Here is a 112,187-nt window from a genome sequence, read left to right on the forward strand (position 1 = left end):
TCAACGTCGCCTTCGACGGCGGCGGCGTGATGCCGGTGCTGGAGGAGACCAACGACATCGGCTTCCAGGCCGTGCGGGTGCTGGAGGGGGCGAGCGTCGCCCCGGGCGTCTGGATGCGCCTCGTGCTCGGCGGGATCTCGGGCCACCGGGATCTCGCCCGCGACACCGGCGTGATCCTCAAGCCCGAGGATTGCAACAAGGTGGCGGATGCGATCCTGCGGGTCTTCATCCGGAACGGCGACCGCACGAACCGGAACAAGAGCCGGATGAAGTACGTCCTCGACGCCTGGGGCTTCGACAAGTACCTCGCCGCCGTCGAGGACGAGCTCGGCACCAAGCTCGACCGGGTCGACCCGGCCCATGTCGCCCCGCGCGGGGGCATGGACCGCTTCGCCCATGTGGGTGTCCACAGACAGGTGCAGGCGGGCCTGAACTGGGTCGGCGTGGTCCTCCCCGTCGGCAAGATGACCACCGACCAGATGCGGGCGCTGGCCAAGATCGCCGCCGAGTGCGGCGACGGCGCCATCCGCATGACGGTCTGGCAGAATTTCCTGTTCTCCGGTGTCCCGGATGCGAAGATCGGGGAGGTGCAGGCGCGGGTCGCCGCGCTCGGGCTCACCACCGAGGCCTCCAGCATCCGCGCCGGCCTCGTCGCCTGCACGGGAAGCCGGGGCTGCAAGTTCGCCGCCTCCGACACCAAGGGCCACGCCCTCGTCATCGCCGACACCATCGAGGCGAACCTGAAGGAGCTCGACGTTCCGGTGAACGTCCATCTCACCGGCTGCCATCACTCGTGCGCCCAGCACTACATCGGCGACATCGGGCTCATCGGCGCCAAGGTGGTGGTCTCGGAGGAGGGCGACACCGTCGAGGGCTACGACATCGTGGTCGGCGGCGGGTTCGGCGAAGCGCCGAAGATCGGCACCGAGATCTGGAAGGCCGTCAAAGCCGAGGATTGCCCGGCCCGCATCGAGGCGCTGCTGCGCAGCTACCTCGCCCGGCGCACCGGCCCGGAGGAAAGCTTCCAGGCCTTCACCACGCGCACCGGCGCCGAATCCCTGCGCAACATCGCCGAAGAGCAACCCGTCCTGAAGGCCGCCGCATGAGCGAGCACGTCACGCCCCCCCTGGTCCTCATCCCCGAGACCGCCCCCTTCGACCCGGACCAGCGCGCCTGGCTCTCGGGCTACTTCGCGGCCCTCCTCGGCCCCGCCGTGGACGGCGCCACCGCCCTGGCACCCGGCGACGCCCCGGCCGGCGGCCCCAAGCTCGCCGACAACGACGACGCGCCCTGGCACGACCCGTCGATGCCGCTGCCCGAGCGGATGGAGATGGCGAAGGAGCGACCCGAGGCGCAGAAGCTGATGGCCGCCATGGCCCAGCAGGATTGCGGCCAGTGCGGCTACAACTGCGCCGACTACGCCAACGCGATCTTCCTCAAGAACGAGGAGCGCCTGAACCTGTGCCAGCCCGGCGGCAAGGACACGCTCCGGATGCTGAAGAAGCTGGAGGAGGAGTTCGGCGGCACCGGCGGCGCCGCGCCGAAGAAGGCGGACGACAGCGCGCCCAAGGCCGCGCCGGAACTCGGCCCCCTCGGCTTCTGCCGCGAGAATCCCGTGGAGGCGACCTTCGTTTCGCGCACGCGCCTCAACGCGCCGGGCGGCGAGAAGGAGACCTGGCACGTCGAGATCGACCTCACCGGCACGCCCATCGACTACGTGGTCGGCGATTCCCTCGGGCTGTTCCCCGCCAACGCCCCGGCCCTGGTCGATGCGGTCATCGCCGAACTCGGCGCGCGGCCCGAGCGCAAGATCGGCCGCAAGACCCTGCGGGACTGCCTGCTGACCGATTATGCCCTCGGCGGCGCGCCGGACGGGCTCTACCAGCTGCTCTCGCTCCTGACCTCGGGCGAGGCCCGCAAGAAGGCGCAGGCGCTCGCCGCCGGTGAGGATCCGGACGGCGACGCCGCCCATCTCGACGTGCTCGGCGCGCTCCACAAGTTCCCCGGCGCGCGGCCCGACGCGGAGGTCTTCCTCGAGGCCCTCGACGAGCTTCAGCCCCGGCTCTACTCGATCTCGTCGAGCCCCAAGGCCGATCCGGGCCGGGTCTCGCTCACGGTGGATGCGGTCCGCTACAGCCACCGCTCGCGCCTGCGCCTCGGCGTGGCCTCGACCCATCTCGGCGAGCGCATCCCCGAGGGGATGAAGGTCAAGGTCTACCTGCAGAAGGCGCACGGCTTCGCCCTGCCGGAGGACCTGTCGCGGGACGTCATCATGGTCGGCCCCGGCACCGGCATCGCGCCGTTCCGCGCCTTCCTGCGCGAGCGCGACGCCACGCAGGCGCCGGGCCGCAACTGGCTGTTCTACGGCCATCAGAAGCAGGCGAGCGACTTCTTCTACAAGGACGAGCTCAACGGGCTGAAGGACCGCAAGGTGCTCACCCGCCTGTCGCTCGCCTGGTCCCGCGACGGCACGGAGAAGACCTACGTGCAGGACCGCATGCGCGAGAACGGCGCCGAACTCTGGAAGTGGCTGGAGAGCGGCGCCCACTTCTACGTCTGCGGCGACGCCAAGCGCATGGCCAAGGACGTGGAGCGGGCGATCATCGATGTCGCCGGCCAGTTCGGGGGGAAGAACCCCGACGAGGCCGTGGCGTACCTCGCCCACCTGAAGAAGACCGGGCGGTACCAGGCCGACGTGTACTAGCCGTCTCCCGACTGCGGGTATCGGATTCGAACATCCGAGCTTGCCCGCAGAGCCTGTCCCTCGCCCCCTCGCGGGGAGAGGTCAGGAGTGGGGGGTGGCTCCGCTGGCCTCGATCGGTGGGGTCGGGTGCCCGCACCCCCACCTCCAACGCCTCCCTGAAGGGGGAGGCGGGCCGCGTCGGCGCTCCAGGCCCGACTCTTGCTGCCTCTCGAACACGCGAACCCGCCGAGGATCCCGCCATGAACGCGCACGTCCAGGCACCGGCCGCCCCCGTCAAGACCACCTGCCCGTATTGCGGCGTCGGCTGCGGCGTGCTCGCCACGCCGGACGGGCAGGGGGGCGCGGCCATCGCGGGCGACACCGCGCACCCGGCCAATTTCGGCCGGCTCTGCTCGAAGGGCTCGGCCCTCGGAGAGACGCTCTCCCTCGACAACCGCCTGCTCCATCCGCAGGTGGACGGCGCCCGCGTCAGCTGGGAATCGGCGCTGGGCACCGTGGCGGGATCCCTGCGCCGGATCGCCGAGGAGCACGGGCCGGATTCGGTCGCGTTCTACCTCTCGGGCCAGTTGCTCACGGAGGATTACTACGTCGCCAACAAGCTCGCGAAGGGCTTCCTTGGCACGCCGCACGTCGACACCAACTCGCGCCTGTGCATGTCGAGCGCGGTCGCAGCCCACCGGCGTGCCTTCGGCGCGGACACCGTGCCGGGCTGCTACGAGGACCTCGACGAGGCGGACGTCATCGTGCTGGTGGGCTCGAACACCGCCTGGTGCCACCCGATCCTGTTCCGCCGCATGGTGGATGCCCGCGCCAAGCGCGGCACCCAGCTGGTGGTGATCGATCCGCGCCGCACCCAGACGGGGGAGGAGGCCGACCTCTTCCTCGGCCTGGAGCCCGGCACCGACACGGCCCTGTTCTCCGGCCTGCTCGTCCATCTGGCCAGCACCGGTGCCCTCGACGATCGTTTCGTCCGCGACCACACCACGGGTCTGGAGGGCGCCCTGGAGCGGGCCCGCAGCATCGCGCCGACGACGGCCGCCACGGCCGCGGCCACGGGGCTGGCGGAGGCCGACGTGGCGCGCTTCTTCGAACTGTTCGCGAGGACGAAGCGGGTCGTCACCGCCTTCTCGCAGGGGGTGAACCAGTCGGCGCAGGGCACCGACAAGGGCAACGCCATCATCAACTGCCACCTCGCCACCGGCCGCATCGGCCAGCCCGGCGCGGGGCCGTTCTCGCTGACCGGCCAGCCCAACGCCATGGGCGGGCGCGAGGTCGGGGGGCTCGCCAACATGCTGGCCGCCCACATGCACTTCGCGCCCGAGGAGGTGGACCGGGTGCGCCGCTTCTGGTCGGCGCCCAACATCATCACCGGCGAGGGCATGAAGGCGGTCGCCCTGTTCGAGGCGATCGAGCGCGGCAAGATCAAGGCCCTGTGGGTGATGGGCACCAACCCCATCGTGTCGATGCCCCGCGCCGACCGGATTCGCGAGAGCCTGAGATCCCTCGAGCTCTACGTGGTCTCGGAGGCGGTGGCCGACAGCGACAGCGCCCGCGCGACGGGAAAGAAGACCGTGCTGCTGCCCGCCCTGGCCTGGGGTGAAAAGGACGGCACGGTGACGAATTCCGAGCGCCGGATCTCGCGCCAGCGCGGCTTCCTGAAAGCACCCGGCGAGGCCCGCGCCGACTGGCAGATCATCTGCGACGTGGCCAAGCGCCTCGGACACGGCGCGGCCTTCGCCTATTCGGGCACCGCCGCGATCTTCCGCGAGCATGCCAGCCTCTCGGCCTTCGAGAACAACGGCAGCCGCGACTTCGACCTCGGCGGCGTCGGCGACATGGCCGATGCGGCCTACGCGGCCACAGGGCCCCTGCAATGGCCGCTGCCGAAGCGCGGCAAGCCCCGCGCGCGCCTCTTCGCCGACGGGCAGTTCTACACCTTCGACAAGCGCGCCCGCTTCGTGGCCGTGCAGCCCCCGGCCCTGGCCCAGGCGGTGAGCGAGACCTATCCCCTCGTCCTCAACACCGGCCGGGTGCGCGACCACTGGCACACGATGACGCGGACCGGAAAGAGCCAGCGCCTCTCGGCGCACCGGGCCGTGCCCTTCGTGGAGATCCACCCGGACGACGCAGGCCCCCTCGGCCTGAAGGAGGGCGACCTCGCCCGGGTCGCGACTCCCCACGGCAGCGCGACCCTGGAGACCATGGTCACGGAGGCGGTGCGGCCGGGCAACCTGTTCGCCGCCTTCCACTGGAGCGCGGCCACCGCCTCCGATGCCCGCGTCGGCGCCCTGGTGCGGGGGATTCCCGACCCGGTCTCGGGCCAGCCCGAACTCAAGGCGACGCCGGCCGGCATCGCGCCGGTGCCCTACCGCAATCGCGGCTTCCTGCTGACGCGCACCGACCACGCCTTGCCGGAGGGCTGGTGGTGGGCCCGCGCCACGATCGCGGGCGGCTCGGGGCTGCAATTCGCCACCCAGGAGAGTTCCCGCGCCGTGGCGCTGATGATGCGCGGCCTGTTCCAGGGCCACGACCTCGCCGAATACGCCGACCACGCCCGGGGCCGCTACCGCTGCGCCGTCTACGAGGCCGGGCGCCTCGTCGCCTGCCTCGCCCTCGGCCCCGCCGAGGCCCGCCCGGGCTGGGACGAGGCCAAGGCCCTGTTCGCGGAGCCGGAGCCGGAGCCCGCGGCGCGGCGCGCCCTCCTGTCGGGCCGCGCCGAGACCGCCTCGGCCGGGCCCACGATCTGCGCCTGCCACGGGGTGGGTCTCGACGTCATCACGGGCGTCATCGCGGGCGGAGCCGGCACCGTCGAAGCGGTGGGCGCCGCCTGCAAGGCCGGCACGAATTGCGGCTCGTGCATCCCCGAGATCCGCAAGCTGCTGCCCGAGGTGCTTGCGCGCAACGCCGCATAGGCTCACTTTCGGCCGAATCGACACCCATTTCCGAGCCTCATGAGCACGCCCCGCACCCCCCGCGAAACCCGGCCCGCCGGCACCGAATCGACGCGCGGCGCCGGCCCGGCCGGCCTTGAACCCCTGGCCGTCCTGCCCGTCTTCGTGCCCCTGCAGGGCAAGCGGGCGGTGCTCGCCGGCTCCAACGGGGGCGCCCCCTGGAAGGTGAAGCTCCTCGCCGCCGCCGGGGCGCACGTGGACGTCTACGCGCCGGAGCCCAGCGAGGAACTCCGCGCCGTGCCGGGCGAGATCGTCGCCGGCTCGGTCACCCTGCACGAGCGCCAGTGGCACGCCGACGACCTGACGGGGGCCGCCTTCTGCATCGGCGCCATGGAGGACGAGGACGACTGCATCGCGTTCGTCTCTGCCGCGCGGATGACCGGCGCCATCGTCAACGCGGTCGACCGGCCGCATCTCTGCGACGTGAAGTTCGGCGCCATCGTCAACCGCTCGCCGATGGTGGTGGGCATCTCGACGGAGGGCGCCGCCCCGGTCTTCGGGCAGACCGTGCGGGCGCGCATCGAGGGCATGCTGCCGCGCGGCTTCAAGGCCTGGATCGGCGCCGCCCGCGACTGGCGGGAAGAGGTCACGGGCCGCTTCCATGGCTTCTCGGACCGCCGCGCCTTCTGGGAACGGTTCACGGATCGCGCCTTCGCCGAACCCGACCGGGCGCCCACCGCGCGGGATCTGGCCGAACTGCTCGGCGAGACCGAGGCCGCGCCGAAGGGCGGGGCGGTCACCCTGGTCGGCGCCGGGCCGGGCGATGCCGAACTCCTCACCCTCAAGGCCCTGCGGGCCCTCCGCAACGCCGACGTGATCCTCTACGACGACCTCGTGGCGCCCGAGATCCTCGACTACGCCCGTCGCGAGGCCCGCACCATGCTGGTGGGCAAAACCGGGCACGGCCCGTCCTGCCGCCAGGACGACATCAATGCGCTGATGGTGCAGCTCGCCAGGTCCGGCAAGCAGGTGGTGCGCCTGAAGTCCGGCGACCCGCTGGTGTTCGGCCGGGCCGGCGAGGAGATCGACGCCTGCCGCGCGGCCGGCATCCCCGTCAGCGTGGTGCCGGGCATCTCGGCGGCGCAGGGTGCTGCCGCCTCGCTCGGCGTCTCCCTGACCAACCGCGATGCGGCGCGGCGCCTGCAATTCGTCACCGGCCACGATCGACGCGGAGCTTTGCCCGAGGACCTGAACTGGGGGGCGCTGGCCGATCCGAGCGTCACCACCGTGGTCTACATGCCCAAGAAGACGCTCCGGGTCCTCCTGGAGCGGGCACTGGCGGAAGGCCTCGCGCCGACGACCCCGGCGCTCCTCGTGTTCAACGCGACAAGGCCCAACCAGCAGGTGGTGGAAGCGAGCGCCGCCGACCTCGCCGACCGCGTCGAGGCCGCGGGCCACGAGGGGCCAGCCCTGCTCATGGTGGGCGAGGCCCTGCGCCGCATGAGCGCCGAGGCCGCCATCGCGGCGATCGAGCCCGGCAAGCTGGCGATCTGAGGGCAGGGCGCCTGCACGATCCTGTTCTCCGCCGGTGCGAGCCGTCGAAGCCCCGCGCGCGGCTTCAGGTCGGCCGGTTGCCTGAGGTCCCAGACGAGGCCCAGGCGCTCCAGCCCCCGCAGGAGCCGCCAGCCCGCATCGGCCTGGCCCGGCTCGGTTCCGAGGCGCGCCGAGTCCGGCCAGGCATGGTGGGTCGAATGCCAGGCCTCCCCGAAGGTGAGCCAGGCCGCGGCCGGCAGGTCGTGCCCCTGGACCGACTCGCTGTCGACGACCCAGCCCTGCGGGCCGTTGCGGTGCGTGAGATGCACGACGAGCCAGTGCCCGGTCAGCGACACCGCGATGCGGACGGGAATGCCCCAGATCACCCACGGCCATCCGCCGATCGCGTAGAACAGCACGGCCCAGGGCAGTGGCTGCAACATCCACGTCGCCTCCAGCCACCGGAGCACCCGGTCCTCCGCGACTCGTGGCTCCAGTCGGAAGCGGGGCGGGTGCTTCAGGACCAGGCGCGCGTGCATCTGGAGGAGGGCGTCGCGCAGCATCGGCAGCCGGTTGGCATGCAAGTCGTGGCAGGCCGCCTGCCGCTGCGCCCAGTCCCGCATGTCGTGGAGGCGGATCATTCCCACCGGCCCGGCCATGCCGACGAGGGTTCCGAGGTAGATCAGGAGGTACTCGACCCAAGGCTTGGCCGAGAAGCTGCGATGGACCAGCAGCCGGTGCATCCCGACCGAATGTCCGGCGCACAGGGTGGCGATCGTCGTGGCCGCGAACAGCGCGACGGCGCTGGGGGTGACGAAGATGGGCCCGAGGAGCAGGGCCGCACCGACCATCCCGGTGATCCAGAGCGACTTGGCGGGGGCCCATTCCAGATGTCCGTCCATGGCGGAGGTCTCCGCATCGGCGATCATCCGGTCGGTCGAGGTGCAGGGAAGGGCGGCGGTCATGACGAAGCCTGCTTCGTTAATTAGGCAATAAACTAATCGACCTGCGTGGGACGCTTGTCAATGGTTAGCTCATCGCCTAAATGCCTGTCATGCAGCGCGTCTTCGAAGCCCTGTCCTCCTCCGTCCGGCGGCAGATCCTGGCCTATCTCGCCCATGCCGAGCTCAGCGCGGGGGAGATCGCCGGGCGCTTCGCGATGTCGAAGCCCTCGATCTCGCAGCACCTCTCGGTGCTCGAATCGGCCGGGCTGATCGTGGGCGAGAAGCGCGGGCAGTACGTGTTCTACCGGCAGGTGGAGGACAGCCTCCTCAACACCCTCAACGGCTTCGTGCAGGAAGCCTGTCCGATCGGTCGGCCGCTCCGGCGCGAGAGCGCCGCCCTGGCCGAGAGCCGCCGCGGGGCGGAGCCCGGCACGGACGAGCCGCCGCGCGGCTGAAGAACGGCGACGGTTTGGTGGATTGCCCGGGGGCGGCGCCTGTGGTCTGAAGCCGGCACATCCCTCGACCGCAAGGCCCTCTCCATGCGTCGCACGCTCCTGCCCATCGTCGCCTTCGTGATCGGCCTCGTGGGGCTCTGCATCGCCGCCTTCGTGGTGCTGGTGCCGAAGACCCAGGAGGCGGGCACGAGCAGCGTCGGCGGGCCCTTCGCCCTGACGAACCAGGACGGGCAGCGCGTCACCGAGCGGGACTATGCGGGGCGCACGCACCTCGTGTTCTTCGGCTTCACCCATTGCCCCGACGTCTGCCCGACGACGCTCCAGCAGATCGGCGACGTGCTCCAGGCGCTCGGCCCCAAGGGCAAGGACGTCCGCGCGCTGTTCATCGCCGTCGACCCCGAGCGCGACACGCCGGAGGCCCTGAAGACCTACCTGGCGAGCTTCGACCCGCGCATCGTCGGCCTGACCGGATCGCCGGACGAGGTGAACGCGGCGGTGAAGGCCTACCGGGCCTATGTCCGCAAGGTGCCCACGAAGGAGGGCGACTACACGATGGAGCACACGGCGCTGGTCTACGTGATGAGCGGCCAGAACCGCTTCCTCAACGCCCTGAACCTCGCCCGCCCGTCCGGGGAGGCGGCGGCCGAACTCGCCAAGATGCTCTGAGTCTCGAGACAGCCCCCCGAATCCGTCTGCTCCGGAGCGACCATGACCGTCCTGTCGGCCTTCCCGATCACCCCCGCCGACGCCGATGGCGTGGTGGATACCGGCGCCCTGCGCGCCCTCCTGAACCCCCTGGTCGAGGCCGGCGTCGGGTCGATCGGCCTCCTCGGCAGCACCGGCACCTACCCGTTCCTGGCGCGCGACCAGCGCCGCCGGGCCGTGGAGGCGGCCGTCGCGGCGGTGGGGGACCGCGTGCCGCTGCTGGTCGGGGTCGGGGCGCTGCGCACCGATGAGGCGGTGCGGCTGGCTCAGGACGCGAAGGGGGCGGGCGCCGCGGCCGGGCTCCTCGCCGCGATGTCCTACACGCCGCTCACCGAGGACGAGGTCTTCGCGCATTGCGAGGCGGTGGCGCGGGAATCCGGCCTGCCGCTCCACCTCTACGACAATCCGGGCACCACGCATTTCCGGTTCACCCCGGCCCTCGTCGGGCGCCTCGCCCGGGTTCCGGGCATCGTCGCCATGAAGAGCCCGGCCGCCGAGCCCGAGGCGGTGGCGGGTCAGCACGAAGCCCTGCGCGCCGCCGTGCCGGCCGGGTTCGCCCTCGGCTACAGCGGTGACTGGAACGCGGTCGCGGCGCTGCTGGCGGGCGGCGAGACCTGGTACAGCGTCGTGGCGGGCCTGTTCCCGGGACCCGCCCTGGCGATGACCCGCGCGGTCGAGGCCGGGGACGCCGCCGAGGCGCAGCGGCTGAACGCCCGGCTGGAACCGCTCTGGGACCTGTTCCGGACCTATTCCAGCCTGCGGGTGATCTATGCCTGCGCCGACCTCCTCGGCCTCTGCCGCGCGGCGCCCCCGCGCCCGATCCTGCCGCTCGCCGGCGAGGCCCGCCAGCGGGTCGCCGACACGCTCGACGCCCTCGACCTGCGTTAGCTCACCCGCATGCGGCCGCTGCGCGAGGTGCGCGACAGGCCATGCTCGGTCTTGTTCCAGCGATTGGGCGCACGGATCAGCTCGATGAGGCCGCACCAGGCGGCCAGGCTCACCAGCAGGAAATAGAGGGGCATCAGCGGAACGTAGATCAGGCAATCGAACCAGCCCCGCCGCACGCAGCCCAGGGCCGCCGGCAGCAGCATCGCCAGAAGCCCCGAGACGAACAGGGTGATCGCCGAGCCGGTGGGCAGGCTCGCCCAGAAGTCACCGTGCGCCGGGAACCCGCTCGCGACGAACAGGGTAAAGTCGAAGGCCGCCCGCCCCATCAGGAACGGGTAGAGGAGGGCGGAGATCACCGTGCCGGGCACGAGGGCCACGGCGCAGAGCGTGCCGAGGGCCCCGAGCTGACCGGCCGTCGCGCGCGGCGCCCGACCATGGGTCAGGCTCGTCTGCAGGAACCCCTTCATCCAGCGGGTGCGCTGGTGCAGCCAGGGCCGGAAGCGCCGCGGCGCCTCCTCCAGGGTGTCGCTGGGCAGGTCGCCCACATGGTAGCCCGCCCGCGCCAGGCGGATGCCGAGATCGGCATCCTCGGTCACGTTCCAGGCATCCCATCCGTGGAGGGCGCGCAGCACGGCCGTGCGGAAATGCGTCGTGGTGCCCCCGAGCGGGATCGGCAGGCGCCAGGAGGCCAGCGCCGGGATCAGCACGTCGAACAGGGCCGCGTACTCGATGGCGAAGCACCGGGTGAGGTGGCCATCCTCCAGGTTGTCGATGACGAGGCGCCCCTGCAGGCAGGCCGTCTCGGGGCCGGTGTTCGCAAAGTGCGTCGCCGCCGTGTAGCGCGCAAAATCGAATGGCACTCCGCGCAGGTTCAAATGTCATCACTGCGCGAATTGCCGAACGGTTCTAATACCCCTTGAAACCGCGCGCCCCGAAATCGATGGGCGCGCGGCAAGCGGATCAGCAAGGAGCGCCGCGCCTCAGCGCGTCGAGAGGTAGGCGTTGATGATGTCGCGGTTGGCTTTGTCGTTGCCGAGCGGGGCGTTCACGAACCCGCAGGCGTAGATCAGGCCGGTGAAGCGGTAGGCTGGCACGTTGTTCGTGCCGAGCGCCGCACCGAGCGCGAGGCGCGCGGCTCCGGCGGCGCTGCCGATGTCCGGCACGGTCTGGGTGCCTTCCGGATCGATCGCACCGTTGCGCCAAAGCCGGGCGGTGCCGGACTGCGCGTCGTGCGTGACGATTGCACTGTGGACCGCCGAAAGGCGCAGGTCGGTGCTGCCGGAGACGCCCTGGCCACTGTCGCTGGTCGCGGCGATCAGTGTGCCATTGCCGAGCGAGGTTCCGAGGTAGCCGATCTGTGCATCCGCTCCGATCCGATTGCCGAAGATCGCGCCGCCCGTGTTGGCGCCCCACGTCACCCCGTGCGAAGTGGAGCCCCGCGTGGGGATGAACGCCTTCCACCATGCCGTGAAGCCGGTGTTCGGGGTCCAGATCGACTTGGCTGTCGCTTCGGTCTGGACGAGGCAGCCGTTGGCGTCCTGCGTCAGCGCGTTCGGCCCCGAGCCGCCGGCGCCGAACATATAGGCTGGCCGCCCGGTGCGGGGATCGATGATCCGGGACGGATGGCGGGCGCGCACAGCCTCCGGCACCCAGACCGAATTGCAGGCCCGATCAAACAGGCGGAACAGCGCGGGGTCGTCGTTGCCGCCGCCGTATTCCACCAGCGTTTCGCGGCTGGCGTCGATCACGACGACGGTTCCGGTGCGGGAGGCCGGCAGCAGCAGGGCGGCCAGGGCCGCTTCTTGCGGGCTTTGTCGTTCCGAAGTCGCGCTCACGAACGCCGAGGTGCCGCCCTCGTCGATTTCATCGATCATTGGTCATCTCCAAACGTGGATGGTCAGGGCGCGAGCGCCTCGATGAGCAGGCCGCCGAACAGGCGGAATTCCTTCACCCCGTCGTGATTGCGGGTGCTGGCCTCGCCGATCTCAAACTCCGACAGCCCGGCCGCCGACATGGTCTCGGGGTCGAAGACGCGCTGGGTATCGGCGTAGGCGACCTCGTGGCCGTAGCGGTTGACGGTCCGGCGAACCGCGTCGCAGGTGTCCCGAAACAGGGTCACCCCGTCCGATTTCCAGAGACTGTTCGGCCGCCCCGTGAGCAGGAATAGGCAGTCGCAGCCGACGCCCTCGAAGGCGTTCACCAGGGTTTCGATCTGCCCGGGCGCCTGAGCGAAGTCGGACTGATTGGCCCCGTAGGCGATGACGGCGAGGTGGGGCCGGGAGGCGGTCTGCGCGCTCAGGCGTGCCGGGTTCGTGCCGTTGAGGCGCCCGTCCGCGAACGCATCGGCCGCGAACGTGGTGCCATTGATGCCGAAGTTGAGATAGCCGCCCGTAGCCAGGTCGCCCTGGCTCGCATAGGCGTTGGTGACACCGTAGACCCGCGCGAGGTAGTCGAGCAGAACCCAGTTCCACCCGACCTTGACGTTGTCGTTCGCATTGGCACCGTTGTTGAAGGTGTAGCGCGGGATCTTCGACTTCGCGTCGGCGCTGTAGGTCTCGAAAAACCCGATCGTGTCGCGGTTGACGTTGGCGTAGAAGTTCTGGTTCGTCGGATCGGCGGTGTTGGTCGGGTGAACCGTTTGCGCGCCGCCGACCTGGGTCCGGCTGTCGCCCGTACCGACGAGCCGGAAGCGCGCCGGGTCGATCATCGCCTTGCGCCGCGCGCGGGAAAGCAGCCCGCGATTGCGCAGGATCGTAGCGCGCGTGACGGCCGCCTCGTCGCGCTTCACCAAGCCATCGTAGAGGTAGATCCACGACATCTCGGTCTGGGCCGCTCCGGACGCGTCGACATACTGGAAGGTGCGCGCGATCCCGGTGTGCCCGGCCGGCAGTGTGGGCTCGTACATCGAACAGGTGCGGCCCACCGCCTGCCCCTCGGTGAGAACCGGCACGCCGTTATAGCCGCACGACACGAAGCCGGCCCGCTGCGGATAGCCCTGGTAGGCGAACTTGACCGGCACGTAGCTGGACGAGAACCCTGCCGCGAACACGACGTAGCCCATCTGCCGATTGACGGTGAAATGCGTGCCCTCGGTGACGGCCTGACCGTTGTCCTGGCGCACGCCCGTAACAGGCGCGGCGCCGAGGAACTGATAGGCCAGGAACTCGGTCTCGCCATCGCGGCACTGCACGAGCTCGTCGGCGACCGCGACCGCCGCCGGCACGCTGCGGGTGACGGAGCCGCCCCGTGTCGTGAAGGACCGGAACGGCAGCGCGAGGGTGACGGCCGGGATGAGCAGGGTCGATCCGGACTGGATCGTGTTCCCGCCCGAGAGGCCGGTGATCGCCCCACCCGCTCCGACCTCCTGCCGGATCAGACCGGCCGGCGTGGCGACGTAGGTCACCGCGATCGCGCCGCGACCTGCGGTAGCGTAGGCGACGGGGCGTCCGCCTGCATCAAGGCGGGCCGCCGTGACGAGGTCGCCGCCGAGTGCGCCGATGCCGAGCGCGGGACGGCGGGAAGCCTCGCCGTCATAGCGGCCCGCCGCCGTCCTGACCTGGGCGCGCCCGCCGGCCCGGCCGGACATGACGATGCTGCGGCCGTCCAAGCGGATCTCGTCCGCTGCGGGTGCCCCGAGCACGAGCGCGCCCACTCCCAGGGCGGGACGGTGAGACAGGCCGGCGAGATAACGCCCGTCCGGCTGGCGCCCGTAGCGCACGCCACCCGCCCGCACACCGCCGACGACGTTGGCGTCGGTCAGGTATGCCGCCTCGACGGGCGGCGCGCCGAGGGTCACCGCACCCACCCCCAGGGCAGGGATGCCCTCCAGGTGGTCGGCCCGATCGTCCAGCGCGGTGGCCGCAGCGGTGAGGAAGCCGAAGCGTTCGGCGAGGTTGGCAAAACCGACCGCATCGGTGGCTTCTGTGACCTCCGTACGGAGGGCGTCGGCCTTCGCGTCGATCGTGTCCGCATAACGCCCCAGGCTCGCCTCTGCCGCCGTGGCGCGCCTCTCCTCCTCGGCCAGAGCAGCAGCCAACGCTGGCGCGCTGTCCGGGGGAATGAGGTCGAGCAAGACCTGCAGCGCGTCGGTGATCTCGACCGCGCCGAGATCGGTCACCGTCGTGCGCTGCTCGAGGCCGTAGGCGCGGATGCCGATGCGGAAGTAGGCCGCGCCGGGCGGAGGCTCCAGCGCGCCTTCGATGGCCAGATTGGAGCCGATGATCTGCGAGAAGGCACGCGAGCCGCTGGCGATGACCGGGGCTTCCGAACCGACCTCGGTCGCGCTTAGAGGGCTCCGGTCGGGACCGTACCAGAACACGAAGCGCTGAACGCTATCGTTCGAAGGGTCGGAGGAGTTGGCCCGGCGCTGGTAGCTCCAGCGGGCGCGCCAGAGTTCACCGCCACCCACCGGATGAAGGGCGCGCTCCCAGATGTCGCGCGTGGCGAACAGGTCACGGCCGAGCCCATCGTCCACCACCTGGAGCGGGTAGTCTGCATCGGAGAGTGGGGCCAGATCGTCCGGGTTGCCCTTGTCGAACGACCCGCTGAAGGCGCTTGGGTTGTCGCCGGGCCGCAGCGCCGGGTAGAGGCCCGCGTTGATGCGTCGGATGCGCTGCAGGAGGTCGGCGACGGCTGTCTGTCGGGCCTGCGCCTCGCCGGCATCCCCAAGCCCACGTCGCATGACCTCATCAGCCAGGGCCGCCTGGCTGGCGAGACCTAGAGCGGCCAGCGCCGTTCCGAATTCAATGGTCCGAGACATCAGCTCAATCTCCGGCCATAGCCTGAGGCAATGAAATCGATGGTCCGCGCGACGCTGTTACCGTCGCGATTGCGAACCGTGAGGGTGAAACCGGTCCCGTCCGTGGCACCCCAGTCGAGGACATCGCCGGTCGCGAAGTCTCGCCCGGTGACCGCGATGGCGGGCCGGCTTTGGAAGGCGGGCCGGAACTCGACCCGGCGACCACTGGTCGGGATCGCCAGGGCCGCAACCGCATCGGTGCGGGCTTCGATGTCAGCGCGCAGGTGGATCAGCTCCACCACGGGGGTAATGCCCTGGCTGTCGCTGCTCAGTCGCGCCCGGACCGCGAAACCGCGCGCTGTGACGTCGCCGGCCGAGAACGTCGACCATTCCGTCCAGGTCGCAGCCGGCGAGGCGGGATCGTCGCGGGTGCTGCGCAGCTCCAGGACGGCGCCCCACGCAAACTCGTCGACCCCGTAGATATCGGGGGCACCGGACGAGCCATCGCGGGTGTCGAGGCCATGGGCGATGAGGTCGCCCGAGATCCGGGAGACGTAGATCGCGCCGAGATCGATGACGTCGGCCGGGGTATAGGTGCCATCGCCCACCACCCCGCCCGCGTCCGGAGCGAGACGCACACCACCATCGGCCTCGATCGTGCCGACATGCACGCCCGTGAAGGGCTCCATGTCGAAGATCTCGCCCCCGACGCGGGCGTCCGCCGCGCTGGCTGCCGTGACCACCAGCGTGGTCGGCGCCTGCGAGTAGGTGCCGCCGCCGTTGAGGAACTTCGCCAGGTAGGTGCCAGCCGCGAAGGGCACACTCATCGTGGTGCCGTTGGCGCGCGAGCCGACCGGGGTCGCGCTTTCCCAGGTCACGCCGCTGGTGGCGGGCGAGTAGCGCAGTTCGAGCTGCGCCACGACGCGTCGCGGACCATCCCACGAGAAGATCGCGAGGCCGCCGACCACGGTGACGCGCAGGCCGGTCACGGCCGGCGGCGCGGCCGACCAGGACACCACCGCCTGGCTCGTAGTGGCGAACCCTGAATAGCTGCCGTCCTCGAAGAGGCTGCGGACCTGGAAGCTCGTCTCGCCCGGCGGCAGCGACTGCCAGGTGTAGGAGCGGAGCGTCGGCGTCACCTCGATCGGCGCGCCGTAGGCGCTGTCCGAAGGCCCCTTCAACGCCACTTCAAAGCGGCGGATCGGCGACACGCCGGAGGGCGTATCCCAGAGGAGCGTAACGGTCGGTGCGTAGCCGGCATCGGCGCCGGCGTTGCCCTCGACGACGCGAAGGTTGATCGGCCGCAGAGTCTGTGAGGTGTCGCCGTTGCCGCCTCCGACCGGGTCCGGCACCACGCCCTGATCGGCAAGGGCGATCTCCGGCGCGTCGTCCACCAGCGTCAGCTCCGCCGAGAGATCCTCGCCGGGGACGATCTCCTTGACGCGGAGCACCACCGTCTCCTGTCCGACCTCGCCGAACATGCAGAGGTCGCCGGCGGCCGGGACGATATCGCCCCCGGTCAGGGTCACGGCGTCGACCTCGCCCGCGACGGTCTGGATCAGGCGCACGCCGGACGATCCATCCGCCAGGCGGAACCGGACGCAGTAGCTGCGCCCGGCCGCCATCGGGACGCGCTCGTCGACGTGCACGAGGTTGCCTGACACCGCGACCACCCGCGCGGCCACGATCCCCCACTTCGGGACGTCGTGGAGCACGCGGACGCGATCCCCGCGCGTCGAGATGAGTTGCTCGATGTCGGCCGAGAGCCGGTATTCCTCCGGCCGGAGGAGGAGCTGGGCGTAGTGGTAGCGCCCGAGCCGCCAGACGTTCTTGTGGTTCGTCTGTCCGGGGAACTCGACTTCCTCGAACAGGGTCGCGTTGCTGGCGTCATAGCCATCGGCGAAGACGAGGATCTCGTCCTCTCGGTAGCCCCGCGCCTCGTTGCGGAACTTGACCCGGAAGGCGTGCGGCAGGCGCTTGTACGTGCGCTTGCCCGAGAAGCCCCAGGAGTTGCGCGGCGTGAAGTGCTGGACGATGAGCGCATCCGGCTCATCGAAGGCCACCGACCACTTTCCGTCGTGGAACACCACGACGCCGCGCCCGGCCGAGAGGATGTCCTGACAGGTCGCCAGGATGCTCTTCTGCTCTTCGTGCACCAAGTCGTAGGTGTAGCCCTTGACCCGGCAGTTCTCGCGGAAGCGCTGGATCGCGGGCCAGTCGATCTTGGCATCCACACGCGGCTTGGCGTTGGCGGGTCCTTGCAGCACCCACGGGTAGAGATCACCCGGGTTGCGGCTGGGCACGTCCGCCACCCACGAGGTCCCATCGAAGGCCTTTACCCGGCTCGTCACGATGCCGTTGAGGTTGTCGACGATGCCGCTCAACTGCGAGGTGGCACGGATGCGCAGGGCCGTGATCGCCAGCGGCTTCCGGAAGGTCAGCGGGTCGCCGGGGCGGTAGCTGCGCAGGGCCGTGACGGTGCTGGTGGCGTTGACCTGTGCGTCCCCGTCGAAGTCGCGCGTCACGCGGCGCCAGCGGATGTCATAGGTGCCAACCGCCTCTGGACGGCGCACCGTGCGACGGATCGGCTTCGTGGAGTTCGCGGTCATCGTCAGCGTCTCGACGGCCACGAAGTCGTTGGCGTAGGCGACGCTGCGCTGGATCTCGATCGAGACGGTCTGTTCGGTGGTCTTGCCGGAGTTACGGGTCGCGCTGAGACCGTTCGGGCAGACGATGTCGAGCGCCCATTCCGTCACGTCCTCGGACGTGGTGCGCGTGGTCCAGCCGTCGACGTTCTTGATCTCGATGTTGAGATCCTGCTGCACCACCGTGGTGGCGTAGAGCGTCGGCTTCGGATCGGTCGGATAGCCGTAGTACGTCTGGATCTGGACGTCGTGGTAGGCCGAGATCGGCGTCTCGGCGATCTTCAAGTCCGCGATGTCGAGGGCCCCGTAGCCCCAGACGTAGAGCAGCCGGACGTACTGATCGTCGCCGTCGAATTCGGTGTAGGCTGACCCGCCGTAGCGTGGATACGTCCGCATCCGCCCGAGAACCGAGGGGAACGGCTGGTACTTCGTGGCGAGGTTCTGGTTTCCGCCGATCGAGTAGACGTTGCCGCCGTTCTTCTTGGTGTTGACCGGGAAAAGGGCATTGAGCAGCAGGCCCGCGCCGACCGTGATGGCGGCAGTCACCACCGCCGTTCCGAAGGTGCCGAGGATCGGCGTGAGGTAGGGGGCGACGAAGGCGGTCAGCACCGCCACCGCGAGCATGGCCAGCGACTTGAACAGTCCGCCGCCGCCGCCGCGTGGCACGGCGCGCAGCACCACCGTCGCCCCGGCCTTCACCCGGACGCGGGGCCATAGATCGGCAGGCACCTGGTCGGCGCCAAGCGAGACGCGCAGGCTCCCGTGGCGGTAGCGACCGCCGGCGGTGGCGATCGCGACGATCTCGGTCAGGCTGAGACCGGCCGGCAGGTGGCGGATTTCCCGCGAGGGGCTGAGGGGATGCAGGGCCGCGATCACCGCGACCGTGTCGCCGGGGCCGAGCAGCTCGCCATGCAGGGGGCCGGGGATCAGCGCCGTCATGCCAGCGCCTCGTGCCGGTAGATGCCCTCGACCAGCCGGCCGAAGCGCCCGCTGGTGAAGGGCTCGATGACGCTGGCGCGGCCCTCTGGCACGTGGAGCATGCGGCCGGGCCGCACCACGGTGCCGACGTGCCAGGGGCGATCGTGCATCAGGACGGTGTCGAAGGCGCGCGCCTCGGACGCCGGCACCTGATGCCAGTCCCCGCGCGAGCCGGCGATCAGGCCGGCGATCACGCGACGGTCGGCGACGCCGGCATAGGCCTCGGCGTAGCTCGGCAGCTCGATCGCAGCGCCGTCCAGGAGGATCAGACGATGCAGCCCCCAGCAGTCGCAGCCGCAGAGGTCGCGGCCACGATCGAGCCAGGGGATGCCCACGTAGTGATCGAAGGCGAAGGCCATCAGAACAGCCCCGGCGAGTTCGAGGGCGTGAAGCAGTCGGCCGGGTAGGGCTCGCTCGACATGTCATCGAGGGCGAGGCCGAGCGTGACGGTCTCCTCATCGTGCTCGGCCGAGACCAGGTCGAAGTCCGCGAACTCGACCTCGACGAGGTCCGGCCGATCGACAGCGATGATCTCGACGGTGACCAGGGCGGGCGTCCCGGTCGACCGCAGGAGAGCCACGGTCTCGCGCGCCACGTTGTCCATGCGGATCTCGAAGGCCGGCTCCTGGTCCTCGCGATCCTCCGGGGGCGTGAAGGCGAACTCGACGTAGAGGAAGGTCTGGCCGCGCGAGACCACGCCCAACAGGTACGGGTCGATCGAGACGCATGTGCCGGGATAGGACGAGGCCCGCAGCGGACCACCGGCCAGCTCGGGATGCGAGATGGTCACGAGGGCGGCCACTGCCTCATCCGTGTTCTCGGCCAGGAGCGCCGCACGAAAGGCCTGGGAGAAGGCGCGGCTCATGCCGCCACCCGCACGATGATGGGCACGCGATCGACAAGCACGTAGGCGCCATCCTGGACGAGGAAGGCGTAGCCCGCCGGTAGCTCGGGCAGGCCGGGCTCGAACGATCCGACCGGGAGGCGATCGAGCGACAGCGACAGCTCCCAGCGATCGCCGGCGGTGTTGCTCTCCTCCGGCATCTCGTCGCCGATCATCACCAGGATGGGCAAGCCGCCGTGCGGATCGGGGAACAGGAAGGGGATGCTGCCCCCTCGGATGTCGTTTTCGAACCAGGCCCAGAAGAGGTCGAGCTGGGCGCCGCTCATCTCCAGCCGGCCGGACATGGGTTTCAGCACGGCGCGTGAGCGCAGACGCGACTTGCCTGGGCCGGTCGAGGTCTTGGTGCGCAGCCGCCCGTCATTCGGCTTGGCGCGGAAGCGGTCGCGGAGGTAGCGCTGCGGAAGGGTCTCGGGCCAGACGATCATCCGCGCCTCGTGAGGGTTCGATCGATGCCCCAGCTTCCCTTCAGAGCGCGACCGGTACGCGAGCCCGGCCGGCTCACGGCATCGGCGAACATCCGATCCAGCGTTACGTCCATGCGGGGCTGGCCGCGCTCGTTGGTGGTCTGCTTTTGCGAGACCTGGACCCCGGCGTTGTCGTGGAGGTGAAACTCCATCCCGCCGCCGCCTGCCGCGCCACGCGCCGGTGCGCGGTCCTCGCCGGCGGACGCGTCCTGGCGCGCGGTTGGCGGGACGGCCATGCCGACCAGGCCGCCCTCTGCGAAGGCCGGCATGCGGTTGTCGTTCAGGGCATGCAGGAGCGGCAGGTTCCGCTTGGTGGCGGCCGCGTTCACGACGAACTCGCCGTTGGAGAGCCAAGCCGCGATGCTGTCCGAGGTCGCGGTGCCCGGGCCGGTGACGTGCCCGCCGCCGGCGGCCGCGACGGTGGCCGGCGCGGAGCCATTGCCGCCGAACAGGCTGGCGATGGCGCCGAGGATGCCGCCGCCCCCGCCCGAGCCGAGCGAGCTGCCGACCTGGGTCAGACCCTGGCTGGTCTGGGCCAGCGGCGCCGGCAGCGCCGTGAGGTTGCTGGTCAGCCCGGACAGACCTTGCGTGGCCGTCGTCGTGGAGGTGTTGAACGACTGCAAGGAGGCGTCGAGGTTCTGGAGCTGCGGCATCGCGGCGGTGGCCGCCGGTGCTGCTGCCGGAGCGCCAGGCAGGGCCTTGTTGAACTTGTCGACGTAGCTGCTGCCGGACGTCCCGAGCACATCCTTCAGCCCGGCGGCTTGGGCAAGCGGCTTTCCGCTGAACCACACGGATGCCGCGTCGTTCGAGTTGCCGTATTTCGAAAGGGACTTGCCGAACTGGCTGTTGAACACCGCGTCCTGGGCGCCCTTGTCGCCCAGGAACTCTTCCTTGGTCAGGCTCTTGCCGAGCGCTTCCTTGGTCCAGGACGGGATGTTGTTGCCCATGACCTGGTAGGCGCCATAGGCCCGGTCCCCTGACTTCGTGAGCGGGCCGAGCGCGCCATAGTTGCCCGCCGGGCTTCCGCTCTCGATCGTGCGGATCGCAGCTGCCGCGCGCTCCAGGTCGCTGCCGGACTTGCCCGTCAGCCCAGCCGCGACGCTGGCCGCGCTCGGCACGTTGCTGTTCGCGGCGGAGGCGGCGAGCGCACCCACACCGGAAACCGGACCGCTGAGGTTGACGATGCCGGCGGAGATGTCGGCCGTGGTCAGGCCCTGCGCCTTGCCGAAGATGCCGCCGAGGGCATCGCCGAACATCCCACCGCCGGCCTTGCCCTCCTGCCCGAAGAGCCCGTTGGCCAGAGGCGTCGATACCTGACGGTCGAAGACGCGCGATGCCATCGAGCTGATCGAGGACGTGATACCGGCGAGCGGGTTCTTGCCCTGGCTGACGTCGGAGAAGATCCCCGTGACGCCCGAGCGCGTCCCCGAGCGCATATCGTCGAGGCCGCCGACCAGCTCGCGCTGCCGACGGTAGAGATCCTCCTGGCGGGCCGCGACCTTGCCGGCCGCAGCGGCATACTCGTCGATCCCGCGCTTCAGGTCGGCCGTGATCGGCACGCCGGCGGCGGTGTACTGATTGATGAGCTGCTGGGCCGCCGCCATCCGGGCGGCCGCTTCGGTCGAAGCACCGAAGGCAACCTGCTGGAGGCGTAGCGCCGCGACCTGTTCGGTCAGGCCCCGGTTCGCGTCCCGCAACGGCCCGCCCACGGCCTCGGCATCCAGAGCCTGTTGCTCCGCCGCCTTGGCCTTCTGGTCGTTGGCGATCGCCGGCAGGTTGCCCTGATCGTCGAGGAAGATCTTGCGGTACTTCGCCTCCAGTTCCGCGCGCTGGCGCTGGTAGGGCAGCAGGCCGGCGGTGGCGGCGTTGTCGTTGGCGCCGCGCAGCCGGTCCTGGCTATCGCGGGTGGACTGCGCCAACACGGCTTGCTTGGCCGCCTCGACCCGCTGCCGGCGATCGTCCTCGCTGACAGCCTGACCGACCAGCGCCAAGCGCTCGCGCTCGGCGGCGATCGCCGCCTTCTCGGCCACCGTCCGCGCTTCGATCGAGCGGATTGTCAGAGCTTCTGAGGCGCGGGCCTTGTCCTGCGCCGACATGAAGGTTTCGACCGCACCACGGGCGAGGTCCAGGGCGCTCTGAACCTGCTGCGCGCTGGCGCTGAGCCCCTTCTGCGCCTGGCTGTCACCCTGGAGCTTTTGCAGCAGCAGGATCCTGGCGTTCAGCTTTTCGAGCTGGTCGATCTCCGGCTGGAGTGCGCGAACCGCGTCGTCAGCCTGCCTTGAGAGTTCGGCGGCCGCCTTCTTTCCGGGCGCAGCCGCTTCCTCGGCGGCCTTGCCCGTCAGCTCCGCAATTTCTTTCCGCAGGCGCGTGATGGTCGGGACCATGTCGCCGCCGGTGCCCTCTTCGCGGGCGTACTCCGCACTGTCGAGTTCGGCCTGTGCCTTCGCCAGACGCTCCTTGGTCGGGTCGTCCGTGAAGGGCCGGGCGACGAACCTTCCGGCTGCCTCGGCCGCGCTGCTGACCAAGCCCCAGGCCTTGGCCCACCGCGACGTCTTCTCGGAGGCGGCGTCGAGGTCAGGAGAGAAGGCCCGCACGATCTGGCGGATCGCCTCCTGGCGGTTGCCCTGTTCGACGAGCGTGCGGATGTAGACCTGCGTCTTGGCGTCAAGCCCGCCGATCCGCGCGTCCAGCTCGGCCGCGCCCTTCACCGGATCGGCGAAGATGCGAGCAAGGTCAGAGCCGGCTTCCTTCAGATCCTTGCCGAAGAGCTTGGCGTAGCCGGGCGCCAAGTTGACGATGTCGGGCACGTTCGCGACGTCGACCTTGCCCGTGGCGGCAACCGCGGTCGCGACGCCACGCGCGTCCGAGCGGCCGATCCTGCCACCGGCGGCCGCCGTCTCGGCGATCCGCTCGATGTCGCCGACGGTGGCCCGGGACATCGTGCCGATGCCGGCGAGCCCTTCGCGGATCTCCGCCTGTGTCTTGGCCCAGGTCGTGCCGAGATAGACGACGCCGGCGGCGGCCCCGAGGAAGCCGGCTGCCATGAGGCGCACCGGCGTCAGGATCTCCATGGCGCGACCGGCCACGATCTTCAGGCCGCCTGCGATCCCGCCGGGGGTTTCGCCCAGCACCTGGACAACCTGGCCACCCTGCTGAGCCAGCACCTGCATCGGTGAGATGCCGGAGGCGAGCGAGGTGACGATGTCGTTGCCCTGGTAGGCGAGGTTCGTCCACTGATCGCGCCGCAGGTTCTGATTGGCCGGTGCGGGCGACGGGGCCGCCGGAGCGGGAGCTGGAGCCGGGGCGGGTGAGCGCGGGGGCGCCGGCGCAGCCGGGGCGACAGGCTGCCCAGCCGGAGTGAGCGGAGCGCGGGGCGCGATCCCGGCGGCCATGAACTCGGCGACGTTGCGCTGGCTGCCCTGAACCGTCCGGCCAAGGGCGGCCGCCTCTGCGTTCACCTTGGCGATCGCGGCCGCCTGGCCCAACGCCGCCGCTGTCGCCGAGGCCTGCGCTTGGCCCGCCGCACCGGTCGCGCGTGCCACAGCGTCCATCGCCGCCGCCGCGCCGGTCGCGGCCGCCGCCTGTTCCCGCTGGGCGGTGGTGATCCCGGTGGTCGCCTGTGCCACCCGGTCCAGGCCACCGGCGGCGGCCGACGCCTGCGCACTGGCACCGGTGGCAGCTGCGCCGACACCCTTGACCGCCGAGGTGGCTTCCAGGGCGCTCTGGGTCAGGGACGAGGCGTCGCCCGTGATGCGAACGGCGAGCTGCAGCGTCATGCGGCATCCCCGTTCAAGACAACCAGGGCTTCGGCCTCCATCGCCATGACGTCGGCGAACACGGCCCGGTCATCGATCTCGGGCGGCAACAAGCGACGCATCACGACGTCCACGCCGGGATAGTCGAGCCCGAGATGCAGGAGAGCAGTTCGCGTCGCGAGGACACGCCATTGCGTGCCGCAGGCGCGGAAGATGCAGAAGGCTGTCCAGTGATCATCCCAGACCTCGACCGTCGTGGTCGCGGAGACCTCTCCGCCGGGCATCGCGTCGGCGGGTACGCCGAGCCGTTCGAACTGAGCCCGCGTCCCGGCATCGAGCCCGGCAACCGCCTCCGGATCGGCGCGGCCGGTCCAGAGGAAGGCGAGCGCGCGGGCCGCCGCCCTTAGTTTCCCAGGCGGGCCGCTTGGCCGGTGATCGCCTGTTCGTAGGCGGCGAGCACGCCGGTGCGGAACCATGCAAAGCCGAGCTGGGCTTCCAGGTTCTCGCGCGTGAACGGAACGGCCTCGCCATCCGCGTCGACGATGTCGCGCCAGCCCTTCGTCAGCTCGAAGATGTAGTCGAAGTTGAAGGCGTCCCGCTTGTCTGCCGGTAGGGCGTTGCGCGCGGCGTCGATTTCGCGGCCGCGCTCCAGGGACATCGCCTCGAACTGCATTTCGAAGGTGTGCTCCTGGAACTCCCCGGCCTTCTCGGGGTGCGGAACCTTGACCTCGACGGGCCACCAGAACAGGCGCTTCGCGGCAACGACGAACATGGGCGTGAGCCTCGGGTTGAGAGCGGTTTGAAGGGGCGTTGAAGACGGCCTAAGCGGCGCGCTCAGAGCACGCGGATGATCAGCTCGTCGTCGCCGGCGACCGGACAGAGCATCAGCGGCAGCGAGGTGTTCAGCACGCCCTGCGTGTTGCCGTGGGTGGGCGGGCCGACCTGGACGGCTGGAGCCTGGATCTCGACGATGTTGCCAGCGACGAGGCCGTGGCGCGACAGCATCGGCCCCACGACCGAGTTCTTGGCGGCCGCGTACCAGTCCTTCGTCGCGAGCGAGACGGCCTCGATCACGGCGGTGCCCTTGGCTTTCCGGTCGACGATCTCGATGCTCTCGGAGCCGACGAGCATCCGCGCCTCAACCTGATTGCCGAGATCCAGGGTGAAGCTCTCCATCGGAGCCACCAGCCCGTGGAGCGAGAACGTCGTGTTCTCCGCCGACACGACCAGCGGCTTCTGGAAGCCCGTGAGAACCTGCGTCGGCAGGGGCGTGTCGGCGATCGGCCCGAGAAGGCCGGTCATGGTGAAGCGGAACCTCGGGATCTGCTTGGGGGTCTCGGACAGGGTTACGGTGCCCCGCGCGCCGAGGAGCACGTGGTTCACCCCGTCGAGGTTCATGAAGATGGTGGCGGCTTCCTGCCCACCGCTGACGGGCTGGTACTCGACCTTTACCCCCGCCGTGACGGTCTCGGAGAGGCCGCAGGCCCGGAGCATCACGCCGTAACCCGGCACGGCGCCGGCGGCGCCCGCGCCTGCGATCTCGATGGAGCCTTCGACCCGGACGTTAATACCGGCCAGCACCGATCCCTGGTCGCCGAAGTACGGGAGCATCAGGTCACGCGAGACCTGATCACCCTGGAGCGGCGTGACCGACACGTCCGACATCACCAGGGCGTTGGCCGCACCAGTCGGCGCGGCATTGACCCCATAGGTCGCCTCGATCTTCGCGAGGGCAGCCAGCTTGCGATAGTAGCGTCTCGCCACGGGTCACTCCTTGGGGCTGGATTTGGCGGGCGTCGGCGCGGCCGGCTCGCGCGTGGCCGGATCGACCGGCGGCGCCGGCGCGGTGGGCACGTCGACCGGCGGACCGGGGTCCTTGATGACGTGCAGCTCGGGCGCCTTCGTGCGCTCCTGGAGCTTGGGGTCGCCGGATTTCCCGGCGAGGTAGCTTCCGCCCTCGCGAGCACCCATCACGCTGTTCCTTCCAGGTAGGTGGCGGCGGCAAACATCAGCTCCCACCACACGAGCCCGTCCTTCGCCCGCACGAGGCGGCCGCCGACGATGGTGATGACGTCGTCGGCCGCCGGCGGCTGCCAGCCGAGCAAGGCCGCGCGTGCAAAGCTCTTGACCGCCTCGACGTCGGCTGCCGCCGCCGCGCCCTGGCCGTCCGAGACGTTCTCCACGACCAGCAGGACCGTGACGTCGATCTCCATCCGCTGAAGCGGGGGGCCGTTCATCCGCTCGTTCTCGGACGCCGCTTCCTCGGTGACGTAGACGTAGGCCGCCGGTGTCGCGTTGGGCGCGCCGGTTCCAAGCGAGGCGAGCTGTGCCGCCCCCTCGACCAGGGCGAAGGGCGAGCTGGGCGCCCCCTGGAGGCGCTGGATGATCTGCGCGACCATCATGGCGCGCCATCCGCCGGGCTGGTGTCGGCGACGTGATCAGCCAGGATCGCGAGGATCTCGACTTTGTCGGCGTCGCTGATGCCGAGATAGGGGCGCGCCGGGATGCGGATGGAGTGCGCCGGAACGGTGAAGGCCTTGGTGTGCTTCGACTTGGCCCGCGTGCTGGCCCGAGCGAAGCGCAGGCGCGACCCGACGCGCCGGCCATCCTTGGCGGTCGCCGCGCCCTGGCTCGCCACGATGAAGGTGGCGCTTGCCTGGCGCTCGGGCCGAACGATATCGCCGCCGAACTGATGGATGCCGGCATAGACCACGTTGGTGCCGACCTCGACGGCGCCGCTGTCGGCGGCGAAGGTCAGGCTGGCATAGAGGCGCCCGCGATCGCGCAGCAGCACGCCTGGTCGCCGGCTCTCCGGCATGCGCTTGCGGGTCGACGGGGCGAAGGGCGCCCACGCCTGCCCGTCCGGCCCGGACTGAGCCTGGAACCGGTTCTGCGTCGAGAACAGCAGGGCCCCGCCGATGTCCTCGAACGCGGGACGCATGTCGCGGCCGGTGTCGGCCAGGCGCTGGATGCCGGCTGCGATCTCGGCGTCCGAGACCTCGATGCGGATGCTGGTGCCCGACATCAGAAGCCCCGCAGGCTGTCGCGGGTGAAGACGGGCCGGGAGCCAGTAACGCGACCGGCCGAGCCCTCGGCCGCCGGCGGCGTCACGCCGCCATCATCGAGCTTCACGCGTCCGAGAGCGACGTCCTTCAGCCAGGTCACCGCCTCGCTGTAGGCGCGTGTCACGGGGCTATCCTTGTCGGCCGCCTTGCCGTGCAGATAGTACCGGGCGACGTCGGCCGTCAGCTTCACCAGGTGCTCCGGCACGCTGGCGAGCGGCAGGGCATAGACCTTCGACACGTAGCCATCGATCATGCTGGTGGCGTCGCCGAGCGCCCGCGCCACGGTGACGTCGTTGATGACGCTGGCGGGCTTGTTCGTGCGATCCGTGAGCTGCACCAGCTCGGTTTCGCCGAAGCGCTCGATGAGGTCGGACTTCTGGGCGTAGGTCATCGCGGGGTCTGGGCGAGCGGCTGGAAGTTGAGCGGCCAGCACCAGGTGTTGGCTGTCGTGCCTTGGCGGATGGCCTCGGGCAGGGGGCGGGGCGGCTGCCCCGGCTCGAACACGGTCAGGGTGACCATGTCGCCGCCGTCACCGGCCTCGAACACGCCGGTGACGATGCCGGCGATCGGCGCGGCGGTGGCCGGGCTGATCCAGTGGACTGTGCGCCCGACAGTCGGGCGCGGCCCGATCACGGGAAGGCCCGGATGATTAGCATCGGCTCCGCCGACAGCGCCTCCATCTCGGCGGGTGAGAAATCCCGGGTGCGCCGGAGCGTCGGCACGGCCGGGTGCGCCACACCGGCCCGGCGGAACCCGTCCTGGCGGGAGACCACCACGAGATCGAAGCCCTCCGCCAGGAGCGCGTCCGTGCCCTCGGCCGTGCCCGGCAGGGGCGCGGCCAGCTTTGCGCCGGTGATGGCGACCATGGCGAGATCGCGGGCGGTGTCGCGCTGGGCCGCGATGTCGTGGCGCAGCAGCTCGGGATCGGCCCGGAGCAGTAGCTTGGGATCGACGACGCGGCCGACGTCTTCCCGGCGGTGGCGACCCTCGGCTGAGCCGAACGACCCATCACGGGTCATGATGTTCGGCGGGATGCCGGCGGCTAGGCCTACCTCGGTCTCGACATCGCCGGCGGGCGCGTCGCCGAGCTGCTGCCGGTTTGCAGCAAGCTCCGAGAACACGACACGATCGGCAACGTCTCCGGTGCGCATCGCATCGGCCAAGGGCTCGGAGGCGGGGCCGCTGCCCACGCCGGGCGCGCGGAGCGCCGAGCCCGCGACGTCCTCGGCCGCACGCGCGGCCGCCTCGGGGCGACCGGCCAGCAGTTCGGCGGCGGCGGCCTCGGACGCATCGTGGTTGAGGGCCGGCATAGCGCCACCCTGCGCGGCCGCGATAGCAGCGGCCGAAACTTCGGAGGCGGCACCGCCGGCCGCCTCCCCGGAGACGGACGACGCGGCGCCCGCCGTCCCCGTATCCGCCACCGACCTGGCGGCGCCGGGCTTCGGGGCGGTTTCCGTGATCTGTCTGCTGGCCTTCGCCATGGTGCTTCCTCGGGATCAGGGGCTGGGCAGCGTCGGAGCCGACGCGCCGGTTTCAGGCGGGGGTCAGGCGAGCCAGGGAACGACCAGCAGCTCGGCGGTGCCCTTCCACTGGTTGGTCTCGCCGCCGGGCCCGTACTCGCTGTTCAGGAGCTTGCGGGCGGCGCCTTCCTGGGCTGGCCCGCAGATCAGCAGGTTGCCGGAGATCCCCAGGGGTCGGCCGTAGTCCGCCTTCATCGTCGCGAGGCCGACGCGGGCCGCTTCATAGTGGGCAGCGTCCAGAGCCTGCCTGGAGCCCCAGGCGAGCTGCCAGAACCCGAAGCCGACGTTGCACCGCCCATCCGTGCCGTACCGGTATTCCTTCCGGTTGAAGACGACTTCGTCGGTCGGCGCATCCATGCGGGTCAGCGTGAAGGGCCGGCGGCTCTGGAAGATGATCGGCTTGATCGCCCGCGATGCGTCGATCAGGAACCACGGCGCGCCCGTGCCGCCATCGGTGTTCGCGACCGACACCGGCACGCCGTTGGCATCGAGCACGGGATGATCGATGTCGAAGAAGAACTGACCGTCGAAGCACAGGGTGGTGAAGCCCGCTGCCAGGAGCGCCCAGACCAGCTCGTCGGGGAAGGTCGCGGACTGGCGGCCGAACTCGGAGAAGATCGGCCCGTAGATCCCGAGGTTGTCGTCATCGAGGTCATCGCGGCTGACGCCGATCGTGCTCTCGAAGGACCGGTTGCGGATCGTGTAGCCGTGGGTCTCCAGGTTCTGGACGACGCGATCGCCGATCCACTCCCGGATGCGCGGGAACTGCCCGAGCCAGCCGTACTCGTTCGAGCGGGTCGAGGACGGCACCGTCAGGGCCGCTCGGGTATAGAGCGGCCGCACCCCGTCGAAGGCGTTTTGAAACGCCGTTGAAAAGCCGGTGTAGAGCGTGCGCAGGTTCGCGTTGTTGATGATCATGGTGCGGCGGACCTCAGGAGAACTTCACCCAGACGCCGAGCTGATCGACGTCGAAGATCGTCCCGGCCACGGGCCGGGCGGCGGATGCGGAGGTCAGCGCCACGGTCTGATCGTCGACCACGTAGCAGGGCTGCCCGATGTCCTTCAGGCCGATGAGGTCGGCGCCGGCGGAGTTGCCGTATTGGAAGATGCCGGTCTGCACCCGCGCGAGGACGGCGCCGTTGGCGCCGGCCGCGTTGTTCACGCGCTGCTCGGCGCGGCCGAGGACGCGGTGCGCGGCGACGGCCGCCGCCGGGACCGCGAAGCCCGACGCGTCGACCGCGACCATGCTGCCGCCATGGATGGTGGCGCCGGCCTTCACCGGCGGCTCGCGCGTGTCGCCCGAGCGGGCGACAGTGCTGCGGTTGGTGGTGAGCGCGACCATGTCAGAGAGCCCCTTCGCCAAGGCCCTGGGCGGCCTTGTTCTTCTTGAATGCCTCGGGATCGACACCCATCAGCGCGACCAGGCGCGCCTCCTCTTCGTCGAGGCCGGGCGTGCCATCCTTCGCGAGGCCGGGCGGCGTAACCCGCGCGCCGCTGACGCCGTGGAGCGAGATCATCGCTCCCAGCTCTTTGTCGACGGCGACGGGGTCGGCCATGTGCCGGGCGATGTAGTGGTCGCGCATGACCTGAGGCGCGGCGATCTTGCCGGCCTTGATCGCGGCGTCCACGGCCGACACCGCCTTCTCGCGGGCGATGCCGCCGACGACGGTTGCCAGCTCGGACTGGAGCGCGACAAGCGCGGTCGCCGGGACCATCTTCGACGGGTCGGAGAGACCCTGGACGGCCAGCAGGATCGCGCCGCCGTCCGCGTCATCCTTCAGGCCGACCGCCTTGGCGATCGGTGCGAGCTGCGCCGCGTGTGTCGCGGTGCTGGTCATCGCCGCGTCGAGGGCGGCCATCACGGCACCGTCGTCTGCATCGTCCTTGAGCCCGAGCTTCGCCCGGAGCTTCGCCAAGAGATCCATCTGCTGTTCCTGCTGGTGGAGCGCGACCAGGCCGCGCAGGTTCGGGCGGTTCACGAGGGAAGCTCGCAGCACGCCGACGACGGTCCCGTCCGGCCGGTAGGCGATGGCGGGCGAAATGTTGCGGTAGGCCTTGGTGGCAACGAGGCGCCGCCCGTGGGGCGTCCACTCCACCTCTCCCCAGATCCCATCGTCCCGGGCCTGGAGCCCAACGATCCAGCCACGCGCCGGCGCGGTCTCGCCGCGCGGCGCGGCCAGATCCGTCGAGTGGTTCTCGTCGAGGGGGAGGCGGGCGCCGTCCGCCATGCTCGCGGCGATCAGTGCGGTGGCATCCGCAACCCGGTAGGGGCCGCGACCGTCGACCGTGCGGATTTCGCCGGCCGGCAGGAGATGGATGTGCGTCGGAACCGACGTGCCATCCATGGCCGGGATCGGCATGGTGGCGCAGAGCGCGGTTGAGACGGCGGCGGGCTTCGACATGCCCGGACCATGGCGGGTCCATGGGTGCCGCGTGCCCCGGACACCTGTCCGGGTCCGGCAAAGCAGGGGCAACGCGCCGGATCGCCGGACACCCTACACGACTGGAGCCCCGTTCAACGGGGTATTCAACGCCAGGACGGCAGGGAAGGGTTTGTCAGCAGTGAAGGGGCCTCGAAACCCGGCGAGGCCCTTCCTGGGCCTTCTACGCGCCAATCGAGGATCGCTGGGTCTCAGACATCTGAGCCGGAGGGCTCTCGCCATCCAGTTCGTTGGTCAAGCCTGCGGGCCGAACAGCTCGCGGTAGCGAACGGCGCCCTTCGGGAACAGCGTCGGCGTGGGCGTCCAGCCCCCATTGCCGTCCGAGAGCGACTTGCCAGCAGACAGAGACGAGAGCTGATCGGAGCGCTCGAAGTAGCACTGGAACGCCAGTCGATCTCCGAGCGCGTCGAACTGTGCCGCCATTTGCTCGATGAAGTAGGGATTGTCGCCGCCGGACGCGTAGTCCTTCGGTGGGAACAGGTTGCGTAGGCCCCACTCCGTAAATGCTCGCGGCTTGCTGTGCTTGGCCGCGAAGTCGGCGAAGGCGGTCAGGCCGAACTTGCCGTTCAGGAACTTGTCCTTCCATCTCAGCGCCACGTCGGTGCGGTGCTGGACATCCCAGGCCTCATCGTAGACGTCGGTGCAGATCACATCGACCACGTCATCGCCCGGGTAGGCGGCGAACGTGTCCATGTGCATCTGCCCGAGCGTCGAGCACCACACGAACTGGAACCGGGGGTCGACCTCCCGGAAGATGCCGACGAAGCGGCGCCAGTACGCGATGAAGTCGGCGGGGTTGCTCGCGAACCACGGCATCCAGTTGCCGTTGAACTCCCAGCCCGGCCGGATGTAGATCGTGTAGACCGTGCCGCCCACCGTGCGATCGAGCATGGGCTTGGCCGCCTCCGCCATCTTGCGCAGGTTGGCGTCGAAGGCTCCAGCGTTGGCTTGCTTGAACTGGCCCGCGTTGTTGCGCGGCAGGATCGGCAGGCCGAGCACGATGGTCGCCGGCGTTGCCCCGTACTTCCAGATCAAGTCCTGCCAGCTCGACATGGCGTTGAGCCAGTCGTTCGTTTCGTTGGCGTTGTCGGAGATGAAGCCGGGACTACGGCCGAGCCACTGCACGTAGGCCGGAAGCCGCCCTGGCCCGGCCTGGAACGGCGCGAACACACCAAAGCGACGGAGACGGGCGGGGACGGCGGGAGCGGCGACCACGGGCGGCGGCGCGGTCAGAGCGGCAAGGCGAGCGCCGAGTTGCGCCGCCAGCGCCTCGGCTTCCGCCTTCCGTTCGGTCAGAAATGCGATCTCATCGAACATGATTACAGCGTCCCGTAGTAGGTGTGAGCCCAGGCGGCGAGTTCCCGCTTTTCGGTCAGCGTGAGCAGACGGTTGTAGACGAGGCCACGGGAGAGGTAGGCATCCGCGTGGGCATCGTAGGCACCGGCACCGCGTCGAGCGCCGAGGGTCGTTGTGGTCGCGCCGACCGGAGCGCCGACAGTCGCCGCCGAGATGATGCCGCTGCCGCCGTCGACCCGCAGGGTGGCGCGGCTGGTGCCGGCGATCACGTCCTCGATGATGATGTGCCGACCGGCGACATGGGGGACGCTGGCGTCCACCGGACTGCCAGCCGCAGAGCGGCGGGCCCGTAGCGTCGTATCGGCCGAGACGAAGAGCTGCTCCGCGCGGTTCGTGGTGGTCGAGCCGGCAGGGTCAGCGGTACTCACGAGGCACATCGTGGCCGCCACCGTGGCAAGCTCCACGATGAGCACACGGGTGAACGAAGTGTCCGCTGCGGGGTGGCCCGGCATGTCCATGCGCTGGGAGTTCGCCGCCGTGAAGCGGAGCGTCTGACGGCCGTTCCGAGCCACCAGCGTGGGCCGGTTCGGAGCCGTGGCCAGAGCCACTGCCGTGGTCCCGTCCGACCCGCCCATGGCGTCCACATCGGAGCCCGTCACCGTGCGCTTGGCGGCGTCCCCGGGGTCAATCGAGTAGACCAGGCCATCCACCACAGGCGGTGCGATGTTGGAGACGGGCTTGACCGTCTTGGTGAATGTGACGCTCTGGTCCACCGCGTTGGTCACGGTGATGGACGCCTGGGTCGGGACGATGGTGGTTGTGCCGTCCCACGTGAGGAGGAAGGTCGCCGGGTTGTAGGTCACGCCGGCCGGGAGGTTGGATACCGCAACGCGCTTCGGCAGGAGGTCGCCGACATCTGCCATTGGGTAGAGATCAATCTGTGTGACCCCCGTCGTGAAGTTCAGCTCGGGCCCACCGCGCAGGTTCGGGCCGACGTCGCATACCCATCGCGCCGGTTGGCAGGTCTCGCCAGCCTTGGCACCGACGCGGGCAAAGTAGAGCCGGCCCGGCTTGTCGGGATTGGCGATGGTGACAGTGTCGCCGACGCGGGTGACGAACGAAGGCAGGCCGGTCCAACCGCCATCCGTGTTGCCGCCGGGGCCGAGCACGTCGTGCACCAGGGCCTCGAAGGTCTCCGCGACGGTGGCGTCGCCGAACTGATCCGCGAGGGACGGCATCGTGCGCGAGGCGGTGGTGCCGAACGCCATCTTGAGGTCAGCGGTCTCGACGAGCGGCTTGCGGTGGGTGGTGCCGGTCTGGCGCCACATGCGCAGCCACTCGATCGAGGAGCGGGCGCCCGTCGCACCTGCCGACTGCCATGACGACAGAGAATACTGCCCGGCAAAGTCAGCGACGTGGTTCGTCAGCATGAGGTAGGCGGCGCGGTCACCCTTGGACCGCATGTTGAACACCTTGGAGACGATGACGACGCCATCGATCAGGTAGTCGAAGCCATCCTCGCGCAGGCGGAAGCCGACGTTGTACCAGCCGCCATCCATAAGACCGGGGCGGACGTTCTCGGCGTTCGAGCCGATGGAGGTGGATAGGCCGCTCGTCCAGTTCTGGGCGTTGGGAGAGAGGGACTGCGGGAAGGCGTCGTTCGCCTCCCAATCGATTTCAATGTTTAACTGCGAGTTGGCCGCGCCCATGAGCTGCAGCCACAGCGTCGGGTGCCATGCCTTGTTCATCAAGGCACCGGCTTCCAGGCGCATGCGTGCCTCGAGGATGCACGGGGGCCGGCAGACGAGGCGCCCGCCCGTATGGATCATGGCCGACAAGATGTCCTTGCCATCCGTCAGCGCCTTCTCCTGGACCGAAGCCGCGCGAGACTTGAGGACGAGAGCGCTACCTTCGGTGGCGATGAGGTCCTGCCAAGAGGCGACCGGCTGGCCCCGATTGGCATCGAGATAGCCTTGATGGGTCGGGCCGACGTCGTAGCCCTTGAGCGTGAGACCGCCGGCGCCGGCCGAGCGCGGCGTCTGGGCAGCGGCCGGAAGCAGATAACCACGCGTATCGAACAGGTCGCCCTTGGGGGCCGCAGACGAGACGAACGACGGCATCGAGGCGAAGGTCATGCCGTCCGAGAGGCTATAGCCCTCGTATGCGGTCCCAGCCGCGCCGGCTGCGTTGATCGCGACGCCGCCGATGATGCTAGCGCCGGGGACCGGGGTGGGGGCCGGCGGCGTCACGACACCACCGCCGGTGGGAAGCCCGGTCGATAGATCGACGCCTACGAGACCGGAAGCACGAGCACGGGGATCGGCCAGGTTCACTGCTGGCACGCGATCAGCCGATGCCGGCCCCGTATAGAAGTCCGTCAGGGGCCCCCGTCTTATGGAAGCGTTCTTCCGCCTGAATGGCGTACCGAAGCGCACATAGACCCTATGGCCCTGCGTACTCAGAAAGATCTGTTCACCTGGCGCCAGGATGCGAGAGTTCACCCGCGTATTGGCAGGCGGCGTTGCTGATGTGAGGTAGGCAACCGCCTGTTCGCCGGCCAGTTCGATGACCAGGGGCGTCGGACCAAGATCGGTCCACCCGTCGTCCGTGAACGTGACCACACCGCCGGTGGGTAGCCCGGTCGACAGATCGACGCCTACGAGGCCGGTAGCACGGGCGCGGGGATCGGCCAGGTTCACTGCTGCCACGCGATCAGCCGATGCTGGCCCCGTGTAGAAGTCCGTCAGGGGCCCTCGTCTCACAGCGGCGTTCTTCCGCCTGAATGGCGTACCGAAGCGCACGTAGACCCTAAGGCCCGGCGTGCTCAGAAAGATCTGTTCACCTGGCGCCAGGATGCGGGAGTTCACCCGCGTATTGGCAGGCGGCGTTGCTGATGTGAGGAAGGTAACCGCCTGTTCGCCGGCCAGCTCGATGACCAGGGGCGTCGGACCAAGATCGGTCCACCCGTCATCCGTGAAAGATACTACGTCGGCCAAGATCAAAACCCTCCTGATAGCAGGACGAATAGTGCGGAGCCCGCGAGGGCGGCCGTTTCGATGAGCTGAGCGGAGCGGACCAGGTTCGGCCGGAGGCGAGTGGCGGACACCGTGTTGGGCGCCCAGCGCGATCCGAGGGCGACACGGACCACGAGCTGGCGGGCGCGATCCTCGCCGGGCACGTCGAACACGTAGGCCAGCTCGGCGGCCGTCTCGTCCCAGAGGACGGCCTTCGCAGTGCCGATCGTCTCCGGCAGACGGCGCACCAGGCGCGCGACCTCCGGGGTGCTCGACACCGCCGGGCTCAGGATCTCGGGCGCCGTGGCGGCATCCACCGCGATCGCGCCGCTCCCGAGCCGCACGCCATTCCGATCGAGCGCGTCGAGGACCGGACGTGATACCGCCCCGACCGACCAAGGCGATTGGTCGACCGGCTGCCTCCGCGAGGCGCGATCAAGCCAGGGTTCGAACTCATCGGCGAGGCGGCGCGCCGGCCATTCCGGCGCCGCGATCGCGGAGGCCGACAGGACCGGGGGCGCGTCGGAGAGCTTCTGAGCCACCACCGAGGCGCGCCAGCCAGCCTTGCCGGGGTTATAGGCCCAACCCGGATCGATGCCGTCCGGCACCCGCGTGATCTGTCCGGTGCGGTGGTTGACGAAGGTCCGGCTGGTCTCGGGGGGCGGCGTGAACTTGAGCTGGGGCCGCAGGCGCTCGACATCGCGCAGTGACAGGCTCTGAAGGGTGCACTGGCACCCGAAACCGTTCTGCGGCCCCCAGACGTCCCAGTAGGGATCGTCGACCGGCAGACAGAGGTTGTGGCGGTCGAGGTGCGCCTTGCGCCGATCCTTGCCGACCAGGAGCGAGACGTAGCGCAGGACCGGGCGGGCCCTCTTGTTCCGCTCGAACTGTTCCCAGTGTCCCGAGGCGTAGGACACCCGCATGTTGGTCTCGAAGATCGTGCGCAGGCGCCGCGTCGAGCCCAGCGTGCGCTCCTGGATCTCGCCGCTGGTCGGGTCGACCACTTCCTTGCGGCCCCACCACCCCTTGGCTTCCAGGACCGGCCGAAGATCCTGGGCGAAGTCCTGGAAGGTCCGACCTTGCGCCAGCGCGTCGACCAGGGCGCCGTGGATGTCCTTCAGGATGTCGAACCCGGCCGACTTCGCCACGGTGAACATGGCGGCATGCTCAGCCTGCCAGGCGTCCTGCCAGGAGAACGTGGGATCGAAGCGCTGACCTCGACGCTGAAGCGCGGCGATCGCCTCGGCCGGCGGGAGCGGGGTCAGCGTCGGCTGCGCCATGGTCAGGCCCCGTCCGACAGGGGCTGATTGATCTCGCCGGCGAGCCGAGCAGAGAAGGCGGCTCGCGCCAGCATCTCGCCAAGCACACTCGGGTCCATGCTGGCGAAGTGCAGGGCCAGCATCGCCTCCGCTTCGGCGAGAGAGGCGCAGGCCGCGATCTTGGGGCCGAGCCCGTCGACCATCGGTGCCACCATCCGCTCCCAGCCTTCATCGGAGAGGATCTGGTCGATCGACGCGTCCACCGCGTCGGACCTCTGCGCGAGGGCGTCGTTGAAGGCGGCTTGAAGGGCGACAGGAAGCGCGCCTGGCGCGGGCTGTGCGCCAGGTAGTCCCGGCATCACCGGCGCAGCGGCCGGGGCGATCAGGACAGCCGCGCCGGCGTCCGGATCGGGGAAGCCCATCATGTCGGCGACATCCGACACCTGGACCCGCAGGCCCATGGGCACGAGTTCCTTCAACCCGTCGATCGTCGTCTTGAGATCCTTGCGGTCCTCGCGGCCGATGCGGATGCGGGGGTAGGCCTTGGTGGTCCCGGCCCCGTAGGCGAGGTCGATCCAGGGCCAGACCAAGTCGCGGTTGAGGGTGGCGGACAGCGCCTTCGCGTCGGCGCGCTCGATGTCTTCCTGGACCTGACGATGCTCCTGGCCGACCGCGTGGCCGCCGGCGATCGCGTCGGTGGTCGCGGTCTGGCCGAGCACGCCCTTCGAGATCTGCTGGTCCAGCCAGTCCGCGCGGGCCTTGTAGATGTCGGCGTTCGAGGCGGCCGCCTTCAGCTCCACGAACTCGATCGTCATGCTCTGCGGGATGATCGCCGCACAGTCGCCAGCGATGTTCGCCACCGCGTCGAAGAGGATGTCCTTCTCCGGGCCGGTGGCGTTGCTCTCGTACTTCCCGACCCGGATCGGCTGACCATAGGTCTGGGTGAAGATCGCCCAGTCCCGCAGGGTGAAGCTCTTGAACATCCAGCTCCAGCACGCGAGGCGCGCGATGCCGGAGCGGATCGGCAGGCCGGACTTGGCCGCGATCCGGGTATGGATGAACTTGCTGGCCGGCAGCGGCACGTCGCCGGTCTCGGTGCGCAGGAGCGGCGTGCGCCCATCCACCAGGTCGAAGGTGAACCATCGCGGATCGCGCCATTCGAGCCGGGTCGGCTCCCACTGGCCCATGGACGTGTCCCAGATGATCTCGGTGTAGGACACGCCCTTGCCGATGGCGTCGAGGATGTCGAACAGCTCGTCGTGCAGCTCGTCGCGCAGGAGCCACGTGCGGATCATGTCCGCCTTCTCGACGTCGACCGGATCGTCCGAGGCTGCGTCGACCTGGATCTTGAGCTGGGCGACGGACCGCTTCCGGGTGCCGAGCACGCCGACGTAGTGGAGGTCTCGCTCCTCCACGATCTCGGCCAGCTCCAGGTAGCGCAGCGGCAAGCCCTGGTCGGCCTCACGCATGATCATGGCGACGCGCTGAGGCGTCAGGCCATCGGCATGGGAGCCGGACAGGACGCTGCGCACGCCGCTGAGCGTGGGCCCGGCGATCGCCTTGGTCAGCACCTCGCGGCGCGCGGGACGGCCATCAGGGCCGAGGATGACAACGGGGGCGTCGGCCATGGTCAGAGGCCTCCTCTGAGGCGGGCGCCGAGCGGCTGACGAGAGAGCGGATCGGGAAGATCATCCGCCTCGTAGTCGTCCGACCGCATGCGTGAGTTGTGGCCCAGCAGGGCGGAGCGCGGCGCGGCGCGGTAGCCGTACTCCACGGTAGGGCCGCCGGCGGCATGGATGCCGAGGAAGGCAGCCCAGGTGCGATCGGCGTGATCGTCATCGCGCTCGGCCACGAAGCGCGGCGCGCCGGTGGCGGATGCCACCCGGCGGAGCTTGTGCAGATCCGCCCGGAGCGCCGGGTCACCTTCCCGGATCCGGACGGTGCGATCCTCGAACCGTTCCTTACCGGCCGTCGCCATGATGAGCTTCGAGGGGCCGGTGAACAGCACGCCTTCGATCCGGCTGCCGTAGCGGCGCTGGGCATCCTCGACCACCTTCTCGCCCATGCCAGTCTGATCGATGCAGGCTCGGGCGACGCGGTAGCGCTCCATCACGCCGTCGAAGGCTTCGTCCATCTCCGCGAAGGTGGCGCGCTTCTGTTCGATCCGCTCGCGCTCCCAGAGCACGTCGCCGATCTGCTCCCAGACCCAGATCACGTGGAGATCGTTGCGCCGGCCGATGTCGCGGCCGACGAAGCATACGCCGCCCTGGTAGCCTTCAGGGTCGCCGGCGGTCGGATCTTCGCAGGACGTGATGAGATCGTAGGACAGCCAAGCGCTGGCCTCATCGAGCCACTTCAGCTCGAATTCCTGGGCCCAGGCATCGTCGTCGCCGATGCCCTCGCGCAGGGCGTCGATGTCACGAGGCAGCCCGTCCCGGACGGCCTGGTAGATGTCCACGATGTGCCGGGACCAGCGCTCATCCTTGCCGGTGGCCAGCTCGTAGAACTTGTTGCCCTTGCCGTTGGGCGTCGAGGTGACCCGGAGCTTCCAGCCGGCGGAAATGACCGGGAACAGCGCCTTCCAGATCGCACCGCTATCCTTGTGGAAGGCGAACTCGTCGAGGAAGACGTTGGCCGAGAAGCCGCGCGCCGTGTCCGGGTTGGCCGGCAGCGCCGTGATCTTCGAGCCGCCCGGCAAGGTGACTTCCAGGGCCTTGTAGCTCCCGGCCTCGCCCTTCCAGTCGAAGTCGACGGCGTCGAAAGCCATGTTGAAGGCTGCCGCGTGGCGCTTCACGCCTTCGTTCATGGCCTCGGCCGCCTGGCGTTCGCCGCGCGAGAGGATGACCCAGCGCGCACGCCGGCCCTCGACGGCGGCCGCGAAGCAATCGTCCACGATCTCCAGTGTGGTGGTGAACGTCTTGCCGGTCTGACGGGCGAACATGCCCAGCTTGAACCGGGCCGGATCGCGCATCCATCTCTGCTGGTAGGCGTGGAGCGGGACGGCGATCATCAGTCGAAGATCCCGTAGACGTCCTGACGGATCTTCTTCAGCACCGCCGCCGCGTCGACCGGATGCCCGGCCTCGGTCACCTGGCCGACAGCTGCCTCTGCCGCCTTCATCACGCGGGCCTTCGTCTCGGCCTCGACCTTCTGCCGGCGATCCGTGCTGATCTTCTGAGCCGACACGGTCGCCTGGAAGGCGCGCGCCAGTTCCATGGCTTCCTTCGGCCCCTTGATCCCGGAGCCGTCGCCGGCCAGCTCGATGATGAGCGTCTTGATGAATTCGCCGAGGATCACGGTGTTCTCGTCGACGTCGGCCGCCGTGAACTGGCTCGACACGCCGTCGAACATCGCCCGCGCTTCCTGCATCCGGCGCACGGCGGCCGCCCGGTTCACGCTGTGCCGGCTGAAGGCGGATTTCGAGATGCCCTCGATCCCCTTGGCCTCCAGACGGTCGTTCAGCTCGAACAGGATGTCCGCCTGGGTCCGCTTGCGCTGGGCCAGCTCCTGGGTCGCCCAGACGATGTCGTCGGCTGCCTCTTCCGGCAGCATGTCGATCGCGGAGAGGCGACGGCGCTCGGCCATGCTCAGACCCCGAGGGAGGGTTGCTTGATCCCCTCGATCTTCGAGCGGCGCAGCACGTGGTCGACGCCGGCGCGCGTAATCTGCGCGACCACAACGCTGCCGGCCTCCGTCGTCGCCACGGCGCCCAGCTCGGCCATCTTATGGATCTGGGTCCGGACCCACTCGCGCGAGCGATTGTGCCCGAAGCTCTCCAGCACGTGGCAGAGAACGCCGTCGTTGAGACGGCCATCCGACTGGACGTGCAGCTCGCGCAGGATGATCAGCCGGGCATCTTCCTCGACATGCCGGGAGAAGGTGGTGCTCATTTCGGGGCCTCGTGGCCTTTGCCTGCGACGGTGGGGAGGGCGGCGGCGATCAGGAAGTCTTCGATCCGCCGGAGCGAATGGCCGTTCGTAGCGAGCGTGTCGTGCATCCCGTCGACCTTGCCCGAGATCGTCGAGACCTGGACAAGCACTTCGTTCAGCCGGTCTTTCGTCGGCACGGACTGCATCGCCATGCGGATGTTGCGAACGTCGTGGTCATTCTGGGTTTGCTTGCCCTCCAGCGTGGTCAGGCGAGCGTTGATCGCGTCCAGCTTGGCGTCCGTCGCCGGGGCCCGCACCGTGCGGGGCCGGCGAGGCACCGCCAGAGCCGCCAGGAACAGGACAATGACGAACGCCGCGACGGCTACGGCAATCCACGGGTCCGTCACTTCAGCAACTCCGCCAGCTCAGGCGCGACGTCGGCGGGTTGAAGGCGGCCGTCGCGGACGGCAGCCAGGAGGTCGATTGCCCGGCGGAGCTGCATGCGCAGCAGCTCCACGCTCGTCTGAAGCTCCCGTTGGCGGTCCTTCAGGCTGTCGTTCTCGGCCTCGATCCGCTCCGCTTCCTTGCGAAGCTGATCCTCGACCAGGACGAGCTTGTCGTACTGGGCGATGACGCGATCGAGGAACCCAGTTTTCTGCTGGTCCGACCGGACCCCGTCGAAGAGGCCGGCCGTCCTCGCGAACACGATGATGGCCAGGGCGAGCCCAACGATCCCGGCAGCGATGTAGGCGCCGATCGGGCCAGTGCCCTCGATGATGCGGAGGGTGCTCTCGACCGTCTTGTCCACGCTAGACGGCCTTCCGGGGCTGACCGGAAAGGTAGAGCGCGCCGCAGAGCGCAGCCCCCCCGATGATCGCGTAGGTGAGGACGCCGGTGGTGACCTCGATCTTGGCGAAGCTGACCGCGACCGAGATCCAGATCCAGGCCGACAGCAGGCAGGCCGTCACCCTGATCCAGCGCAGGTAGCAGCAGAAGACGCCAAGCCCATGCAACACGGTCAGGATGGCGAAGAACGCGATCCAGGTGACGTCCGGCAGCCAACCCATCCCGACGAACGCCCCGCGATCGAAGATTTGGGGTCTCGCGATCATGAGCGAGCCCCAGGACGCGGCGAACAGGCAGAGGATCAGGTCGATCCCCGGTGCGAGGGGGCCGAACAGCCATTCCACGAACCGGACGAGCGGGGTGACGGTGACGGTGACAGCGTGTTTCATGGGGCGTCAGACCTTCGCCTTCCCGATGGCCTTCTCAGCCTTGAAGCGCCCGACGATGGCCAGCACGGTGCCGCCCAACATCGAGGTGGCGATGATCCAGGTTGTCACCTGATCGGCGAGCACTCGCTGTGTCTCGGCATCGAGCGTGAGCCCGAAAGCGAGACCGCCGAGCACCGACCCACCCATGATCCCGGCCCCGATTATCGTGCGGGATTGATACCAAGGCTTCACGCCTTGATCGGCCAGCAGCGGCGCGGCCGCGCCCGGGGCGTCATTGTCCTGAACCATGTCGGTCTCCTGAGGGTGCCGCGATCAGGCGGCGAAGGGTACGTCCAGCGCCTGGCCGGGCAGCGGGTACATCGCGACGGCGATCGGCCTCTTCGCCTTGACCAGCGCGGCCGCCATGGCGGCGCGCGTGGCGGGCCCGGCCCGGCCGTCGATGGTGAGGGCATGGGTGCGCTGGAACTGGCGAACCGCCGTATCCGTGAGGGGGCCGAAGTCGCCGTCCGGATCGGGCTTCGCAGGCAACAGGTTGAGCGAGATCAGGTCGGCCTGGAGTGCACGCACCGCCTCGGGATGGGCCGAGCCGCGCGCCAGCACCACGCCCTGGGTCACGGGCACATCGTCGTTCGCGGCGATGGCGATGCCGTAGTTCCCGGTTTCGAACATGGTCCGCTCGGCCGCGCGGCGACGGATCAGCCCGGACATGACCTTGCCGTCCGCCTTGTTCCAGAGGGTGAAGGCGGCCGCCGCGTCCAGGCGCTTGCCAGCATTGAAGAGCCGCACCACGCTGGAGCCGGTGAAGTTGCCGGGGCCGATGTTGAAGCAGAGCGACACCATGGCGTCGAACTGCGCCTGGGTCAGCGGCACCTTGATGAGCTTGATGACCCAGGCCTCGAAGGTGGCGAGGTCGCGCGCCAGGATCTCGAAAGCCTGGTCCCGCGAAATGGTCATCCCCTTGGACACGACCGGCGCGCCTGCGGCCGCCGTGTGTCCGATGCCGATGGTCCAGGGTTTCCCGCCGGTAGCCGGATCGGGGTAGGCCTTTAGGACTACTCCCTCGAAGCCGGCCAGGAACTGCCTACCGCTTTCGGATGTCTTGAGGTGGGCGTTGACGGCCATAAGCTCGGTCCCGGTTGATGTCGGGACGATGCGACAGCGCTGGGGAGATGGTGCCCCGGACACCCTGTCCGGGTGGGCCTAGAAGAGGTTGCCCTGGCCGCCCTCGATGTCGTCGCGGAGCTTGGCGCGGGCGCGGCGCACGGTGCGGCCATGCACCTGCATCTCCTGCGCGATTTGGGCTTCGGTCAAGCCTGGTGTTGCCGCAAGCTCTAGGAGGCGACGGCGGTATTCAGCCATGAAGTTCGATGGCCCGCGCGGGATCTCGACGGCCAGACCTCCAATGCCGGTGGCGATGTGCTTCGCCAGGGTGGTCGCCGCGTCCATGCCGATCGCGGCGGCGATGGGGCTGTCCTCGCGGATGTGCTCACGAACATAGAACCGGGTGCCGCCCAGCGCCGCGACGAGCCGGAGCGCGGCGATGTCGCCGATCACCTCCGCCAGCTCGTCGAGGCGCATGTAGTAGGCGGCACCCGTCATCAGCCGCCTCGCAGCGACGGGAAGGCAACCGTGGGAGCATTCTCCCGCTCCCAGACCTCGCGGCCGTCGTGATCAGCACACAGGAAGGCGCGCATCTGCGGGATGCGATACCAGCCGGGCATCTCCATGCAGAGGAAGCATAGACGCATTTCTGGCACCTGATCCGCGCCGACACGCGTGATCTCTCGGCCGCACTCGCAACAGGTGAATTCAGCGGTCATCCTTGACCTCCGAAGCTACGGGCTTGCCTGCGGGCTGGCTGGCCTGGTCAGGCCGGTGCTGGCGACAGAAGTGCCGACCGAAGGACCGCCGGGAAACGCCGTAGCCGAAGGGTGCAGGATCGGCGCACCCAGGGAAGAAGCAGGTTGGCAGGCCTTGAACCTGCGGGGGCGGGGCTGCGAACTTTGCTGCCATCACGCCACCTGCCCGGTCATGACTGCATCGAGGGCAGCAAGCACGATGGCCCGGCTGTCGCGCGGCATGTTCAAGCCGACATAACGTTCGGTCAGGATCTCAACGCCGAGCGGCTTGAGCTTCCTGCGGGTATGGTGAAGGCAGACCTCGACGTACCGGTCATCCACATCACGCTTGATCTTCCCGAGGGCGGCCCGAAGCCGATCCTTGTGCACCCAGCCCTGTGCCCTCGCGAGCGTGAGGACGAGGCGCGTTTGCTTCGGCTGCAGCCCCCACGAAGCGGGCAAGGCATCGACTGGGACGACGAGCTGGCGGAGGTAGCGGTTCTCCTCCTCCAGCTCTGCGATCCGCTCAAGGAGCTGCGCTTCACGCGACATGGCGCGCCTCCGCCGGCTTGACCTTCGCTGCACGGAGCTTCCTGCCCAGCGCGGCCGAGGCGCGATCCAGCTCGGCCGGTTCGAGCAAGGGATCATCGAGCGAGCCGAGCCGCCGCGACCCGCCTCGCACCACCGCCGAGACGTACTCGGTCAGGCCATCGCACTCCTCGCGGGGCCCGAAGGACCGGACGGCGCCGAGGTCGACACAGCGCAGCCACTGCGCCCGCAGGATGGCGCGCTTCAGAGCCATCAGGTGCACGAGCCGGTCGCGATCCGCCGCCGGCCAGACGACGCCCTCGCGGATCAGCCACGCCTTCAGCGGCTCGATGACCACGGTCGCGTCGGCCGCGACTTGGAGGAAGCGCGTGTGCGGGATGCCGGTCTGGCGCTCCAGGAAGGCGTGCATCGCGCTGTCGGTGCGATCCTCGACCGCTCCCAGGTTGTAGAGCGCCATCCACATGGCCTGGAATTTTGGGGCGTACTTTCCGGCGGCCGCCTTGCGCTTCGCGACCCGTTGAACGGGTGTTGAAGGTTCAGGAATGTCGCGCATCCGCGTCAGGAGGCGGGCTGCCGCCTCTGACGTCAGGTCCTTGGAGGTCACCACGCCGAAGCCCTGGAGCATGGCGCGGTAGGAGGGCTCGTCTAGGCGCGTCCGCGTCTTGATGGCGTGGATGGCCTTGATCTGCGCGGGGAGGATGCGCGTCACTGCCATTTCTGCCTCTCTGCGAAGACGCCAGCGGCGTAGCCAATCACGACGCCCACGAAGAGAAGGCCGTAGGCGGATAGGAGCAGCCCGGCTGTGCTCATGGGTGCCTCCCGAGGTACTCAGCAACGGCCTGGGAGATCACAGCCTCGGGCGTCGACGCCCAGGCTGCAGTATGGGCGGCAAGCCTGACATTCACCTCGGGCGAAAGGCGCACCGTGTAGGTTTCAGCATCCGGGGTCAGGCGGATAGACCGGTTGCGGCGCTCTTTGGACCTGGTGATGTAGCCCTTCTCTTCCAGCGCGGTGACGACGCGGAAGGCATCGCCAGCGGTGCACGTGAGATGCGCCAATTCGCGATAGGTCGGGGCCAGTCGCCCGGCACCAAGTTCAGCTCGGATGAAGTCCAGCACACGCTTCTGGAGCGGTGTCAGAGGTTGAAGGCTCATCACCGTCCTCCAGCGTCGTTCGAGGGGGGAGCAGTCCGCAAGCCGGACATGGCGGCGTCGAAGCGCCGGCCGGCGGCCTGGCTGACGGCAATGCTGCGCAGGAGACCAAAGCTGAGCGCGGCCATGCCGGCGATCGCCATCTCGATCGGCGCTAGGGTGTAAGCTGCCGAGACAGCGAACCAGGAGGCGACAGCAGCTGCGGGCAGTTCGAGCAGGGGAAGCGCGAGACGGAGCAGCATCATGCCACCTCGCGGATCTGAGAGGCGAGCGGCTCCACGGCGAACTCCTCAGGGCCGCGCGGGACGGTGACGCCGGGCACGGTCTCGGCGACGTCACGAGCCGCGAGCATCGCATCCTTGCTCAAGTCGACCTTCATCCGGAGGAAGGTGTCGAGCTTCGCTAGAACGCCGACGAGTTGTTCAGCATCATCCTTTCGCCGATCAAATTTCGCCAAAGCGATCAGTTTCGTGACCTCAATCCGGCGCTCCCGAACCGCAGCGACAACGTCCTCGATCTTGAGCTTGCCGTGCTTCACCGCGTAGCGGCCGTCCCGCCACAGCAGCGTGCCCGTGGGGAGCTGCACCGTCTTGGTCTTGCCCCCGTTGGTCAGGCGAGCCCGGTGAACGGACGCCCAGCGCTCCAGTCCAAGCACGATGGCGGTCTCGGCCTCCTTGAAGGCCTTCACCTGCCGTGCGCGTTCGGCCTCAAGGGCGGCCACCTGGTCGTCGTGGTGGGCCTTCGCGATGGCGTCCTCGCGCTGGAGCACGCCGAGCCGCGCGATCGCCTGTTCGGCCTCGGCGTCGCTCTGCGGCACGGGCAGGTTGGTGTCGACGCCCTTCGTCTTAGCTCTGGCCATTCAAGCCCCCTTCAAGCGTGAGTGCGGGCAGCCCGACCGGCAGGCTCGATAGAGCCGGGCGCGGGCAGCGTTCGATGTCGCGAAAGGCTTCTTCTGCTCTGTGAGGCAGCGGTCGCGGCCGAGTTCACCCAGCACCGGGCAGATCACGACCTCGCCCATCAGGGCGCCCCGGATCTTCGCGAACACGGCATCCTGGTCGCCGGTGTAGCGGCCGGCGAGCATGTGGCTGACGACGGCACCGGAGTAGCCAATGGCCTTCGCCGCAGCGACGCCGGTGTGCTGGTCGACGTAGCGGGCGAGTTCCCGGACCTCGTCCGGCATCGCGTCGCCCCAGGCAGCCGCCGCCTTCTCATAGGCAGTCATCTTCACGGCGATGCTCATGACGCCCTCCGACGCTTCGCAGCCGGATTGCGCTCGATGACTTCGCCCTTGAAAGTGATCGCAGGCGGGATCGGTCCCGTGCTCTTGCCGGGGCGAATACGGAGGACACGCCAGCGGCCGTTGCGCCCGAGTTCCTGGAGGTAACCCGCTTGCTCCAGCTTCCAGCAGAAGATGCGCGCGGTGTCCGAGCTGATCGAGACTTCGTCGGTTGAAGCGTGGACGGCCAGCTCACGTGTTGTGAAGTGGGGGAGGGCTCGCATAGCCGTCCACATCTGCTGGTGGGCCGCACCATGCTTTCGCGTGATATCCGCCTTCTCGAACGGAGCCTCTAACCGTTCGGTAACCTTAACAGCGTAGAGCTTAAATGGTCGGCCGGTCGGAGTTGCTGGGGGGCGTTCCCCAACGACATCGAGGTGTCCATACCGAACGCAGGCGGCGACGTAGCAAATCACCGTGTTCTCGACCGTTACGCCGCAGTGTTCAGCAACATCGCGGCTCGTAAAGCTGCCTGCGCGGAGCGTCAGAGCGCGCATTGCGTCCCAGTACGCCTTCGGACCGCTGACCTTCAGAGAGTGGAGGCGCTTCATGCGACCCTCCTGATCATGCGGCTAGGATTGCGCACCTTCGGAGCGTCGCCGGTGTAGAAGCGGCCGTCATAGGTCTCGTCGACCGCCTTCGCGCCGTGGTTCCGGGCCCATTCCGCGATGTGGTCGAGGTTCGTGACGATGCGGCGCGCCCGGCCCTCGCTGCGATCGCACACCTGGTCCAGCAAACCGTCCGAGAACGTCAGGTGCGGGACGTAGAGTTTGGCCAGCTTGCGCGTGTCGTCGCGATCGCACGGCTCGGCCGGCGCCCAGTCGAGGACGCGATTGTGGACGCGCTCGACCTTCACGAGCTTAGAGGGCAGGGCCTCTTCGCCGATGAGGATCACGGGCGCCTGACTGCATTCCGCGATCTCGCGGACCAGCTCGATCATGCCCTTGTCGACGAGCTTGTCCGCCTCGTCGATCATGAGCGGCCGGTCGATCTCCGCGCCCAGCAGCTCGACGGCACGCTCAACCATGTCCGCCACCGTGCCGCGCGGGACGACCCCCAGCTCGGTGAGGATGGCTTTCATCAGCGTCTTGCGGGTCCAGCTATCGCCGACCTCGACGCGGATCGCGTTCGTCTTGTTCTGCGCGTAGATCGCCGCCTGGCTCTTCCCGTAACCGGAAGGGCCATGCATCACGCCGATGTTCGGCAGGTGAGGGCGGCGACCCTGGAGCTTATACACAAGCGCCATCATCGCTCGCACATTTTGCAGGGCTGCATGGCTTTTGTTGTTGTGGTTCGGCTTATCTGTTGTCATGGATATTCCCGATCTGAACTTGATGCCCCGGTCTTTGGCCGGGGCTTTTTCTTTTCGTGGTCAGAGCGCCGCCTCCCCGAAATCGGCGTAGAGGGCGTTTTGGGACTTGAACTCGGGGCCGGCCTCGTAGCCGCCGAGCCAAAGAGCGTCGGCGGTCTCGATCACCTCGCCGCGCCCCAGGCGCTCACGAAGGTCGAGGGCCCGCCGGAAGCGGAACTGGGGGGTGTCGACGCGCCGAAGCGGCTGGACATTCGTGGCCGGCGCACTGCCGCCGAGATCCGCCTCGATTTCAGCCTGCAAGGCGGCGTCGGCAGCTTGCAGAACAGTGGGCGCCGCCTTCGGCTCGGCGAAGACGTCACCGGCCGCCGTGAGCTGAGGCGTGCTGTGCGCGTCGCTGGGGCGCGGGAAGGCCACTACCTTGCTGGCCGCAGGAGGCACACGCCCCAAGATCGTGTCAGCGAAATCGCGGGGCTTGATCGCCTTGGCCTCGCGCCGAACCTCGGCGGTGCGCTCATCGATGAGCGCCTTGCGCGCGGCCTTGGCTAGGGCGACTGCCTCGGCCGGGTCGATGCCCAAGATCTCGGGGCAAAGCGCCTCGCCCAGGTACTCTCCGCCATCGAGGGCGAAGAGGTAGGCACGGCCCATGTCGGCCGGGTCCATGCGAACGAACACCTGAGTGTCCGGCATGACTTGGGGGGCATGGTAGAACGACCTCTCGATCGTGATGCCTTGCTTGCCGACAGTCCGGACGCCGTCCTTCCCAGCAACAGGCGCCAACAGGAGGTCCAGGGCTCGCACGTCCCCGATCCGGCGGATCGAGCCGGTGTAGGCGGAGGCCGCACCGTAGGGCGTGTGGATGCGGAGACCGGGCCGATCGCGAAGGCCGGCATGCGGGCGGTGCTGGTAGCGGTTCTCCGCCCAGGCATCGCAGTAGCCCTGGAGATCCATGCCGGTGAGTTCGACGCAGAACGCCTTGGCGTTGTCCTGGTCGCCGAGCCGGGCGGAGAAGGCCCGCCGCGCCTCGATCACTTTCCGGTCGGCGACGCTATGACCGATGAAGCCCGGCAGGAGGGGCCCCAGATCCCGCTGGAAGGTGCCGACGACACGCTCGACGAAGGGCTTGTCCTCGGGCGTGAAGGCTGGTGACAACGTGTGCTCGATGCCGAGCGAAGCCAGCAGTCGCTGGGAAGCCTTCGCTGTGAAATCCGAGCCGTTGTCGGTCTTCACCGTCTCCGGCACGCCCCAGGCTAGGATCGCCCGGCGCAGCAGCAGGCCAACAGCCTCCGCACGCGGTGTCTTCGAGACGTAGACCACGACACGACGCGACCAGACGTCGATCGCGAGGTAGACCGAGTGCCTGCCATCGACGCAGAGCGCGTCCATCGGCGAAGCGTCGATCTGCCAGACCTCATTGAGGCGGGTGACGTTCGAGGCGGTGTTGTTGCCGGCGAGCTTGAACCGGCTCTTGTAGGCGTCCGGGTTGGTGATCGCGGTGAGCGCAACCTTCTCGGTGTCCTTCCACCGACGGAGCGCATCCTGAACGGTGCGGATCGGCGGTAGCGGAACCGTCTTCACCTCGCCGCCTGAGCGGATGACCGTCAGGGTGTCGCCAAAGCGGGTGCGCAGCATCTCGCGGACATGATCCGCCGAGAGATGCGGCTGCCGCGCGATCAAGGCGAGGGCATAGACCCGGACCTGGCCGTCCTCGGCCGTGTCGAGCACACCGAGACCGCGCCGAGCAGCGCCACGATCCACCGCGAGGGCGGCCGTGCGGCCATCGCGAGCCGCCGCACGCCAGCGCTTCAGGCTGCGCAAGGTCAGCGTGGGCACCTTGGCGCGAACCCAAGGGGGGAGGGCGAGCCGACCGGCCGTGTAGTCGGCCACGGTGAGGAGGTCGGCGTTCTCACGCGGCAGCTTGGCGCTCGTATAGATGCGCTCGGCCGCCGCTAGGATGGCGAGCCGCGCATCACGAGCCTCGGCAGCGTCGTCGCGCATGTGGGTGGCAGCTGGCTCGGCGTCAGCGGCCTCAGCAACAGCCTCCGGCACCGCGTCCGGCATCAACCGGGCAACGTAGGCCCGACGCGCGTCGGGCGGCAGCAGATCAAGGTGATATTCGAGGCCGCCTCCGACCCCCTTACGGGGGCGCCAAAGACCGTCGCGCCGGTTCCAGCCCGAGACCTCGGCGAAGGCGTTGACGTTGCGCTTCGTGGCCGGGAGACCCGGCAACGACAGCTCCGCGATCTCGGCGGCAGTGAGCCAGAGCTTCATGCGGCGCCCTTCCGGCTGGCGGCGATCGCCTCCTCCAGGTCAACCTGGCGCGGATCGTGGCCAGCTCCGGAAACCACGGTCATGCGCTCGCGCGGCTTCTGCTCACGCACGACAAGGCCAGCATGCTCCAGGAAGCGCTTGCGCCCCTTGGCATCGAGGCGCTGCCAGTTCGAGACGATCCGGCGGAACAGTTCCTCCTGAGGATCACCTTCACCGGTTGGCGCATCGCCTGCAGCGATCCGGGCCCTGGCGACGGTATCGGCCGATCCATCGACCAGGAGCTTGGCAAGGCGGACCTGCCGCTCGGCCGGTTCCGATCCGAGGCGCTGCAATTCCGAAGCGTTGCGAGCGATGCCCGACCCGCGCAGGATACGGATTGCCTCTGGATCGAGGGCCTGTGAGAGCGCGAGGGCGTACTTCACGGTGCGCTCGCCGAGACCGCACTTCTCGGCCATCTCGTCGGTGAAACGACGCGGACCAAAGTGCAGACTTTGCCCTTTGATCGCCTTCTTGGAGCGACGGTCGCCGCCTCGCCCGGCTTCGGGGTTCAGAAGCTCCCAGACACGCTTGTGCTCGGCGATGAAGAGCGCCCGGTCGAGGGCGTTGAGATCGTGACGGACCAGGTTCTCCTGAACCTCCGCCAGCCGAGCCTGAAGCGCATCGTAGGTGCTGATTTCAGCACGGATTGACGCGCGTCCCAGCAGCCGGTGGGCGGCGAGCCGATGGCCGCCGGACACCAGGGCATAGGACTGCTTGATGCCTTCGCGGGGATCGGGTTGGCGCAGGACGACAGGCGGGAGCCGGGCGCCCTGCTCCATCGACGCGGCCATGGCTTCAGCCCAAGCGGGCTCGATCTCACGCAGGCGATTGCCGTCGTAGATGTCGGCGAGAGCTACGTCCTCGATCGGAAAGGACAGCTCGGACGGCCGGACGGGGAGGGGCATGTCCATGGGACGCGACACCCTCAAGCTGCCGTTTTCTGCACGGCGCCCTGCAAGCGCTTGAGCGCGCCGCCTGGGCCGTACCACTGCGGCCAGAGATCCTCGACAGGGGTCTCGATGAAGGCGGCGATGATCCGCTGCCCCTTAGGCCAGCGCTTATAAAACGCAGTGTTCAGGACGCCGGGCTTGAAGCCGTGCTCCCGGTTGAGGGACGAAACGGTGGCGCCTCGCTTCCGAATGGCGGCCAAAATGTCTTGTTGGTGCCAGCCCCCCTGTGTCGGAGGAGCGCTATCCGCGCTGCTCATGAACCGTTAACCTCGCTTTTAGGACTCGCTATCTAGAACGTGCAGATTTCTGCACTCTGGGTCAAGCGGGAAACTGCACTAACGGACAGTTAATGGCCTTCGTCGATCAAACGGGTGGGGATGAGCATGACGCCGCCACCATCCAAGCTCTGGCCGAGAGGCTGAAAGCTGCCGTGAAGGCAGCGGGCGGCAACAAGGATGTGGCTGATAGATCAGGCGTTCCGCTCCGGACGCTGAACAGCTACATGGCCGGAGAAGCTGATCCGAAGCTCACGAAGCTCGACCGGATCGCAGCAGTTTGCGGCACGACCGTCGACATCCTGCTGGGCAGGAAACTGCCCGATCGAGAGACGGTCGATCGGCCACCTCTGACTTTGGATCTCTCCAGTATCGGTGCCGGGGCAGATGCCGTGGCGCGCCGCGCCTTGCGCTACCAGGGCGAGCTGCTGGTCCCCGAGGGCTTTGTGGCGGTGCCCTTCCTCGAAGTGAGGGCCTCAGCGGGTGGCGGTCGAGCGAGCTTGCCAGCCGAAGTCGTAGCGACGTCCCACTTCCTCTTCAGCGAGGCCTGGCTTCGATCACTCGGCGTATCCACACACAGCGCGGAGCTGCTGCAAGCGCAGGGCGACAGCATGCATCCCACGATCCAGGATGGAGACTTGATGCTGGTCGATCGCAGCTATGGCGACGTTGTTCACGGCAAGATCTACGCACTCGTCATCAACGATCTTGTCGTCGTGAAGCGCGTGAACTTCCTCGCGATCGGCGGCATGATGCTGATCTCGGACAACGACCGATACCCTTCGGAGACGGTGCCCCGAGATGAAGTCGGCAGCCTTAGTTTCCAGGGACGCGTTGCATGGTACGGAAGAGCAATCTGATTTCGGCTTTGATAGTTGTAGCGGCGCAATTAGCGCCTTGCTCTGCCCATGCTGAGACAGGCTCGATAAGAACTTACGCACAATCCCTTCAGTCTTCAGAGCGAACGATCGCACTGGCCATCATGGCAAAAGGCGAGAAAGAACTTGCTCAAGAGGCTAAGTTCACCCTTAGAACCGCAGAAGCCCTTGGCAAGCTAACCGATAGCGAAGTGGTGCGGAACTGTACGCTTGCCGGCGCTCGCCTAACTCTTGTGGCCATACGCTCGGCAGCAGGACGGTCTCCCAGCATTTTGCTTGAAGTGGCGCAGTACCGCCGGGATTACGCTCACTTCATGGGGGTTTGCGAGCAAGCGACTGGCTTAGCATTGCCCGCCGCCCCGAACCTCCGCTGAAAGTTCCCAACGGGCGCGGCTGACGATCAGTTTTCAACGCAATCCACAGGCGTCGAACGCGTTCTGCGATCACTGTTGTTCCCGCTTTGTTCTCGTGCAAGCATCTGGGCACCCCACCTGGAGGCTGACATGTCCAAAGGCCAGAAATCCACGTTCACCGTCCAATCCTTTCGCGAGAAGGGCAAAGGGCTGGAGGCTGAGCCTCCGCAGCAGGCGAACGACGAGGCGCACGCCTTGCGCAAGGTCGAACGAATGGCGTCAGGGAAGGCTGGTGCGGTTGCCATCCGTCAGGACGGCCATCCTGCATTGGGAGAGTTCCAAGAGCCGGTAGTGCTGAAGGTGATCGGCCGCGTGCCCCCTATCTTCGGCGACTTTCAGATACCGGACGTGATCCCCTTCTAGAATGCCGACGCTCGATGAGTTGAAGGCGGCGGGCTATCACGGCGTGCAAGCACGCTGCGCCCGCTGCCGGTGGACGACCCAGCTCTTCTGGTCCCTCATCCAGGCTGATGGCGCATCTCAGATCGAAGGCTTGAAGGCTCGTTTAAGGTGCATGCGCTGCGGATCGAGGCCTGAACCGGCAGATGTGCGTCCCTTCTATATCGACAGGTCGACCGCCAAACCGCACCTGGAGCCGCCATCGAGGCGCTGACGGAGCATCCCACTTAGCATCCCACTTAGATTTCGGCGTCTTCGTCTATGCCGATGAGATGACAACGGTTTCTGCGATTTGCATCCGCCTCGGGCTACCTGTGCCAATCATCCCACTTAGAAGGCTCTGATCGGGCCTCTCGAAGGGCAACGATGTCGACGGCCTGTGAGCCCTCTGAAATCCGTGCCATTTGATCCTGCGCGACGATATTGGCCCTTCCGACCCGCCTTTGGTCGCTAAGCCACTGCAAGAACTAGGTTTCGATCGGCTAACCCCGGCAAAAACCGCCTAATCCCGCCTGTGCCATATGATCCTGCACACCACACGCCGCCCGGAGCTGGCCGGGATCGGGCAGGTCCTCGGCATCGTAGACCACGAGGCAGGCGCCCCGCGCCAGCGGCAGGGCGGCATTGAGGGCACGGGGTTTCGTGCGCGGCAGGCCGCCCGGGACGCGGATCACTTCGAATCGGGCGGGCAGGGCGGCGGCGTCGAGCGCGGCGCCCGTCTCGCGATCGTCGGCCTCGATCACGAACTTCAGGTCGAGCTTGGCCACCGGGTAGTCCAGGCGCGCGAGGGCGGCGACGAGGCGCGGCACCACCCGCGCCTCCCGGTGCAGGGCCACCAGCACGGGGTAGACCGGAAGCTTCGCATCGGGCAGCGGGGTCTCCGGTTCCGGTTCGGCCTCGACGCTGACGGCGGCGATCCGGAACGTCACCGTGGCGAGGAAGAGGAACTGCACCAGGGTCCAGGCCCCCAGGAGCAGGGAGGCGGGGGCGAGGCTGGCGGCGAGGCACGCCGCACCGATCAGGAGGCCCAGGAGGGCCAGCTGCGGGCCCTGCCCGCCGGGGCCCAGCGCCCAGTCCGGACGCCGTCGCTGCAGCGTATCCGCCGCATGGGCGGCGATCCCGGCGGGGTTGGCGGCGAACACGGCCTCGCGCAGGGCCCGGGGCGTGGTGATGGCCATCGGAGTCCCCTCTCGCAGGAGGGCGGCGATGGCGGGGCCGCGCGGCGCGCGGACGAAGGCGGCGGGCCCCGGTCGCGCCAGGGGGGCGAGCCCGGCGACCAGGCTGTCGGGAAAGCGCGTCCCCTCGCCGAGCGCCAGGTCGCCGGGGAGGAACGGCACCCCGAGCGCCGCCGCGAGCGCGCGGTAATACGCCGCTTCGTCGATCAGGTCGGCGTGGAGGAGGGCGGTGGCAGCGTCGCTGCCGCAGGCGCGGGCCAGGGCGGCGGCGTGCGCGAGGAGGCCCGGATCGAAGCCCTGCTTCGCGAGGAAACCGATCTCGGGCGGCAGCGGACCGGCGGAGCCGGTCGGTGCGGAGATGAGAAGCGACATCGCAGCCGGCCTCCCGACGGCTCGGGGATGTGCTAGGGAAGACGGCGTGAGCCAGACCGTATCCCCGCGCAACCCGCGCAACACACATACAACTTCTGCGAACAGGCACGGGATGGCAAGGCGAAGCCGTGGGCCGGCCGCCGCTTTCGCCCTCATCGCCCTCCTGTCCTGTGGAGATTTCGCGTCGGCGGAGGGAGTGACGATCCCGAACTTCTGGAATCCACGCACCCGCCAGGAGCGCATGGAGACCCAGCCGAGCGCCCGCGCGGTCCGCTTCCTCACCGACGACGAGTTCCCGCCCCTGCATTTCGCAGGGCCCGACGGCGCGCCCACCGGCTTCGTGGTGGAACTCGCCCGCGCGGTCTGCGAGCGGCTGGCGATGACCTGCACGGTCCAGGCCCGGCGCTTCGACACCCTCCTCGACGCCCTGGCCGACCGGCAGGGAGACGTCGTCGCCGCCGCGATCCCGCTGACGCCGGCCCTGCGCGCCCGCTTCCTCGCCACACGGCCGTATTTCCGCTGGCCGGCGCGCTTCGCCGCCCGCACCGACCGGAACCAGCCCGCGCCCTCCGCCGCCGCGCTCGCGGGGCGAAGCGTCGGCGTGGTCGGCGGCAGCGCGCACGCGGCCTACCTCAAGGCGTTCTTCCCCGGCGCGGTGGCGAAGGACTTCACGGACCTCGCCACGGCCGAGGGCGCGCTGCGCCGGGGCGAGGTCGACTACGTCTTCGCCGACGGGCTGAACCTCGCCCTCTGGATCGGCGGCGTGGAGGCGGCCAATTGCTGCGCCTTCACCGGCGGCGACTACCTCGAGAACCGCTATTTCGGCGAGGGCATCGGCCTCGTCACCCGCGCCGACGAACCGGCCCTGTCGCGGGCCCTGGACGACGCGCTGCAGCGGCTCTGGGACGAGGGGAAATACGCGGAGCTCTACCTGCGGTTCTTCCCGCTGAGCCCGTTCTGAGGGGGACCGGGGCCGCGCCTCGGGGACCGGAACGGTTCAGTCCCGGCACATCGCGAAGGGAAAGGCGCCGGTTCCGCTCCGAGGGCTAACCCTTACGCGGAGGTCGAGGAATTCCGGCCCGGCCGAGGAACGCGTCCGACGGGTTCGTCACGAAGCCGCGCTCCCCGGAGGAGAGGCCCGCGCGGTTCTCGGCGCTGAGCGATCCACGTATCCAGGCCCCCCGCAGGGCCGTCACTTGCAAACGATTCAGAGGCGCAACCGGCCGCCGCTCACCGCGACCCCGAGGAGGAGCAGGGCCACGGCCAGGAACGCCAGGGTCAGGCTGGTGGCGTGGGCGAGAAAGCCGATCGCGGCGGGTCCCGCGAGCACACCGGCATAGCCCAGGGTGGTCACGGCGGGGATCGCCAGGGCCGCCTGCATGGCGGTCTGGCGGCCGGCGGCGGTGAACAGCACCGGCACGATGTTGGCGCAGCCGGCCCCCACCAGGCCATAGCCGAGGAGCGTCACGGGCCAGGAGGGCACGGCCGTCACGAGGCCGAGGCCGCAGGCCGCGAGGAGGGCGCCGCCGACGACGATGCGGCGCCGGCCGATTCGGCGCACCAGGGCGTCCCCGCCGAGCCGTCCCGCCGTCATGGTCAGCGAGAAGGCCGCATAGCCGAGGCCCGCCCAGGCCGGATCGAGCCCGCGTTCCTGGATGAGGAAGACCCCGCTCCAGTCCAGGGCCGAGCCCTCCGTGAGGAAGACCACGAAGCAGAGGATGCCGATGAGGAGCACGGGCCCGCGCGGCACCGCGAAGGCCGGCCCCTGCGCCCTGGGTTCGCCCGGCAGGATGCCGGGCCATGCGCCCGCGAGGGCGGCCACGATGCCGGCGACCACCGCGAGGGTGGCGGCCAGGGGCGTCAGGCCGAGGCCGAGCAGGAGGCTGATACCGGCCGCCCCCACGATGCAGCCGAGGCTGTAGAGGCCGTGGAAGCCCGACATCATCGGGCGTCCCGCCCGGCGCTCCACCACCACGGCCTGCAGGTTCATCAGGCAGTCGAGGAGGCCGAGGCCCATCCCGAGCCCGGTGAGCGCCACGGCGAGGACGGGGAGATGGGCGGCGGAGGCGAGCAGCGCCAGGGCCACGCCCGTGGCCGCGACGGCGACGACCAGCAGCGGGCGGGGCCCGACGCACCGGGCCAGCACCCCCGCCACCGGCATGGTGACGAGGGAGCCGATGCCGAGGCAGAGGAGGAGAAGCCCGAGGGCGGCGTCGTCGAGTTGGGCCCGCGCCTTCACGAACGGCACCAGGGGCGCCCAGGCCGCGACCCCGAAACCCACGATGAGGAACAGGAGGCGGGTGGAGCGGATCTCCGCCGCGCCGATGGCGGGCGCAGTGCCACGGCCGGACGCGATCATCGAGCCTGATGGCATCGAACGTGATGGCATGGAACCTGACGTCATGGACGCTTCCCTGCGCCCCCCGCCGGGGCCGCGCTTTCGGAAGTCGAGGTTTCGCAAGGCGACGCGGCAAACGTATGAAGCCCCGCGCCCCGGGGCGGGCGAGGCTGCCATGTCGCCGACGCAGGCGCGGCCCGTCCGTTGACCCTCCGGGACGCGCTCCCTACGGTGCCGCCCTTCCGCCCATTCCTTGCAGAACTGACGCTGTCCTCATGTCGTCCCCGACCTCCCCGGCCCTCGACCCCGACCTCATCGCGGCCGCCGCCACCGCCGCCGCCTGGCCCTTCGAGGAGGCGCGCAAGCTCGTAGCGCGGCTGGAGCGGCGCCCCAAGGACGAAGTGCTGTTCGAGACGGGTTACGGCCCCTCGGGCCTGCCGCATATCGGCACCTTCGGCGAGGTGGCGCGCACCTCCATGGTCCGTCACGCCTTCCGGGTGCTGACCAACGACCGCGTGCCGACGCGGCTGATCGCGTTCTCGGACGACATGGACGGCCTGCGCAAGGTGCCGGACAACGTGCCGAACAAGCCCCTGCTGATCGGCGCCCTGAACCAGCCGCTGACCCGCGTGCCGGACCCGTTCGGCACCCATGACAGCTTCGGCGCGCACAACAACGCCGAACTGCGCCGCTTCCTCGACGCCTTCGGCTTCGAGTACGAGTTCCGTTCGGCCACCGAATGCTACCGCTCGGGCGTGTTCGACACCGCCCTGCTCACGGTGCTGGAGCGCTACGAGGCCGTGATGGCGATCATGCTGCCGTCCCTGCGCGCGGAGCGCTCGGCGAGCTACTCGCCCTTCCTGCCGATCCACCCGGAGACGGGGGAGGTGATGCAGGTGGCCATCGACGAGGTCCGGGTCTCGGCCGGCACCCTGGTCTGGCGCGACCCGAAGACGGGGACGCGCTACGAGACGCCCGTGACGGGGGGCCACGCCAAGCTGCAGTGGAAGCCCGATTGGGCCATGCGCTGGGTGGCGCTCGGCATCGACTACGAGATGGCCGGCAAGGACCTCATCGATTCCGTGAAGCTCTCGGGCGAGATCGCCCGCGCGCTCGGCGGCGAGCCGCCGGAGGGGTTCAACTACGAACTCTTCCTCGACAAGGACGGCAAGAAGATCTCGAAGTCGAAGGGCAACGGCCTCTCGATCGACGACTGGCTGGTCTACGGCACCGCCGACAGCCTCGCGCTGTTCATGTACAACAAGCCCCGCGAGGCCAAGCGCCTGTTCGTGGAGATGATCCCGCGCCAGGTCGACGATTACCTCGGCTTCCTGGAGAAGTATCCGACCCAGGAGCCGGCGCAGAAGCTCGGCAATCCGGTCTGGCACCTGCACGCGGGTCATCCCCCGGCGGCGGAAGCCGTGGGCAAGGGCGGCGCCCTGAACTTCGCCATGCTCCTCAACCTCGCGGCGGTGGCCAACACCGAGGATCCGGCGGTGCTGTGGGGCTTCATCCGCCGCTACGACCCGGAGGTGGGGCCGGAGACCCATCCGGTGCTGAACCGCCTCGTCGGCCACGCGCTCGCCTATTTCCGCGATCTCGTGCGCCCGGCCAAGACCTACCGCGCCGCGACGAATGCCGAGCGGACGGCCCTGGAGGACCTCTCCGAAACCCTTGCCGCGCATGCGGGCTCGGTCGATCCGGAGGGATTGCAGGCGGTGGTCTACGAGGTCGGGCGCCGACACTTCCCCGACCTGTCGGGCAAGGCCAAGAGCCCGGACGGGCGCCCCGGCGTGTCACAGGCTTGGTTCACGACGATCTACAACGTGCTGTTCGGCGAGGCGCGGGGTCCGCGCTTCGGCTCCTTCATCGCCCTCTACGGCGTCGCCGAGACGCGGGCGCTGATCGGGCAGGCGCTCGCGGGCGCCTTCCTGCCGTCCGCCCTCCCGACGGACGCCTGACGGACGTATCCCGCGCCGGCGCATCACGCTGGCGCGAGGTCATGTGCGAAGGCGCACAATGTTGCTTGTCGTGAAGGCCGAGGCCGGCTAGAACCCTGCCACCAGACGAAAAAAGGCCGCCCCGGTGAGGGAGCGGCCCGAAGTCTAGGGAGGAAACGCCCAAGAAGGGCACACCGTGGCGACGCCATCGCCGCGGTGCATGGCCATCAAATGCCATGCCGCACCGCACCATGCAATTGTCTCCGTCGAGGAGGGGGTATGCGTGCAGTGCATAAAATCGTTTTCAAACTGTCATGCCAGCCCTCGATCGGATAGGCCGAGCTGGTCCAGGCTGAGGGTCCAGACCCGCTCCTGAAGCGCCGGGTCGCGTGCCCGCGCCGAGGGCGCGACGGGGCGGCAGGCCTTGAAGTAGGCACCCGTGACGCCGGCCACCTCGCCCGCAGAGGCGAGGTGGATCGAGGTGACGGCGCCGTCCTCCGGCTTGGCCATGAAGGGCCGGATCAGGCGCCAGCCGAACCCGAACCAGCCGCCGGTCCCGGCCGCGAAGCCGCTGGCGATGACGCCGGGGTGGAGGGCATTGCTCGTCACCCCCATGCCCGCCAGCCGGCGGGCGAGGGCCGCGCTGAACAGCACGTTGCCGAGCTTGGCCTGCGCATAGACCGACAACGCACTGAAATGTCCGGCCTGGCCGAGGTCGTCGAAGGCGATGCGGCCCCGCCGATGCGCCTCCGAGGCGACGTTGACGATCCGGGCCGGTGCGCTCGCCTTGAGCAGATCGAGGAGTTCGAGGCTCAGGAGCACGTAGGCGAGGTGGTCGAGGGCCCAGGTCCGTTCGATGCCGTCGACCGTCACCGCATGGCGGTCGAAGATCGCGCCGGCATTGTTGACCAGTACGTCGAGCCGGGAATAGCGGGCGCGGACCTCGGCGGCGAGGCGGCGGGTCTCGGCCTGCGAGGCGAGGTCGGCCACGAAGGTATCCACCACGGCGCCCGCCACCGCCGCACGGATGCGTGCGGCGGTGGCTTGGGTGCGGGCGGCATCGCGCCCGACGATGCCGACACGGGCGCCCGCCCGCGCGAGGCCGAGCGCGGTCTCGGCGCCGATGCCGGAGGTCGCGCCGGTGACGAGGACAGTCCGCCCCCGCATCGGTGCGTTCATCCTAGAAGACCGCCTGCCCGATGGCGAAGGCGACGATCACGATGACGATCGCCACCACCAGGAACAGACCGAACAGGATGCGAGCCAGGGAGCCGGCACCCGAGGCGATGCCGGTGAAGCCGAGGCCGCCCGCGACGAGGGAGATCACGAAACAGATGAGGGCCCATTTCAACAGGGTCATGCGCAACACTCCACTCGCGGAACCGAGCGATAACAACCCGTGGGGGCAAGCGTTCCGCCGGAAGCGCGGCCGTTTCGCAGCAGGCTTCAGGCGACTGGGGCGGCGGTACGCACCTCCGGGCCGGCGCGCTCCAGGAGGATCTGCGCCAGGGCATGGTAGAGGCCCTCGCGGCAGACCGCCTTCGAGACCGCGTCGGCGATCAGCGCCGCCACCATCAGCGGGATCATCAGGGCGTGGTCCTGGGTCATCTCGGTGACGATGACGAAGGCGGTGATGGGCGCCTGCAGGACGCCGGTGAGGTAGGCGACCATGCCGATGAGGACGAGGGCCGCCACCGGCACCCCGGTGAACAGGCCCTGCACGGCGGCGCCGAGTCCGGCCCCGACGCTGAGGGAGGGGGCGAACAGGCCGCCCGGGATGCCGCTGACGGCCGAGAGCAGGGTGGCGAGGAACTTGAAGGGCGCGAAATCCCAGGCCGCCGCGCCGGTGCCGTGCAGGAGGGCCCGGGCCTCCTCGTAGCCGGTGCCGTGGACCGCGCCGCCCGAGGCGAGGCCGCAGAGGGCGACGCCGAGTCCGCAGGCTGCCGCGAACAGGATCGGGCGCCCGGCGACGGCCGCCCCGAGGCGCCCCGGCAGGCCCCGCGCGGACAGGATCACGACGCGGGCGAAACCGCCGCCGGCGAGCCCGCCCAGCACCCCGAGCAGCGGCACGGCGATCCAGCCCGGCCCGAACGGCAGGGCGGCATCGGCGCTGCCGAAATAGGTATAGTTGCCGGTGAGCGCCAGCGCCGTGAGCCCGGCGGCGACGATGGCGGCGACGATGAGCCCGCCGGTACGGGCCTCGTAGGCGCGGCCGAGTTCCTCGATGCCGAAGACGATGCCGGCGAGCGGCGTGTTGAAGGCGGCCGCCACCCCGGCCGCCCCGCCGGCGAGGATCAGGCCCGGCACCCGTTCCGGGGTCAGGTGGCCAGCCGCCGCCATGATCGCGGCGCCCACCTGCACGGTCGGCCCCTCGCGTCCCGTCGAGGCGCCGAACAGCAGGCCGAGGCTCATCACCACGATCTTGCCCGCCGCGACCCGCAACGAGACGAGCGCCCGGCGCAACGCGATCCGCCCCGTCTGGCGCGCCGCGATCACCTGCGGGATGCCCGAGCCCTGCGCGTTGGGGAACACGTCGCGGGCGAGCCAGGCACAGAGCCCGAAGCCTGCCGGGGTGAGGCCGAGGGCGAGCAGGGGCGAGAGCGCCAGCCCTTGCCGGAACGCCCCCTGCGCCGCGTCGGCGAGCCAAGCCATGAGCACGGCGGCGAGTCCGACGCCGATGCCGCCGACGAGGAACAGCAGGCGGTGCCGCCACAGGCCGAAGGCGTCGCGGGTGGCGCCGCGCAGGCGCCGCATGCCCTGCACGATTCTGACGCGGCGGACGGGGCGGGTTCGGGGCATCGGTTTCGCGACCTGGATTGGTGCCCGGATCAGGCAAGGGTCATACCCGACGCGCCTCATTCATCGCCCGTGCTTTCCGCCCGACAGAGGTCGTCGACGGTCTTCAGATAGGCTTTGGCGTCGAATTTCCGGAGCGAGTTCTCGCTCTGGTAGCGCACGGTGCCGAAGATCTCGCGCCGGGCCCAGGGGCGGTCGTGCAGGCCGTAGACCCAGGCGACGTTGGTGAAGGAATTCGCGTCGCGCCCGTCGAGGAAGTAGCGGTTGTTGAGCCGGAGCGTACGCGCGAAACCTTCCTCGGGGGAGGGGGACCATTCGAGGATCTTCTTGCCCCAGTACATGCGCAGGTGGTTGTGCATGTAGCCGGTCTCGCGCATCTCGGCCTGGGCCGCGTTCCAGTAGACGTCGTGGGTCCGGCCTTCGGCGAGTTCGGTCTCCGAATAGGTCCGCGGGCGCGGGTCGTCGGCATGCTCGGCCAGCGTCTTGCGGGCCCATTCGGGGACCGCACGGGCGTAATCATCGTAGCCCTGCGTGTAGTGAACGTGGTTCATCGCCAGTTCGCGGCGGACGACGACCTCCTCCACATAGGCCGTCCGGTCCTCCGGGCCGCCCGTCTCGGCGGCGCGCACCGCCAGCACGATCTCCACGGGCGAGATCTGCCCGAAATGCAGGTAGGGGCTCATGTGCGAGGCCGCCCCCGCCTCCGGCCGGTTGCGGTCCGTGCCGTAATCGGCAAACGGCCCGTCGAGATAGGCCTTGAGGCGCCGGCGCGCCTCGGTCTCCCCGCCCGTGAAGCGGCGCACCGGGCCGACGACCCGGTCGAGGGTCATCCCGGCCAGCACCGTCTCCGGATCGGCGATGTCGACCTCGGAGGCGGGCAAGTCGGGGCCGGCCCGGTGCTTCACCCGCCGCGCGGTCAGCGGCGCGACATAGTCCTCCAGGTGCCGGTGCAGCTTCGGGCGCAGGGTGCGGGCGGCGAATTCGTGCTTGTCGGAGGCGATCTCGACGGGGACCACCACGTCGCCCTCCACCTGCACGATGCGGGTCTCCACGCCGGCCAGGATCTCGCCGTACCAGCGCTTCTGGATGGCGAGGTAGCCCCGGTCGAGGACGAGGACGGCGGCCTCACCCGCCAGGTCGATGGCAATGTCGGCGGGCGAAGCCTTGCGCAGGCAGAAGCCGATCCCGCGCTTCGCGAGGCCGGCGGCCGCGTCGGCGAGGCCCTGGAGCAGGAAGGCGTAGTGCCGGGCGTTCGCCTCGGGGAAGCCGTTGGCCCCGTCGAGCAGTCCGAAGCAGGCGAGCACCGGGAGGCCGAGGCGGTTGGCCTCCTCGATGGCGTGTTCGAGCGCCGGATTGTTGTGGGCCCGGTTCGCCTGCTGCAGGAGGTAGAGCACGTAGCGCCCTCCGCTCCGGGGCTCGACCTCCTTGAGAACCCGGATCCGTCCCGCCTGAATCGCCATCGTCCGTCTTCGCTCCCGGAATGTGTCGCCTGCCCGAATTCGCTGGACAGGTAGGGCGGCCGGCCCGTTCGGCAGCCGATGCGGGCATGGCCGGCGCAGCTCCGACGCGTCCGAAGCGTAGCGGGTCCGGACCGATAAACCCGAGCGTTCTGAACGGCGTAGCGCAAGCCCGCGTCGTCCGCGCTACCCACCGGCGCGCGCATTCACGGCGCAGGTCCGTCGCTGCGGCATATTGGTGACATCGCGCACGCAATCCGCCCGGCCTCGCGAAAAGCGACAGGGCTCCTGCCCTAAACGCCTTGCAATTTTGGGGAAGAGGATCAGATTGTGCATTGCGGGAGCGCGATGGCGTCGCGATCCCGCTGCCCTCCTTGGGCGTTTCCTCCCTAGACTTCGGGCCGCTCTTCGGGGCGGCCTTTTTTTCTGTCTCGAGGCGGCGTCCGCGCGGCCTCAGCCCCGGGCCCGGGCGCGGATCATGAAGTTGTCGTAGGTGTATTCCGCCACCTGGAACCAGAGGTATTCCTCGTTCCGGAAGGTCTTCATGGCCTCGTGGACCCGCTTGAAGTCGGCATTCCGGGCGCCGATCTCGGCATAGAGGTCGTTGGCGGCCTTCAAGGCGGCTTCCATCACGTCCTGCGGGAAGGGGCGCAATTGCGCGCCGCCGGCCACGAGCCGGCGCAGGGCCCGGGGGTTGCGGGCATCGTACTTGGCCTGCACTTCGGCGTGGACCTGGGCGGCGGCCGCCTGCAGGATCGCCCGGTAGCCCTTGGGCAGGCCCTTCCAGGCCTCGGCGTTGAGCCAGAGGTGGAGCAGCGCGCCGCCTTCCCAGAAACCGGGATAGTGATAGGTCGGCGCGACCTTCTGCAGGCCGAGCTTCTCGTCGTCGTAGGGGCCGATCCACTCGGCCGCGTCGATCGCCTTGGTGTCGAGCGCCGCGTAGATCTCCGGCCCCGGGGTGGCCTGGGGCACGACACCGAGCTTGGCCAGCACCTGCCCGCCGAGGCCGCCGATCCGCAGCTTCAGGCCCTGGAGGTCGGCCGTCGCCTTGATCTCCCGGCGGAACCAGCCGCCCATCTGCGCCCCGGTATTGCCCGCCGGCAGGGCCACGAGGCCGTGCTTGGCGAAGATCTCCCCGAACAGTTCACTGGCCCCGCCCTGGAGCCACCAGGCGCTCTGCCCCCGGGCGTTGAGCCCGAAGGGCAGGGCCGAGGCCAGCGCGAAGGTCGGGTCCTTGGGCAGGCCGAGCGAGGCCGGGCCGTAGCCCATCTCGACGGTGCCGGCGCCCACCGCGTCGAGGAGTCCCTCGGGCTGGACCGGCTCGCCCGGCGCCGAGGGCTGGATCTGGAAGCGGCCGTCGGTGGCCTCCCCGACGAGGCGGGCCAACGTCTCGGTGGCGCCGAACAGGATGTCGAGGGTCCTCGGATAGGCACAGGCGAGGCGCCAGCGCAGGTCCGGCGCCCCCTGGGCGCGGGTGGGCGCCGCGAGGGCGGCCGCAGCGCCGCCGAGGCCGGCGGAGAGGAGGGCACGGCGCCCCGGGGAGGGGCGCACGGAGGATGGGGGCATGGCACCTCGCTGGACAGAACCCGGATCGTCACGGCACCGCCGCGCCGACGCGCAGCCCCGGGATCCGTCGTTCACGAACGACGAAGCGCCGGAAACGATCCCGAAACGGCCGGATACGGCCCGAGAACCGGACCGGAGCGGGTCACTCGGCGTGAGCGCGGATCCGTTGGCGCAAGCGCAGGTTATTTGGCGCAGGCGCGAATCACGCGGCGCAAGCGCGGGTCATTTGGCATACGCGAAGGTGCCGTCGTTCCAGACATAGAGAACGTAGCCCTGTGCGGTGACGTCGCCCTTGCCGTCGAACCCCACCGGGCCGAGCACGAGGTCGAAGCGCTCCGCGTGGAGCGTCCCGGCGATGCGCTTCGAATCCGTCGTCCGGCTGAAATTGCCCGCCGCCACGAGGGCCTGCAACGCGGCATAGCCGTAGATGGTGGAGCCTTCGGGCTCCACGCCCTCCGCCTTGAAGGCGGCGACCACGGCGGCGGCCTCCGGCTTGCGGCGCGGGTCGAGGTAGAAGGTCATCAGCACGCCGTTGCTGGCCGGCCCCGCGATGGTGGCGAATTCCTGGGTGGCGATGGCGGAGGTGCCGAACCATTGCGGCTTGAAGCCCCGCTCGGCCGAGATCCGCACGAGGCGCCCCATCTCGCGGGCGTCGCCCCCATAATACGCCACCGCGATGCCGGCCTCCTTGAGGCGATCGGCCAGAGCCGCGGCGTCGGCGTCGCCCGCCGCGAAGGCGGTGGCCACCGCCTCGTTGATCCCGATGCGGTTGAGGTTCTCCTTGGTGGCGGCGGCGAGGTTGCGCGAGCCGGGAGTCAGGTCGTTCAGGATCGCGATCTTCTTGTCGCGGAAGCGCTCGGCGAGGACGGTGGCCGAGAGCTTGGCCTGATCGTCGTCCCGCCCGCAGACCCGGAAGATCGTCGGCAGGCCCCGGTCGGTGAGCTTGGCGGCGACCGAGGCGGCGGTGATCATCACGGTGCCGTTGGCGGCATAGACCTCGGAGGCGGCCAGCGAGGCGTTGGAGCAGACATGGCCGACCACGAGGCGCACGCCCTGCGCGGCGTAATGGTTGGCGACCGCCACGGCCTTGTTGGAATCGCAGGCATCGTCCTGCACGTCGAGCACGATGGTCTGCCCGTCGAGGCCGCCCCGGGCGTTGGCGTCGCGGGCCGCCGCCTGGACGCCGCGCAGGACCTGCTCGCCCACGCCCACATAGGCGCCGGAGCGCGGCACCGCGACGCCGATCACCACATCGGCCCTGGCCCCGGTCGCACAGACGGCCTGGACGGCGCCGAGGAACAGGCAGCCAGCCAGATGGACGACGCTGCCGGCACGCCCGGAGCGCCGGGCCGCGCGTCTGAACCTCATGCCGCCCCGTCTCACGCCTCGGTCGACCTCGCGATGGAATAGGGGCGGATCGGCCGGAAAGGCCAGCCGCCAGGGCTGCGCGCGTGCGCACCCAAGCGTCCCCTGCGGGATGGCGCGCCAGAACGCAAGAGGGGGCACCCGGCGTGAGCGCCCCCTTGTTCCGGCCTGCCGCCTTACCGGGCCGTGGAGTAGACCGCGGCGCCGGCGGTGACCGGCGCGGTGACGGTGGAGAAGACGGAGAGGACCTTCTGGACCTCGGTGAAGGGGGCGTTGGAGACGTAGACGAGGTCGCGGTTGCGCATGCGGAAGGCCTGGGTGAGGAACAGGCTGTTGGGGTCGCGCATGTTGATGCGGTAGACCACCGGCACCAGGGGGGTGCCCAGCAGCGGGCTGCCGGGCTTGAGGCGGCGCACCACGGCGGCCGGCTCGAAGCGGAAGATGAAGGTGCCGGTCGGGTCCGCCTGGAAGTCGGACAGGCCCCGCGCCTTGGCCAGGGCCTGGGCCAGCGTGATGCCCTCGGCCTGGAACGCGATCTCGGTGGAGTTGCCCAGGGCGCCCACCGCCAGGAAGGTCTGGGGGTCGCGCACCAGGGTGAGGGTGTCGGCCGGGCGCAGGAAGATGTTCTCGGCCGGGTTCGACACCACGGTGGTCAGGGGCACGGTGGCGGTCTGGGCGCCCCGCGAGAGGCGCACGAAGGTCTCGTTGACGGGCGCGCGCACGCCGCCGGCGGTGGCGATGACGTCGAGGAGGCGGTCGCCCTTGCCCGAGAGCGGCACGCGGGCGCCGGTGACGGCCTCGCCGGTGACGGTGACGGTCTGCGAGACGGACTTGGTGACCGAGACCAGCACCTGGGGTTGGATGGCCTTGCCGGCCAGTTCGGTCTCGATGAGGCCCTGCACGTCCTGCGGGCGGCGCCCGGCGACCTGGATGCGTCCGGCATAGGGCACGGTGATGGCCCCGTCGCGGGGCACGACCTGCTCGGGGATGAGGGCGGACTTGGAGCCGGCCGAGAAGCGGTCGGCCACCAGCGGCCCGGAGAACAGGCCGCCGGAGCCGGCTTCCCAGACGGAGATGGCGACGTAGTCGCCGACGCCGATGACGGGTTCGAGGGAGGGGCGCCGGTCGCCGAAGGAGGCGAGCAGGCTGTCGAGGGCGCGCCCGCGCAGGGCTTCGATGGTGGCCGCGGACAGGTCGACGATCTCGTAGCGGGCGAAGGTGCCCTCGCTGGTCGAGACGTCGGCCCCGTCGATCACCGCCCCGGTCGTCGGGCCGGCGGCGGGCAGCATCGACGAGCAGCCCGAGACCGCCAGGGCGGTGCAGAGGGCCAGGGGGAGTGCACGCATGCAGGATCGCCTGTCGGTTTCTCTCATGGGCTGCCTAACCCATCGCCGGAGTCCTGTCCGTGGCGACGGGGACACAGTCCGGTCGGGAGCGGACGGCAACGGGACGTCATCCCCGCTACCCACCCTTGTCCCGGGCGGGCATCGCCACCGGCGCCCCTTGAACGCCGGCCCGCCCCGTGCGTTCTGGAACCGACCACGTCTCGCGTGGTCCGAGAGCTGATCTCCCCGGCGTACCAGGGTCCATGACATCGTCGTTCGACCAAACACCACCCGGGCTCGCGGGTCGGACGCCCGGTGCGGTGAAGCGGCGTCACGTCTTCTATATTCCCGGCTACGACCCGGACGCCAACAGCCGGTACCGGATGCTGTTCGTGCGCGAGCTGACGCGGTACGCCAAGCGCTTCGGCGAACCCAAGCGGACCATCACCCGCGCGACGATGAACGCCGACGGGACGGTGCAGAGCTGGCGCGTGGCGCCGGAGCCCGAGATCGGCGGCGCCGAGACCGCCTACGACGTCCTCCTGTGGGACGACCTCGTGCGGGCCGATTTCCGGCGACCGCGCCTCGTGAGCGTCGCCCTCCTGCTGGTGAGCATGGTCACGGCCATCGCCACCGGGCTGATGCTGCGCTTCTTCCGGCTGAACTGGAAGATCGGCGGCGTCATCCTCTACCCGCTGGTGATGGTGCTGCTGCTCGGCCTGTGCACGCTCGCCATCGCGGCCTTCGTGCACGCGCATCTCGGAACGGCGTTCGGGCACAGCCTGGGCTGGCCGCTCTGGGTCACGCTCCCCACCGGGCTCCTCATCGGCCTGGCCTGGATCAAGGCGATGGAGGCCCTCCTCAACCGCATCTTCTTCTGGCAACTCCTGAACGACTGGGTCTTCAACTGGCAGCACAGCCGGGGCCGGCGCCCCGACTACGAGCGGCGCCTCGACGCCTTCACCGACCACATCCTGTCGCGCATCGCCGCCTCCGCCCCCGGGGAGACTCCCGACGAGATCCTGATCCTCGGGCATTCCACGGGCGCCCTGACGGCGGTGGAACTGGCCGCGCGGGTGCTCGCGCGCGATCCCGGGCTCGGCGCCGGCGGCACCACCCTGGCCCTCGTCACCCTCGGGTCGGGCCTGCCGCTGGTGGCGCTGCAGCCCCGCGCGGTGCGCCTGCGCGCCGAGATCGCGGCCATGGTCGCGTCGCGCCGCCTCGTCTGGGCGGATTTTCAGGCCCCGCAGGACTGGATGAACTTTCCCGGCTTCAACCCGGTGGTGCATCTCGACCTCGACCGGCCGGACGGCCCGGCCGCCAACCCCGTCGTGCGCTCCGCGCAATTCCGCGAGATCATCAGCCCGGAGACCTACATGAAGGTGCGCTGGCGCCCCTTCCGGATGCACTTCCAGTTCCTCCTCGCCAATGACCGGCGGGGCTATTACGACTTCTTCGCGATGGTCCTCGGCCCCCAGCGCCTGCGCGAGCGTGTCCTGAACCCGGTCCAGCCGAGCCACTGCCCCGCCGCCGCCGTGACCTGAGGCGCGGGAGATCACGTCGTTTCCCGGGTCCAAAGCCTGCTAAGACGCGAGAACCGGAGCCGCTGCGAGGGCAGGGCCCGGGTTCGAACGAAGGGGAGCGCGATGGCGTCAGGCCCAGATCCGGCGCGGGCCCGGCGTCCCGAGATCCTGATGGTGATGGGGGTGTCCGGGTCCGGCAAGAGCACCGTGGCGGCCCGCCTCGCTGAGCATCTCGGCTGGGCCTTCGTCGATGGCGACAGCTTCCACAGCCCCGCGCACGTCGCCAAGATGCGGGCCGGGCACCCCCTCGACGACGACGACCGTGCGCCCTGGCTCGCCGCCATCGGCACCTGGATCGACACGCAGTTGCAGAAGCGCGAGCCCGGCGTGGTGGTCTGCTCGGCGCTGCGGCGTGCCTATCGCGACGCCCTGGTGCGGGGACGCGACGCGGTACGGATCGTCTACCTCGACGGGGACCGGGCCCTGATCGAGCAGCGCCTCGCCGCGCGCCAGGGCCACTTCATGCCGGCGGCCCTCCTCGACACCCAGTTCGCGATCCTGGAGCCCCCGGCACCGGAGGAGAACGCGATCCGCGTGCGGATCGACGCCGCGCCCGCGGCCATCGTCGCAACGATCGCGGCACGGCTGGATTGGGAGAGGGGTCCAGAGCAAACCCGAGATCCCGCATGAACCGAGCCCCTGCATAACCCGAGACCTCCCATGACCCGAGACCTCGCATGACCCTGCCCCAGGACGCGTGCCCCGCCGACATCGCCCTGGTGATCTCGGACGTGGACGGCACCCTCGTCACCTCCGACAAGCGCCTGACGCCGGCGACCCACGACGCCGTGCGCCGCCTGGCCCAAGCGGGCATCGGCTTCACCATCGCGTCGAGCCGGCCGCCCATCGGCCTGAAGCCCCTGGCGGCGGAACTCGGCCTCACCCTGCCCATGGGCGCCTTCAACGGCAGCACCCTGGTGGCCCCCGACCTCACGATCCTGTCCGAGACCCTGATCCCCGCCGAGGCCGCCCGCACGGCGGCGCAACTCCTCGCCGAGGCCGGGCTCGACATCTGGGTCTTCGCCGAGGGCCGCTGGAACCTCACCGACCCGCACGGCCCCTACATCGACCTGGAACGCCGGACCCTGTGCGCCGAGCCGCACACGGTCGCCGAACTCGGGCCGCTCCTCGACCGGGCCGCCAAGATCGTGGGCGTGAGCGCCGACGCCGCGCATCTCGAGGCCTGCGAGGCCACGATCGCGCTCGCCCTCGACGGGCAGGCCGATGTCCACCGCTCGCAGGCCTATTACCTCGACGTCACGCCGCCGGGCGCCGGCAAGGCGGGCTTCGTCAACGCCATGAGCCGGCACCTCGGCATCGACCGGTCCCGCATCGCCACATTCGGCGACGCGGGCAACGACGTGCCGATGTTCGCGCGCAGCGGCTTCTCGGTGGCGATGGGCAACGCGGCACCGGCAGTGCAGGCGGCGGCCCGTGCCGTCACGGACGGGAACGATGCGGACGGGTTCGCGAAAGCGGTCGCCGAATTCATTTTGCGCCGCTGAGGCGAGGGTCCAGCCAGAGCCCCCCGCTTCCGCGTGAGGTCCTTGGCGGGATTGGCGAATCGCCCCGGATACGCCCGAGAAACACCAGCCGCACCTGTGCCATGTGCGCCACAGCACATGGGGAAACAGCCACGCTCAGCGGCTTCGAGCCGCTTTCCGGCCGCAATTCGACCGGACCCTGACCGTCCAAGAACAAGGACGATCCGGGTCTCCGCATGAACCAGCGCTTCCTGCTCCTCGCCGTCGTCGCGGTCGCCGTGCCCTGCCGGGTTCTCGCGCCCTGCGACGTGGCTGCGCAGGGCAAGCCGGCGCGCGACAACATCGACGCGCTGATCGAGGAGCAGGCCAAGGCCAACGGCGTCCCGTCGAGCTTCGTCCACCAGGTCGTGAAGCGCGAGAGCAACTACAACCCGAACGCCAAGGGCGGCAGCGCCCTCGGGCTGATGCAGATCAAGCACGCCACCGCCCGCGGCCTCGGCTACCAGGGCGACGCGGCGGGCCTGTACGACCCCCGGGTGAACCTGCGCTACGGCATCGCCTATCTGGCCGGCGCCTACCGCGCCGCCAAGGGCGATATCGCCCGCGCCTACGGCTTCTACAATCGCGGCTACTACTACGCGGCCAAGCGCCTCGGCATCGAGACCACCGTCCCCGACGACGTCGAGGCGCCGAAATCCGGCGAGGCCTTCGGCAGCGTCTTCGCCCGCGCCGCCAGCCCATCGGTCGCCGCCGCCAATACCGCGCTCGCCTATGCGCCGAGCCCGACCGCCAACGGCGTGCCCACGGAGCGCGTGGAGGTGCCGCTGCCGCCGCGCCGTCCGGCCTCCCTGACGGGCCTCGGCGTGACCGATGTGGCGGCCCTCGCCCCCGAGCCGGCCCAGGCCGCCGCCCCCGCGATCAGCGCCAGCCCCGGGATCGCCCCGGCCATGACGCAGGCCGGCGCGCAGGTCGAGGCGGCCTTCACGGAAACCGTCGAGGTGCCGCTGCCGCCGCGTCGCCCCTCCGCGCTCGCCCTCGCGGCGATCGGGCGCGCGCCTGCCGCCAAGAAGCCCTCCACGGTCGGGACCGTCCTCGAGGCCTCGGCCCTGCCGGCCGTCCAGTAACGCGTCCGCGCGAAAGACCCTGTTCCGATCCGTCGCCGAGCCGGCTTCACCGGACGCGCCCGCCCTCCCTAAAGGACGCGCGGACATGTCGCATGGCAATCTTTCCACCACTTCCGGTCACCCGGGTGGCTTGCGTCGGCGCGCGCCTCGCATCAAATGGTGCAATGCGAAGTGACGCAGCTCGGCTTGGCCCCCGCCTTGTCGTCTCGGCACGACCCGAAAGCCGAATTCCGGCGTGATCCTGCAAGGCATCGTGTTCGGGCTCGAGTTTCGCTTTCGTCGCAGCAAAATAGTTCACAATTCCAGGGATCATGTTCCTGGACATTGTTGTTCCAGTTGCAACCTACGCGCGGGCGTACGTCCTGAGTGTATTTCGAGGAAGCGGACGACGGCATGGCCGGCGCGGTAGAACAAGAATCGATCTTCCTGTCCGATCTCGGTCGGCGGGTTCGCCATGCCCGGACCGTGCGCGGCCTGTCGCGCAAGCTCCTTTCGCAGACCTCCGGCCTGTCGGAGCGCTACATCGCGCAGTTGGAGAGCGGACAGGGTAACGTCTCGATCATCCTGCTGCGCCGGGTCGCCAACGCCATGGGCGTGCGTCTCGACGACCTGATCGCCGGCCAGGACACGCAGCCGGACTGGCAGGTGATCCGGGATCTCCTGGTCAACGCCTCGCCCGAGCAGGTGACGCTGGCCAAGGGCATCCTGTCGGGGCAATCCTCGGCCGGCAGCGAGACGCCGCAGCCGCGCGTCGCGGTGATCGGCCTGCGCGGGGCTGGCAAGTCAACCCTCGGGCGGCGCGTCGCCGATCGCCTGGGCTGGACCTTCGTGGAGCTCAACGCCGAGATCGAGCGGGAGAACGCGCTCTCGGTCAAGGAGATCTTCGCGATCTACGGCCAGGAGGGCTATCGCCGGCTGGAGCAGGCCGCCCTGCGCCGCCTCACCGAGCATCCCGGGCCCCTGGTGCTCGCCACCGGCGGCGGCATCGTGGCCGAGCCCCTGACCTACGACCTGCTGCTCCAGGCCTTCTTCACCATCTGGCTGCGGGCCCGGCCCGAGGAGCACATGCAGCGGGTGCGCGACCAGGGCGACCTCGCCACCACGGGTGACCATCCCTCGGCGATGCAGGAGCTGCGGGCGGTGCTCGCCAGCCGCGAGCCCCTCTATGCCCGCGCCTCGTCCGTGGTGGACACCTCCGACGTCCCCGTCGAGGTCATGGTCGACCGCCTGGCCGAGGCGATCGAGGCCCGCTTCGGCAACCTGGACCATCGGCGCAGCGCCTGATTCGATCGATCCGGCCGGGCAGGGGCCCGGCCTCGACCGGCGGCGCCGCGCACCCCGGGCTCAGGGCCTCGCGCCGCACTGCGGCGAGCCCGGACCGCGCGGTCCTACCCTCGCCGACGCGCCCTCCAAGACGGAACCTCTCCGGCGCGCCGCGCACGGGGGACGTTTGTTCACGGGCGGGAAAGCACTATCTACCGATCGCTGCAGCGCGAGCGGCTGCGTCCGGTCGGATGAGCCCGGTCCCAAGAGATGAGCCCGGTCCAGAGGAGGACCCGATGTCCGCCAGCCCATTCCCCGTCTCCACGAAGGGCACAGAGCCGCTGGCCGTCTGCGATCCGACCTGGGCCCGCCTGCGCACCGAGGCCGAGACCATCGTCCGCGAGGAGCCGCAACTCGCCTCGTTCATCGTGGCGACGATCCTCAACCATACCTCCCTCGAAGGCGCGGTGGCCCACCGGGTCGCCGCCCGGCTGGGACACGCTTCGTTTCCGGCCGAACTCATCGCCCACGGCTTCCACGAGGCGATCGGTGCCGAGCCGCGCCTCGGCCAGGATTTCCGCGCCGACATCGCGGCCGTGCTCGACCGCGACCCCGCCACCAGCCGAGCGATCGAGCCGGTGCTGTACTTCAAGGGCTTCCACGCCATCCAGGCTCACCGGCTCGCGCACTGGTACTGGGGGCAGGGCCGGCGCGACCTCGCCCTGTACCTCCAGAGCCGGTCGTCGGAGGTGTTCCAGACCGACATCCACCCGCAGGCCCGGATCGGCCGCGGCATCTTCCTCGACCATGCCACCGGCCTCGTGGTCGGCTCGACGGCGGTGATCGAGGACGACGTCTCGATCCTGCACGCCGTGACCCTCGGCGGCACGGGCAAGCAGGGCAGCGACCGGCATCCGAAGATCCGGCACGGCGTGATGATCGGCGCCGGCGCCAAGATCCTGGGCAACATCGAGGTGGGGGCCTGCGCCCGCATCGCCGCAGGCTCCGTGGTGCTGCGCCCGGTTCCGGCCCACACCACCGTGGTGGGCGTGCCGGCCCGCGTGGTCGGCACCGCCGGCTGCGCCGAGCCCGCGCGCGCCATGGACCAGCTCGTGGCCATGGACCCGTTCATCCACATGGCCGACGGCATCTGAGGCATCGCCGACCCGAGCCGGGCGCGGCTTGCCCATCCCCGACCGGCGTGGCAAGCGATGGCCAGCCCGGCCGACGGCCGTGACCGGCCAAGCGCGGCGGCCCCGCACGTGGCCCCGAGGCCCGGATGCCCCGACATTCCAACGCGAGAGGCGATCAGCGTGAACAAGACCGACATTGTGAAGGTGCAGGACTACCTCCGCCGGACCTTCGCCAACACCAACATCCGCCTGGTCCCCCGCCCCAAAAAGGACGATTCGGCCGAGGTCTACCTGGGCGAAGAGTTCCTCGGCGTGGTCTCGGTGGACGACGAGGACGGCGACCGCTCGTTCAACTTCGCCATGGCGATCCTCGATATTGACCTCGAAGATTGAGGCCCGCGCCCTGCCGCGGGGACCCGGCGGGCGCACGCGCCTGTGCGCGGCCTTAACCCTGACGGCAGGAAACCCTTAACGTTTCGTAAACGACGCGGCACAGTGCGCTCCACATCCTCTCCCGATGCTGGAGCGTTCGCGTCATGACCCTCAGCCCTTCGGCCCTCGAATCCCTTCAGACCCTCTGCCTCGGGCTGGCCCTCTCGGGCCTGCTCGCCAGTGCGTTCGAGCTCTTCACCGAACGCCGCGCCAGCTTCAGCCTGCTCGAGCGCGGCGGCGTCACGGCGGTGGCGGCCCTGCCCATGCTGGCGTTCGGCGCACCCTTCATCATCCTGCGCAACACCGTGCGGGGACGGCGCCTGGAGCGGCGCCCGATTCCGTTCGTGATGGTCGCCACGATCATCGCCTGCGGCTGGAGCCTGATGTCGGGCCGCGTCGCCCTGGACCTGGCGCACCTGATCGCAGGGGTCTGAGAGCGGACCCACGCGACCGCGCGGGGGCGCCCCTCGCCGAGCGAGGGGCGGGGACCAGCCTTCGCGGATCCCCGCCTGCACGGTCGGGATTCCGACGGCTCAATCGTCGTCGTACATCATGCCCGAGGCGGCATGCCCCCCCTCCATCAGGATCTCGCGCTTGCCGGCATGGTTCGCCGGACCGACGATCCCCTCGATCTCCATCCGCTCCATGATCGAGGCGGCGCGGTTGTAGCCGATCTGGAGGCGACGCTGGATGTAGCTGGTCGAGGCCTTGCGGTCCCGCATCACCACCTGCACCGCCTGGTCGTAGAGTTCGGCACCGGGATCGATGCCGCCGCTGCCCGCATAGGCGCCGGCATCGAAGATCGGGGCGTCGAGGTCCTCGATCTCGGCGACCGGGGCCTTGTCGGCCTTCTCGGCCCTGTCCGCCTTCGAGCCCTTGGCGGGCTTCTCGTCACCGCTGCCGTCGTCGGCCGTGACGGCCTCGAGGTAGGAGGGCCGGCCCTGGCGCTTGAGGTGGGCGACCACGCTCTCGACCTCGGAATCCGAGCAGAACGGCCCGTGCACGCGGGTGGTGCGCCCGCCGCCGGCCATGAACAGCATGTCGCCCTGGCCCAGCAGCTGCTCGGCGCCCATCTCGCCGAGGATCGTGCGGCTGTCGATCTTGCTCGTCACCTGGAAGGAGATCCGGGTCGGGAAGTTCGCCTTGATCGTGCCGGTGATCACGTCGACGGAAGGGCGCTGCGTCGCCATGATCAGGTGGATGCCGGCCGCGCGCGCCATCTGGGCCAGACGCTGGATCGCGCCCTCGATGTCCTTGCCCGCCACCATCATCAGGTCGGCCATCTCGTCGACCACGATCACGATGTAGGGCAGGGCCGAGAGGTCCATCTCCTCCGTCTCGTAGACGGCTTGGCCGGTCTCGCGGTTGAAGCCGGTATGGACCTCGCGGGTGATGACTTCGCCCTTGGCCCGGGCCTCGGCCATGCGCGCGTTGTAGCCGTCGATGTTGCGCACGGCGATCTTCGACATCTTCTTGTAGCGCTCCTCCATCTCGCGCACGGCCCACTTGAGGGCGATGACCGCCTTCTTCGGGTCGATGACGACGGGTGAGAGCAGGTGCGGGATGCCGTCGTAGACGGAGAGCTCCAGCATCTTCGGGTCCACCATGATCAGGCGGCACTCCTCCGGCTTCATCCGGTAGAGCAGCGACAGGATCATGGTGTTGATCGCCACCGACTTGCCCGAGCCCGTGGTGCCGGCGACCAGCAGGTGGGGCATCTTGGCGAGATCGGCGATGATCGGCTCGCCGCCGATGTTCTTGCCGAGACACAGGGCGAGCTTGTGCTTGCTCATCCCGAAATCGGCCGAGGCGAGGAGCTCGCGAAGGTACACGGTCTCGCGGGTGTCATTCGGCAGCTCGATGCCGATGACGTTGCGCCCCGGGACCACGGCGACGCGAGCCGAGACCGCCGACATGGAGCGGGCGATGTCGTCCGAGAGCGAGATCACGCGGCTCGACTTGGTGCCGGGGGCCGGCTCCAGTTCGTAGAGCGTCACCACGGGACCGGGCCGCACCGCGAGGATGTCGCCGCGCACGCCGAAATCCTGCACGGTCTGCTGGAGGTTCAGTGCATTCTGCTCCAGCACGTCGGCATCGACCTCCTCGGTGCCGTTCAGGGGCGGCTCGGCCAGGAGTTCGAGGGCAGGGTGCTCGTAATCCGCGTTCTCGACCAGGGACATCGGCACGTGCCGGCCGGCGGGAATGAGGAGCGGGCGCTCGGGCAGGATCGCGCGCGGCATGTTGACGGCGGGCGCCGGCAGGGCAGCGGTGGGCTCCGGCGCGGCCTCGATCATCTCGACTTCGGGCGTCTCGGCATCGACCACCTCCGGCAGGGCCGGGGGAGCCTCGGCCTCGATGCCCGGCGCGCCCTTGGGGTTGCGCAGCAGGACCGGCCGGGTCGGGATCGCGGTCGGCACGAAGGCCGGCGCGTCCGCGCGGGCTTCCGGTGCGATGGGGGCCGGAATGAAGGGAGCGACCGTCACGAAATGCGTGGCGCCCGGCAGGGCAGGGGAGGGGGCCGGAGCGTCGGTGACCGGCATGGGTGCGGGCTCCGGCGCGACCGGGGCGAGCGTCGCCCGGCCGGAGCGGATCGCCGCGCGGGCCGCCATCGCGTGGAGCGGGGCCTGCCGGGCAGGCGCCGCCACCGGGCTGCCCGGCAGGCGATCCGGACCGTCATGACGATCCTGACCGTTGTCCTGACCCTCGACGGGGCAGGGCGGCCCGAAGGTTTCGAACCGTACCAGGTGCTGGAAACGGTAGCCGGGCCGGGTCGCGACGGGCTCGGCGAGGTCCGGCCCGGCAGCCGGTTCGACGGCCTCCGGCGCGACGGGCTCGGACGCGACGGCGACACCGACTTCGGGCTCGCCGACCGGCGGCACGGACTCGGCCTGGAGTGCGGACCAGGCGTCGAGGGCGGCGCTGTCGCGTCCGTCGAACCAGGCATGGACTTCGGACCAGTCTGGCACATCCGACCAGTCGCGGTCGTCGGGGATCATGGCGGCGGCAGTCACCACCGGCTCGACAAGGACGGCCTCGGCAAGCACGGGCTCGACCTGCGCAGCCGGGATCTGGACAGCCTCCGGGATCGGCAGGAGCGCCTCAAGGACGGGCGGGCTCTGACGGCGGTCGGGGCTGCGGAAGAAGCGCACGCCGGGGGGGGCGACGAAGGGCTGCCGCCACAGGGGCTCGGGCACCTGCGCCGCCCGGGCCTCGGCCTCGGCCTGCGCCTCCAGGGCCGCGCGCTCCCGGGCCTCGGCCTCGGCGCGGATCGCATCCTGCTCGGCCTGCAGACGAAGCGCTACGGCCTCCGCCTCCGCGTGGGCCTGCGCGCGGGCGGCGCGCTCGGCGTCGAGGGCGCGCTGGCGACGCTCGTGGAGCACGGGATCGGGGGTGCGGGTGTAGCGCACGGCCGGGCCCGGCTCCGGCAGGGCGGCATGAGCATGGGCATGGGCATGAGCAGGGACGTCGGCGCCCTCGGGCATGATCGCGGCGGGGCGGCGCGGTGTCCGGATCAGCACGCGGGGGGCCGGCGTCTCCCCCTCCATCAGGTCGTCCTGGCGGGACAGCGGGGCGGGCCCCGGAATCATGTCGAGGGTGGCGCGATCGTCGAAGACCTGGGCGGGCCAGGCCTGGACGGCCGGCGCTGGGCGGAAGGCAAGCCCGACTTCACCTCGTCCGACCTCACCGCGCCCGACTTCACCCCGTCCGAACTCGCCCCGCCCGACCAGGGCCTGCGGGCTCGTCATCCAACTCGGGGTCGGGCGGGTGGCGGCGACGGTGTAGTCCGGCCGCGGCGGCGGACCGGCCAGGCGCCGGGACAGGGTGGCGCGGAGATTCATCAGCCGATGCGCCAGGGCGCCGATCGACAGGCCGAGACGGTCGCCGCCGCGAACGGGGCGCGAAGGATCACGATGGGAGTAGGGGAGCCGTCCCGATGCGCGCATGATTGACCGGATGTACTCGATACGGATCCGCCGCCGGGAGCGGCGCGGTTCGGCATGAGTTAGCGGCATCGTCGTTAACAGACGCTTGATCCCCCCGCCGCACCCTCCCCCTGCCGCCGACTCCAACCCTTAACCCTTGCGCTGGAGGCGGCCGCGCTCCGAGGCTAAGGTGCGCCCGCGATCCTCGGAGCCCTGCCCGGAGCCCTGCCCCTTGTCCCATCCCTCGGCGCTCGCGCCACCGGCTCCGTCCGATCCGGGCTTCCACTCCCTCTACCGGCACGGCTTCGCCCGGGTCGCGGCCTGCACCACCCGCAGCCACCCGGCGGACCCCGGCCGCAACGCGCAGGCGATCCTGGACCTCGCCCGGTCCTGCGACGCGGCCGGCGCGGCCCTGGCGGTGTTCCCCGAGCTCTGCGTCTCGGCCTACGCCATCGAGGACCTGTTCCTGCAGGTGACGGTGCTCGACGCGGTGGAGGCGGCACTGGCCCGCCTCATCGCCGAATCGGCCTCGCTCCGGCCCGTCCTCATCGTCGGCGCGCCTCTGCGCTGGGGGCACCGGCTCTACAACTGCGCGCTCGCCATCCACCGCGGCCGGCTCCTCGGCGTGATCCCGAAGAGCTTCCTGCCGAACTACCGGGAATTCTACGAGAAGCGGCACTTCGCCTCCGGTGCCGGATTCGCGGGCGAAACGATCCGGGTGGCGGGCGTCGAGGCGCCCTTCGGGACCGACCTGCTGTTTCCGGCCGAGGACGTGCCGAATCTCGTCCTCGGCATCGAGGTCTGCGAGGACCTCTGGGTGCCCGCCTCCCCCGGCACCGACGCCGCGCTCGCCGGGGCCACGATCCTCGCCAACCTCTCGGGCAGCCCGATCACGGTGGGCCGGGCCGAATCCCGCGCCCTGCTCACCCGCGCCGCCTCGATGCGCTGCCTGTGCGCCTACGTCTACGCGGCGGCGGGCCTGGGCGAATCGACCACCGACCTGTCCTGGGACGGACAGACCAGCATCGACGAGAACGGAGTGCGCCTCGCCGAGGGGGCGCGCTTCTCGGCCGAGCCCGTGATGACGCTGGCCGACATCGACCTCGGGCTCCTGGCGCAGGAGCGGCTCCAGATGGGTAGCTTCGCGGATTCCGGCCGGGTCGACGGCGCCGGGCGCGCCCTCGCCTATCGCCGCGTCCCGTTCCGGCTCGACCCGCCGGCCGGCGACCTCGGCCTGATGCGCCGGCTGGAGCGATTCCCCTTCGTGCCCGCCGATCCGGCACGCCTCGCCCAGGATTGCTACGAGGCCTACAACATCCAGGTGGCGGGCCTCGCCCAGCGCCTGGAGGCCACGGGCACGAAGCGGGTGGTCATCGGGGTCTCCGGCGGCCTCGATTCCACCCACGCCCTCATCGTGGCGGCCAAGGCGCTGGATAAGCTCGGCCTGCCGCGCACGAACATCCTGGCCTACACCCTGCCGGGCTTCGCCACCTCGGAGGGCACCAAGGCCAATGCCCACGCACTGATGGCCGCACTCGGCACCACCGCCCGCGAGATCGACATCCGCGACACCGCGCGCGTGATGCTCACCGAAATGGACCATCCGTTCGGCCGGGGCGAGCCGGTCTACGACGTCACCTTCGAGAACGTGCAGGCGGGCCTGCGCACCGACTACCTGTTCCGGCTCGCCAACCAGAACGGCGCCATCGTGATCGGCACGGGGGATCTGTCGGAACTGGCGCTCGGCTGGTGCACCTACGGCGTCGGCGACCAGATGAGCCATTACGGCGTCAATGCCGGCGTGCCGAAAACCCTGATCCAGCACCTCATCCGCTGGGTCGTGGGCACGGATCAGTTCGCGCCCGAAGTCGGCGCGACCCTGAGCGCGATCCTCGACACCGAGATCTCGCCGGAACTGGTGCCGGTGGAAGCCGGCGCGAAGCCCCAGAGCACGCAAAGCGTGATCGGCCCCTACGCGCTGCAGGACTTCACCCTGTTCTACACCCTGCGCTACGGCTTCCCCCCCTCGAAGATCGCCTTCCTGGCCCTGCATGCCTGGGGCGATGCGGAGCGCGGCGCCTGGCCGCCGGACTTCCCCGAGCCCGAGCGCGGGGCCTACGACCTCCCCGAGATCCGGCGCTGGCTCGCGGTCTTCCTCAAACGCTTCTTCGGCTTCAGCCAGTTCAAGCGCTCGGCCCTGCCGAACGGTCCGAAGGTTTCGGCCGGAGGTTCCCTGTCGCCACGCGGCGACTGGCGCGCGCCCTCAGACGGGAGCGCGCAGCCCTGGCTCGATGAACTCGCCCGTAACGTTCCAGAGACGTGAGCGACACAGTGCTGTCCGATTGGCTGCTTAGGTCGTAACCTGGACGGGGCGAATCGGAGGTTGACCGATGCAGAACTACAACGTTTTCTGCCTCAGGAGCGTCGAGGGCCTGTGCTGCGCCGTGCCCGAAAGCCGTGCCGTGCCCCCCTTCCTGGGCAATGGGCGCTGGGCCTTCGGGGGCAAGCTCGGGGACCCCGGCGATGCACCATCCGATTTCGACGACCGCGCAGCCGAGACGGCGGTGCGCTTCAACGGCTTCTATCTCTTCCAGACCACGGACCGCCGCTTCAACTGAGGCCCTCGGAGGTGCGTCGCTCATCGCGGCGAGCATTCCTTAAGGGGGCCCGTGCGAGGGTGCGGTCTCTTGGGGAGGCCGGTACGGAAGTCCGTCCCTGTCGGAGAGGGCCATGTCGGAGAATCGCAAGGAAGTCCGCCAGAGGACGTTCCTCAAGGGACGGATCCTCTTCAACAAGGGCGCTTCCAGCATGGACTGCCTGGTGCGGGACATGTCGAGCTCGGGCGCGCGCCTGGCCTTGAGCGAAACCGCGACCCTGCCGGAGAGCTTCGAACTCTTCATTCCGCAGAAGGAGAGGACCTACCGCGCCCAGTTGTGCTGGCGCCGGCCGGACGGCATCGGCGTCGCCTTCGTGGACGAGGCCGCCCCGCCCTCCTCGTCCGGCGCGCCGACCTCCTCGGCCGCTGCGTCGGACGCCACCGCGATGCTGGCGCTGATGCGTCGGATCAGCGAGCTGGAGGCCGAGAACGCCGCCCTGCGCCGGATGCTCGCCAGCCAGCCGGCCGGCATGGCCTGATCCGGCGCGGCGCCTGAGAGAAGCTCAGATCCGCCATCCGGCCGGAAGGATTTCAGTCGCCGAAGGGATCAAGCGGATCTGGTCCGAGGCCAAGGGTTGCGGGCGAAGGCTCAGTCGTCCGCCAGGGCGGCCCGGATGCGGGTCGCGTGCTCCGCCAGGACGGCCCTGTCCGCCATGCCACCCGTGTGCCGCTGCAGCGGCACCCCCTCGAAGCGGGGCAGGATATGGACGTGCAGGTGGAACACCGTCTGTCCGCCCGCCGGCTCGTTGTACTGGAACACCGTGAGGCCGTCGGCCGCGAAGGCCGCCTTCACCGCCCGGGCGACGCGCTGCACCGTGCGCGCCACCGCGGCCAGCGCATCCGGATCGGCGTCGAGGAGGCCGCGGGCGGGGGCCTTGGGGATCACCAGGGTGTGGCCGTCCCCCTGGGGCATCACATCCATGAAGGCGAGGGTGTCGGCATCCTCGTAGACCCGCTCGGCCGGAATCTCCCCGCGCAGGATCTTGGCGAAGACATTCTCGGGATCGTAGGCCGGCGCTTCGTGGGAAGAGGGCATGGCGGGCGGCTCCGGGTCTGCGGTCACGCGATCGGCGCGCACGATGCACAGGGGAAGCCCCGGCGTCCACACCCCTTCGGCGCGATCCGGTCCCCCAGAACCTTGGCCCCGTTCCGTGCGTTGGATGCGCGCCCCGACCACCGGCGACGCGCGCGTCGCCGGTCCACGCGTCCCACCCTCCGAGAGAACCGCCTCCGCATGGCTCACCAGAGCACCAGCGCCATCTACACTGCGGCGGGCGCCAACCTCGCCATCGCGGCGGCCAAGTTCGTCGGCGCCTTCCTGACCGGCAGTTCGGCCATGCTCGCCGAAGGCGTCCATTCGGTCGTGGACACCGCCAACCAGATCCTGCTCCTGATCGGCCTGAAGCGGGCCGGGCGGCCGGCGACGGAGAAGCACCCGTTCGGTTACGGCCGCGAGATCTACTTCTACGCTTTCATCGTCGCGCTGTTCATCTTCCTCGGGGGCGGCGCCTTCGCGGTCTACGAGGGCATCCACAAGCTCCAGCATCCCGAGCCGTCCGCCGACGCCAGCGTCTTCGGCTACCACCTGTCCGGCTTCTGGGTGAACGTGGCGATCCTAGGCTTCGCGGTCCTGGCGGAAGGCTATTCCTGCGCCGTCGCCCTGAAGGCGTTCTGGGCGGAGAAGGGCAGCCGGCCGCCGATCACCGCCATCCGCCGCTCCAAGGACCCGGCCCTGTTCACGGTGCTGGCGGAGGATGTCGCGGCGCTGCTGGGCCTCATGGTGGCGCTCGCCGGCGTCGTCCTCGCCCATGTCCTCGACATGCCGTCCCTCGACGGCTGGTCGTCCATCGGCATCGGCCTGATCCTGATCGGCATGGCGATCTTCCTGATGGTCGAGACGCACGGCCTCCTCATCGGCGAGGCGGCCGACCCCGAGCTCGTCGCCGCCATCCGCGCGGTGGTGCGCGAGGAGCAGGGCGTCCACCACGTCAACGCCGTGCTCACCCAGCACCTCGGGCCCTCCGACGTGCTGGTGAATGTCAGCCTCGACATGGACGACACGCTCAGCGCCGGCGAGATCGAGGCCATGGTGGCAAGCATCGAGGCCAAGCTGCGGGCCCGCAGCCCCGACGTGACGCGGGTGTTCATCGAGGTCCAGGCGCGGACGAGCGCCGCGGCCGAGGGCGTCCCCGTCACGGCGTGAGGTTCAGCGCGCGGGTGCCGCCAGCGCCGCGACGATGGCCGCTTCCAGGGCCTCGGGCTTGGTCGACGGTGCGTAGCGCGCGATCACCCGGCCGTCGCGGCCGACGAGGAACTTGGTGAAGTTCCACTTGATCGCCCGGCTGCCGAGCAGTCCGGGCTTCGCCTTCGTCAGGTGCGCGAAGACCGGATCGGCGCCCGGTCCGTTCACCGCGACCTTGGCCAACACCGGGAAACCGACATCGTAGGTCAAGCTGCAGAAGGCGGCGATCTCGGCGGCATCGCCCGGCTCCTGGGCGCCGAACTGGTTGCAGGGGAAGCCCAGCACCACGAGGCCCTGCGCCGCGAACTTGCGGGCCAGGGCCTCCAGCCCGGCATATTGGGGGGTGAACCCGCATTTCGAGGCGGTGTTGACGATGAGGATCACCTGGCCCCGGTGCTGGGCCAGGGGGTAGGGTGCCCCGTCGGCCGCCCTCGGGATCAGGTCGTGCAGGCTGTCCATGGAATGAGACCGTACCGGGTGCGGGAGGGCGGACCCCTTTCCTAAGGCCCCGCCCTCCCAGTCCGCAATGGCGCGAAAATCGGGCGTCTTTGATCGGGCCTCAGGCGGCCGTGCGACACTCGACCAGGCGCGCGAGGAAGGCCGAGCCCAGCGGAATGATGCTGTCGTCGAAATCGTAGCTCGCATTGTGCAGGCCGGGGCCCGGCGTCCCGCCGATCCACGCATAGGCGCCCGGCACGCGGGCCACCATGTCGGCGAAATCCTCGCTGCCCATGCGGGGCTTCGACTGATCGTCGACGCCCTCGGGACCGAACAATTCGCGGGCGACGTCGGCGGCGGCGGCCGCGTGCTCGGGACTGTTCATCAGCACGGAGAACACGTCGCGGATCTCAACGTCGATGACGGCGCCGTACGCGACGGCGATGCCCTTGGCGATCTCGCGGATGCGGGCCGAGACGAGGGTGCGCAGGTCCGCGTCGAAGGTCCGCACCGTCCCGGTGATGTGCGCGCCCTCCGGGATCACGTTGTAGGCGGCGCCCGCGTGGAACTGCGTCACGGAGAGGACGGCGCTCTTGAGCGGATCGGCGTTGCGCGAGACGATCGATTGCAGGGCCTGGACCAGGGTGGAGCCCACGACGATGGGGTCGATGCCCTGCTGCGGCTGGGCCGCGTGCGCGCCGCGCCCGGTGATGCGGATGTCAAAGAAATCCGCCGCCGCCATGGCCGGGCCGGGACGCAGCTTGATCTTGCCGTGCGGGCCGTTGGGCTGGTTGTGGATCGCGTAGATCTCGTCGCAGGGGAATTTTTCGAAGAGACCGTCGGCGATCATGGCACGGGCGCCGCCCTGGCCCTCCTCCGCCGGCTGGAACACGAACAGCGCGGTGCCGTCGAAGTCGCGGGTCTCGGCGAGGTAGCGGGCGGCCCCCAGCAGCATGGTGGTGTGGCCGTCGTGCCCGCAGGCGTGCATCTTGCCCGGCACCGTCGAGCGGTAGCTCAGGTTGGTCTCCTCCTCGATGGGCAGGGCATCCATGTCGGCGCGCAGGGCGATGCACCGTCCGGAGCCCGTGCGGCCCTCGAGAACGCCCACGACGCCCGTCCCGCCGATGCCCCGGTGGACGGTGACGCCGTAGCGCGCGAGTTCCTGCGCCACGATGCCGGAGGTGCGGACCTCCTCGAAGCCGAGCTCGGGATGGGCATGGAAGTCGCGGCGGATCGCGACGAGGTCGTCGGCGAAATCTTTGATGCGGTCGATCGGACTCACGGATTCTCCTGGGGCTTCGGCGTCGGGGGTTCGGAGGGCATGGCCTCCGGCGCGGCCTCAGGCAAGTCGGATGCCGGACGATCGTCGCATTCGCGCCGGAACGGCGTCAGCGTATCCAAGACTTCCGCCGCCTCCAGCACGTGCTCGCGTTCGCGCGCCAAGTAATCGGCCACCGCCCGACGCAGGGCCGGATCGGCGATGTCGTGGGCCGAGTGCATGAGGACCGGGCGGTAGCCCCGGGCGAGCTTGTGCTCGCCTTGCGCGCCGGCCTCGACACGCTTCAACCCGCGCGCGATCGCGAAATCGATGGCCTGATAATAGCAGACCTCGAAATGCAGGAAGGGGTGGTCTTCGACGCAGCCCCAGTTGCGTCCGTAAAGGGCGACGTCGCCGATGAGATTGATGGCGCCGGCGACGTAGCGGCCCTCGCGCTTGGCCATCACCAGCAGCACCCGCTCGGGCATGCGCTCGCCCAGGAGCTTGAAGAACGCGCGGTTGAGGTAGGGCCGCCCCCACTTGCGCGCGCCCGTGTCGGCGTAGAATTCGTAGAAGGCGTCCCAATGGGCCGGGGTCAGGTCGGCGCCGGTGACGTGCTCGATGGTGATGCCGTTGGCCAGGGCATCGCGGCGCTCGCGCCGGATCGCCTTGCGCTTGCGGGAGGCCAGCGCCCCGAGGAAATCCTCGAAGGTGGCGTAGCCGGCATTGTCCCAGTGGAACTGCTGGTCGACGCGGGCGAGGAAGCCGAGCGCCCCGGCCTGCGCCCATTCCCGCTCCTGCATGAAGGTGACGTGGATCGAGGAGGCCTTGGTCTCGGTCCGCAGGGCGCGCAGGCCAGCCACGATCGCGGAGGCGGCTTCGTTCACGTCGTTGCCCGGCGCGATGAGGAAGCGTGGGCCGGTGACGGGTGTGAAGGGAACGCTCACCTGGAGCTTCGGGTAGTAGCTGCCCCCGGCGCGCTCGTACGCATCGGCCCAGCCGTGGTCAAAGACGTATTCGCCCTGGCTGTGGGACTTCAGGTAACAGGGGGCGACCCCGACGAGGCGGCCCTCGCGCTCCACCGCCACGTGAAGCGGCAGCCAGCCGGTCTTGCGGGAGACGCAGCCGGATTCCTCCAGCGCCGACAGGAAGGCGTGCGAGACGAAGGGATTGTGGGTCTCGTCGCCCCCCGAGAGGGTCTCGGCCGAAGTGGCGCAGGCATCCCACTCGGACGCGGCGATCCCGGAGAGCCCCGGCACCGCGCGCACCTGCAGTTCGGTCACGATCTCGGCCGGAGCGCCGGGTGTCTCGCCGGGAATATCCATCACCGGGCAATCTAGTCGCCCGGGAGAGGTGGGCCAAGGGCGGCGCGCGGCCTCCGCCGTCGCAGGGCGCCCCAGGGACAGGGTCCGCGTTCGAGGGACCCGTTCGGAACCTGCCTCGCGGCGGAGGCACGCTGCCGCTCGCCGACCAACCGCGCCCGCCGAACAGGGGCGATGATGGGACCGGCGAACCCGCAGCGCGGGCAGGCGCGGACGCTAACCCGACGAGGTTGCCTACGACGCCCTGAATCCGCATGCCGTGGAGCGCGGTGCCGGCGTCGCGTTCCCGAAGGCTCCCGCCCTACGGGCAGAACCCCTCGAACACCATCTGGTCGGCATGGGCTTCGGCATGGCGGCGCTGGTCCGCGTTGCGCACGGTCCAGGTCATCACCGGGCGCTGGCCGAGCAGCCGGCACAGGAGGGTCGCCGCGCAGGGGAGGTCGTCCACCCGCCAGGACAGGAAGTCGGGCCGGGTCTCGTCGAAATGCAGCAGGTCGGGCAGAGAGCGCCGCAGGCTCGGGGATAGGGCGGCGTAGGCCGGGTCGTCCTGGCGGGTCTCGGCGACGATGCCGCGCGGAAGGGTCGGGGCGAGGGTGCGCAGGGCCGCCACGAGGCCGGGATCGAAGGATTTGACCGCCACCGGGCCGTCATAGGCGGCCACGCATTCGACCACCCGCCGCACCAGCCGCAGGTCGCCGGTGTAGCGGGACTTCACCTCGATCACGAGGGGCGTGCGGCCCCCGATCCGTGCCAGGAATTCCGGCAGGACCGGGATGCGCTCGGCGCTCCCCGCCACCGTCAGGGCGCTCAAGGCCTCGGCCGAGCAGGCGCCGACCGCGTCCGCGGCCGTGGTCAGGCGTCCCAGGGTCTCGTCGTGGAACACCATGGCCTCGCCGTCGGCGCTCAGCTGGACGTCGCACTCGATGGCGTAGCGGCCGGCGATCGCCGCGTCGGCCGCCGCCAGAGTGTTCTCGGGTACGCCGCCCGCCCGGTCGTGCAGGCCGCGATGGGCGATGGGCCGCGCGGTGAGCCAGGCGGGGGCGTTGGGGCTCATTTGACCTCGAACATCGCCTCGACCTCGACGGCCGCGTCGAGGGGCAGTTCGGCCACGCCCACGGTGGAGCGGGCGTGGCGGCCGCGATCGCCGAGGATCGCCACCATGAGGTCGGAGGCCCCGTTCATGATGCCGGCGAGCCCCGCGAAGGTCGGCACCGCGTTGATGAAGCCGCCGAGGCGGATGCACTGCACGACGCCCCGGTCGAGATCGCCCACCGCCGCCTGCACCTGGGCCAGCACGCCGAGGGCACAGAGCCGGGCGGCGGCGACACCGTCTTCCACCGAGACCTCGGCGCCGAGCTTGCCCGTGTGGGCAGGGGCGATCTTGCCATCGGGGCCGAAGCAGATCTGGCCCGAGACGACCACGAGGTTGCCGCTGCGCACGAAGGGGACGTAGTTCGCGACCGGGGCCGCCGCCTTCGGCAGGGTGAGCCCGAGGGCTTCCAGGCGTTCCGTGACGGAGCTCATGCGGGTGATTCCTCGTGAAGATGACGGGGCCGGAGGGCCGATATGGCGCGGCTCTGAGCATGTCCGGGAGAACGGCGCAAGGCACGGCGCGAACACCGCCGACGAAAGCCTAATCGGCAGGCATGTCAGGGATGTGAAGGCGCTCTGTCGTTGACAGAATTGGGCATTTCTCTAGTAATCGCGCGCGTGCCGCCCCATCCGAGGCGGCACTTTCATTTGGTGCGGTCGCGCGTCCCGCGTGCCCGCGACAGACACGGGAAGACGGGATCGTGACATCCGCCCTTCTGCCGACCTATGCCCGAGCCCCCATCGCCTTCGAGCGCGGCGAGGGCGCATGGCTCGTGGCGCGCGGGGGCGAGCGATACCTCGATTTCGGCGCCGGCATCGCGGTGAACGCGCTGGGCCATGCCCATCCGCACCTCGTGGAGGCCCTCACCACCCAGGCCCAGAAGCTCTGGCACACCTCGAACCTGTTCGAGATTCCCGAGGGCGAGCGGCTGGGCCGGCGCCTCGTGGATGCGACCTTCGCGGACGTGGCCTTCTTCGCCAATTCGGGGGCGGAGGCCAACGAGGCCGCCATCAAGATGGCGCGCAAGTTCCATGCGGCGGCGGGCCACCCGGAGCGCTTCCGCATCATCACCTTCGAGGGCGCCTTCCACGGGCGGACGCTCGCCACCATCGCGGCCGGCGGCCAGGCGAAGTACATCGAGGGCTTCGGTCCGAAGGTGGACGGGTTCGACCAGGTGCCCACCGGCGATTTCGCGGCGCTGGAGGCCGCGATCGGCCCAGAGACGGCGGCCCTGATGATCGAGCCGATCCAGGGCGAGGGCGGCGTGCGGGTGATCCCGTACGCGGACCTGCAGCGCCTGCGGGAGCTCTGCGACGAACACGGCCTCCTGCTCATCATGGACGAGGTCCAGACCGGGGTCGGGCGCACGGGCAGGCTGTTCGCGCATGAATGGTCGGGCATCACCCCCGACATCATGAGCGCGGCCAAAGGCATCGGCGGCGGCTTCCCGCTGGGAGTCTGCCTCGCCACGGCGGAGGCCGCGCGCGGCATGGTCGCGGGCACGCACGGCACCACCTTCGGCGGCAACCCGCTCGCCATGGCGGTGGGCAACGCGGTGCTCGACGTGGTGCTGGCCGAAGGCTTCCTCGACCATGTCGAGCGGATGGGCATCATCCTGAAGCAGCGCCTGGCCGCCGTGCAGGACCGGAACCCCAACGTGATCGCCGAGATCCGCGGCGAGGGCCTGATGCTGGGCCTCAAGCTCAACGTGCTCAATGCCGAGTTCGCGGCGGCCGCGCGGGACGAGCACCTGCTCGTGATCCCGGCGGGCGACAACGTGGTGCGCCTGCTGCCGCCCCTGATCATCACGGAAGCCGACGTGGCGGAGGCCGCGCAGCGCCTCGACGCCACGGCGGGACGCTTCGGAGCGCGCCTGCGCGGGGCGGCCGAGTGACCGGACGGACGGCCGTCCAGACCCCTCACGCGAAGCCCGGAAGCACCGAGACCGGGCATGCCCAGACCGGGACCAGGCAGACAAAGAACGGAACGATGACCACGACGCTGAACGGGACCGGGCACGGGACCCGCCACTTCCTCGATCTCAAGGATTTCTCGGCCGAGACGCTGCGCACGGTGCTGGACGCCGCCGCCGCCATCAAGGCGCGCCGCCGCAAGGGGGAACGCGCCGAGGACCGTCCGCTCGTCGGCAAGACCCTCGCGATGGTGTTCGACCGGCCCTCGACCCGCACCCGCGTGTCGTTCGACGTCGGCATGCGCGAACTCGGGGGCGAGACCCTGATGCTGACGGGCGGCGAGATGCAGCTCGGCCGGGGCGAGACCGTGGGCGACACCGCCCGGGTGCTCTCGCGCTACGTCGACGCGATCATGATCCGCATCCTCGACCACGACCTGATGCTGGAGCTCGCCGAATACGCCACCGTGCCGGTGATCAACGCGCTCACCAAGGTCTCGCACCCGTGCCAGATCATGGCCGACATCCTGACCTTCGAGGAGCATCGCGGGCCGATCCGGGGCCGCACCATCGCGTGGTCGGGGGACGCCAACAACGTGCTCGCCTCCTGGGCGCACGCCGCCGCGCGCTTCGACTTCACCCTCAACATCGCCGCGCCGCCCGAGTTGGCGACGCCCCAGCCCCTGCTGGACTGGGCGAAGGCGCAAGGCGCGACCCTCAACGTCACCACCGACGCCTACGAGGCGGTGGACGGTGCCGACGCGGTGGTCACCGATTGCTGGGTCTCGATGGGCGACGAGGACGACCAGCACCGCCACAACATCCTCGCGCCCTACCGGGTCGACGCCAAGCTGATGGCAGCGGCCAGGTCCGACGCGATCTTCATGCATTGCCTGCCGGCCCATCGCGGCGAGGAGGTCACGGCCGAGGTCATCGACGGGCCGCAATCGGTGATCTTCGACGAGGCCGAGAACCGCCTGCATGCGCAGAAGGGCATCCTGGCCTGGTGCCTGCGCGCCAACGGCCTCTGAACGACGCTTTCCCGAGGCGCGGCCGTCGCGCGGCCGCGCTCGCGTCCCTATATAGGGCTCATCCTTCACCGAGGGCCGGGCACGGCGCCGCGACGAACGCGGCCGTTCCGGCTGGTGCGCCGCCGATCTCCGTCGGCGTTTCCCACGCCCCGCTTGCCTGGCACCGCCGCGATGCGGGACAGGGATGTCCGCGGCCCGGCCCTCGCGTCCGTCGAGCCCGATCGGAGACGCCATGACCTCTGGAACGACCCCCGCACACGACCTTCCCTCCGTCGCCATCGAGGGCGACGACGACGTGGTGCTGCCCTTCGCCGTCGAGGCGCTGGACGTGCGCGGCCGCGTGGTCCGCCTCGGCCCCGCCGTCGACACCATCCTGCGCCGGCACGGCTATCCCGACGCCGTGGCGCGGCTCCTGGGCGAGGCCGCGGCGCTGACCGTGCTCCTCGGCTCCTCGCTGAAGTTCGAGGGCCGGTTCCAGCTCCAGACCAAGACCGACGGCCCGGTTGAGATGATCGTCGTCGATTTCGAGGCGCCCGACCGCCTGCGCGCCACCGCGCGCTTCGACACCGCGCGGGTGGAGGCCCTGGGCGTCGGCCCGCTGCTGGACCAGGACCTGATCGGGCAGGGGCATCTGGCCATGACCATCGACCAGGGCCCGACCAGCAGCCGCTACCAGGGCGTCGTCGCCCTGGAGGGCCAGAGCCTGGAGGAGGCGGCGCACCAGTATTTCCGCCAGTCCGAGCAGATCCCGACGCAGGTGCGCCTCGCGGTCGCCGAGCAATTCGCGGGCGGCACCGCGGCCTACCGGGCCGGCGGGCTGCTCGTGCAGTTCCTGCCCCAGTCGATCGACCGGGCGCGGCTCGCCGATCTGCCCCCGGGCGACATCCCCGAGGGCCACGTCCACCTCGACGCTCAAGGGGTGCCCGAGGACGATGCCTGGGTGGAGGCGCGCAGCCTCGTGTCCACCATCGAGGACCACGAACTCGTCGACCCGGAGGTCTCCGCCGAGCGCCTGCTCTACCGCCTGTTCCACGAGCGCGGCGTGCGCGTGTTCGAAGCGCAAGGCGTGCGGGAGCAGTGCCGCTGCTCGCCGGAGCGGGTGATGGGCATGATCGTGGCGTTCTCGGAGCAGGAGCGCCGGGACATGATCGCCGATGACGGCCGCATCGGCATCACCTGCGAGTTCTGCTCGCGGCGATACGATCTCGATCCGGCTGCCGTGGAAGCCGAAGTCGCGGCGCGGTCAGGCAGCTGAAGGCGCCCACGCCCGCAAGCTCCGACCAGTATCGGCAAGCTTGACTGTTATTTAGGACCAGACGTCGCAAATCGTCAGGTCCGCATCCGACGCTTGTATTTGAACCGTTTCTGACATTTCGACGTTTGGGGTTTCTCGCATCTGCCCATCAAGGGCTCAGGAGGAACGTCAATGAAGAAATTCGTGGTCGGTTTGACGGCGCTGCTGATGACGACGTCGGCCTATGCGCAGGGCGCGGGACAGGCGGGTGCCTCCGCCGGGAACGGCGAGGCCGGCGCCCGCAACGGGGCCGCCGGGCGTGGCCAGGGCGGAGCTGGCGCCGAGGGCGCGGGCGCCCGCGGCGAGATCGGAGGCCGCGCCGAGGCCGGCGGACGTGGCGACGCGGGTCAGCGCGGCGACACCGCCGCCCGGCAGGACAGGGACTCCCGGGGCGGGGAGAGCCAGGGCCGCGACGCGCAGGCGCGCAGCGGCGACCGGGACGGCGCGCGGGGCGAGCGCGGTGGTGATCGGGCGGCCCGGACCTCCGAGCGCGGGGATCGGATCGGCGAACGCGACCAGCGCGAGCGCGTTTCGACCCAAGCTCGCACCGAGGCCCGCACCGAATCGCGCAGCGAGCGCTACGAGGGCGGACGCCGCTCCGGCCGCTTCGTATTCATCGGCGGCCGGCGCGTGGTCTACGGCTCGCCGGAATATCGCCGCCTCGTCACGGTGGAGCATCGCGGGGGCGATCACGTCGTCGAACGCTCGCGCCGGCGCTACGTCACCATCCGGGGTCAGCGCGTGCTCTACGGGTCGCCCCAGTATCGCCGCCTCGTCCGCGTCGAGGAGACGACGCGCCGCCCCGGCACCCGCTACGTGGTGGTGCGCGGCCAGCGCGTCCTCTACGGCTCGCCGGAATACCGTCGCCTCAGCGTGACGGAGCGGCGCGGCGGCACCGTCGGCGCCCGGTTCGAGGAACGCAGCTTCCGGGGCAACGCCGTCTCACGCTCTGAGGAGCGGCGCGACGTTCGCCGGGACCGCACCGGCCGGGAGACCACCGACGTGCGTGCCACGCAGGGCGAGTCGCGCGAGGGAATCCGCAATGCCGACACGCGTCGGACGGGCGAGCGGGGCCGCGACTCCAACGACCGGGCCATGGACGGCAACCGCACCGGCGAGGGTGCGGGCATCCGCAACGCGGCGGACCGCTCGGGTGGGGCCGAGCGGGGGACCATGAACGCGGGCAGCCGCAGCGGAGGCGCCTCCGAGCGCGGCGCGACCGGCGGGGCGGGCCGTGGCGACATGGGTGGTGGCAACACGGGCGGCGGAGCCGGCGAGCGCACGGGCGGTCAGGGCGGCGCGGGCCGCAACTGATCCCCGATGGCAGACCTCCGTTGAGTCCGACTCAACGCGAGAGCCGTACCGGTGCCGGGCCCTTCGGGGGCTCGGCATCGGGCCTCCGCAGGGGACCGGCCCCGCGCGCGATCAGGCCTTCAACACCGGCTCGGCGATGTCGCCGCCGCCCCGGCGGGCGAGATAGGCGGGCTGGAACAGGCACATGCGCACCGCATCGCGGTACTTGCCGTTCACGAAGAACTCGTCCTTGAGGATGCCTTCGGGCTTGAAACCGCAGCGCTCGTAGATGCGCACCGCACGGGCATTGTCCTTGTCCACGTGCAGGTAGAGCTTGTGGATGTTCAGGACGCTGAAGGCGTAGTCCATGGCGATGCGGGTGGCGCGGGGGGCGTAGCCCTGCCCCTGGAAGGCGGGGTGGATCGCGATCTGGAACTCGCAGCGCCGGTGCAGGTGGTTGATCTCCACGAGCTCGACGAGCCCGGCGGGATTCCCGTCGGAATTCGCGATGATGAAGCGCCGCTCGGTCTGGTTGTGGATGTTGCGCTCGTAGAGCTGCGCCAGTTCGGCGAAGGACTCGTAGGCCTCCTCGAACCAGTAGCGCATGATGCTGTCGTTGTTGTTGAGCTGATGCACGAACATCAGGTCCTCGCGCTCCAGCGGGCGCAGCTTCACGGGTCCGTCGGCCGCGATGGTCCGGGGTGTGAAGGATGTCATGGTGCCACGCATTCGGCGATGAGCCGGTCCATGAAAGCCTCGCCGGCCTCGAGCGCCGCGAGGGTGATGTACTCGTCGGGCTGGTGCGCCTGATCGATGGAGCCGGGGCCGCAGACGACCGTCGGGATGCCGGCGCCCTGGAAGCGTCCGGCTTCGGTGGCGTAGGGGACCGAGATCGTGTGGTTGCGCCCCGCCACCCGCAGGGCCAGGCGCTCGGCCACCGAGCCGGGCTCCGGCGCGAGGCCCGGCACCGAGACCTCCTCCACCGTCTCGATGCGCCCGTAATCACCGTAGCGGTTGAGGCGGTCCCGCAGTACGGTTCGCACCTTGTCCTCGAAGAGCGCCGGAATCTCGCCCATGTCGAGGTCGGGCAGGCCGCGGAACTCCCAGTGGAATGTGCAGATCTTGGGCAGGATGTTGCGCGCCGTCCCCCCCGAGATGGTGCCCACATGCACGGTGGTGGCGGGCGGGTCGAACCGCCCCGAGGCGTCGCCCCGTGCGATCATCACGTCGGCGATCCGGTTCAATTCTGCGACGAGGTCGGCCGCCGCCATCACGGCGTTGGCCCCAAGCATGGGCTTGGCCGAATGCGCCTCGTGCCCGTGCACCGTGGTGAAGTAGGTGACGATGCTCTTGTGCGCGTCGGCCACCTCCAGGTCGGTCGGCTCGCCGACGATCACGGCGCCCGGACGCGGCAGGTCGCCCCCGAAGCGCGCGATGGTGTCGGCCACCCCGAGGCAGGTGGTCTCCTCGTCGTAGGACAGGAGGATGTGGATCGGGCGCTTGAGATCGGCGGCGCGAAAGCGCGGGACCGCCGCGAGCGCCAGGGCGCAGAACCCCTTCATGTCGACGGCGCCGCGTCCGTAGGCGCGTCCGTCCGCCACCCGCAGGGTGAAGGGGTCGGCGCTCCAGGCCTGGCCCGTCACCGGCACGACGTCGGTATGCCCGGAGAGCACGATGCCGCCGTCGATGTTCGGGCCGATGGTGGCGAACAGGGCCGCCTTGTCGCCAGCCGCGTTCGGCACACGCAGCGCGGTGACGCCGAGGCCGGCGAGGTACTCGGTGACCCAGTCGACCAGCCCGAGATTCGACTTCGAACTCTCGGTGTCGAACGAGACGAGCCGCGACAGCAGATCGAGGGTCGCCGGGCGGGAGCCGTCGCCGGACATGACGCTAATGGACGCTGCGGCGGACGTGGGGCGAATCGAGGGAGAAGGCGGGGATCTCGGCCTCGAAGCTCTCGCCCGCATCGGTCGCCATGGTGTAGCTGCCGGCCATCAGGCCGTCCGGCGTGGTGAGCGGGCAGCCGCTGGTGTAGCGGAACGATTCGCCGGGCTCGAGCACCGGCTGCTTGCCGACGACGCCGGCGCCGCGCACTTCCTGCGTGGTGCCGCGCCCGTCGACGATCCGCCAGTGGCGCGAGCGCAGCTGGACCTGCTCGGAGCCGTTGTTCACGATCTCGACCGTGTAGGCGAAGAAGTAGCGGCTCTCGGCCGGCGAGGATTCCTCCTCGACGAAGCGGGGCATCACCGTCACGCTGATCCCGCGCGTCTGAGCCTTGTACATCGCCGTCACTGCCTCCCTGGCCGGACGTGTCCCCGGCGCGCCGGGTTCGCGACAAGTCCAGGGCGTCGTGGTACGGCCCTGCGAAAACCGCGTCAATCGTGACGAATGCGGGGGTGCCCGCGCAACTTCGAGGACGCTCACTTGGTCGAGGAGACCGTTTCGCGCAGCGCCGTTCCGCTCCCCGGCCGGGCCTTCCTCGGAAGCCTCGGGATCGCAATCCTGGCCGGCGCCTTCGCGTGGCAGTCGCCCGAGCGGAACGGCTGGGCCGCCCTGGCCCTCGCCCTCGCCCTCGGCCTCGACGGGCTGGCCCGGATCGCGGGCGCGTGGCTCGCGCGGCGGGGCGGCTCGCCGCCCATCGCCGGCCTGCCCTCCCTCGTCCTCGCCTTCGGCCCGGGGGCCGGCCTCGGCACGGTCCTGTTCGGGCTGGCGCTGCTGGCCTGGCCCATCGGCTTTCCACTGCTCGCCAGCGCGCTCGCGGGACTCGTCGCCATGGGCGCCATCGCCCGCCTCGCCCTCGCCTGGATCGTGCTGCGGACCCGCGACGAGCCGGAGGCTTAACCCGGCCTTAGCGCGTCGGGGGGACACTTGCGGCCCATGCGGCGTTCCAACCCCAGGGATGGGGCGGTGCCCGAGTCGAAAGCGGGTGGTGCGACGAATGCCGGATGCGAAGCGAGACACGTCACCCACGAGCGGCCACGGCATCCTGGCCGCACGGGGGATCGAGGCTCTGACGCGGTCCGGCGCGATCCGGCCCGACTCACCCTATGCGCCCGATCAGATTCAGCCCGCGAGCCTGGACCTGCGCCTGGGGGCCAGGGTCTATCGCGTGCGCACCAGTTTCCTGCCCGGAGCCCGCACGGTCGCCGCCTGCGTCGAGGCCTTCGTGCTGCACGAGATGGACCTCACCCACGGCGCCGTCTTGGAGACGGGCTGCGTCTACATCGCCGAGTTGCAGGAGCACCTCGCCCTGCCGGCGGACCTCGCGGCCAGCGCCAACCCGAAGAGCTCGACGGGCCGCATCGACGTGTTCACCCGCGTCATCACCGATCGGGGTGCCGCCTTCGATCAGGTGGAGGCCGGCTATCACGGGCCGCTCTATGCCGAGATCTCGCCCCGCACCTTCCCGGTGAAGGTGCGCACCGGCTCGCGCCTGTCGCAGATCCGGTTTCGGCGCGGCGAGCCGCGCCTCACCGACGCGGATCTGGCGGCCCTCCACGCCGCCTCGCCCCTGGTCGATGCCCCCACCCCGACCTTCCAGGGCGGCATCGGCGTCTCCATCGACCTGTCCGGCTTCTCGGGCCTGATCGGCTATCGCGCCCGGCGCCATACCGGCCTCGTCGATGTCGACGCGCCGGGCGCCCACCGCAGCGCCGATTTCTGGGAGCCCCTGCAGGCCGACGCCTCGCGCGCGCTGATCCTCGATCCCGGCCAGTTCTACATCCTGGCCTCGAAGGAAGCGGTGCAGGTTCCGCCGGACTTCGCCGCAGAGATGGTGCCGTTCGATCCCTTGGTGGGCGAGTTCCGGGTCCATTACGCCGGCTTCTTCGATCCGGGCTTCGGCTTTGCCGCCGCCGGCGGGGCAGGGGCGCGGGCCGTGCTGGAGGTCCGCTCGCGCGACGTCCCGTTCCTGCTGGAGGACGGCCAGATCGTCGGCCGCCTCGTCTACGAGCGCATGCTCGAGCGCCCCGCCACGCTCTATGGCTCGGGCGCGGGATCGAACTACCAGGCGCAAGGGCTGAAGCTCTCCAAGCACTTCGCCTGAGGGCATCCGACCGTCCCGCCCATCGCCGCGTCCGGCGGTGGCCCGGAGGCCGCGTTGCGTCCGGCCGCTTCCCGCCCCTTCGAAGCGCCACGACCCGCATACCGGGATCGCCTCGCCCTGCGTCAGCGATACCCAACCGGCGTCGGTCGTTTCTCGGACAGGCCCCGCATGCCGCGCGGGCGTCGTCCCGGTCGGGCAGAGCCCCCGAGCATGGCTCACCGCAGGGGATTCGAGACCTTAGCGGAAGATGCAAGTCATCGACGGATGCTGTAAGTCTTCAACGAATGCCGCAAGTCTTCGCGCCGAACCTGAACGGGTCATCGCGGAAACGGCAAACGAAGGAGGGGGAGTCTTTAATCCGCAAAAATGCCGTCCAAGCGTTGAATTATTCTGCTTGCACGCATTCCTGGTATACCAAATAATGCATACATGCGAACTGAGGTACTGGGTGGATTCGCCACCACCAGCATACAGGCCACAGATTTGCATTATAGTTCAAATCAGGCATAACGCCAAGCATGCCGAACGTCGCATAAGGGAGAGAACCCATGGCCCTGTCCGCTGCCGCGCCCCCAACCGCGAAACCTACCGTCAATCGATGGCTGCAACTCGTACTCGGCGTGGCCTGCATGGTCGCGGCGGCGAATATTCAATACGCTTGGACTCTCTTCGTTCCGGAAATTCAGAAAACCTTCGGCTGGGATCGTGCGGCCATTCAGGTCGCCTTCACGATCTTCGTGGTCGTGCAGACCTGGCTCACCCCGATCGAGGGCTACTTCATCGACAAGTACGGCCCGAGCCGGGTCGTCATGTTCGGCGGCCTGATGACGGGTCTCGCCTGGGTGATCAATTCCTACGCCACCTCGCTCACCGGCTTCTATGCCGGCTCTGTGGCGGGCGGCATCGGTGTCGGCTGCGTCTACGCGACCTGCATCAACAATGCGCTGAAGTGGTTCCCGGACAAGCGCGGCCTCGCGGTCGGCCTGACGGCGGGCGGCTACGGCGCGGGCTCGGCCCTGACGATCATCCCGATCGCCAACATGATCGCGCAGGGCAGCTACGCCCAGGCCTTCTTCATCTTCGGCATCATCCAGGGCGGCATCATCATGCTGGCGGCGATCGGCCTGCGCGGGCCCGCCAAGGGTGAGGTCACCTTCTCCACCAAGGTGCTGCAGACCCGGCGCGACTACACCCTGCGCGAGGCCCTGCGCACGCCGGTGTTCTGGGTCATGCTGCTGATGTTCACCTGCACGGTCACCGGCGGCCTGATGGCAGTGGCCCAGCTCGGCGTCATCGCGCAGGATCTCGGCGTGAAGGAGTTCCAGGTCAACCTGTACTTCTTCGCCATGGCCGCGCTGCCCTTCGCACTGATGCTCGACCGGGTGATGAACGGCATCTCGCGGCCGCTCTTCGGCTACGTCTCGGACCGGATCGGGCGCGAGAAGACGATGTTCATCGCCTTCACCATGGAGGGCATCGGCATCGTGGCCCTGGGCTACTTCGGCACCAACCCCTGGGCCTTCGTCATCCTCTCGGGCATCGTGTTCCTGGCCTGGGGCGAGGTGTACTCCCTCTTCAGCGCCACCGCCGCCGACACCTTCGGCTCGAAGCACATCGGCAAGATCTACGGCGTGCTCTACTGCGCCAAGGGCTTCGCCGCCCTGTTCGTACCCGTGGGTAACCTGCTCATGCAGGCCACCGGCACCTGGGCGACCGTGCTCTACACCGTGGCGATCATGGACCTCGTGGCGGCCTTCCTCGCCATCGCGGTGCTCCGGCCCATGCTGAAGCGGCACCACGCCGCGCAAGGGGCGGTCCAGCCCGCCGGCGCCCTGGCGCACGCCTGACCCCAGATCCCGGCCAAAGGCCGGGATCGCACGGATACCGTCGGGGGGGTTCCAAAGGAGCCCCCCAGCCGCTGAGAAACCGCTTCCTGCGTCCCCTGAGATAAGAGGCCTCTGGACGAGCCCCCCGGGCGGTTCGGGTTGGCAAGCCAGCACGAACCGGCCTGGGGGGCTCAGGCGTCACGGCGTCTCGACGGCGCGTCGGCTTCCGTTCCCGCGGGATATCCAGGCGCCGATCCGCGTTCCACCCGTCGAGAGTTCCGCACAAAGGGTTCCGAGATGGTCCTGTCCATCCTCCTCGCCTTGGTGAGCATTCCCTTCGCGGCGATCGTGCTGCGGACAGCGGACTTCAACCGCGACGTCTTCGCGATCCTGTACGTCTCATCGCTGGGGCTCGTCCTGTCGGCCATCCTGCTGGTGGGCGGGTACTACCTGCTCCCGCTGCCGCCCCTCGTGACCGAGCCCGTCCATCGGTGAGTCCGGAGACCGGCTCTCACGATCCGGGGCGGGAAACGCGGCCGGTCCTGGGAGCCCCAAGCGGACGAGAACAGGCCGAATGGAGCCAAGCGCCGGTTGCATGACCGCACTGCGGTATGTGGTATACCAAAGCCCATTGTGCAGTGCGATAAACGGACATCGCAATGTCACCGGGACTTCCACCATGCTCGCCCTGTTTGTTCTCGGCCTCGCCGCTGTCGCTGTCGGACCGATGCTCGCCCTCCTGACCGACGATGCCACGTCGGGTCTGACCACATCCGGGACCGCGTCGGCCGGCATGTTCGTCACGCTCAACGACAACGCCCAGAGCACGGCGCAGCGCGTCGCCTGACGACCCCTGGAATCGCCGATACCCCTGACCCGCCCGGCTCCGTCGCGGCGGGTTTTCTCATGCCGGGTGCGAGGCCGAGTGGCGGCTCGCGCGCCGGGTCAGGGCGTTCCCGAGACGCGCCGGGCCGTCGGCGCACGGCTCGGCCGGGCCGGTTTCGCGACGGTCACCGCCGGCTCGTCCAGCGAGAGGGCGCCGCTCGCGTCATCGAGGACGGGAATCAGGTCGACGCTGAGAGGGGAGCGCTCCTCGCCGGCCCTGCCACGCGGCGGCTCGACGAGCGCGGCGCGGACCGGAACGGGCAGGGCGGCTGCGGCCGGCGCCGGCTCCGCCCAGACCCGGACGGAGGCATCGGTCTCCGTGCCCGCCGCCCAGACCTTCGCCTGCGGCTCGAACGCGCCGGGTGTCGGCGCCCTCGCGGCGAGGATCAGGAAGACCGGCAGGCCGAGCACGGCCACGATGATGAGGCCGGACAGGGCGCCCGAGCGGATGCCGCTGAGAACGGGGTGATCCGCCGCTTCGGCCACGGTGCGCAGCGGCCCGATCCGATGGCGGGATGACCCGCGCCACCGCCGATGGGGCGCGGAGCGTCGGGACAAGCCGACGAACGCGTCCCCGCCCGAAAGATCCCCGTCCATGGCGCAGTGTCACGAAGACCGGGACATTCCGGCAATCGCGAAGTGTTCGCTCAACGATCCTTGTAAGGCAACAACTTTTATCAAGTGAACACGAGGCCTACGGACGGAAGACCAGGTTTCGCCGGTTTCAGGCGCCCGCCGCCTCCCGGTCGACGAGCCAGACCAGCCGGCCGACACTGTGCACGTGGCGCGCGGGCAGGTCTTCGCCCCGTGCCAGGCGGCGCAGGGGCTCCTGCTTGCCCGCACCGGTCACGAGAAACAGGGTCTCGCGCGCCGAGGCGAGGGCCGGAACAGTGAGGGTAATGCGCGGGACGAAGGGTGCCAGCCCCGCCTCGGGCACCGGTGCCGTCCAGGCGTGGCGCTCGGCCAGGGCCGGCTTGGCTGGAAACAGCGAGGCTGTGTGTCCGTCCTCCCCGAGGCCGAGCAGGACGAGGTCGAAGAGGGGCCTTGCGGGGTCGAGTTCGGAGGCGCCGTAGAACGCCCGCAGGGTCTCGGCATAGGCGCGGGCGCCCGCCTCGGCCGTGCCATGCGTGTCCATGCCGTGGAGATGCCCCTCGGGAATCGGCGCGTCCCCGAAGGCTTCGCGCGCCATGCGGACGTTGCTCGCCGCATCCGTCCACGGCACCAGCCGGTCATCCCCGAAGAACCAGTGCAGGCGGTTCCAGGGCAAGCGCCGCCGGGTATCCGGTGCGCCGAGGCGCGCGTAGAGGCGCTTGGGCGTCGAACCCCCGGCGAGACAGACCCCGATGGCGGAGCGGGGCGCGCTTTCGCAGAGCGCGACAAGGCGCTCGGCAGCCGCTGCCGCCACCGCGTCGGCATCGGGCAGGATCTCGGCGTTCGGGGGGAGGGGGATCATCGAAACGGGCTCTCCGATGCGGGTGGGACGGGCGTGGAGCGCTACTTCGGCTCCTGGTGCCCGCCGAACCCCTTGCGCATCGCCGAGAGCATCTTGTCGGCGAAGCTCGCCTCCTCGCGCGACCGGAAGCGCGCATAGAGCGCGGCCGAGAGCACGTTGGCCGGCACCGATTCCTCGATGGCCGCGTTCAGGGTCCAGCGCCCCTCGCCGGAATCGGCGACGAAGCCCGAGAAGTCGGTGAGGTGCTCGTCCTGCGCCAGCGCCCCGGCGGTGAGGTCGAGGAGCCAGGACGAGACCACGCTGCCGCGCCGCCAGACCTCGGCGATGTCGCCGATGTTGAGGTCGAAGCGGTGGGTCTCCGGCAGGTCCGGCGAATTGGCGTGCCGGAGGATGTCGAAGCCCTCGGCATAGGCCTGCATCAGGCCGTACTCGATGCCGTTGTGGATCATCTTGACGAAGTGGCCCGCCCCGCTCGGACCGGCATGGATGTAGCCGGCTTCCGCACGCGGGTCGCGCCCCTCGCGTCCCGGCGTCTTCGGGATGTCGCCGACGCCGGGGGCCAGGGTCCTGAAGATCGGGTCGAGGCGCTCGAGGGCGGCCGTGTCGCCGCCGATCATCATGCAGTAGCCGCGCTCCAGGCCCCAGACGCCGCCGGAGGTGCCCACATCGACGTAGTGAAGGCCGGCGAGCTTCAGCTCGGCGGCGCGGCGGATGTCGTCCTTGTAGAAGGAATTGCCGCCGTCGATGATGACGTCGTCCCGGGCCATCAGGCCGCCGAGGGTCTTCACCGTGGCCTCGGTGATGGTGCCGGCCGGGAGCATCACCCAGGCCGCACGCGGGAGGCTCAGCTTCGCGACGAAGTCCTCGAGGCTGGTCGCCCCCACCGCGCCTTCCGCCACCAGGGCGGCCACGGCCTCCGGGTTCTGGTCGAAGACGACCGCCTCGTGCCCGTCCCGCAGCAGCCGGCGGACGATGTTGCCGCCCATCCGGCCGAGGCCGATCATGCCGAGTTGCATCCGTGTCTCCCGTGCCCGCGACGGCGTGCCGGAGAGGGCCCGGCCCTCGCACGCCCCTGTCCTCCGGAGCAGGGCTAACGCATTTGGCCCGCCAGGGCGAGGCGGCGGAACCGCTGCCTCGCCCTGCGCCTCACGCCGAGGTCGGGCCCGCGCCGGGCTCGGCCAGGGGAACGCCGGCACCGATCTCCGCCGCCTGCGCCTCGACCACGGCGGCGGCCGTGACGTTGACGATGCCGCGCGCGGTGACCGAGGGCGACAGGATGTGGGCCGGCTTGGCCGGGCCGATGAGGAGCGGCCCCACCGGCAGGGCGTCGGCCAGCACCTTGGCGAACTGGAACGCGATGTTGGCCGCATCCAGGTTCGGCAAGATCAGCACGTTGGCCGCGCCCTTGAGCCGCGAGGCCGGCATCACCCGGTCGCGGATCATCTCGGACAGGGCGGAATCGGCCTGCATCTCGCCGTCGACCTCGAGGTCGGCCCGGCGGTCCCGGATCAGCCCGAGGGCAGTGCGCATCTTCACCGCCGAGCGGGAATCCGACTGGCCGAAATCCGAGTGGCTCAGCAGAGCGATCTTCGGGGTCAGGCCGAAGCGGCGGACATGCTCGGCGCAGGCCACGGCCACATCCGCGATCTCCTCGGCGCTGGGGTCCGACCGCACATGGGTATCGGCGAGGAAGTAGGCGCCCTCCTTGGTCACGATGAGGCTCATGGCGGCGAAATCGAGCACGCCGGGCGCGAGCCCGATCACGTCGCGGATCACCCGCAGGCGGGTCTCGAAGCGACCTTCCAGGCCGCAGATCAGCGCGTCCGCCTCACCGCGGCGCACCGCGACGGCACCGATCACGGTGCTGTTGGTGCGCACCAGGGTACGGGCGGCGTCCGGGGTGATGCCGCGCCGTCCGGCGGCCTCAAGGTAGGTGGCGACGTAGTCGCGGTAGCGCGGATCGTCCTCGGGATCGATCAGGTCGAAGTCGACGCCCTGCTTCAGCGAGAGACCGAAGCGCTTGATCCGGGTCTCGATCACGCGGGGCCTGCCGACCAGGATGGGCCGGGCGACGCCGTCCTCCACGATGGCCTGGACGGCACGCAGCACGCGCTCGTCCTCGCCCTCGGAGTAGATCACCCGCTTGGGGTTCTCCTTCGCCTTGGAGAAGATCGGCTTCATGATGAAGCCCGAGCGGTGGACGAAGCGGTCGAGACTGTCGGTATAGGCCTGGATGTTCTCCAGGGGACGGCCGGCGACGCCGGAATCCATCGCGGCCTGGGCCACGGCGGGGGCGATGCGCAGGATCAGGCGCGGGTCGAACGGGCTCGGGATCAGCGAGCGCGGGCCGAAGGGCCGGGCCTCGCCGCCATAGGCGCGGGCAACGACGTCGGAGGGCGTCTCGCGGGCGAGCGCCGCGATGGCCTTCACGGCCGCCTGCTTCATCTCCTCGTTGATCGAGGTGGCGCCGACGTCGAGGGCACCCCGGAAGATGTAGGGGAAGCACAGGACGTTGTTGACTTGGTTCGGGAAATCCGAGCGCCCGGTGCAGATCATCGCGTCGGGGCGCTTCTCCTGCGCCAGATCCGGCATGATCTCGGGGTAGGGGTTGGCCAGCGCCATGATCAGCGGCTTGTCGGCCATCTTCTCGAGGTATTCAGGCTTGAGCACGCCGCCGGCCGAGAGGCCGATGAACACGTCGGCGCCGGGAATGACCTCGGCCAGGGTCCGGGCCTCGGTCTCCTTCGCGTAGATGTCCTTCCAGCGGTCCATCAGCTCGGGCCGGCCCTTGTAGACCACGCCCTTGATGTCGGTGACGGTGATGTTCTCGACGCGGGCCCCGAGGGAGACGAGGAGGTTCAGGCAGGCCAGGGCCGCCGCCCCGGCACCGGAGGTGACGATGCGGACGTCCGAGAGCTGCTTGCCGGCGAGCTCCAGCCCGTTGAGGACGGCGGCCGCCACGATGATCGCGGTACCGTGCTGGTCGTCGTGGAAGACCGGGATGTTCATCCGGGCCCGGCACTGCTCCTCGACCTCGAAGCACTCGGGGGCCTTGATGTCCTCGAGGTTGATGCCGCCGAAGGTCGGCTCCAGAGCGCAGACCACATCCACGAGCTTGGAGACGTCGTGCTGGGCGACCTCGATGTCGAACACGTCGATGCCGGCGAACTTCTTGAAGAGGACGGCCTTGCCCTCCATCACGGGCTTCGAGGCCAGGGGACCGATATCGCCGAGACCCAGCACGGCGGTGCCGTTGGTGAGCACTGCGACGAGATTCTGGCGGATGGTGAGGGTGGCGGCCTCCTGCGGATCCTCGTGGATCGCCATGCAGGCGGCGGCCACGCCGGGCGAATAGGCGAGGGCGAGGTCGCGCTGGTTGCCCAGCGGCTTCGTCGCCTGGATCTCCAGTTTCCCGGGGCGCGGCAAGCGGTGATAGACGAGCGCTCCCGACTTGAGATCGTCGGACATAGTGTCGCCCATGGTCGTCCTCCTTAGGATTGCGCGCTGCCCCGGCATCGGAGCGCGTCTCCCATCATCGGCGGGATCTTTGCTTGGGGCCCCTGTTGCACCGGCTGCGGGGTGTGCGCAACCCGCGCGGGGAAACCCGGATCGACCGTGCCCGCCCGCCCTACGGACCGGTTTCCCCATCGGTACAAACTCCTACGGGGGGCCGCCGCTGTCGCGTCCGGATCGCGGTCCGACGCTGACGATCGGGCGGTTTTGTTCCACCGCGGACGGGATTGCGTTCCTTGCCCCCGCCGGGAGAGCCGGCGTTGCGGGGACGCGCCGAATCCCGTACCGGCATGGCCTCGAACCCCTCACCGAACGGCGTGAAACGCCCCAAGGTCCGCGACGATGTCCGATACGCCCCCCGACCGCCTCGCTGTGAATCCCAACAGCCCGTATTACGACGAGAAGATGCTCGAGCGCGGTATCGGCATCCGCTTCAAGGGGGTCGAGAAGACCAATGTCGAGGAATACTGCGTCAGCGAAGGCTGGGTCCGCCTCTCGGCCGGCAAGACGCTGGACCGCTCCGGTAACCCGATGACGGTGAAGCTGAAGGGCCCTGTGGAGCCCTATTTTCGCGACCACGCGCCGGCCGAGGGCTGAGGCTCGTCCCGACGCTGCTCCCATACCGGGAAAGGCATCGCTCCACGAAGAGCGTGCGCCGTGATCGAGACGGCTCACGGCTCGATCACCTGCTCCCGCTTCGCCCGCTCCCCGGCGAAATTCCGCAACGCCACGGCGACCTGAGCCTCCAGCGCCGCTTCCGAGGTCGGATCGCGCAGCACGAGGCTGGTGATGGCGTCGGGATGGTTCTTGCGCTGCTTGGGGGTGCGGGCGTGATTCGAGACCCGCAGCGCGAAGGCGCAGGCGTCGGGCTTGAGGTAGACGCTGTCGCCCCGGGTGTTGCGGGCGACCACCGCGAAGCCCTGTGCCACGAGGGCGTCGACGGCGCGGACGAGGGCTTCGGCGGGGGTGAGAGGCTTCGTCATACGGTGCCGCCGCGCGGCGTGTTCCACCATGGAGTTCGGGCCTTCATAGAGTTCGGGCCTTCATAGAGTTCGGGCCTTCATGGACCTTCGACCCCCACCGGAAGCAGACCCTCGCGGGCGATGGCGCTCCGGCCGCGCAGGGCTGCGATGGCACCGGCGGCAGAGCCCGCGTAGCGCTCGAAGCGCCCGCGCCGGAGAACGAGGCCGGTCAGGGCCGCCTTCGGCAGGTTGATCGCGAGCATCCCCGGGCTTGGATCGGACAGGCTGTACTTGGCGCAGACATAGGCCCGCGACCAGGCTTGATGCCAGCGCCTGCGGAATACTTGGCCGGGCTCCGGCGCGCAGGAGCACCCGCGCCCGTGCAGGGCCTGCGCCGCCTCGACATGTACCAGGGCGTACCCCGCATCCGTCATCCGGCGGCAGAGATCGTCGTCCTCGTAGAACAGGAAGATGTTGGGGTCGAACCCACCAAGGGCCAGGAAGAGGTCGCGGCGCACCATCAGGCAGGCGCCGGAGAGGAACGGCGCACAGACGTCCCCCTCCGGCAGGGCGCGCCGGCCCTTCGGGTTCGCAAGGTAGGGTGAGAGGAGCGAGCGCGGCTGGAAGAACACGCGCCCGTCCGGTTCCACCAGCCGTGGCGCGAGCAGCCCCGCATCCGGATAGGCGCGCGCGGCAGCCAGGAGTGCGCCGACGGCGCCCGGCTGCAGGACCACGTCCGGGTTCAGGATCAGGACGCGCTCGGCCCGGATGGCCGCGGCCACGCCGATGTTGTTGGCCCGGCCGTACCCCTCGTTCCGGGTATTCTCCACCACCTCGGCTCCGGCAGCGCGTGCCACCGCCACCGAGCCGTCCCGGCTCGCATTGTCCACCACGAGGGCTCGCACGTGCTCGGCCGCGAGGGCGCCGAGGCAAGCCGGCAACCTCTCGGCGCTGTCATGCGTCACGACGACGGCCGTCAGGCTCGGCACGGGAGCAACGGGTTCGTGGATGCGGGGCGCATGGACAACTCGGATCGATCAAGTTCGACCTAAGCCACCGTCCCGTCCGGAAAACCGACGCTGCGGACTGCCTCAGGCACTTTTCTCGGGCAAGTTGAGACGAATATGAAGTTCGCGCAACTGTTTTGGCGTGGCCTCGGCCGGAGCGCCCATCATCAGGTCCTCGGCGCGCTGGTTCATCGGGAACAGCACGACCTCGCGCAGGTTCTGCTCGCCGCAGAGCAGCATGACGATGCGGTCGATTCCCGGCGCGATGCCACCGTGCGGGGGGGCGCCGAGCTTCAGGGCGTTGAGCATGCCCCCGAACTTCTCCTCCAGCACCTCGACGCCGTAGCCGGCGATGCCGAAGGCCTTCTCCATCACGTCGGGGCGATGGTTGCGGATGGCGCCCGAGGACAGCTCGGTGCCGTTGCAGACGATGTCGTACTGGAACGCCTTAATGCCCAGGATGGTCTCGGCCTCCGACGGGTCCAGCGCCAGGAACGCCTCCCGATCGAAGTTCGGCATCGAGAACGGGTTATGCGAGAAGTCGATCCGCTTCTCGTCCTCGTTCCACTCGTACATCGGGAAGTCGGTGATCCAGCAGAAGGCGTACTGGTCCTTGTCCGACAGGTTCAGTTCGTCGCCGATGCGGATGCGGGCCTTGCCGGCGAGAGCCGCTGCCTTGCCCTCGGTGCCGGCGGAGAAGAACACCGCGTCGCCGGCCTTCGTGCCGGTCTTCTCCGCGATCAGCGCCTGGACCTCGGCCGGAATGAACTTGGCGATCGGCCCCTTGCCGGTGAGCGTGCCGTTGTCGTCCTCGAAGATGATGTAGCCGAGGCCTGGCGCGCCCTCGGACCGGGCGAAGTCGTTGAGCTTGTCGAAGAACGAGCGCGACTGGGTCGCTGCGCCCGTGGCGGGGATCGCCCGGACCACGCCGCCGGAAGCGATCACGCCCTTGAACGCCTTGAACGCCACGTCCTCGCGGGCGAACGCGTCCGTCACATCGGCGATGATCAGCGGGTTGCGCAGGTCCGGCTTGTCGACGCCGTACTTCAGCATCGCCTCGGCATAGGGGATGCGCGGGAAGGTCTCAGTGACGCGCTTGCCCTCGGCGAATTCCTTGAAGACGTCGCGCAGGACCGGCTCCACCGCCTGGAACACGTCTTCCTGCGTGACGAAGCTCATCTCGATGTCGAGCTGGTAGAACTCGCCCGGGCTCCGGTCGGCCCGCGCATCCTCGTCTCGGAAGCAGGGCGCGATCTGGAAGTAGCGGTCGAAGCCCGCGATCATCGTCAGCTGCTTGAACTGCTGCGGGGCCTGCGGCAGCGCGTAGAATTTCCCGGGGTGGACGCGGGACGGCACGAGGTAGTCGCGTGCGCCCTCCGGCGAGGAGGCGGTGAGGATCGGGGTCTGGAACTCGAAGAAGCCGCCGTCGCGCATCCGGCGGCGCAGCGAATCGATGATCGCGCCGCGCTTCATGATGTTGGCATGCAGCTTCTCGCGGCGGAGATCCAGGAAGCGGTACTTGAGCCGCGTCTCCTCCGGGTAGTCGTGATCGCCGAAGACCGGCATCGGCAACTCGCCTGCGGGGCCGAGCACCTCGAGGTCGTCGATATAGACCTCCACCGTGCCGGTGGGCAGGTCCGGGTTCTCGGTGCCGGCGGGCCGCGTGCGGACCCGGCCGTCGATGCGGATGACCCACTCCGAGCGGGCCGCGTTGGCGGCCTGGAAGGCCTTCGAATCGGAGTCCACCACGCACTGGGTCAGGCCGTAATGGTCGCGCAGGTCGATGAACAGCACGCCGCCATGGTCGCGGATGCGGTGGCACCAGCCGGAGAGGCGGACGCTCGCGCCGACATCGGACGGCCGGAGCGCCCCGCAGGTATGGGTCCGATAACGGTGCATGGCGGGCTGTTGCATCACGGGCTGACGGATCACGGGCTTTTGGGATTGAGCGGCGCACCATTCACGCGGGGGGCGCCAAGTCAAGTTGGGGCGTCAGGGCTGGGACACCCGAAACGCGGCATCACAGGGTTCGCGCCGGGGGGCGGAGCCCTTCCGGATCCGCCTCGCAATCCCCATATCATCCCTATGAATTCCAACGCTTTTTTCGAGATCATGAGGCAGGCGCCGTCGGATCCCGCGCCCCCCGCGCCCGCCCCTGAAGCGAGCGAGCGACAGGAGGGCCGTTGGCGCGTCCTGCCGCTCGAAGGCACCTTCGAGATCGTCTACGAAGACTCGCGCGGGGCCTGGAGCACCCGGCGGGTGGACGCCCGTGAGTTGAAGCTCGGGCCGGGTCGGACGCTGCTCGGCGGCATCGACCGGGGCCGGGGCGGTTATCGCGGATTCCGCGCCGATCGGATCCGCCGGCTCACCGATCCGGGCAGCGCCACGCGGATCGAGGCCGGCATCCTCGACTGGCTGCTGGCCCGGGCCGAGGCGCAGCGTCGGGAGCGCACCGCCCTGCGGCGAGCGGCCGGCAGACGGCCGCCGCAGGGGAAACCTCTGGCGGCCTGACGATTCGACGTCAGCGCGCGTCCCCGGAAACGGGAATTCCGGGGACGCGCGCCGGGCTCCCTCGCCTGAGGCGAGAACCTTCGGTATAGCCGATCCATGGATCTGATCACCACCACAGCGGACCTGGCCGAGGCCTGCACCCGCCTCTCCGCGCATCCCTTCGTGACGGTCGACACGGAGTTCATGCGCGAGACGACCTACTATCCCAAGCTCTGCCTCATCCAGATGGCGTCACCGGACGGGACGGGCGTGCTCGTCGACCCCCTGGCCGCCGGGCTCGACCTCGCGCCCTTCTTTGCGCTGATGGCCGACGAGGGCGTGGTGAAGGTGTTCCATTCCGCCCGCCAGGACCTTGAGATCATCTGGCTCCTCGGGGGCCTGCTGCCGCAGCCGTTCTTCGACACGCAGGTCGCCGCGATGGTCTGCGGCTACGGCGATTCGGTCTCCTACGAGCAGCTCGTCAACGACGTCGCCAAGGCGAAGGTCGACAAGTCCTCGCGCTTCACCGACTGGTCGCGCCGGCCGCTCTCCGACGCGCAGCTGAGCTACGCCCTCTCGGACGTGACCCACCTCGTGAAGGTCTACGAGGTGCTGGCGGGCCAGCTCCTCTCCACCGACCGCGGCGAGTGGCTGGACGAGGAGATGAGCGTGCTCACCTCGCCGGAGACCTACCGGGCCGATCCGGCCTCCGCGTGGCGTCGTCTCTCGGGGCGGATGCGCAAGCCCCGCGAGATCGCCGTTCTGATGGAGGTCGCCGCCTGGCGCGAGCGCGAGGCGCAGAGCCGCAACGTGCCGCGCGGGCGCATCCTCAAGGACGAGGCGGTGATCGATGTCGCGACCTCGGCCCCGCGCAGCGTCGAGGCGCTCGGGCGCCTGCGCTCGATCCCGGCCGGCTTCGAGCGCTCGCGCACCGGCACCGACATCCTCGCGGCAGTGGAGCGGGGCTTCGTCCGCGACCTGTCCGACATCGCCCTGCCTGAGCGTACCCGTAGCCGGGGCGGCAACGGCGCGCTGGTCGAGCTGCTCAAGGTGCTGCTCAAGGCCGTGTGCGAGACCGAGGGCGTTGCCCCGAAGATCATCGCCACGGTGGACGATCTCGAAGCCATCGCGGAGGACGACGACGCCGACGTGCCGGTGCTGCACGGCTGGCGCCGGACCCTGTTCGGGGAGAAGGCGCTCGCCCTCAAGAGCGGCCGCCTCGCGCTCTCGGCCGAGCGCGGCCGAGTGGTGGTGCGCGAACTGGCGTGAACCCGCGCCGAGGGTGCCCGCCGGGGGATCGACGGCGAGCCCCTTTGACCAACGCGCGGCTTCCTCGCGAGCGGGACCGATCCGCAGCGGTTCGCCAGCGCGGGTCTCACCCGCCGGCTCCCGAAGGATCGGGTGATCCGCGTCGCGAGGGCCGGGAACTCGCCCGGGCAGAAGCCCGCTGAAGGCACGAGGCCAGCGTACCGACCCGCGGGCCCGAGTTTAACCGGACCGGCTCAAGGTCAGCCTCGCCTCGATTGACCTGGCCTCAATTGGCCTTCGCGTTGACCTCGAGCCGGTCGAACAGGGCCGCCGGGGTCAGGGCCGCGCCGAATTCCAGCATGCCGATGCCGGTGCCGTTCTTGGGGCGGAGGCTCAGCGACAGGGTGCCGGGCTTGGTGACGAACTGGCCCATGGCGGCACCGACCGCCTTGGCGCCGACCGAATTGCCGAGGATCGCCGGCACGCCGAAGACGCTCGCAGTGACGTATTCCTGCTTCAACTCCTCGGGCTTGAGGCTGAGCACCTTCGACTGCGCCGCGATGAAGCGGTCGAACAGGCCGCCATTCTCGATGGTGAGGTCCATGGCCTTGGCCGTGGCCGAGAGCATCGCGAAGCTCGATATGGCGACATCCGGATTGAACACCTCCGGGCCGATGCCGCCGAGCATGCCGTTGATGCGCACGGAGCCCATGTCCTTGCCCGAGACGGAGACCTCGCCGAGCTTCAGTTCCTTGGTGGCCGCGTCCCAGGAGGTGTCCGCCACGAGGTTCAGATCGAGGTCGCGGTAACCGTAGAGGCCGAGCGAGCCGAGACCCGGCACCCCTTCCACCGCCGAGGCCGGCAGGGTCAGGCCCGACAGGCTGAGGCGACCGGCGGTCGGCACCCCGTCGCGCGGGGGGGCCAGCGTCAGCGCCGCGTCCCGCAGGCCCACATGCATCGGTGCGAGCGCCTTGGCCGCCGGGTCACGGACGGGATGCGGCTCGGGCGGCAGGTCGAGACTCAGATCCTTCAGGGCGAGGGCGCCGATGGTCGGGGCCAGGAGGCGCAGGTCGGCTTCCGAGGGCTCGCCGGTAAGGGCAGCGAGCTTGCGCAGGGCCGCGACGGTGGGGGCGAGGGAGAAGCCGTCCAGGGCGAGCCGGCCGAGGCGAGCCTTGGCGCCGTCGGCGCCCGAGAAGGTGATGTCCTCCAGCGCCGCGCCCGCACCCGTCATCAGGAGCCGCGCGACGCCCAGGCGGAAGGCATCCCGGGGCTTGGCTTCCTGCACGCTGACGCCGGTGGCCTCCAGGGTACCGATGGAGACCGCCTCGGCGAGATCCGCCCCCAGGTTCATCAGGCGCGAACGCTCGACGGGAGCGAGCCTCTCGTAATCGACGCCGGCGAACGCCTGGAGCGCCCCGGTCCAGGTCGCCGGGATCTGGCGGCCGCTGAGGTCGCGGCCCTCGACCCGCGCCATGGTGACGGCGGTCCCGCGCGCGTCCACGTAGGCCACATCCTCCATCGAGAAGGTGGCGTAGACCCTCTGGAGGGCGCTCTTACCGTCTCCGGGCTCGCCGTAGAGGCGCGCCAGCACCGCGAGGTCTAGGTCCGTCGCACGCAGGCGGCCATAGGTGCCGGTGCCCTTCTGCGGCCCGGCCTCGACGAGGATCGAGGCCCCTGCGGCCGTCAGTTCGGCGATGCGCCCGGCGCGGACGTCACGGGCCACCACGTCGCGATAGGTCACCACCGGCCCGGCCGCGGCGGAGGCGGCGCGCTCCACCCGCAGTTCCGGGATCACGAGGCTCGCGGCGTCGAGCCGGGTCAGGCGCACCGGCCAGGCCTCGCCCGGACCGGGCTTCAGCAGGGTGGAGAGTTCGTCCTTCGAGAGACGGGTCCCGCTCGCGGTGAGCCGCGGCACCCGCAGCACCGTTTCGCCGAAGACGAGGGTCACGTCCTGCAGGGTCACGTCCTGTACCGCCGAGGCCGCCTCCTGGGCCAGCACCGGACGCGGCTGCGCGGCGAGGCCTGCGCCGAGGAGGATGAGGACGCAGGCCGAGGCGCCGGTCGCCCACGCACGGAGGGGGCGGCCTTTCGAGCAGGTCATGGGCTTATCCGGATCGCTGGCTTCAGGGGCGCCGTCGGGGAAGGGGCTCATCCGTGCCGCAGTTTCACCCATGAGGCAATCGCAGTGCGGCGCGCCGCGACCCGGCGCCCCAGGATCACGGGCCGCACAGATCACGGGCAGCACCGATCACGACGTGAACGGCTCAGAGCGAGAACGAGGTTCCGCAGCCG

At 69.8% G+C, this 112,187-nt stretch carries 107 protein-coding genes and 2 pseudogenes (2 of these 109 cut by a window edge); 35 read left to right on the top strand and 74 right to left on the bottom strand.

Going from position 1 to position 112,187, the window contains the following annotated elements; translation table 11 throughout:
- The 4 genes from OF380_RS21610 to cysG form a co-directional block, all read left to right on the top strand.
- Positions 1-1,106, top strand: partial view of a NirA family protein gene (locus OF380_RS21610; RefSeq protein WP_264047450.1) — the 3' portion only. The gene continues 685 nt to the left of window position 1, outside the view; the window shows 1,106 of its 1,791 coding nt (coding positions 686-1,791); its start codon lies off the left edge, out of view; it ends in the stop codon at positions 1,104-1,106.
- Positions 1,103-2,704, top strand: a complete 1,602-nt coding sequence (locus OF380_RS21615) for a sulfite reductase subunit alpha (RefSeq protein ID WP_264047452.1) — start codon at positions 1,103-1,105, stop codon at positions 2,702-2,704. Before OF380_RS21610 ends, OF380_RS21615 begins: the two co-directional genes overlap by 4 nt.
- A 239-nt stretch (positions 2,705-2,943) precedes the next feature.
- Positions 2,944-5,616 (top strand): nitrate reductase, encoded by a 2,673-nt coding sequence (locus OF380_RS21620; protein WP_264047454.1) that lies wholly within the window; start codon positions 2,944-2,946, stop codon positions 5,614-5,616.
- 39 nt (positions 5,617-5,655) lie between these two features.
- Positions 5,656-7,149: a siroheme synthase CysG gene (cysG, locus tag OF380_RS21625; protein WP_264047456.1), complete on the top strand. Its 1,494-nt coding sequence runs from the start codon at positions 5,656-5,658 to the stop codon at positions 7,147-7,149.
- A gap of 38 nt (positions 7,150-7,187) precedes the next feature.
- Here the strand turns inward: cysG and OF380_RS21630 are convergent.
- Positions 7,188-8,093, bottom strand: a pseudogene (locus tag OF380_RS21630) (fatty acid desaturase); the annotation flags it as partial.
- Between the two features lie 89 nt (positions 8,094-8,182).
- On the opposite strand from OF380_RS21630, the gene OF380_RS21635 reads away from it, so the two are divergent.
- The 3 genes from OF380_RS21635 to OF380_RS21645 all read left to right on the top strand — a co-directional run bounded on the left by OF380_RS21635 (position 8,183) and on the right by OF380_RS21645 (position 10,120).
- Entirely contained in the window at positions 8,183-8,527 is a 345-nt protein-coding gene (locus OF380_RS21635) for a metalloregulator ArsR/SmtB family transcription factor (RefSeq protein WP_264047458.1), read from the top strand.
- 84 nt (positions 8,528-8,611) lie between these two features.
- Positions 8,612-9,193, top strand: coding sequence for an SCO family protein (locus OF380_RS21640; protein WP_264047459.1), 582 nt, complete (start codon positions 8,612-8,614; stop codon positions 9,191-9,193).
- A gap of 42 nt (positions 9,194-9,235) precedes the next feature.
- Positions 9,236-10,120 carry a dihydrodipicolinate synthase family protein gene (locus tag OF380_RS21645; protein ID WP_264047461.1) on the top strand — a complete coding sequence of 295 codons (885 nt, stop codon included), beginning with the start codon at positions 9,236-9,238 and terminating at the stop codon, positions 10,118-10,120.
- Here the strand turns inward: OF380_RS21645 and OF380_RS21650 are convergent.
- From OF380_RS21650 to OF380_RS21870, 45 genes and pseudogenes are all read right to left on the bottom strand, one after another.
- Positions 10,117-10,953, bottom strand: a pseudogene (locus OF380_RS21650) (glycosyltransferase family 2 protein); the annotation flags it as partial. The gene OF380_RS21645 and the pseudogene OF380_RS21650 overlap by 4 nt on opposite strands.
- Before the next feature lie 147 nt (positions 10,954-11,100).
- Positions 11,101-11,994 carry a hypothetical protein gene (locus tag OF380_RS21655; protein WP_264047463.1) on the bottom strand — a complete coding sequence of 298 codons (894 nt, stop codon included), beginning with the start codon at positions 11,992-11,994 and terminating at the stop codon, positions 11,101-11,103.
- 23 nt (positions 11,995-12,017) lie between these two features.
- Entirely contained in the window at positions 12,018-14,879 is a 2,862-nt protein-coding gene (locus OF380_RS21660) for an SGNH/GDSL hydrolase family protein (protein ID WP_264047465.1), read from the bottom strand.
- Positions 14,879-18,442 (bottom strand): host specificity factor TipJ family phage tail protein, encoded by a 3,564-nt coding sequence (locus OF380_RS21665; RefSeq protein ID WP_264047467.1) that lies wholly within the window; start codon positions 18,440-18,442, stop codon positions 14,879-14,881. The genes OF380_RS21660 and OF380_RS21665 overlap by 1 nt, the downstream gene beginning before the upstream one ends.
- Entirely contained in the window at positions 18,439-18,840 is a 402-nt protein-coding gene (locus OF380_RS21670; RefSeq protein ID WP_264047469.1) for a C40 family peptidase, read from the bottom strand. The genes OF380_RS21665 and OF380_RS21670 overlap by 4 nt, the downstream gene beginning before the upstream one ends.
- Positions 18,840-19,346 carry a hypothetical protein gene (locus OF380_RS21675; protein ID WP_264047472.1) on the bottom strand — a complete coding sequence of 169 codons (507 nt, stop codon included), beginning with the start codon at positions 19,344-19,346 and terminating at the stop codon, positions 18,840-18,842. Before OF380_RS21675 ends, OF380_RS21670 begins: the two co-directional genes overlap by 1 nt.
- Positions 19,343-19,810, bottom strand: a complete 468-nt coding sequence (locus tag OF380_RS21680; RefSeq protein WP_264047474.1) for a hypothetical protein — start codon at positions 19,808-19,810, stop codon at positions 19,343-19,345. The genes OF380_RS21675 and OF380_RS21680 overlap by 4 nt, the downstream gene beginning before the upstream one ends.
- Positions 19,807-23,625, bottom strand: a complete 3,819-nt coding sequence (locus tag OF380_RS21685; RefSeq protein ID WP_264047476.1) for a phage tail length tape measure family protein — start codon at positions 23,623-23,625, stop codon at positions 19,807-19,809. The genes OF380_RS21680 and OF380_RS21685 overlap by 4 nt, the downstream gene beginning before the upstream one ends.
- Positions 23,622-23,888, bottom strand: a complete 267-nt coding sequence (locus OF380_RS21690) for a DUF1799 domain-containing protein (RefSeq protein ID WP_264047478.1) — start codon at positions 23,886-23,888, stop codon at positions 23,622-23,624. The genes OF380_RS21685 and OF380_RS21690 overlap by 4 nt, the downstream gene beginning before the upstream one ends.
- A 119-nt stretch (positions 23,889-24,007) precedes the next feature.
- The gene (locus tag OF380_RS21695) at positions 24,008-24,376 is read right to left on the bottom strand and encodes a hypothetical protein (RefSeq protein WP_264047480.1); all 369 of its coding nucleotides are present in this window, start codon (positions 24,374-24,376) and stop codon (positions 24,008-24,010) included.
- A 62-nt stretch (positions 24,377-24,438) separates the two neighbouring features.
- Complete coding sequence (locus OF380_RS21700; RefSeq protein WP_264047482.1) at positions 24,439-25,368, bottom strand: phage tail tube protein; 930 nt, start codon at positions 25,366-25,368, stop codon at positions 24,439-24,441.
- A 3-nt stretch (positions 25,369-25,371) separates the two neighbouring features.
- Positions 25,372-25,575 carry a hypothetical protein gene (locus tag OF380_RS21705; RefSeq protein ID WP_264047483.1) on the bottom strand — a complete coding sequence of 68 codons (204 nt, stop codon included), beginning with the start codon at positions 25,573-25,575 and terminating at the stop codon, positions 25,372-25,374.
- Positions 25,575-26,006, bottom strand: coding sequence for a phage tail terminator protein (locus OF380_RS21710; RefSeq protein WP_264047484.1), 432 nt, complete (start codon positions 26,004-26,006; stop codon positions 25,575-25,577). Before OF380_RS21710 ends, OF380_RS21705 begins: the two co-directional genes overlap by 1 nt.
- Positions 26,003-26,629 carry a phage virion morphogenesis protein gene (locus tag OF380_RS21715; RefSeq protein ID WP_264047487.1) on the bottom strand — a complete coding sequence of 209 codons (627 nt, stop codon included), beginning with the start codon at positions 26,627-26,629 and terminating at the stop codon, positions 26,003-26,005. Before OF380_RS21715 ends, OF380_RS21710 begins: the two co-directional genes overlap by 4 nt.
- Positions 26,629-27,060: a gp436 family protein gene (locus OF380_RS21720; protein WP_264047489.1), complete on the bottom strand. Its 432-nt coding sequence runs from the start codon at positions 27,058-27,060 to the stop codon at positions 26,629-26,631. Before OF380_RS21720 ends, OF380_RS21715 begins: the two co-directional genes overlap by 1 nt.
- The gene (locus tag OF380_RS21725; RefSeq protein ID WP_264047490.1) at positions 27,057-27,302 is read right to left on the bottom strand and encodes a hypothetical protein; all 246 of its coding nucleotides are present in this window, start codon (positions 27,300-27,302) and stop codon (positions 27,057-27,059) included. The genes OF380_RS21720 and OF380_RS21725 overlap by 4 nt, the downstream gene beginning before the upstream one ends.
- Positions 27,299-28,150, bottom strand: a complete 852-nt coding sequence (locus tag OF380_RS21730) for an HI1506-related protein (RefSeq protein ID WP_264047492.1) — start codon at positions 28,148-28,150, stop codon at positions 27,299-27,301. The genes OF380_RS21725 and OF380_RS21730 overlap by 4 nt, the downstream gene beginning before the upstream one ends.
- Before the next feature lie 63 nt (positions 28,151-28,213).
- The gene (locus tag OF380_RS21735; protein WP_264047494.1) at positions 28,214-29,107 is read right to left on the bottom strand and encodes a Mu-like prophage major head subunit gpT family protein; all 894 of its coding nucleotides are present in this window, start codon (positions 29,105-29,107) and stop codon (positions 28,214-28,216) included.
- 13 nt (positions 29,108-29,120) lie between these two features.
- On the bottom strand, positions 29,121-29,531 hold the full coding sequence (locus tag OF380_RS21740) for a hypothetical protein (RefSeq protein WP_264047497.1): 411 nt from the start codon (positions 29,529-29,531) through the stop codon (positions 29,121-29,123).
- A gap of 1 nt (position 29,532) precedes the next feature.
- Complete coding sequence (locus tag OF380_RS21745; RefSeq protein WP_264047499.1) at positions 29,533-30,591, bottom strand: phage protease; 1,059 nt, start codon at positions 30,589-30,591, stop codon at positions 29,533-29,535.
- Positions 30,592-30,864: 273 nt separating this feature from the next.
- A complete protein-coding gene (locus tag OF380_RS21750) occupies positions 30,865-31,947 on the bottom strand; it encodes a glycoside hydrolase family 26 protein (RefSeq protein WP_264047501.1) in 1,083 nt (360 codons plus the stop codon).
- A gap of 2 nt (positions 31,948-31,949) precedes the next feature.
- Positions 31,950-34,922, bottom strand: coding sequence for a hypothetical protein (locus OF380_RS21755; RefSeq protein WP_264047503.1), 2,973 nt, complete (start codon positions 34,920-34,922; stop codon positions 31,950-31,952).
- Positions 34,923-34,924: 2 nt separating this feature from the next.
- Entirely contained in the window at positions 34,925-36,220 is a 1,296-nt protein-coding gene (locus OF380_RS21760; protein WP_264047505.1) for a phage head morphogenesis protein, read from the bottom strand.
- A gap of 2 nt (positions 36,221-36,222) precedes the next feature.
- On the bottom strand, positions 36,223-37,827 hold the full coding sequence (locus OF380_RS21765) for a DUF935 domain-containing protein (RefSeq protein ID WP_264047507.1): 1,605 nt from the start codon (positions 37,825-37,827) through the stop codon (positions 36,223-36,225).
- A gap of 2 nt (positions 37,828-37,829) precedes the next feature.
- Positions 37,830-39,209 (bottom strand): terminase large subunit domain-containing protein, encoded by a 1,380-nt coding sequence (locus OF380_RS21770; RefSeq protein ID WP_264047509.1) that lies wholly within the window; start codon positions 39,207-39,209, stop codon positions 37,830-37,832.
- Positions 39,209-39,784: a DUF3486 family protein gene (locus OF380_RS21775; RefSeq protein ID WP_264047511.1), complete on the bottom strand. Its 576-nt coding sequence runs from the start codon at positions 39,782-39,784 to the stop codon at positions 39,209-39,211. The genes OF380_RS21770 and OF380_RS21775 overlap by 1 nt, the downstream gene beginning before the upstream one ends.
- A gap of 2 nt (positions 39,785-39,786) precedes the next feature.
- A complete protein-coding gene (locus OF380_RS21780) occupies positions 39,787-40,089 on the bottom strand; it encodes a VpaChn25_0724 family phage protein (protein ID WP_264047513.1) in 303 nt (100 codons plus the stop codon).
- Complete coding sequence (locus tag OF380_RS21785) at positions 40,086-40,475, bottom strand: hypothetical protein (protein ID WP_264047515.1); 390 nt, start codon at positions 40,473-40,475, stop codon at positions 40,086-40,088. The genes OF380_RS21780 and OF380_RS21785 overlap by 4 nt, the downstream gene beginning before the upstream one ends.
- The gene (locus OF380_RS21790; RefSeq protein ID WP_264047517.1) at positions 40,472-40,876 is read right to left on the bottom strand and encodes a hypothetical protein; all 405 of its coding nucleotides are present in this window, start codon (positions 40,874-40,876) and stop codon (positions 40,472-40,474) included. The genes OF380_RS21785 and OF380_RS21790 overlap by 4 nt, the downstream gene beginning before the upstream one ends.
- Before the next feature lies 1 nt (position 40,877).
- Complete coding sequence (locus tag OF380_RS21795) at positions 40,878-41,303, bottom strand: hypothetical protein (protein ID WP_264047519.1); 426 nt, start codon at positions 41,301-41,303, stop codon at positions 40,878-40,880.
- A 6-nt stretch (positions 41,304-41,309) separates the two neighbouring features.
- On the bottom strand, positions 41,310-41,591 hold the full coding sequence (locus OF380_RS21800; protein WP_264047520.1) for a hypothetical protein: 282 nt from the start codon (positions 41,589-41,591) through the stop codon (positions 41,310-41,312).
- A 24-nt stretch (positions 41,592-41,615) separates the two neighbouring features.
- Positions 41,616-42,425, bottom strand: a complete 810-nt coding sequence (locus OF380_RS21805; RefSeq protein WP_264047522.1) for a glycoside hydrolase family protein — start codon at positions 42,423-42,425, stop codon at positions 41,616-41,618.
- A gap of 78 nt (positions 42,426-42,503) precedes the next feature.
- Complete coding sequence (locus OF380_RS21810) at positions 42,504-42,902, bottom strand: hypothetical protein (RefSeq protein ID WP_264047523.1); 399 nt, start codon at positions 42,900-42,902, stop codon at positions 42,504-42,506.
- The gene (locus OF380_RS21815; RefSeq protein WP_264047524.1) at positions 42,902-43,123 is read right to left on the bottom strand and encodes a hypothetical protein; all 222 of its coding nucleotides are present in this window, start codon (positions 43,121-43,123) and stop codon (positions 42,902-42,904) included. The genes OF380_RS21810 and OF380_RS21815 overlap by 1 nt, the downstream gene beginning before the upstream one ends.
- A 192-nt stretch (positions 43,124-43,315) precedes the next feature.
- Entirely contained in the window at positions 43,316-43,693 is a 378-nt protein-coding gene (locus tag OF380_RS21820; RefSeq protein ID WP_264047525.1) for a helix-turn-helix domain-containing protein, read from the bottom strand.
- The gene (locus tag OF380_RS21825) at positions 43,683-44,405 is read right to left on the bottom strand and encodes a regulatory protein GemA (protein WP_264047526.1); all 723 of its coding nucleotides are present in this window, start codon (positions 44,403-44,405) and stop codon (positions 43,683-43,685) included. Before OF380_RS21825 ends, OF380_RS21820 begins: the two co-directional genes overlap by 11 nt.
- A 91-nt stretch (positions 44,406-44,496) precedes the next feature.
- The gene (locus OF380_RS21830; RefSeq protein ID WP_264047527.1) at positions 44,497-44,844 is read right to left on the bottom strand and encodes a LexA family protein; all 348 of its coding nucleotides are present in this window, start codon (positions 44,842-44,844) and stop codon (positions 44,497-44,499) included.
- Positions 44,844-45,086, bottom strand: a complete 243-nt coding sequence (locus OF380_RS21835; protein ID WP_264047528.1) for a hypothetical protein — start codon at positions 45,084-45,086, stop codon at positions 44,844-44,846. The genes OF380_RS21830 and OF380_RS21835 overlap by 1 nt, the downstream gene beginning before the upstream one ends.
- On the bottom strand, positions 45,083-45,700 hold the full coding sequence (locus OF380_RS21840; RefSeq protein ID WP_264047529.1) for a host-nuclease inhibitor Gam family protein: 618 nt from the start codon (positions 45,698-45,700) through the stop codon (positions 45,083-45,085). The genes OF380_RS21835 and OF380_RS21840 overlap by 4 nt, the downstream gene beginning before the upstream one ends.
- Entirely contained in the window at positions 45,701-46,081 is a 381-nt protein-coding gene (locus tag OF380_RS21845) for a transcriptional regulator (protein WP_264047530.1), read from the bottom strand.
- Positions 46,078-46,668 carry a hypothetical protein gene (locus tag OF380_RS21850; RefSeq protein ID WP_264047531.1) on the bottom strand — a complete coding sequence of 197 codons (591 nt, stop codon included), beginning with the start codon at positions 46,666-46,668 and terminating at the stop codon, positions 46,078-46,080. Before OF380_RS21850 ends, OF380_RS21845 begins: the two co-directional genes overlap by 4 nt.
- Positions 46,665-47,429 carry an AAA family ATPase gene (locus OF380_RS21855; protein WP_264047532.1) on the bottom strand — a complete coding sequence of 255 codons (765 nt, stop codon included), beginning with the start codon at positions 47,427-47,429 and terminating at the stop codon, positions 46,665-46,667. Before OF380_RS21855 ends, OF380_RS21850 begins: the two co-directional genes overlap by 4 nt.
- A 60-nt stretch (positions 47,430-47,489) precedes the next feature.
- Positions 47,490-49,697 (bottom strand): DDE-type integrase/transposase/recombinase, encoded by a 2,208-nt coding sequence (locus OF380_RS21860; RefSeq protein ID WP_264047533.1) that lies wholly within the window; start codon positions 49,695-49,697, stop codon positions 47,490-47,492.
- Positions 49,694-50,725: a ParB/RepB/Spo0J family partition protein gene (locus OF380_RS21865; RefSeq protein ID WP_264047534.1), complete on the bottom strand. Its 1,032-nt coding sequence runs from the start codon at positions 50,723-50,725 to the stop codon at positions 49,694-49,696. Before OF380_RS21865 ends, OF380_RS21860 begins: the two co-directional genes overlap by 4 nt.
- Positions 50,662-50,943 (bottom strand): helix-turn-helix domain-containing protein, encoded by a 282-nt coding sequence (locus OF380_RS21870; RefSeq protein WP_264047535.1) that lies wholly within the window; start codon positions 50,941-50,943, stop codon positions 50,662-50,664. The genes OF380_RS21865 and OF380_RS21870 overlap by 64 nt, the downstream gene beginning before the upstream one ends.
- Before the next feature lie 92 nt (positions 50,944-51,035).
- Here OF380_RS21870 and OF380_RS21875 point away from each other — a divergent pair, with 92 nt between their 5' ends.
- On the top strand, positions 51,036-51,821 hold the full coding sequence (locus tag OF380_RS21875; RefSeq protein ID WP_264047536.1) for an XRE family transcriptional regulator: 786 nt from the start codon (positions 51,036-51,038) through the stop codon (positions 51,819-51,821).
- A 521-nt stretch (positions 51,822-52,342) separates the two neighbouring features.
- Positions 52,343-52,615 (top strand): hypothetical protein, encoded by a 273-nt coding sequence (locus tag OF380_RS21880; RefSeq protein ID WP_264047537.1) that lies wholly within the window; start codon positions 52,343-52,345, stop codon positions 52,613-52,615.
- A 518-nt stretch (positions 52,616-53,133) separates the two neighbouring features.
- Here the strand turns inward: OF380_RS21880 and OF380_RS21885 are convergent.
- A complete protein-coding gene (locus OF380_RS21885) occupies positions 53,134-54,198 on the bottom strand; it encodes a glycosyltransferase (RefSeq protein ID WP_264047538.1) in 1,065 nt (354 codons plus the stop codon).
- Between the two features lie 112 nt (positions 54,199-54,310).
- On the opposite strand from OF380_RS21885, the gene OF380_RS21890 reads away from it, so the two are divergent.
- Positions 54,311-55,159 carry a transporter substrate-binding domain-containing protein gene (locus tag OF380_RS21890; protein ID WP_404810488.1) on the top strand — a complete coding sequence of 283 codons (849 nt, stop codon included), beginning with the start codon at positions 54,311-54,313 and terminating at the stop codon, positions 55,157-55,159.
- Positions 55,160-55,405: 246 nt separating this feature from the next.
- On the opposite strand, the gene OF380_RS21895 is transcribed toward OF380_RS21890, so the two are convergent.
- The gene (locus OF380_RS21895; protein WP_264047539.1) at positions 55,406-56,587 is read right to left on the bottom strand and encodes an MFS transporter; all 1,182 of its coding nucleotides are present in this window, start codon (positions 56,585-56,587) and stop codon (positions 55,406-55,408) included.
- A gap of 224 nt (positions 56,588-56,811) precedes the next feature.
- On the opposite strand from OF380_RS21895, the gene OF380_RS21900 reads away from it, so the two are divergent.
- Positions 56,812-58,497, top strand: a complete 1,686-nt coding sequence (locus tag OF380_RS21900) for a lysine--tRNA ligase (protein WP_264047541.1) — start codon at positions 56,812-56,814, stop codon at positions 58,495-58,497.
- A gap of 291 nt (positions 58,498-58,788) precedes the next feature.
- Here OF380_RS21900 and OF380_RS21905 read toward each other — a convergent pair whose 3' ends face one another.
- The 7 genes from OF380_RS21905 to OF380_RS21935 form a co-directional block, all read right to left on the bottom strand.
- Entirely contained in the window at positions 58,789-59,643 is an 855-nt protein-coding gene (locus OF380_RS21905) for an SDR family NAD(P)-dependent oxidoreductase (protein WP_264047543.1), read from the bottom strand.
- Between the two features lie 13 nt (positions 59,644-59,656).
- On the bottom strand, positions 59,657-59,836 hold the full coding sequence (locus OF380_RS21910; RefSeq protein WP_264047545.1) for a DUF1328 domain-containing protein: 180 nt from the start codon (positions 59,834-59,836) through the stop codon (positions 59,657-59,659).
- 86 nt (positions 59,837-59,922) lie between these two features.
- A complete protein-coding gene (locus tag OF380_RS21915) occupies positions 59,923-61,230 on the bottom strand; it encodes a chloride channel protein (RefSeq protein WP_264047547.1) in 1,308 nt (435 codons plus the stop codon).
- A 101-nt stretch (positions 61,231-61,331) separates the two neighbouring features.
- Positions 61,332-62,732: a deoxyribodipyrimidine photo-lyase gene (locus OF380_RS21920; RefSeq protein WP_264047562.1), complete on the bottom strand. Its 1,401-nt coding sequence runs from the start codon at positions 62,730-62,732 to the stop codon at positions 61,332-61,334.
- Positions 62,733-63,182: 450 nt separating this feature from the next.
- On the bottom strand, positions 63,183-64,295 hold the full coding sequence (locus OF380_RS21925; protein ID WP_264047564.1) for a TRAP transporter substrate-binding protein: 1,113 nt from the start codon (positions 64,293-64,295) through the stop codon (positions 63,183-63,185).
- Between the two features lie 222 nt (positions 64,296-64,517).
- On the bottom strand, positions 64,518-65,663 hold the full coding sequence (locus tag OF380_RS21930) for a branched-chain amino acid ABC transporter substrate-binding protein (RefSeq protein WP_264047566.1): 1,146 nt from the start codon (positions 65,661-65,663) through the stop codon (positions 64,518-64,520).
- Positions 65,664-65,836: 173 nt separating this feature from the next.
- Complete coding sequence (locus OF380_RS21935; RefSeq protein WP_264047567.1) at positions 65,837-67,006, bottom strand: polysaccharide biosynthesis/export family protein; 1,170 nt, start codon at positions 67,004-67,006, stop codon at positions 65,837-65,839.
- 242 nt (positions 67,007-67,248) lie between these two features.
- On the opposite strand from OF380_RS21935, the gene OF380_RS21940 reads away from it, so the two are divergent.
- The 8 genes from OF380_RS21940 to OF380_RS21975 all read left to right on the top strand — a co-directional run bounded on the left by OF380_RS21940 (position 67,249) and on the right by OF380_RS21975 (position 74,438).
- Positions 67,249-68,529 carry an alpha/beta hydrolase gene (locus OF380_RS21940; RefSeq protein WP_404810490.1) on the top strand — a complete coding sequence of 427 codons (1,281 nt, stop codon included), beginning with the start codon at positions 67,249-67,251 and terminating at the stop codon, positions 68,527-68,529.
- 102 nt (positions 68,530-68,631) lie between these two features.
- Positions 68,632-69,198, top strand: a complete 567-nt coding sequence (locus OF380_RS21945) for a gluconokinase (RefSeq protein ID WP_264047571.1) — start codon at positions 68,632-68,634, stop codon at positions 69,196-69,198.
- Positions 69,199-69,245: 47 nt separating this feature from the next.
- A complete protein-coding gene (locus tag OF380_RS21950) occupies positions 69,246-70,073 on the top strand; it encodes a Cof-type HAD-IIB family hydrolase (RefSeq protein ID WP_264047573.1) in 828 nt (275 codons plus the stop codon).
- Positions 70,074-70,288: 215 nt separating this feature from the next.
- The gene (locus OF380_RS21955) at positions 70,289-71,176 is read left to right on the top strand and encodes a lytic transglycosylase domain-containing protein (protein WP_264047575.1); all 888 of its coding nucleotides are present in this window, start codon (positions 70,289-70,291) and stop codon (positions 71,174-71,176) included.
- A 393-nt stretch (positions 71,177-71,569) separates the two neighbouring features.
- Positions 71,570-72,460, top strand: coding sequence for a helix-turn-helix transcriptional regulator (locus tag OF380_RS21960; protein WP_264047577.1), 891 nt, complete (start codon positions 71,570-71,572; stop codon positions 72,458-72,460).
- Positions 72,461-72,735: 275 nt separating this feature from the next.
- Entirely contained in the window at positions 72,736-73,593 is an 858-nt protein-coding gene (gene cysE, locus OF380_RS21965) for a serine O-acetyltransferase (protein WP_264047579.1), read from the top strand.
- 159 nt (positions 73,594-73,752) lie between these two features.
- Positions 73,753-73,965 (top strand): DUF3126 family protein, encoded by a 213-nt coding sequence (locus OF380_RS21970; RefSeq protein ID WP_264047581.1) that lies wholly within the window; start codon positions 73,753-73,755, stop codon positions 73,963-73,965.
- A 143-nt stretch (positions 73,966-74,108) separates the two neighbouring features.
- Positions 74,109-74,438: a DUF6949 family protein gene (locus OF380_RS21975; RefSeq protein ID WP_264047583.1), complete on the top strand. Its 330-nt coding sequence runs from the start codon at positions 74,109-74,111 to the stop codon at positions 74,436-74,438.
- Between the two features lie 99 nt (positions 74,439-74,537).
- Here the strand turns inward: OF380_RS21975 and OF380_RS21980 are convergent, their stop codons facing one another.
- A complete protein-coding gene (locus OF380_RS21980; RefSeq protein ID WP_404810491.1) occupies positions 74,538-77,948 on the bottom strand; it encodes a DNA translocase FtsK in 3,411 nt (1,136 codons plus the stop codon).
- Positions 77,949-78,159: 211 nt separating this feature from the next.
- Between OF380_RS21980 and OF380_RS21985 the strand changes: the two genes are divergently transcribed.
- From OF380_RS21985 to OF380_RS21995, 3 genes are all read left to right on the top strand, one after another.
- Positions 78,160-80,250, top strand: coding sequence for an NAD(+) synthase (locus OF380_RS21985; RefSeq protein WP_264047585.1), 2,091 nt, complete (start codon positions 78,160-78,162; stop codon positions 80,248-80,250).
- A 67-nt stretch (positions 80,251-80,317) separates the two neighbouring features.
- Entirely contained in the window at positions 80,318-80,545 is a 228-nt protein-coding gene (locus OF380_RS21990; RefSeq protein WP_264047587.1) for a hypothetical protein, read from the top strand.
- Positions 80,546-80,657: 112 nt separating this feature from the next.
- Positions 80,658-81,062 (top strand): PilZ domain-containing protein, encoded by a 405-nt coding sequence (locus OF380_RS21995; RefSeq protein WP_264047589.1) that lies wholly within the window; start codon positions 80,658-80,660, stop codon positions 81,060-81,062.
- A gap of 110 nt (positions 81,063-81,172) precedes the next feature.
- On the opposite strand, the gene OF380_RS22000 is transcribed toward OF380_RS21995, so the two are convergent.
- On the bottom strand, positions 81,173-81,619 hold the full coding sequence (locus OF380_RS22000; protein ID WP_264047591.1) for an HIT family protein: 447 nt from the start codon (positions 81,617-81,619) through the stop codon (positions 81,173-81,175).
- Positions 81,620-81,817: 198 nt separating this feature from the next.
- Between OF380_RS22000 and OF380_RS22005 the strand changes: the two genes are divergently transcribed.
- On the top strand, positions 81,818-82,786 hold the full coding sequence (locus OF380_RS22005) for a cation diffusion facilitator family transporter (protein ID WP_264047594.1): 969 nt from the start codon (positions 81,818-81,820) through the stop codon (positions 82,784-82,786).
- 3 nt (positions 82,787-82,789) lie between these two features.
- Here the strand turns inward: OF380_RS22005 and OF380_RS22010 are convergent, their stop codons facing one another.
- The 5 genes from OF380_RS22010 to OF380_RS22030 all read right to left on the bottom strand — a co-directional run bounded on the left by OF380_RS22010 (position 82,790) and on the right by OF380_RS22030 (position 87,367).
- The gene (locus OF380_RS22010) at positions 82,790-83,284 is read right to left on the bottom strand and encodes a glutathione peroxidase (RefSeq protein WP_264047595.1); all 495 of its coding nucleotides are present in this window, start codon (positions 83,282-83,284) and stop codon (positions 82,790-82,792) included.
- 100 nt (positions 83,285-83,384) lie between these two features.
- Positions 83,385-84,545, bottom strand: a complete 1,161-nt coding sequence (locus tag OF380_RS22015; RefSeq protein ID WP_264047598.1) for a M20 aminoacylase family protein — start codon at positions 84,543-84,545, stop codon at positions 83,385-83,387.
- On the bottom strand, positions 84,542-85,846 hold the full coding sequence (locus OF380_RS22020; protein ID WP_264047600.1) for a GNAT family N-acetyltransferase: 1,305 nt from the start codon (positions 85,844-85,846) through the stop codon (positions 84,542-84,544). Before OF380_RS22020 ends, OF380_RS22015 begins: the two co-directional genes overlap by 4 nt.
- 298 nt (positions 85,847-86,144) lie before the next feature.
- Positions 86,145-86,897, bottom strand: a complete 753-nt coding sequence (locus OF380_RS22025; RefSeq protein WP_264047604.1) for a glycerophosphodiester phosphodiesterase family protein — start codon at positions 86,895-86,897, stop codon at positions 86,145-86,147.
- Positions 86,894-87,367 (bottom strand): RidA family protein, encoded by a 474-nt coding sequence (locus OF380_RS22030; RefSeq protein ID WP_264047606.1) that lies wholly within the window; start codon positions 87,365-87,367, stop codon positions 86,894-86,896. Before OF380_RS22030 ends, OF380_RS22025 begins: the two co-directional genes overlap by 4 nt.
- Positions 87,368-87,636: 269 nt before the next feature.
- Between OF380_RS22030 and OF380_RS22035 the strand changes: the two genes are divergently transcribed.
- The 4 genes from OF380_RS22035 to OF380_RS22050 all read left to right on the top strand — a co-directional run bounded on the left by OF380_RS22035 (position 87,637) and on the right by OF380_RS22050 (position 92,487).
- A complete protein-coding gene (locus OF380_RS22035; protein ID WP_264047608.1) occupies positions 87,637-88,830 on the top strand; it encodes an aspartate aminotransferase family protein in 1,194 nt (397 codons plus the stop codon).
- Positions 88,831-88,925: 95 nt separating this feature from the next.
- A complete protein-coding gene (argF, locus tag OF380_RS22040) occupies positions 88,926-89,879 on the top strand; it encodes an ornithine carbamoyltransferase (RefSeq protein WP_264047610.1) in 954 nt (317 codons plus the stop codon).
- 232 nt (positions 89,880-90,111) lie between these two features.
- Positions 90,112-91,134, top strand: a complete 1,023-nt coding sequence (locus OF380_RS22045; RefSeq protein WP_264047612.1) for an Hsp33 family molecular chaperone — start codon at positions 90,112-90,114, stop codon at positions 91,132-91,134.
- Positions 91,135-91,305: 171 nt separating this feature from the next.
- Entirely contained in the window at positions 91,306-92,487 is a 1,182-nt protein-coding gene (locus OF380_RS22050; protein WP_264047614.1) for an LptF/LptG permease family protein, read from the top strand.
- 111 nt (positions 92,488-92,598) lie between these two features.
- Here OF380_RS22050 and speG read toward each other — a convergent pair whose 3' ends face one another.
- The 3 genes from speG to apaG are packed head-to-tail and all read right to left on the bottom strand — an operon-like array spanning position 92,599 to position 94,749.
- Entirely contained in the window at positions 92,599-93,183 is a 585-nt protein-coding gene (gene speG, locus OF380_RS22055; protein ID WP_264047616.1) for a spermidine N1-acetyltransferase, read from the bottom strand.
- On the bottom strand, positions 93,180-94,352 hold the full coding sequence (gene argE / locus OF380_RS22060; protein WP_264047618.1) for an acetylornithine deacetylase: 1,173 nt from the start codon (positions 94,350-94,352) through the stop codon (positions 93,180-93,182). Before argE ends, speG begins: the two co-directional genes overlap by 4 nt.
- 4 nt (positions 94,353-94,356) lie before the next feature.
- A complete protein-coding gene (gene apaG, locus OF380_RS22065; RefSeq protein WP_264047620.1) occupies positions 94,357-94,749 on the bottom strand; it encodes a Co2+/Mg2+ efflux protein ApaG in 393 nt (130 codons plus the stop codon).
- Positions 94,750-94,890: 141 nt separating this feature from the next.
- On the opposite strand from apaG, the gene OF380_RS22070 reads away from it, so the two are divergent.
- The 5 genes from OF380_RS22070 to OF380_RS22090 all read left to right on the top strand — a co-directional run bounded on the left by OF380_RS22070 (position 94,891) and on the right by OF380_RS22090 (position 99,184).
- Positions 94,891-95,307, top strand: a complete 417-nt coding sequence (locus tag OF380_RS22070) for a hypothetical protein (protein WP_264047622.1) — start codon at positions 94,891-94,893, stop codon at positions 95,305-95,307.
- A 97-nt stretch (positions 95,308-95,404) separates the two neighbouring features.
- On the top strand, positions 95,405-96,511 hold the full coding sequence (locus OF380_RS22075) for a 2'-deoxycytidine 5'-triphosphate deaminase (protein ID WP_264047624.1): 1,107 nt from the start codon (positions 95,405-95,407) through the stop codon (positions 96,509-96,511).
- A 629-nt stretch (positions 96,512-97,140) separates the two neighbouring features.
- Positions 97,141-98,358: an oxalate/formate MFS antiporter gene (gene oxlT, locus OF380_RS22080; RefSeq protein WP_264051437.1), complete on the top strand. Its 1,218-nt coding sequence runs from the start codon at positions 97,141-97,143 to the stop codon at positions 98,356-98,358.
- Between the two features lie 276 nt (positions 98,359-98,634).
- Positions 98,635-98,832, top strand: a complete 198-nt coding sequence (locus OF380_RS22085) for a hypothetical protein (protein ID WP_264047626.1) — start codon at positions 98,635-98,637, stop codon at positions 98,830-98,832.
- A 184-nt stretch (positions 98,833-99,016) separates the two neighbouring features.
- Positions 99,017-99,184 carry a hypothetical protein gene (locus OF380_RS22090; protein WP_264047628.1) on the top strand — a complete coding sequence of 56 codons (168 nt, stop codon included), beginning with the start codon at positions 99,017-99,019 and terminating at the stop codon, positions 99,182-99,184.
- 98 nt (positions 99,185-99,282) lie between these two features.
- Here OF380_RS22090 and OF380_RS22095 read toward each other — a convergent pair whose 3' ends face one another.
- From OF380_RS22095 to OF380_RS22110, 4 genes are all read right to left on the bottom strand, one after another.
- On the bottom strand, positions 99,283-99,819 hold the full coding sequence (locus OF380_RS22095) for a hypothetical protein (RefSeq protein ID WP_264047630.1): 537 nt from the start codon (positions 99,817-99,819) through the stop codon (positions 99,283-99,285).
- Between the two features lie 127 nt (positions 99,820-99,946).
- The gene (gene pgl / locus OF380_RS22100; RefSeq protein WP_264047631.1) at positions 99,947-100,675 is read right to left on the bottom strand and encodes a 6-phosphogluconolactonase; all 729 of its coding nucleotides are present in this window, start codon (positions 100,673-100,675) and stop codon (positions 99,947-99,949) included.
- Between the two features lie 41 nt (positions 100,676-100,716).
- Positions 100,717-101,691 (bottom strand): phosphogluconate dehydrogenase (NAD(+)-dependent, decarboxylating), encoded by a 975-nt coding sequence (gnd, locus tag OF380_RS22105; RefSeq protein ID WP_264047632.1) that lies wholly within the window; start codon positions 101,689-101,691, stop codon positions 100,717-100,719.
- A gap of 130 nt (positions 101,692-101,821) precedes the next feature.
- Positions 101,822-104,155 (bottom strand): NADP-dependent malic enzyme, encoded by a 2,334-nt coding sequence (locus tag OF380_RS22110; RefSeq protein WP_318784267.1) that lies wholly within the window; start codon positions 104,153-104,155, stop codon positions 101,822-101,824.
- 375 nt (positions 104,156-104,530) lie between these two features.
- Here OF380_RS22110 and OF380_RS22115 point away from each other — a divergent pair, with 375 nt between their 5' ends.
- Positions 104,531-104,785: a DUF3297 family protein gene (locus OF380_RS22115; protein ID WP_264047633.1), complete on the top strand. Its 255-nt coding sequence runs from the start codon at positions 104,531-104,533 to the stop codon at positions 104,783-104,785.
- A 74-nt stretch (positions 104,786-104,859) separates the two neighbouring features.
- Here the strand turns inward: OF380_RS22115 and OF380_RS22120 are convergent, their stop codons facing one another.
- From OF380_RS22120 to aspS, 3 genes are all read right to left on the bottom strand, one after another.
- Complete coding sequence (locus OF380_RS22120) at positions 104,860-105,171, bottom strand: hypothetical protein (protein WP_264047635.1); 312 nt, start codon at positions 105,169-105,171, stop codon at positions 104,860-104,862.
- A gap of 77 nt (positions 105,172-105,248) precedes the next feature.
- The gene (locus tag OF380_RS22125) at positions 105,249-106,139 is read right to left on the bottom strand and encodes a glycosyltransferase family 2 protein (RefSeq protein WP_264047636.1); all 891 of its coding nucleotides are present in this window, start codon (positions 106,137-106,139) and stop codon (positions 105,249-105,251) included.
- Positions 106,140-106,241: 102 nt separating this feature from the next.
- Positions 106,242-108,056 carry an aspartate--tRNA ligase gene (aspS, locus tag OF380_RS22130; protein WP_264051440.1) on the bottom strand — a complete coding sequence of 605 codons (1,815 nt, stop codon included), beginning with the start codon at positions 108,054-108,056 and terminating at the stop codon, positions 106,242-106,244.
- A 213-nt stretch (positions 108,057-108,269) separates the two neighbouring features.
- Here aspS and OF380_RS22135 point away from each other — a divergent pair, with 213 nt between their 5' ends.
- Both OF380_RS22135 and rnd read left to right on the top strand, forming a co-directional pair.
- Entirely contained in the window at positions 108,270-108,668 is a 399-nt protein-coding gene (locus tag OF380_RS22135) for a WYL domain-containing protein (RefSeq protein ID WP_264047638.1), read from the top strand.
- A gap of 96 nt (positions 108,669-108,764) precedes the next feature.
- Complete coding sequence (rnd, locus tag OF380_RS22140) at positions 108,765-109,916, top strand: ribonuclease D (RefSeq protein ID WP_264047640.1); 1,152 nt, start codon at positions 108,765-108,767, stop codon at positions 109,914-109,916.
- Between the two features lie 265 nt (positions 109,917-110,181).
- Here the strand turns inward: rnd and OF380_RS22145 are convergent, their stop codons facing one another.
- Both OF380_RS22145 and OF380_RS22150 read right to left on the bottom strand, forming a co-directional pair.
- Positions 110,182-111,996 (bottom strand): hypothetical protein, encoded by a 1,815-nt coding sequence (locus OF380_RS22145; RefSeq protein WP_264047642.1) that lies wholly within the window; start codon positions 111,994-111,996, stop codon positions 110,182-110,184.
- 163 nt (positions 111,997-112,159) lie between these two features.
- Positions 112,160-112,187, bottom strand: the end of a protein-coding gene (locus OF380_RS22150) for a HesB/IscA family protein (RefSeq protein ID WP_264047644.1). The gene runs 299 nt beyond the window's last position; 28 of the gene's 327 nt are visible here — the last part of the coding sequence; its start codon lies off the right edge, out of view; the stop codon is at positions 112,160-112,162.

Source organism: Methylobacterium sp. FF17, assembly GCF_025813715.1.
Lineage (GTDB): Bacteria > Pseudomonadota > Alphaproteobacteria > Rhizobiales > Beijerinckiaceae > Methylobacterium > Methylobacterium flocculans.

Bases quoted from the DNA above. Each gene is read 5' to 3' on its own strand.
- cysG (WP_264047456.1), top strand. From the start codon at position 5,656: ATGAGCACGCCCCGCACCCCCCGCGAAACCCGGCCCGCCGGCACCGAA.
- OF380_RS21835 (WP_264047528.1), bottom strand. From the start codon at position 45,086: ATGATGCTGCTCCGTCTCGCGCTTCCCCTGCTCGAACTGCCCGCAGCT.
- OF380_RS21800 (WP_264047520.1), bottom strand. From the start codon at position 41,591: ATGGTTCAGGACAATGACGCCCCGGGCGCGGCCGCGCCGCTGCTGGCC.
- OF380_RS22090 (WP_264047628.1), top strand. From the start codon at position 99,017: ATGCTCGCCCTGTTTGTTCTCGGCCTCGCCGCTGTCGCTGTCGGACCG.
- OF380_RS21825 (WP_264047526.1), bottom strand. From the start codon at position 44,405: ATGGCAGTGACGCGCATCCTCCCCGCGCAGATCAAGGCCATCCACGCC.
- OF380_RS22135 (WP_264047638.1), top strand. From the start codon at position 108,270: ATGAGGCAGGCGCCGTCGGATCCCGCGCCCCCCGCGCCCGCCCCTGAA.
- OF380_RS21955 (WP_264047575.1), top strand. From the start codon at position 70,289: ATGAACCAGCGCTTCCTGCTCCTCGCCGTCGTCGCGGTCGCCGTGCCC.
- argE (WP_264047618.1), bottom strand. From the start codon at position 94,352: ATGTCCGGCGACGGCTCCCGCCCGGCGACCCTCGATCTGCTGTCGCGG.
- pgl (WP_264047631.1), bottom strand. From the start codon at position 100,675: ATGATCCCCCTCCCCCCGAACGCCGAGATCCTGCCCGATGCCGACGCG.
- OF380_RS21995 (WP_264047589.1), top strand. From the start codon at position 80,658: ATGTCGGAGAATCGCAAGGAAGTCCGCCAGAGGACGTTCCTCAAGGGA.
- argF (WP_264047610.1), top strand. From the start codon at position 88,926: ATGACCACGACGCTGAACGGGACCGGGCACGGGACCCGCCACTTCCTC.
- OF380_RS21770 (WP_264047509.1), bottom strand. From the start codon at position 39,209: ATGATCGCCGTCCCGCTCCACGCCTACCAGCAGAGATGGATGCGCGAT.
- OF380_RS21930 (WP_264047566.1), bottom strand. From the start codon at position 65,663: ATGAGGTTCAGACGCGCGGCCCGGCGCTCCGGGCGTGCCGGCAGCGTC.
- OF380_RS21645 (WP_264047461.1), top strand. From the start codon at position 9,236: ATGACCGTCCTGTCGGCCTTCCCGATCACCCCCGCCGACGCCGATGGC.
- OF380_RS21740 (WP_264047497.1), bottom strand. From the start codon at position 29,531: ATGGTCGCGCTCACCACCAACCGCAGCACTGTCGCCCGCTCGGGCGAC.
- OF380_RS21905 (WP_264047543.1), bottom strand. From the start codon at position 59,643: ATGCGGGGGCGGACTGTCCTCGTCACCGGCGCGACCTCCGGCATCGGC.
- OF380_RS21745 (WP_264047499.1), bottom strand. From the start codon at position 30,591: ATGTCGAAGCCCGCCGCCGTCTCAACCGCGCTCTGCGCCACCATGCCG.
- OF380_RS21945 (WP_264047571.1), top strand. From the start codon at position 68,632: ATGGCGTCAGGCCCAGATCCGGCGCGGGCCCGGCGTCCCGAGATCCTG.
- OF380_RS21620 (WP_264047454.1), top strand. From the start codon at position 2,944: ATGAACGCGCACGTCCAGGCACCGGCCGCCCCCGTCAAGACCACCTGC.
- OF380_RS21680 (WP_264047474.1), bottom strand. From the start codon at position 19,810: ATGATCGTCTGGCCCGAGACCCTTCCGCAGCGCTACCTCCGCGACCGC.
- OF380_RS21925 (WP_264047564.1), bottom strand. From the start codon at position 64,295: ATGCCCCCATCCTCCGTGCGCCCCTCCCCGGGGCGCCGTGCCCTCCTC.
- OF380_RS22050 (WP_264047614.1), top strand. From the start codon at position 91,306: ATGAAGAAATTCGTGGTCGGTTTGACGGCGCTGCTGATGACGACGTCG.
- OF380_RS21815 (WP_264047524.1), bottom strand. From the start codon at position 43,123: ATGACCGCTGAATTCACCTGTTGCGAGTGCGGCCGAGAGATCACGCGT.
- OF380_RS22075 (WP_264047624.1), top strand. From the start codon at position 95,405: ATGCCGGATGCGAAGCGAGACACGTCACCCACGAGCGGCCACGGCATC.
- OF380_RS21615 (WP_264047452.1), top strand. From the start codon at position 1,103: ATGAGCGAGCACGTCACGCCCCCCCTGGTCCTCATCCCCGAGACCGCC.
- OF380_RS21775 (WP_264047511.1), bottom strand. From the start codon at position 39,784: ATGGCCGAGCGCCGTCGCCTCTCCGCGATCGACATGCTGCCGGAAGAG.
- OF380_RS21975 (WP_264047583.1), top strand. From the start codon at position 74,109: ATGACCCTCAGCCCTTCGGCCCTCGAATCCCTTCAGACCCTCTGCCTC.
- OF380_RS21765 (WP_264047507.1), bottom strand. From the start codon at position 37,827: ATGGCCGACGCCCCCGTTGTCATCCTCGGCCCTGATGGCCGTCCCGCG.
- OF380_RS22005 (WP_264047594.1), top strand. From the start codon at position 81,818: ATGGCTCACCAGAGCACCAGCGCCATCTACACTGCGGCGGGCGCCAAC.
- OF380_RS22110 (WP_318784267.1), bottom strand. From the start codon at position 104,155: ATGGGCGACACTATGTCCGACGATCTCAAGTCGGGAGCGCTCGTCTAT.
- OF380_RS22030 (WP_264047606.1), bottom strand. From the start codon at position 87,367: ATGAGCTCCGTCACGGAACGCCTGGAAGCCCTCGGGCTCACCCTGCCG.
- OF380_RS21960 (WP_264047577.1), top strand. From the start codon at position 71,570: ATGGCCGGCGCGGTAGAACAAGAATCGATCTTCCTGTCCGATCTCGGT.
- aspS (WP_264051440.1), bottom strand. From the start codon at position 108,056: ATGCACCGTTATCGGACCCATACCTGCGGGGCGCTCCGGCCGTCCGAT.
- OF380_RS21915 (WP_264047547.1), bottom strand. From the start codon at position 61,230: ATGCGGCGCCTGCGCGGCGCCACCCGCGACGCCTTCGGCCTGTGGCGG.
- OF380_RS21900 (WP_264047541.1), top strand. From the start codon at position 56,812: ATGTCGTCCCCGACCTCCCCGGCCCTCGACCCCGACCTCATCGCGGCC.
- OF380_RS21665 (WP_264047467.1), bottom strand. From the start codon at position 18,442: ATGACGGCGCTGATCCCCGGCCCCCTGCATGGCGAGCTGCTCGGCCCC.
- OF380_RS21655 (WP_264047463.1), bottom strand. From the start codon at position 11,994: ATGATCGATGAAATCGACGAGGGCGGCACCTCGGCGTTCGTGAGCGCG.
- OF380_RS21730 (WP_264047492.1), bottom strand. From the start codon at position 28,150: ATGGCGAAGGCCAGCAGACAGATCACGGAAACCGCCCCGAAGCCCGGC.
- OF380_RS21690 (WP_264047478.1), bottom strand. From the start codon at position 23,888: ATGCCCGGCGGAGAGGTCTCCGCGACCACGACGGTCGAGGTCTGGGAT.
- OF380_RS21875 (WP_264047536.1), top strand. From the start codon at position 51,036: ATGGCCTTCGTCGATCAAACGGGTGGGGATGAGCATGACGCCGCCACC.
- OF380_RS22115 (WP_264047633.1), top strand. From the start codon at position 104,531: ATGTCCGATACGCCCCCCGACCGCCTCGCTGTGAATCCCAACAGCCCG.
- OF380_RS21950 (WP_264047573.1), top strand. From the start codon at position 69,246: ATGACCCTGCCCCAGGACGCGTGCCCCGCCGACATCGCCCTGGTGATC.
- OF380_RS21885 (WP_264047538.1), bottom strand. From the start codon at position 54,198: ATGTCGCTTCTCATCTCCGCACCGACCGGCTCCGCCGGTCCGCTGCCG.
- OF380_RS21910 (WP_264047545.1), bottom strand. From the start codon at position 59,836: ATGACCCTGTTGAAATGGGCCCTCATCTGTTTCGTGATCTCCCTCGTC.
- OF380_RS21870 (WP_264047535.1), bottom strand. From the start codon at position 50,943: ATGAGCAGCGCGGATAGCGCTCCTCCGACACAGGGGGGCTGGCACCAA.
- OF380_RS21780 (WP_264047513.1), bottom strand. From the start codon at position 40,089: ATGAGCACCACCTTCTCCCGGCATGTCGAGGAAGATGCCCGGCTGATC.
- OF380_RS21660 (WP_264047465.1), bottom strand. From the start codon at position 14,879: ATGTCTCGGACCATTGAATTCGGAACGGCGCTGGCCGCTCTAGGTCTC.
- oxlT (WP_264051437.1), top strand. From the start codon at position 97,141: ATGGTCGCGGCGGCGAATATTCAATACGCTTGGACTCTCTTCGTTCCG.
- OF380_RS21715 (WP_264047487.1), bottom strand. From the start codon at position 26,629: ATGTCGGGCACCAGCATCCGCATCGAGGTCTCGGACGCCGAGATCGCA.
- OF380_RS21880 (WP_264047537.1), top strand. From the start codon at position 52,343: ATGTCCAAAGGCCAGAAATCCACGTTCACCGTCCAATCCTTTCGCGAG.
- OF380_RS21810 (WP_264047523.1), bottom strand. From the start codon at position 42,902: ATGACGGGTGCCGCCTACTACATGCGCCTCGACGAGCTGGCGGAGGTG.
- OF380_RS21805 (WP_264047522.1), bottom strand. From the start codon at position 42,425: ATGGCCGTCAACGCCCACCTCAAGACATCCGAAAGCGGTAGGCAGTTC.
- OF380_RS21760 (WP_264047505.1), bottom strand. From the start codon at position 36,220: ATGGCGCAGCCGACGCTGACCCCGCTCCCGCCGGCCGAGGCGATCGCC.
- OF380_RS21850 (WP_264047531.1), bottom strand. From the start codon at position 46,668: ATGAAGCGCCTCCACTCTCTGAAGGTCAGCGGTCCGAAGGCGTACTGG.
- OF380_RS21640 (WP_264047459.1), top strand. From the start codon at position 8,612: ATGCGTCGCACGCTCCTGCCCATCGTCGCCTTCGTGATCGGCCTCGTG.
- OF380_RS22020 (WP_264047600.1), bottom strand. From the start codon at position 85,846: ATGGATATTCCCGGCGAGACACCCGGCGCTCCGGCCGAGATCGTGACC.
- OF380_RS21720 (WP_264047489.1), bottom strand. From the start codon at position 27,060: ATGACCTACGCCCAGAAGTCCGACCTCATCGAGCGCTTCGGCGAAACC.
- OF380_RS22120 (WP_264047635.1), bottom strand. From the start codon at position 105,171: ATGACGAAGCCTCTCACCCCCGCCGAAGCCCTCGTCCGCGCCGTCGAC.
- OF380_RS21890 (WP_404810488.1), top strand. From the start codon at position 54,311: ATGGCAAGGCGAAGCCGTGGGCCGGCCGCCGCTTTCGCCCTCATCGCC.
- OF380_RS21855 (WP_264047532.1), bottom strand. From the start codon at position 47,429: ATGACAACAGATAAGCCGAACCACAACAACAAAAGCCATGCAGCCCTG.
- OF380_RS21675 (WP_264047472.1), bottom strand. From the start codon at position 19,346: ATGAGCCGCGCCTTCTCCCAGGCCTTTCGTGCGGCGCTCCTGGCCGAG.
- OF380_RS21685 (WP_264047476.1), bottom strand. From the start codon at position 23,625: ATGACGCTGCAGCTCGCCGTTCGCATCACGGGCGACGCCTCGTCCCTG.
- OF380_RS21840 (WP_264047529.1), bottom strand. From the start codon at position 45,700: ATGGCCAGAGCTAAGACGAAGGGCGTCGACACCAACCTGCCCGTGCCG.
- speG (WP_264047616.1), bottom strand. From the start codon at position 93,183: ATGACATCCTTCACACCCCGGACCATCGCGGCCGACGGACCCGTGAAG.
- OF380_RS21705 (WP_264047483.1), bottom strand. From the start codon at position 25,575: ATGGGTGCTCGCGAGGGCGGAAGCTACCTCGCCGGGAAATCCGGCGAC.
- cysE (WP_264047579.1), top strand. From the start codon at position 72,736: ATGTCCGCCAGCCCATTCCCCGTCTCCACGAAGGGCACAGAGCCGCTG.
- OF380_RS21990 (WP_264047587.1), top strand. From the start codon at position 80,318: ATGCAGAACTACAACGTTTTCTGCCTCAGGAGCGTCGAGGGCCTGTGC.
- OF380_RS21670 (WP_264047469.1), bottom strand. From the start codon at position 18,840: ATGGCCTTCGCCTTCGATCACTACGTGGGCATCCCCTGGCTCGATCGT.
- OF380_RS21695 (WP_264047480.1), bottom strand. From the start codon at position 24,376: ATGTTCGTCGTTGCCGCGAAGCGCCTGTTCTGGTGGCCCGTCGAGGTC.
- OF380_RS21820 (WP_264047525.1), bottom strand. From the start codon at position 43,693: ATGTCGCGTGAAGCGCAGCTCCTTGAGCGGATCGCAGAGCTGGAGGAG.
- rnd (WP_264047640.1), top strand. From the start codon at position 108,765: ATGGATCTGATCACCACCACAGCGGACCTGGCCGAGGCCTGCACCCGC.
- OF380_RS22010 (WP_264047595.1), bottom strand. From the start codon at position 83,284: ATGGACAGCCTGCACGACCTGATCCCGAGGGCGGCCGACGGGGCACCC.
- apaG (WP_264047620.1), bottom strand. From the start codon at position 94,749: ATGTACAAGGCTCAGACGCGCGGGATCAGCGTGACGGTGATGCCCCGC.
- OF380_RS21920 (WP_264047562.1), bottom strand. From the start codon at position 62,732: ATGGCGATTCAGGCGGGACGGATCCGGGTTCTCAAGGAGGTCGAGCCC.
- OF380_RS21980 (WP_404810491.1), bottom strand. From the start codon at position 77,948: ATGCGCGCATCGGGACGGCTCCCCTACTCCCATCGTGATCCTTCGCGC.
- OF380_RS21795 (WP_264047519.1), bottom strand. From the start codon at position 41,303: ATGAAACACGCTGTCACCGTCACCGTCACCCCGCTCGTCCGGTTCGTG.
- OF380_RS22000 (WP_264047591.1), bottom strand. From the start codon at position 81,619: ATGCCCTCTTCCCACGAAGCGCCGGCCTACGATCCCGAGAATGTCTTC.
- OF380_RS21935 (WP_264047567.1), bottom strand. From the start codon at position 67,006: ATGCGTGCACTCCCCCTGGCCCTCTGCACCGCCCTGGCGGTCTCGGGC.
- OF380_RS21750 (WP_264047501.1), bottom strand. From the start codon at position 31,947: ATGTTCGATGAGATCGCATTTCTGACCGAACGGAAGGCGGAAGCCGAG.
- OF380_RS22085 (WP_264047626.1), top strand. From the start codon at position 98,635: ATGGTCCTGTCCATCCTCCTCGCCTTGGTGAGCATTCCCTTCGCGGCG.
- OF380_RS21895 (WP_264047539.1), bottom strand. From the start codon at position 56,587: ATGCCATCACGTTCGATGCCATCAGGCTCGATGATCGCGTCCGGCCGT.
- OF380_RS21830 (WP_264047527.1), bottom strand. From the start codon at position 44,844: ATGAGCCTTCAACCTCTGACACCGCTCCAGAAGCGTGTGCTGGACTTC.
- OF380_RS21710 (WP_264047484.1), bottom strand. From the start codon at position 26,006: ATGATGGTCGCGCAGATCATCCAGCGCCTCCAGGGGGCGCCCAGCTCG.
- OF380_RS21940 (WP_404810490.1), top strand. From the start codon at position 67,249: ATGACATCGTCGTTCGACCAAACACCACCCGGGCTCGCGGGTCGGACG.
- OF380_RS21860 (WP_264047533.1), bottom strand. From the start codon at position 49,697: ATGAAGCTCTGGCTCACTGCCGCCGAGATCGCGGAGCTGTCGTTGCCG.
- OF380_RS21735 (WP_264047494.1), bottom strand. From the start codon at position 29,107: ATGATCATCAACAACGCGAACCTGCGCACGCTCTACACCGGCTTTTCA.
- OF380_RS22045 (WP_264047612.1), top strand. From the start codon at position 90,112: ATGACCTCTGGAACGACCCCCGCACACGACCTTCCCTCCGTCGCCATC.
- OF380_RS21635 (WP_264047458.1), top strand. From the start codon at position 8,183: ATGCAGCGCGTCTTCGAAGCCCTGTCCTCCTCCGTCCGGCGGCAGATC.
- OF380_RS22145 (WP_264047642.1), bottom strand. From the start codon at position 111,996: ATGACCTGCTCGAAAGGCCGCCCCCTCCGTGCGTGGGCGACCGGCGCC.
- gnd (WP_264047632.1), bottom strand. From the start codon at position 101,691: ATGCAACTCGGCATGATCGGCCTCGGCCGGATGGGCGGCAACATCGTC.
- OF380_RS22095 (WP_264047630.1), bottom strand. From the start codon at position 99,819: ATGGACGGGGATCTTTCGGGCGGGGACGCGTTCGTCGGCTTGTCCCGA.
- OF380_RS22025 (WP_264047604.1), bottom strand. From the start codon at position 86,897: ATGAGCCCCAACGCCCCCGCCTGGCTCACCGCGCGGCCCATCGCCCAT.
- OF380_RS21845 (WP_264047530.1), bottom strand. From the start codon at position 46,081: ATGAGCATCGCCGTGAAGATGACTGCCTATGAGAAGGCGGCGGCTGCC.